The sequence below is a fragment of the Halonotius sp. F2-221B genome, assembly GCF_046719765.1.
Classification (GTDB): Archaea; Halobacteriota; Halobacteria; order Halobacteriales; family Haloferacaceae; genus Halonotius.
The window spans coordinates 1-111,470 of the sequence record NZ_JABEBY010000005.1; the positions used below are offsets into that span (position 1 = coordinate 1).

At 64.5% G+C, this 111,470-nt stretch carries 113 protein-coding genes and 2 tRNA genes (1 of these 115 running past the window's edge); 48 read left to right on the forward strand and 67 right to left on the reverse strand.

The window, feature by feature from the left end:
- Positions 1–183: 183 nt before the first annotated feature.
- Positions 184–1,770 (reverse strand): phosphoglycerate dehydrogenase, encoded by a 1,587-nt coding sequence (gene serA, locus HKK80_RS04390; RefSeq protein ID WP_411798407.1) that lies wholly within the window; start codon positions 1,768–1,770, stop codon positions 184–186.
- A gap of 89 nt (positions 1,771–1,859) precedes the next feature.
- Complete coding sequence (locus tag HKK80_RS04395; RefSeq protein ID WP_411798408.1) at positions 1,860–2,177, reverse strand: GIY-YIG nuclease family protein; 318 nt, start codon at positions 2,175–2,177, stop codon at positions 1,860–1,862.
- Positions 2,178–2,356: 179 nt separating this feature from the next.
- Here HKK80_RS04395 and HKK80_RS04400 point away from each other — a divergent pair, with 179 nt between their 5' ends.
- Positions 2,357–2,524 carry a DUF1931 family protein gene (locus HKK80_RS04400; protein WP_021041298.1) on the forward strand — a complete coding sequence of 56 codons (168 nt, stop codon included), beginning with the start codon at positions 2,357–2,359 and terminating at the stop codon, positions 2,522–2,524.
- 60 nt (positions 2,525–2,584) lie between these two features.
- Here the strand turns inward: HKK80_RS04400 and rpiA are convergent, their stop codons facing one another.
- Entirely contained in the window at positions 2,585–3,277 is a 693-nt protein-coding gene (gene rpiA / locus HKK80_RS04405; protein WP_411798409.1) for a ribose-5-phosphate isomerase RpiA, read from the reverse strand.
- A gap of 91 nt (positions 3,278–3,368) precedes the next feature.
- The gene (locus HKK80_RS04410) at positions 3,369–4,493 is read right to left on the reverse strand and encodes an ORC1-type DNA replication protein (RefSeq protein ID WP_411798410.1); all 1,125 of its coding nucleotides are present in this window, start codon (positions 4,491–4,493) and stop codon (positions 3,369–3,371) included.
- 145 nt (positions 4,494–4,638) lie between these two features.
- Here HKK80_RS04410 and HKK80_RS04415 point away from each other — a divergent pair, with 145 nt between their 5' ends.
- From HKK80_RS04415 to HKK80_RS04435, 5 genes are all read left to right on the forward strand, one after another.
- Positions 4,639–5,610 (forward strand): formyltetrahydrofolate deformylase, encoded by a 972-nt coding sequence (locus tag HKK80_RS04415; protein WP_411798411.1) that lies wholly within the window; start codon positions 4,639–4,641, stop codon positions 5,608–5,610.
- 42 nt (positions 5,611–5,652) lie between these two features.
- Positions 5,653–6,084 carry a hypothetical protein gene (locus HKK80_RS04420; RefSeq protein WP_411798412.1) on the forward strand — a complete coding sequence of 144 codons (432 nt, stop codon included), beginning with the start codon at positions 5,653–5,655 and terminating at the stop codon, positions 6,082–6,084.
- Positions 6,085–6,326: 242 nt separating this feature from the next.
- On the forward strand, positions 6,327–7,898 hold the full coding sequence (locus HKK80_RS04425; RefSeq protein ID WP_411798413.1) for a sodium:solute symporter family protein: 1,572 nt from the start codon (positions 6,327–6,329) through the stop codon (positions 7,896–7,898).
- A 124-nt stretch (positions 7,899–8,022) separates the two neighbouring features.
- Entirely contained in the window at positions 8,023–9,072 is a 1,050-nt protein-coding gene (locus HKK80_RS04430; RefSeq protein ID WP_411798414.1) for an AbrB/MazE/SpoVT family DNA-binding domain-containing protein, read from the forward strand.
- Between the two features lie 153 nt (positions 9,073–9,225).
- A complete protein-coding gene (locus HKK80_RS04435) occupies positions 9,226–10,332 on the forward strand; it encodes an agmatinase family protein (protein WP_411798415.1) in 1,107 nt (368 codons plus the stop codon).
- Between the two features lie 18 nt (positions 10,333–10,350).
- On the opposite strand, the gene HKK80_RS04440 is transcribed toward HKK80_RS04435, so the two are convergent.
- Complete coding sequence (locus tag HKK80_RS04440; RefSeq protein WP_411798416.1) at positions 10,351–11,376, reverse strand: phosphoribosylaminoimidazolesuccinocarboxamide synthase; 1,026 nt, start codon at positions 11,374–11,376, stop codon at positions 10,351–10,353.
- Between the two features lie 132 nt (positions 11,377–11,508).
- On the opposite strand from HKK80_RS04440, the gene cofH reads away from it, so the two are divergent.
- Entirely contained in the window at positions 11,509–12,906 is a 1,398-nt protein-coding gene (gene cofH / locus HKK80_RS04445; protein WP_411798417.1) for a 7,8-didemethyl-8-hydroxy-5-deazariboflavin synthase subunit CofH, read from the forward strand.
- A gap of 44 nt (positions 12,907–12,950) precedes the next feature.
- Here the strand turns inward: cofH and cofG are convergent, their stop codons facing one another.
- The 4 genes from cofG to HKK80_RS04465 form a co-directional block, all read right to left on the reverse strand.
- Positions 12,951–14,123, reverse strand: a complete 1,173-nt coding sequence (gene cofG, locus HKK80_RS04450; RefSeq protein ID WP_411798418.1) for a 7,8-didemethyl-8-hydroxy-5-deazariboflavin synthase subunit CofG — start codon at positions 14,121–14,123, stop codon at positions 12,951–12,953.
- A gap of 64 nt (positions 14,124–14,187) precedes the next feature.
- Entirely contained in the window at positions 14,188–14,844 is a 657-nt protein-coding gene (cofC, locus tag HKK80_RS04455; protein ID WP_411798419.1) for a 2-phospho-L-lactate guanylyltransferase, read from the reverse strand.
- 39 nt (positions 14,845–14,883) lie between these two features.
- Positions 14,884–16,062: a tubulin/FtsZ family protein gene (locus HKK80_RS04460; protein WP_411798420.1), complete on the reverse strand. Its 1,179-nt coding sequence runs from the start codon at positions 16,060–16,062 to the stop codon at positions 14,884–14,886.
- A 294-nt stretch (positions 16,063–16,356) separates the two neighbouring features.
- The gene (locus HKK80_RS04465) at positions 16,357–17,256 is read right to left on the reverse strand and encodes a complex I NDUFA9 subunit family protein (RefSeq protein ID WP_411798421.1); all 900 of its coding nucleotides are present in this window, start codon (positions 17,254–17,256) and stop codon (positions 16,357–16,359) included.
- A gap of 124 nt (positions 17,257–17,380) precedes the next feature.
- Between HKK80_RS04465 and tmk the strand changes: the two genes are divergently transcribed.
- Positions 17,381–17,962 carry a dTMP kinase gene (tmk, locus tag HKK80_RS04470; protein ID WP_411798422.1) on the forward strand — a complete coding sequence of 194 codons (582 nt, stop codon included), beginning with the start codon at positions 17,381–17,383 and terminating at the stop codon, positions 17,960–17,962.
- A 29-nt stretch (positions 17,963–17,991) separates the two neighbouring features.
- On the opposite strand, the gene HKK80_RS04475 is transcribed toward tmk, so the two are convergent.
- On the reverse strand, positions 17,992–18,309 hold the full coding sequence (locus HKK80_RS04475) for a hypothetical protein (protein ID WP_411798423.1): 318 nt from the start codon (positions 18,307–18,309) through the stop codon (positions 17,992–17,994).
- Between the two features lie 179 nt (positions 18,310–18,488).
- Between HKK80_RS04475 and HKK80_RS04480 the strand changes: the two genes are divergently transcribed.
- Together HKK80_RS04480 and HKK80_RS04485 are read left to right on the forward strand one after the other, a co-directional pair.
- Positions 18,489–19,178 carry a potassium channel family protein gene (locus HKK80_RS04480; protein ID WP_411798424.1) on the forward strand — a complete coding sequence of 230 codons (690 nt, stop codon included), beginning with the start codon at positions 18,489–18,491 and terminating at the stop codon, positions 19,176–19,178.
- 2 nt (positions 19,179–19,180) lie between these two features.
- On the forward strand, positions 19,181–19,411 hold the full coding sequence (locus HKK80_RS04485) for an Lrp/AsnC family transcriptional regulator (RefSeq protein WP_411798425.1): 231 nt from the start codon (positions 19,181–19,183) through the stop codon (positions 19,409–19,411).
- A gap of 21 nt (positions 19,412–19,432) precedes the next feature.
- Here HKK80_RS04485 and HKK80_RS04490 read toward each other — a convergent pair whose 3' ends face one another.
- The 3 genes from HKK80_RS04490 to HKK80_RS04500 all read right to left on the reverse strand — a co-directional run bounded on the left by HKK80_RS04490 (position 19,433) and on the right by HKK80_RS04500 (position 21,036).
- Positions 19,433–19,927 (reverse strand): DUF5813 family protein, encoded by a 495-nt coding sequence (locus tag HKK80_RS04490; protein ID WP_411798426.1) that lies wholly within the window; start codon positions 19,925–19,927, stop codon positions 19,433–19,435.
- A 641-nt stretch (positions 19,928–20,568) separates the two neighbouring features.
- Positions 20,569–20,653 (reverse strand) — tRNA-Leu (locus HKK80_RS04495).
- 44 nt (positions 20,654–20,697) lie between these two features.
- On the reverse strand, positions 20,698–21,036 hold the full coding sequence (locus HKK80_RS04500; protein ID WP_411798427.1) for a ferredoxin: 339 nt from the start codon (positions 21,034–21,036) through the stop codon (positions 20,698–20,700).
- 89 nt (positions 21,037–21,125) lie between these two features.
- Here HKK80_RS04500 and HKK80_RS04505 point away from each other — a divergent pair, with 89 nt between their 5' ends.
- Positions 21,126–22,202 carry an anthranilate phosphoribosyltransferase gene (locus HKK80_RS04505; RefSeq protein ID WP_411798428.1) on the forward strand — a complete coding sequence of 359 codons (1,077 nt, stop codon included), beginning with the start codon at positions 21,126–21,128 and terminating at the stop codon, positions 22,200–22,202.
- Between the two features lie 19 nt (positions 22,203–22,221).
- On the opposite strand, the gene HKK80_RS04510 is transcribed toward HKK80_RS04505, so the two are convergent.
- Complete coding sequence (locus HKK80_RS04510) at positions 22,222–23,844, reverse strand: ABC transporter permease (RefSeq protein ID WP_411798429.1); 1,623 nt, start codon at positions 23,842–23,844, stop codon at positions 22,222–22,224.
- Positions 23,845–23,955: 111 nt separating this feature from the next.
- Between HKK80_RS04510 and HKK80_RS04515 the strand changes: the two genes are divergently transcribed.
- The 3 genes from HKK80_RS04515 to HKK80_RS04525 all read left to right on the forward strand — a co-directional run bounded on the left by HKK80_RS04515 (position 23,956) and on the right by HKK80_RS04525 (position 26,971).
- Entirely contained in the window at positions 23,956–24,504 is a 549-nt protein-coding gene (locus HKK80_RS04515) for a gluconate 2-dehydrogenase subunit 3 family protein (RefSeq protein WP_411798431.1), read from the forward strand.
- Entirely contained in the window at positions 24,501–26,126 is a 1,626-nt protein-coding gene (locus HKK80_RS04520) for a GMC family oxidoreductase (RefSeq protein WP_411798432.1), read from the forward strand. Before HKK80_RS04515 ends, HKK80_RS04520 begins: the two co-directional genes overlap by 4 nt.
- A 197-nt stretch (positions 26,127–26,323) precedes the next feature.
- On the forward strand, positions 26,324–26,971 hold the full coding sequence (locus HKK80_RS04525) for a dolichyl-phosphate hexose transferase (protein WP_411798583.1): 648 nt from the start codon (positions 26,324–26,326) through the stop codon (positions 26,969–26,971).
- Positions 26,972–27,005: 34 nt separating this feature from the next.
- Here the strand turns inward: HKK80_RS04525 and HKK80_RS04530 are convergent, their stop codons facing one another.
- The 6 genes from HKK80_RS04530 to HKK80_RS04555 all read right to left on the reverse strand — a co-directional run bounded on the left by HKK80_RS04530 (position 27,006) and on the right by HKK80_RS04555 (position 34,952).
- Positions 27,006–29,240 (reverse strand): ArnT family glycosyltransferase, encoded by a 2,235-nt coding sequence (locus HKK80_RS04530; RefSeq protein WP_411798433.1) that lies wholly within the window; start codon positions 29,238–29,240, stop codon positions 27,006–27,008.
- A 1-nt stretch (position 29,241) separates the two neighbouring features.
- Entirely contained in the window at positions 29,242–30,378 is a 1,137-nt protein-coding gene (locus HKK80_RS04535; RefSeq protein ID WP_411798434.1) for an extracellular solute-binding protein, read from the reverse strand.
- Positions 30,379–30,408: 30 nt separating this feature from the next.
- Positions 30,409–31,605 carry an alpha-1 4-glucan-protein synthase gene (locus HKK80_RS04540; protein ID WP_411798435.1) on the reverse strand — a complete coding sequence of 399 codons (1,197 nt, stop codon included), beginning with the start codon at positions 31,603–31,605 and terminating at the stop codon, positions 30,409–30,411.
- A gap of 51 nt (positions 31,606–31,656) precedes the next feature.
- On the reverse strand, positions 31,657–32,871 hold the full coding sequence (locus HKK80_RS04545) for a lysylphosphatidylglycerol synthase transmembrane domain-containing protein (RefSeq protein ID WP_411798436.1): 1,215 nt from the start codon (positions 32,869–32,871) through the stop codon (positions 31,657–31,659).
- Positions 32,872–32,972: 101 nt separating this feature from the next.
- Entirely contained in the window at positions 32,973–33,902 is a 930-nt protein-coding gene (locus HKK80_RS04550; RefSeq protein ID WP_411798437.1) for an NAD-dependent epimerase/dehydratase family protein, read from the reverse strand.
- Positions 33,903–33,950: 48 nt separating this feature from the next.
- A complete protein-coding gene (locus tag HKK80_RS04555; RefSeq protein ID WP_411798438.1) occupies positions 33,951–34,952 on the reverse strand; it encodes a succinylglutamate desuccinylase/aspartoacylase family protein in 1,002 nt (333 codons plus the stop codon).
- Between HKK80_RS04555 and HKK80_RS04560 the strand changes: the two genes are divergently transcribed.
- Positions 34,951–35,181 (forward strand): hypothetical protein, encoded by a 231-nt coding sequence (locus HKK80_RS04560; RefSeq protein WP_411798439.1) that lies wholly within the window; start codon positions 34,951–34,953, stop codon positions 35,179–35,181. The genes HKK80_RS04555 and HKK80_RS04560 overlap by 2 nt on opposite strands.
- Here HKK80_RS04560 and HKK80_RS04565 read toward each other — a convergent pair.
- Positions 35,109–36,179: a DUF5784 family protein gene (locus tag HKK80_RS04565; protein ID WP_411798440.1), complete on the reverse strand. Its 1,071-nt coding sequence runs from the start codon at positions 36,177–36,179 to the stop codon at positions 35,109–35,111. The genes HKK80_RS04560 and HKK80_RS04565 overlap by 73 nt on opposite strands.
- Positions 36,180–36,293: 114 nt before the next feature.
- On the opposite strand from HKK80_RS04565, the gene HKK80_RS04570 reads away from it, so the two are divergent.
- The gene (locus HKK80_RS04570; protein ID WP_411798441.1) at positions 36,294–36,467 is read left to right on the forward strand and encodes a DUF5786 family protein; all 174 of its coding nucleotides are present in this window, start codon (positions 36,294–36,296) and stop codon (positions 36,465–36,467) included.
- 97 nt (positions 36,468–36,564) lie between these two features.
- Here HKK80_RS04570 and HKK80_RS04575 read toward each other — a convergent pair whose 3' ends face one another.
- The 6 genes from HKK80_RS04575 to HKK80_RS04600 all read right to left on the reverse strand — a co-directional run bounded on the left by HKK80_RS04575 (position 36,565) and on the right by HKK80_RS04600 (position 41,319).
- On the reverse strand, positions 36,565–37,287 hold the full coding sequence (locus tag HKK80_RS04575) for a hypothetical protein (RefSeq protein ID WP_411798442.1): 723 nt from the start codon (positions 37,285–37,287) through the stop codon (positions 36,565–36,567).
- A 103-nt stretch (positions 37,288–37,390) separates the two neighbouring features.
- On the reverse strand, positions 37,391–38,332 hold the full coding sequence (locus HKK80_RS04580; RefSeq protein WP_411798443.1) for an NAD(P)H-binding protein: 942 nt from the start codon (positions 38,330–38,332) through the stop codon (positions 37,391–37,393).
- 44 nt (positions 38,333–38,376) lie between these two features.
- Complete coding sequence (locus HKK80_RS04585) at positions 38,377–38,901, reverse strand: hypothetical protein (protein ID WP_411798444.1); 525 nt, start codon at positions 38,899–38,901, stop codon at positions 38,377–38,379.
- The gene (locus tag HKK80_RS04590; protein ID WP_411798445.1) at positions 38,898–39,200 is read right to left on the reverse strand and encodes a UPF0175 family protein; all 303 of its coding nucleotides are present in this window, start codon (positions 39,198–39,200) and stop codon (positions 38,898–38,900) included. The genes HKK80_RS04585 and HKK80_RS04590 overlap by 4 nt, the downstream gene beginning before the upstream one ends.
- A 73-nt stretch (positions 39,201–39,273) precedes the next feature.
- Positions 39,274–40,959, reverse strand: coding sequence for an ABC1 kinase family protein (locus tag HKK80_RS04595; RefSeq protein WP_411798446.1), 1,686 nt, complete (start codon positions 40,957–40,959; stop codon positions 39,274–39,276).
- A complete protein-coding gene (locus HKK80_RS04600) occupies positions 40,960–41,319 on the reverse strand; it encodes an Hsp20/alpha crystallin family protein (protein ID WP_411798447.1) in 360 nt (119 codons plus the stop codon).
- Positions 41,320–41,415: 96 nt separating this feature from the next.
- Here HKK80_RS04600 and glp point away from each other — a divergent pair, with 96 nt between their 5' ends.
- Together glp and HKK80_RS04610 are read left to right on the forward strand one after the other, a co-directional pair.
- Positions 41,416–42,672 carry a gephyrin-like molybdotransferase Glp gene (gene glp / locus HKK80_RS04605; RefSeq protein WP_411798448.1) on the forward strand — a complete coding sequence of 419 codons (1,257 nt, stop codon included), beginning with the start codon at positions 41,416–41,418 and terminating at the stop codon, positions 42,670–42,672.
- A 16-nt stretch (positions 42,673–42,688) separates the two neighbouring features.
- Positions 42,689–44,647, forward strand: coding sequence for a molybdopterin biosynthesis protein (locus HKK80_RS04610; protein WP_411798449.1), 1,959 nt, complete (start codon positions 42,689–42,691; stop codon positions 44,645–44,647).
- 24 nt (positions 44,648–44,671) lie between these two features.
- On the opposite strand, the gene HKK80_RS04615 is transcribed toward HKK80_RS04610, so the two are convergent.
- The 3 genes from HKK80_RS04615 to HKK80_RS04625 all read right to left on the reverse strand — a co-directional run bounded on the left by HKK80_RS04615 (position 44,672) and on the right by HKK80_RS04625 (position 46,186).
- Complete coding sequence (locus tag HKK80_RS04615; protein ID WP_411798450.1) at positions 44,672–44,848, reverse strand: hypothetical protein; 177 nt, start codon at positions 44,846–44,848, stop codon at positions 44,672–44,674.
- 45 nt (positions 44,849–44,893) lie between these two features.
- Positions 44,894–45,271 carry a hypothetical protein gene (locus HKK80_RS04620; protein ID WP_411798451.1) on the reverse strand — a complete coding sequence of 126 codons (378 nt, stop codon included), beginning with the start codon at positions 45,269–45,271 and terminating at the stop codon, positions 44,894–44,896.
- 66 nt (positions 45,272–45,337) lie between these two features.
- Positions 45,338–46,186, reverse strand: a complete 849-nt coding sequence (locus HKK80_RS04625) for a ubiquinol-cytochrome c reductase iron-sulfur subunit (RefSeq protein ID WP_411798452.1) — start codon at positions 46,184–46,186, stop codon at positions 45,338–45,340.
- Positions 46,187–46,346: 160 nt separating this feature from the next.
- On the opposite strand from HKK80_RS04625, the gene ppc reads away from it, so the two are divergent.
- A complete protein-coding gene (ppc, locus tag HKK80_RS04630) occupies positions 46,347–49,040 on the forward strand; it encodes a phosphoenolpyruvate carboxylase (RefSeq protein WP_411798453.1) in 2,694 nt (897 codons plus the stop codon).
- A gap of 243 nt (positions 49,041–49,283) precedes the next feature.
- On the opposite strand, the gene HKK80_RS04635 is transcribed toward ppc, so the two are convergent.
- The 5 genes from HKK80_RS04635 to HKK80_RS04655 form a co-directional block, all read right to left on the reverse strand.
- Positions 49,284–50,234, reverse strand: a complete 951-nt coding sequence (locus HKK80_RS04635) for a hypothetical protein (RefSeq protein WP_411798454.1) — start codon at positions 50,232–50,234, stop codon at positions 49,284–49,286.
- Between the two features lie 134 nt (positions 50,235–50,368).
- Positions 50,369–50,704, reverse strand: coding sequence for a CTP synthetase (locus tag HKK80_RS04640; RefSeq protein WP_411798455.1), 336 nt, complete (start codon positions 50,702–50,704; stop codon positions 50,369–50,371).
- The gene (guaA, locus tag HKK80_RS04645) at positions 50,704–51,621 is read right to left on the reverse strand and encodes a glutamine-hydrolyzing GMP synthase (protein WP_411798456.1); all 918 of its coding nucleotides are present in this window, start codon (positions 51,619–51,621) and stop codon (positions 50,704–50,706) included. Before guaA ends, HKK80_RS04640 begins: the two co-directional genes overlap by 1 nt.
- Complete coding sequence (locus HKK80_RS04650) at positions 51,622–53,322, reverse strand: CTP synthase (RefSeq protein WP_411798457.1); 1,701 nt, start codon at positions 53,320–53,322, stop codon at positions 51,622–51,624.
- Between the two features lie 75 nt (positions 53,323–53,397).
- A complete protein-coding gene (locus tag HKK80_RS04655) occupies positions 53,398–53,694 on the reverse strand; it encodes a DUF433 domain-containing protein (protein ID WP_411798458.1) in 297 nt (98 codons plus the stop codon).
- A 91-nt stretch (positions 53,695–53,785) separates the two neighbouring features.
- On the opposite strand from HKK80_RS04655, the gene HKK80_RS04660 reads away from it, so the two are divergent.
- The 9 genes from HKK80_RS04660 (at position 53,786) to HKK80_RS04700 (ending at position 60,293) form a co-directional block, all read left to right on the forward strand.
- Positions 53,786–55,441, forward strand: a complete 1,656-nt coding sequence (locus HKK80_RS04660; protein ID WP_411798459.1) for a potassium channel family protein — start codon at positions 53,786–53,788, stop codon at positions 55,439–55,441.
- Between the two features lie 69 nt (positions 55,442–55,510).
- A complete protein-coding gene (locus tag HKK80_RS04665) occupies positions 55,511–56,503 on the forward strand; it encodes a beta-ribofuranosylaminobenzene 5'-phosphate synthase family protein (RefSeq protein WP_411798460.1) in 993 nt (330 codons plus the stop codon).
- Positions 56,504–56,517: 14 nt separating this feature from the next.
- Positions 56,518–57,519, forward strand: a complete 1,002-nt coding sequence (locus tag HKK80_RS04670; RefSeq protein WP_411798461.1) for an RAD55 family ATPase — start codon at positions 56,518–56,520, stop codon at positions 57,517–57,519.
- A gap of 73 nt (positions 57,520–57,592) precedes the next feature.
- Complete coding sequence (locus HKK80_RS04675) at positions 57,593–57,937, forward strand: hypothetical protein (protein ID WP_411798462.1); 345 nt, start codon at positions 57,593–57,595, stop codon at positions 57,935–57,937.
- Positions 57,938–57,961: 24 nt separating this feature from the next.
- Positions 57,962–58,291 (forward strand): transcription factor S, encoded by a 330-nt coding sequence (locus HKK80_RS04680; RefSeq protein ID WP_411798463.1) that lies wholly within the window; start codon positions 57,962–57,964, stop codon positions 58,289–58,291.
- Positions 58,292–58,477: 186 nt separating this feature from the next.
- The gene (locus HKK80_RS04685) at positions 58,478–59,158 is read left to right on the forward strand and encodes an IS6 family transposase (protein ID WP_411798464.1); all 681 of its coding nucleotides are present in this window, start codon (positions 58,478–58,480) and stop codon (positions 59,156–59,158) included.
- Between the two features lie 3 nt (positions 59,159–59,161).
- Entirely contained in the window at positions 59,162–59,470 is a 309-nt protein-coding gene (locus tag HKK80_RS04690) for a hypothetical protein (protein WP_411798465.1), read from the forward strand.
- 216 nt (positions 59,471–59,686) lie between these two features.
- A complete protein-coding gene (locus HKK80_RS04695; RefSeq protein WP_411798466.1) occupies positions 59,687–59,932 on the forward strand; it encodes an antitoxin VapB family protein in 246 nt (81 codons plus the stop codon).
- Positions 59,933–59,996: 64 nt separating this feature from the next.
- On the forward strand, positions 59,997–60,293 hold the full coding sequence (locus HKK80_RS04700; protein ID WP_411798467.1) for a ribbon-helix-helix domain-containing protein: 297 nt from the start codon (positions 59,997–59,999) through the stop codon (positions 60,291–60,293).
- 31 nt (positions 60,294–60,324) lie between these two features.
- On the opposite strand, the gene HKK80_RS04705 is transcribed toward HKK80_RS04700, so the two are convergent.
- The 8 genes from HKK80_RS04705 to HKK80_RS04740 all read right to left on the reverse strand — a co-directional run bounded on the left by HKK80_RS04705 (position 60,325) and on the right by HKK80_RS04740 (position 69,007).
- Positions 60,325–62,181, reverse strand: coding sequence for an NAD-binding protein (locus tag HKK80_RS04705; RefSeq protein WP_411798468.1), 1,857 nt, complete (start codon positions 62,179–62,181; stop codon positions 60,325–60,327).
- A gap of 76 nt (positions 62,182–62,257) precedes the next feature.
- A complete protein-coding gene (locus HKK80_RS04710) occupies positions 62,258–62,395 on the reverse strand; it encodes a hypothetical protein (protein ID WP_411798469.1) in 138 nt (45 codons plus the stop codon).
- A gap of 61 nt (positions 62,396–62,456) precedes the next feature.
- The gene (locus HKK80_RS04715; protein ID WP_411798470.1) at positions 62,457–63,035 is read right to left on the reverse strand and encodes a hypothetical protein; all 579 of its coding nucleotides are present in this window, start codon (positions 63,033–63,035) and stop codon (positions 62,457–62,459) included.
- Positions 63,036–63,090: 55 nt separating this feature from the next.
- The gene (locus tag HKK80_RS04720; protein ID WP_411798471.1) at positions 63,091–63,534 is read right to left on the reverse strand and encodes a chemotaxis protein CheW; all 444 of its coding nucleotides are present in this window, start codon (positions 63,532–63,534) and stop codon (positions 63,091–63,093) included.
- A gap of 9 nt (positions 63,535–63,543) precedes the next feature.
- Positions 63,544–64,839, reverse strand: coding sequence for a methyl-accepting chemotaxis protein (locus HKK80_RS04725; RefSeq protein ID WP_411798472.1), 1,296 nt, complete (start codon positions 64,837–64,839; stop codon positions 63,544–63,546).
- Positions 64,840–64,997: 158 nt separating this feature from the next.
- On the reverse strand, positions 64,998–66,629 hold the full coding sequence (locus tag HKK80_RS04730) for a response regulator (protein WP_411798474.1): 1,632 nt from the start codon (positions 66,627–66,629) through the stop codon (positions 64,998–65,000).
- A 73-nt stretch (positions 66,630–66,702) separates the two neighbouring features.
- Positions 66,703–67,488, reverse strand: a complete 786-nt coding sequence (locus tag HKK80_RS04735; protein ID WP_411798476.1) for a DICT sensory domain-containing protein — start codon at positions 67,486–67,488, stop codon at positions 66,703–66,705.
- A 25-nt stretch (positions 67,489–67,513) separates the two neighbouring features.
- Entirely contained in the window at positions 67,514–69,007 is a 1,494-nt protein-coding gene (locus tag HKK80_RS04740; protein ID WP_411798477.1) for an ATP-binding protein, read from the reverse strand.
- 281 nt (positions 69,008–69,288) lie between these two features.
- Between HKK80_RS04740 and HKK80_RS04745 the strand changes: the two genes are divergently transcribed.
- The 3 genes from HKK80_RS04745 to HKK80_RS04755 all read left to right on the forward strand — a co-directional run bounded on the left by HKK80_RS04745 (position 69,289) and on the right by HKK80_RS04755 (position 71,821).
- The gene (locus tag HKK80_RS04745) at positions 69,289–70,152 is read left to right on the forward strand and encodes a PspA/IM30 family protein (protein WP_411798478.1); all 864 of its coding nucleotides are present in this window, start codon (positions 69,289–69,291) and stop codon (positions 70,150–70,152) included.
- Between the two features lie 71 nt (positions 70,153–70,223).
- Complete coding sequence (locus HKK80_RS04750) at positions 70,224–71,351, forward strand: hypothetical protein (protein ID WP_411798479.1); 1,128 nt, start codon at positions 70,224–70,226, stop codon at positions 71,349–71,351.
- A 47-nt stretch (positions 71,352–71,398) separates the two neighbouring features.
- A complete protein-coding gene (locus HKK80_RS04755; RefSeq protein ID WP_411798480.1) occupies positions 71,399–71,821 on the forward strand; it encodes a universal stress protein in 423 nt (140 codons plus the stop codon).
- Between the two features lie 37 nt (positions 71,822–71,858).
- Here the strand turns inward: HKK80_RS04755 and HKK80_RS04760 are convergent, their stop codons facing one another.
- The 3 genes from HKK80_RS04760 to HKK80_RS04770 all read right to left on the reverse strand — a co-directional run bounded on the left by HKK80_RS04760 (position 71,859) and on the right by HKK80_RS04770 (position 74,079).
- On the reverse strand, positions 71,859–72,770 hold the full coding sequence (locus HKK80_RS04760; protein ID WP_411798481.1) for a Vms1/Ankzf1 family peptidyl-tRNA hydrolase: 912 nt from the start codon (positions 72,768–72,770) through the stop codon (positions 71,859–71,861).
- Positions 72,771–73,041: 271 nt separating this feature from the next.
- Positions 73,042–73,386 carry a DUF5802 family protein gene (locus tag HKK80_RS04765; protein ID WP_142443934.1) on the reverse strand — a complete coding sequence of 115 codons (345 nt, stop codon included), beginning with the start codon at positions 73,384–73,386 and terminating at the stop codon, positions 73,042–73,044.
- A 174-nt stretch (positions 73,387–73,560) separates the two neighbouring features.
- Positions 73,561–74,079: a peptidylprolyl isomerase gene (locus HKK80_RS04770; RefSeq protein ID WP_411798482.1), complete on the reverse strand. Its 519-nt coding sequence runs from the start codon at positions 74,077–74,079 to the stop codon at positions 73,561–73,563.
- 143 nt (positions 74,080–74,222) lie between these two features.
- Between HKK80_RS04770 and HKK80_RS04775 the strand changes: the two genes are divergently transcribed.
- From HKK80_RS04775 to HKK80_RS04790, 4 genes are all read left to right on the forward strand, one after another.
- On the forward strand, positions 74,223–75,011 hold the full coding sequence (locus HKK80_RS04775; RefSeq protein ID WP_411798483.1) for a PHP domain-containing protein: 789 nt from the start codon (positions 74,223–74,225) through the stop codon (positions 75,009–75,011).
- Positions 75,012–75,041: 30 nt separating this feature from the next.
- Entirely contained in the window at positions 75,042–75,206 is a 165-nt protein-coding gene (locus HKK80_RS04780; RefSeq protein WP_185911749.1) for a DUF6757 family protein, read from the forward strand.
- Positions 75,207–75,286: 80 nt separating this feature from the next.
- Positions 75,287–76,273, forward strand: a complete 987-nt coding sequence (gene hemB / locus HKK80_RS04785; protein ID WP_411798484.1) for a porphobilinogen synthase — start codon at positions 75,287–75,289, stop codon at positions 76,271–76,273.
- 106 nt (positions 76,274–76,379) lie between these two features.
- Entirely contained in the window at positions 76,380–76,547 is a 168-nt protein-coding gene (locus HKK80_RS04790) for a hypothetical protein (RefSeq protein WP_411798485.1), read from the forward strand.
- A gap of 50 nt (positions 76,548–76,597) precedes the next feature.
- On the opposite strand, the gene sufU is transcribed toward HKK80_RS04790, so the two are convergent.
- A complete protein-coding gene (gene sufU, locus HKK80_RS04795) occupies positions 76,598–77,026 on the reverse strand; it encodes a Fe-S cluster assembly sulfur transfer protein SufU (RefSeq protein ID WP_411798486.1) in 429 nt (142 codons plus the stop codon).
- Positions 77,027–77,153: 127 nt separating this feature from the next.
- On the opposite strand from sufU, the gene HKK80_RS04800 reads away from it, so the two are divergent.
- Positions 77,154–78,590: a PAS domain-containing sensor histidine kinase gene (locus HKK80_RS04800; protein WP_411798487.1), complete on the forward strand. Its 1,437-nt coding sequence runs from the start codon at positions 77,154–77,156 to the stop codon at positions 78,588–78,590.
- 35 nt (positions 78,591–78,625) lie between these two features.
- Here HKK80_RS04800 and thpR read toward each other — a convergent pair whose 3' ends face one another.
- Entirely contained in the window at positions 78,626–79,186 is a 561-nt protein-coding gene (gene thpR / locus HKK80_RS04805) for an RNA 2',3'-cyclic phosphodiesterase (RefSeq protein WP_411798488.1), read from the reverse strand.
- Between the two features lie 327 nt (positions 79,187–79,513).
- Here thpR and HKK80_RS04810 point away from each other — a divergent pair, with 327 nt between their 5' ends.
- On the forward strand, positions 79,514–80,698 hold the full coding sequence (locus HKK80_RS04810) for an anion permease (RefSeq protein ID WP_411798489.1): 1,185 nt from the start codon (positions 79,514–79,516) through the stop codon (positions 80,696–80,698).
- 51 nt (positions 80,699–80,749) lie between these two features.
- Entirely contained in the window at positions 80,750–81,166 is a 417-nt protein-coding gene (locus HKK80_RS04815) for a universal stress protein (RefSeq protein WP_411798490.1), read from the forward strand.
- Positions 81,167–81,210: 44 nt separating this feature from the next.
- Here the strand turns inward: HKK80_RS04815 and HKK80_RS04820 are convergent, their stop codons facing one another.
- Positions 81,211–81,801 carry an IMP cyclohydrolase gene (locus HKK80_RS04820; protein ID WP_411798491.1) on the reverse strand — a complete coding sequence of 197 codons (591 nt, stop codon included), beginning with the start codon at positions 81,799–81,801 and terminating at the stop codon, positions 81,211–81,213.
- A 128-nt stretch (positions 81,802–81,929) separates the two neighbouring features.
- Here HKK80_RS04820 and HKK80_RS04825 point away from each other — a divergent pair.
- Positions 81,930–82,002, forward strand: a tRNA-Gln gene (locus HKK80_RS04825).
- Positions 82,003–82,114: 112 nt separating this feature from the next.
- On the opposite strand, the gene cgi121 is transcribed toward HKK80_RS04825, so the two are convergent.
- Both cgi121 and HKK80_RS04835 read right to left on the reverse strand, forming a co-directional pair.
- Complete coding sequence (gene cgi121, locus HKK80_RS04830) at positions 82,115–82,621, reverse strand: KEOPS complex subunit Cgi121 (RefSeq protein WP_411798492.1); 507 nt, start codon at positions 82,619–82,621, stop codon at positions 82,115–82,117.
- Entirely contained in the window at positions 82,618–85,110 is a 2,493-nt protein-coding gene (locus tag HKK80_RS04835; RefSeq protein WP_411798493.1) for an ATP-dependent DNA helicase, read from the reverse strand. The genes cgi121 and HKK80_RS04835 overlap by 4 nt, the downstream gene beginning before the upstream one ends.
- Before the next feature lie 127 nt (positions 85,111–85,237).
- Between HKK80_RS04835 and HKK80_RS04840 the strand changes: the two genes are divergently transcribed.
- Both HKK80_RS04840 and HKK80_RS04845 read left to right on the forward strand, forming a co-directional pair.
- Positions 85,238–86,347, forward strand: coding sequence for a pyridoxal-phosphate-dependent aminotransferase family protein (locus HKK80_RS04840; RefSeq protein WP_411798584.1), 1,110 nt, complete (start codon positions 85,238–85,240; stop codon positions 86,345–86,347).
- Between the two features lie 72 nt (positions 86,348–86,419).
- Positions 86,420–86,662, forward strand: coding sequence for a ferredoxin (locus HKK80_RS04845; protein WP_411798494.1), 243 nt, complete (start codon positions 86,420–86,422; stop codon positions 86,660–86,662).
- Positions 86,663–86,671: 9 nt separating this feature from the next.
- Here the strand turns inward: HKK80_RS04845 and HKK80_RS04850 are convergent, their stop codons facing one another.
- From HKK80_RS04850 to HKK80_RS04865, 4 genes are all read right to left on the reverse strand, one after another.
- On the reverse strand, positions 86,672–87,961 hold the full coding sequence (locus HKK80_RS04850; RefSeq protein ID WP_411798495.1) for an O-acetylhomoserine aminocarboxypropyltransferase/cysteine synthase family protein: 1,290 nt from the start codon (positions 87,959–87,961) through the stop codon (positions 86,672–86,674).
- A gap of 100 nt (positions 87,962–88,061) precedes the next feature.
- Positions 88,062–89,318 (reverse strand): homoserine O-acetyltransferase MetX, encoded by a 1,257-nt coding sequence (gene metX, locus HKK80_RS04855; RefSeq protein ID WP_411798496.1) that lies wholly within the window; start codon positions 89,316–89,318, stop codon positions 88,062–88,064.
- A gap of 64 nt (positions 89,319–89,382) precedes the next feature.
- Positions 89,383–90,663: an O-acetylhomoserine aminocarboxypropyltransferase/cysteine synthase family protein gene (locus HKK80_RS04860; protein ID WP_411798497.1), complete on the reverse strand. Its 1,281-nt coding sequence runs from the start codon at positions 90,661–90,663 to the stop codon at positions 89,383–89,385.
- Between the two features lie 88 nt (positions 90,664–90,751).
- Entirely contained in the window at positions 90,752–92,440 is a 1,689-nt protein-coding gene (locus tag HKK80_RS04865) for a histidine kinase N-terminal 7TM domain-containing protein (RefSeq protein ID WP_411798498.1), read from the reverse strand.
- A gap of 128 nt (positions 92,441–92,568) precedes the next feature.
- Here HKK80_RS04865 and ligA point away from each other — a divergent pair, with 128 nt between their 5' ends.
- From ligA to HKK80_RS04880, 3 genes are all read left to right on the forward strand, one after another.
- Positions 92,569–94,707, forward strand: a complete 2,139-nt coding sequence (gene ligA, locus HKK80_RS04870; RefSeq protein WP_411798499.1) for an NAD-dependent DNA ligase LigA — start codon at positions 92,569–92,571, stop codon at positions 94,705–94,707.
- A gap of 79 nt (positions 94,708–94,786) precedes the next feature.
- Positions 94,787–95,317: a helix-turn-helix domain-containing protein gene (locus HKK80_RS04875; RefSeq protein ID WP_411798500.1), complete on the forward strand. Its 531-nt coding sequence runs from the start codon at positions 94,787–94,789 to the stop codon at positions 95,315–95,317.
- On the forward strand, positions 95,314–95,844 hold the full coding sequence (locus HKK80_RS04880) for a hypothetical protein (RefSeq protein ID WP_411798501.1): 531 nt from the start codon (positions 95,314–95,316) through the stop codon (positions 95,842–95,844). The genes HKK80_RS04875 and HKK80_RS04880 overlap by 4 nt, the downstream gene beginning before the upstream one ends.
- A 6-nt stretch (positions 95,845–95,850) precedes the next feature.
- Here the strand turns inward: HKK80_RS04880 and HKK80_RS04885 are convergent, their stop codons facing one another.
- Positions 95,851–98,040 (reverse strand): ATP-dependent DNA helicase, encoded by a 2,190-nt coding sequence (locus tag HKK80_RS04885; RefSeq protein WP_411798502.1) that lies wholly within the window; start codon positions 98,038–98,040, stop codon positions 95,851–95,853.
- 107 nt (positions 98,041–98,147) lie between these two features.
- On the opposite strand from HKK80_RS04885, the gene HKK80_RS04890 reads away from it, so the two are divergent.
- The 4 genes from HKK80_RS04890 (at position 98,148) to HKK80_RS04905 (ending at position 99,945) form a co-directional block, all read left to right on the forward strand.
- Positions 98,148–98,366 carry a UPF0175 family protein gene (locus HKK80_RS04890; RefSeq protein ID WP_411798503.1) on the forward strand — a complete coding sequence of 73 codons (219 nt, stop codon included), beginning with the start codon at positions 98,148–98,150 and terminating at the stop codon, positions 98,364–98,366.
- Complete coding sequence (locus tag HKK80_RS04895) at positions 98,367–98,867, forward strand: hypothetical protein (RefSeq protein WP_411798504.1); 501 nt, start codon at positions 98,367–98,369, stop codon at positions 98,865–98,867.
- A gap of 74 nt (positions 98,868–98,941) precedes the next feature.
- Positions 98,942–99,478: a winged helix-turn-helix domain-containing protein gene (locus tag HKK80_RS04900; protein ID WP_411798505.1), complete on the forward strand. Its 537-nt coding sequence runs from the start codon at positions 98,942–98,944 to the stop codon at positions 99,476–99,478.
- Positions 99,475–99,945, forward strand: a complete 471-nt coding sequence (locus HKK80_RS04905; protein WP_411798506.1) for a hypothetical protein — start codon at positions 99,475–99,477, stop codon at positions 99,943–99,945. Before HKK80_RS04900 ends, HKK80_RS04905 begins: the two co-directional genes overlap by 4 nt.
- A 14-nt stretch (positions 99,946–99,959) precedes the next feature.
- Here HKK80_RS04905 and argF read toward each other — a convergent pair whose 3' ends face one another.
- The 11 genes from argF to HKK80_RS04960 form a co-directional block, all read right to left on the reverse strand.
- On the reverse strand, positions 99,960–100,853 hold the full coding sequence (argF, locus tag HKK80_RS04910) for an ornithine carbamoyltransferase (protein WP_411798507.1): 894 nt from the start codon (positions 100,851–100,853) through the stop codon (positions 99,960–99,962).
- Positions 100,850–101,980 (reverse strand): [LysW]-lysine hydrolase, encoded by a 1,131-nt coding sequence (locus tag HKK80_RS04915; RefSeq protein WP_411798508.1) that lies wholly within the window; start codon positions 101,978–101,980, stop codon positions 100,850–100,852. The genes argF and HKK80_RS04915 overlap by 4 nt, the downstream gene beginning before the upstream one ends.
- Positions 101,980–103,116 (reverse strand): aspartate aminotransferase family protein, encoded by a 1,137-nt coding sequence (locus tag HKK80_RS04920; RefSeq protein ID WP_411798509.1) that lies wholly within the window; start codon positions 103,114–103,116, stop codon positions 101,980–101,982. Before HKK80_RS04920 ends, HKK80_RS04915 begins: the two co-directional genes overlap by 1 nt.
- Positions 103,113–104,078 carry an acetylglutamate/acetylaminoadipate kinase gene (locus HKK80_RS04925; RefSeq protein ID WP_411798510.1) on the reverse strand — a complete coding sequence of 322 codons (966 nt, stop codon included), beginning with the start codon at positions 104,076–104,078 and terminating at the stop codon, positions 103,113–103,115. The genes HKK80_RS04920 and HKK80_RS04925 overlap by 4 nt, the downstream gene beginning before the upstream one ends.
- Positions 104,079–104,094: 16 nt before the next feature.
- Entirely contained in the window at positions 104,095–105,138 is a 1,044-nt protein-coding gene (gene argC, locus HKK80_RS04930) for an N-acetyl-gamma-glutamyl-phosphate reductase (RefSeq protein ID WP_411798511.1), read from the reverse strand.
- Positions 105,135–106,016: a lysine biosynthesis protein LysX gene (lysX, locus tag HKK80_RS04935; protein WP_411798512.1), complete on the reverse strand. Its 882-nt coding sequence runs from the start codon at positions 106,014–106,016 to the stop codon at positions 105,135–105,137. The genes argC and lysX overlap by 4 nt, the downstream gene beginning before the upstream one ends.
- 48 nt (positions 106,017–106,064) lie before the next feature.
- Positions 106,065–106,235, reverse strand: coding sequence for a lysine biosynthesis protein LysW (lysW, locus tag HKK80_RS04940; protein WP_411798513.1), 171 nt, complete (start codon positions 106,233–106,235; stop codon positions 106,065–106,067).
- A 192-nt stretch (positions 106,236–106,427) separates the two neighbouring features.
- Positions 106,428–107,930 carry an argininosuccinate lyase gene (argH, locus tag HKK80_RS04945; RefSeq protein ID WP_411798514.1) on the reverse strand — a complete coding sequence of 501 codons (1,503 nt, stop codon included), beginning with the start codon at positions 107,928–107,930 and terminating at the stop codon, positions 106,428–106,430.
- Positions 107,931–107,936: 6 nt separating this feature from the next.
- Entirely contained in the window at positions 107,937–109,163 is a 1,227-nt protein-coding gene (locus HKK80_RS04950; RefSeq protein WP_411798515.1) for an argininosuccinate synthase, read from the reverse strand.
- Between the two features lie 307 nt (positions 109,164–109,470).
- Complete coding sequence (locus tag HKK80_RS04955) at positions 109,471–110,982, reverse strand: MATE family efflux transporter (RefSeq protein ID WP_411798516.1); 1,512 nt, start codon at positions 110,980–110,982, stop codon at positions 109,471–109,473.
- On the reverse strand, positions 110,979–111,470 hold the 3' portion of the coding sequence (locus HKK80_RS04960; protein WP_411798517.1) for a TetR/AcrR family transcriptional regulator. Its footprint extends 87 nt past the window's final position; the window shows 492 of its 579 coding nt (coding positions 88–579); its start codon lies beyond the right edge, outside the window; it ends in the stop codon at positions 110,979–110,981. Before HKK80_RS04960 ends, HKK80_RS04955 begins: the two co-directional genes overlap by 4 nt.

Here is a 111,470-nt window from a genome sequence, read left to right on the forward strand (position 1 = left end):
CGCTCTCTCTGCTGACCATCTTGAGACCAGTTACGAGCTCCGTTCACAAAAGAAGTACTCATCGCTACAGATGAGCGTACAATTATACAGGCGTATCGAGGACTATTGAGCAAGGATATTCTCCACCGATAGGCAATCAACCGATTTGTGACGAATTACCCAACAGAGTCGAACAAGCTGTTATTACTCGTCGTCCAGCGTGATCGCCGTGATATCGGTAATGCGGTCGTCGGCAAGCAGTTGATCGACAACGTCATCCGGAACATCGACATCCAGATTGTAGACGGTCAGCGCCTCGCCGCCGATCGTCTCGCGGGCGTTGAACATGCCGGCGATGTTGATATCGTTGTCGCCGAGGATGCTGCCGATAAAGCCGATCACGCCCGGGGCATCCTTGTTGCGTGCGACGACCATGTGGCCCGACGGGATCGCGTCGACGCGGTAGCCGTCGATGCGGACGATCCGGGGGTCATCGCCGGCGAACAGTGTCCCCGAGACCGTGATCTCCTCGTCGCCGTCGGCAACGCGAACGCTGACGAGACTCTGGAAGTCATCGGTCTGTCGGGTTTTCGACTCGGTCACGTCGATACCGCGATCCTCCGCGAGCTGTGGGGCGTTGACGGAGTTGACCTGCCACTCAAGCGGCGTGAAGACGCCTTTGAGCGCGCTGGCGGTAACAAGGTCGATGTCTTCCTCGGCGATGTCACCCTCGTAGGTGACCTCAACGGATTCGATACGCTCACCGAGCAGATTGGCGGCGATCTTGCCCGCCGTCTCCGCAAGGCCGAGATACGGCTTGATCCGGGGGAACGCGGTCTCGTCGACCGACGGCGCGTTCAAGGCGTTGAGCACCGGTTCGTCGTTGAACGCCGCGACGACCTGCTCGGCGGTGTCGACGGCGACGTTCTCCTGGGCGGCCTCCGTCGACGCGCCGAGGTGTGGCGTGACGACAATCTCGTCAACATCGAGCAGCGGCGAGTCCTCGCTGACGGGCTCCTCGGCGAACACGTCGAGCGCTGCGCCGGCCATCGGGCCGTTTTCGACAGCCTCGGCGAGAGCGTCCTCGTCGACGATCCCGCCGCGGGCGCAGTTGATGAGGAAGCCATCGTCGAGCAACTCCAGCTCGTCGCTCCCGATCATGTTTTCTGTCTCCGGCAGTAGCGGCGTGTGAATCGTCACGAAGTCGGCGAGTTTGAGACACTCATCGAGGTCGTCGATGAGCTCCGCGCCGAACTGGGCGGCCCGCTCCTCGGAGATGTAAGGGTCGAAGACGACAAGATCCATCCCGAGGCTGTCGAGGCGTTTGGCGACCTCCTGGCCGACGCGGCCAAGCCCGACGATCCCCAGCGTCTTGTTGTTGACCTCGTAGCCCAGATAATCTGATTTTGCCCACTCGCCGTCTTTCAGGCGGGTGTGAGCCTGCGGGATCCAGCGAGCGGCGGCGAACGCCATCGCAACCGTGTGTTCGGCCGCCGCACGGACGTTGCCCTGCGGGGCGTTGGCGACGATGACGCCGTGGTCGGTGGCGGCCTCGATGTCGATGTTGTCGACGCCGATGCCGGCACGCCCGACGATCACGAGGTCGTCGGCCGCCTCGAAGATCGCCTCGCTCACGTCGGTGCCCGAGCGGACGATCAGGGCGTTGGCGTCGGCGACCGCGTCAAGCAGGTCGTCGCCGTCGATTTTATACTCGGTCTGCACCTCATGGCCAGCCTCACGCAGCCGATCGAGGCCCGCGTCGTCGATCGGATCCGTGACGAGTACCTTCATACCGAATCGATCCCGGGCAGCGGGGTAAAGCGTTTCCACTTCGGCGCGCAGCCCGCGAGAGGAGTTGCCACACCGTCGAAGCCGATCGATTACTCATCGTCGCTATCGATCCCGTCACCCGGCCACGGTAACTCGTCGGCGTCGGCGATGAGCTGTTCCTTTTCGCTTCGGCGGAGCTGTTTGATCTCGTACTCGCGGGCCATCGCGGCGGATCGGGAGTCAAACGCGGCGAGAAAGACGGGCTCGACCGGTGTTCGGCCACGAGTGTATTTTGCCCCCTCGCCGGCGTTGTGTTCGGCCAGCCGGCGGTCGGGGTCGGTGGTGTAGCCGGTGTAGTAGCTGTCGTCGGCACACCGGAGGATGTAGACGTAGTGGTCGGCAGTGTCGGCGGTGTCGGCGGTGGGCATAAGACGGTTCGGTCGCTGCGGTAGCTGTCAGGCGGCCCTTGTAATATATAAAGCCACCGTCTCCGGAGATCGATGAGTCGACAATTCGGTGCACACAGCACTCAGACCGACCGGATCCGCGGAGATGCGCGTCGGGACATGGTAATCCTTATTATGGAGGCTTGGGTACGACGCACTGCATGGCAGATCTTATCGTCAAAGCAGCGGTCAAAGAGGCCCTGAGCGACAAGAACGTAGCTTCGGATTTCTACGACGCACTCGACGCGGAAGTCGAGGAGCTGCTCGAAGACGCAGCCCGACGCGCCGAGGATAACGACCGGAAGACGGTGCAGCCGCGCGACCTCTAAGTCGGCGTCTGTTGTTCCTGCTTTTTTCAGCACCGAGGAGTGACATCGCTCTCTGCGAGCTCAGTACGTCGTCGTCGAGACGCCGTCAGCACGCCCGACCGAGACCGCTGTCGCACAGTCGACGAACAATCCGTGTTCGACGACGCCCGGCACCGCCGAGAGGTGTGTCGCCAATGAGGCGGGATCGGAAATCGTTCCGAAGTCGACATCGCAGACAAGATTCCCGTTGTCGGTGACGACCGGGCCATCCTTGTTGGCCGCATCACGGAGCGTCGGCTCCCCGTCAAGTGAGCGGGCGGCATCGGCGACGACAGTGTGGGCATCCGGCAGCACTTCGAGCGGCACCGGATGGTCGAGGGCGTCGGTCAGTTTCGTCTCGTCGACGACGATGTGAACGGTGTCGGCCGCGCTGGCGACGAGTTTCTCCCGGCTGTGGGCCGCACCGCCGCCTTTGAGACAGCTGCCGGTATCGTCGACGAACTGATCGGCTCCGTCGATAGCGATATCGATCTCATCGACCGCATCAAGGCTGCAGAGGGGAATGCCGCAGTCGATGGCGCGTTGACGCGCCCCAAAGGAGGTTGGCACGCCGACGATATCGAGGCCGCCATCGACAGCATCACCCAGTGCCTCGATCGCGTAGGCGGCGGTACTCCCGGTGCCGAGACCGACAACCATCCCCGCCTCAACGGTGTCGGCTGCGGCCTCGCCGGCACGTCGTTTCGCGGCGTCGCTGCCGCCAGTCGATTTCATGCCTGAGGGTGTCTCACGGAGAGACATACAGCTATCGGAGGCAGTCGACCTCGCGTGGGGCCGCGACCAGATCAGCGATCCCGGCGAAACCTTACTCAAGGCGGTCGACGATGGCCGATTGTTCGTAGTCAAGGCTGAGCTCCCGGGAGCGACCCCGCCCGTCGACATCGGCGTACGTGGCGGTGATCAGCCCAAGCTGGTCGAGTTTGTTGACCAGCTCGGAGTAGCGGGTGTACCCCAGCCCGGTCTCCTCGCTGAAGACCTCATAGACCTCACCGGCCTGTTTGCCGTCGTGGTCAAGCAACACCTCGATCAGGGCGCGTTCGGACTCCGAGAGCCCGTCCAGACACCGCGAGAGGTGGACGTGTTTCGACTTCTCGTAGGCGGCATCGATATCCTCCTCGGTGATGGTACGGGAGGCCCGCATCTCGGCGTGGAGGCCGGCCCGACGCAGCAGGTCGATGCCGACCCGAAGGTCGCCGCTGTCGGCGGTGTACTCCGTGACCGTATCGAGCTCCGGGCTCCCGATGACGCCCTCATGGAAGCCACGCTTGACCCGTTCCCGGAGGATCGAGGCGATCTCATCGGTGGAGTAGCGCGGAAAGTAGATCTCCTCGGGCCGGAAGACGCTCTGTACCCGGCCGTCGAGGTCGTCGATAACATCAAGCGAGAGATCCGAGGAGACGACGATGACACCGATCTTTGCCCCCGAATGCACCTCGTGGGCGCGCAGCAGCGAGTACAGCGTGTCGCCGGCCTCGTTTTCGTAAAACAGGTAGTTGATGTCGTCTAAGGCGACGACGAGAACCGTCTCCTCTTCGACCAGACGGTCGGTCAGTTGGCCGAAGAGCTTCTTGAAGGAGATGCCGGAGGCCGGCGGCTCGTACTCGAAGACGCCCTCAAAGAGGCGTGAAAAGACGGCGTATCGCGTCGAATCGACCTGGCAGTTGACCCGGACGACCTCGATGTCGCTTTTCCCGCCGAGTTCGCCAAACAGTTTCTGGACGGCGGTCGTTTTCCCGGTGCCGGGCGGCCCACGGATCATCGTGTTGAGCGGCCGCGACCCTCTGACCGCGGGGCGGAGAGCGTACTTCAGGCTCTCCAGTTGGCTTTCGCGGTGGTGGAAGGTCTCGGGGAGGTAGTCGATCTCGAAGACGTGTTCGTTGCGGAACACGGATTCGTCCCACGACAACATCCCCTCCGAATCGTCAGCCATCTGGCTACCACCACCGCGGCTGTCCACTTAATCATTCCCCGGCAGCCCCCTCGAAGCAGGCCTGTGGCCGGATGAACACGCTTTTGGCCGGCGGTGGCGTTCGCCCGGGCATGACTCACGACGACGACGAGACGGAGGTGTGGCGATGACGACCGAACTCACCGAGATCACCGTGATCGGGGGCGATAAGACCGGCCTGATCGCCCGGGTCACCACTCTCCTGTTCGAGCGCGGCATCAACATCGAGGACCTCGATCAGGCGGTTCGGGATGGCCTCTTCCGGATGTCGATGCGGGTCGACACCGGCGAGATGACCTGCGAGCGCGACGACCTCCGCGATGCCCTCTCGGAGCTGGGCCGCGAACTCGGCGTCGAGATCCAGGTGCGGTTCCCCAGCGACCGGGAGACCCGGCGGATCGCCGTCTGTGTCACCAAGGAATCCCACTGTCTGGAGGCACTGATGGAAGCTGCCTCCGCCGACGGCGACCTCGATGTGGAGATCTCGGCGGTCATCAGCAACCGCGGAACCCTCCGGGATGTGGTCGAACCAACCGATATCCCGTTCTACGATATCGGCGACGGCAAGGGCTCACCCGACGAGGATCGGATGCTCGATATCTTAGCCGAACACGACGTGGATCTGATCGTCCTCGCGCGATACATGCGGATTCTCGGCCCGAAGATCGTCTTCCGGTATGAGGATCGGATCATCAACATCCACCCGAGTCTGTTACCCTCCTTCCCCGGGGCGGCTGCCTACCGGCAGGCCAAGGAAGAGGGCGTCCGCATCGCCGGCGTCACCGCCCACTATGTGACGACCGACCTCGATCAGGGGCCGATCATCACCCAGCGCGCCTTCGACGTGCCGGACGACGCGCTCATCGATGAGATCAAAGCCCGCGGCCAGCCACTTGAGGCCGAGGCGCTGCTGGAAGCGGTTGAACTCCATCTCGACGACGCGGTCGCCGTCCACCGCGGCCGGACGAGTCTGCGTGATGGGGCCGATCCCGACAACTACCAACTCGGATTGTCGCCGACAGCACAGGACGCCAACCCGGCCAAGCCGGTCGACGACGATCTCGATCTCAGCGAGACGCCAGGTATCGCTGACGACTGACCGAGGCGAAAGGACTGTGCCGCAGCGGCGAGAAACGGTGGTGTGGTTCCCTGGCCGATCCGAACCGTTGTCATCCCGCCGCCGATCCGTACGTCCATCGAGAGCCACGTCGCAACCCACCATCCCAACGAGGCCGGCGGCTTTCTCGGCTGTCGGCGGCGCGGGCGTCACCTCCGGGCGACCCGCCATATTCCGATCCCAAACGAGTCGTCGATCCCGAAACGCCGGTTTGAGACGACCGTCGACGAGCGGGTGCCACCGCCGCCACGCGTGTTTTATCACTCTCACACCAGCTCGGAGTCGATCTCGGGGCTCACGCGGATCGACAAACGCTCGATCCCGGAACCGTTCGCCCTCGTCATCTTCGCACCACATGGGGCGGCGTTGAGCTACCGCGGATTCAAACACGGCCTGCTTGAGTGGCGGGAACTTCGGGTCGAAGCTGACACGGGCAGACGGCTGGCGCGGCTCTAACCCCTCATCACCGACCGGGAGCCGCTGGTGGGTGTACAAACTGTTTATATATGCTGGTACGGATGGGCGTAGTTTATGTCTACACCCGCGGTGCACAAGTAAATATACAAATACAGGCCAGAGCTTTTTATTGATGAACGAATCTCCATCTTTGTCGATAATATGCACGCGAAAGAACGCCGCTTGCGCGGAAGAATAGACAAACACGTATCACGTGCTGCCGAAGTTGGGGTGAGCATTCGATGAGTGTCATCCTCTATGGGATCATCGGCATCATCGTCACGATGCTGGGGATCGGCTTCTATGTCGCCCGGAAGGTGAAAGGCGACAGCGTCAACTACATCGTCGCCGGCCGGGGGCTGATCCTCCCGTTGGCGGCGGCGACGCTGATGGCCCAATCGCTGGACTCGAATGCAACATTAGGAAACACAGATCTCGTCGCCTCCTTCGGGTTCTGGGCCGGGGCGGCACTCCCAGTCGGACTGGCAACCTGTCTGTTCCTGACAGGGCTGTTTTTCGCCAAGCCGATGAACCGGATGAACCTCACGACGCTGCCGGACTTCTATCGCCGAAAGTACGGCCGGACGGCCGAGATCCTCGCCAGCGTCATCATGTCGGTTGCCTACGCGTTCCTCTTGGCGGGAAACCTCGTCGCCGGCGGCTTCCTCTTTGAGATCTTTGTCGGCACGAGCTTCCAGATGGGCGTCTTCATCATCGCCGCCCTCGTGTTGGCGTACACGGTTGCCGGCGGCCTGTTTTCGGTTGCCTACACCGACTTCCTGCAGGCCGGGGTTGCCCTTGTTGGCTCGATCGCGCTCATCATCTTCGTGACGAGCCAGTACGGGATCACCATCCCCTCGGGGATGGGCCCGACAAACCTTGGCCAACTAACTGATCCGAGTCAGGGTGCCTACATCAACCTCGCCACCATCGTCGCCCTCGGGCTCGGCGACATCGTCGCCATCGACTTCATGGAGCGGGTGTTCGCGGCTGACAGCCCCGAAACCGCCCGGAAGGCCTGCTTTATCGGTGCTGCCGGCACCCTGATCATCGGGATCCCGTTTTCGATCGTCGCGCTGTCGGCGAACCCAATTCTCGCGTCGCTCGGCGTCGAAAGCGGCGGGCAAGCCGTCCTCTACACCCTGTTGCAAAACGCGGTGCCGCCGTGGCTCGGCGCGCTTGTTATCGCCGGGATCCTCGCAGCATCCTTCTCGACAAGCGATGGGGCGATCCTCGGCACCTCGGCGGTCATCGCTCGCAACATCGGCAACATCCGCGTTGACGAAAGCGAAGCGGTCGCCACCGATGGCGGCACGAGCGACGACAACGGGAGCGACGGCGGGCTGCTTGGCACCGACAGCGACAAGCTGCTGACGGTCACCCGACTGATGTCGGTTCCGATCACGCTGCTTGGCATCTTTTTCGCTATTCGGGTCTCGGCGACTGGGATGTTGCTCGTGTTGGCGTTTGACATCATGCTGGCAGGCGCGTTCGTCCCGCTGGTGATGGGACTCTACTGGCCGGATATGGCGACCACGCCGGCCGCGCTGGCCTCGATGGTCGGCGGCTCGCTGACGCGGCTCGGACTGTTCGTCCTGGTTCCAACCACCTACGCCTACGAGAACACGCTCCTGTACATCGAAAACGACATCTTCACCGCTTCCTTCGACGGGCTACCGACATTTATCGCCGCTGGGGTCAGCCTCGTTGTCTTCGTCGCTGTCGCCTACGCCACGAAGGACAGCTACGGCGTCCGCACCCTCGACCGTGATGGTCGCCGCACCATCGTCGCCGGCGGCGAGGACGAGGAGTAACGGCACCCATTTTCCTGTCTTCGGTTATAATTGTTTGAACGAACACCCTGACGTTTATACAACACAAGTACGATTGCTTTTTCAGCCACATGGTTTCGCATGCACAACTTCTGAGGTGCCGTAGATGAAAGGTGATGATCGCCAGATCCGCCGGAAAGCCCAGCAGTTGGGTTCTTCAACATTGGCGGTGACGGTGCCGGCCGAGTGGGCCCACCGCCATGATCTCATGAAAGGTGATGAGCTGATCGTCCAGCGCGACGAAAACGGCAACTCGCTGCTTGTGACGCCAGCCCAACCCGCGCTGACCGAGACCGAAACGACGATCTCCGCCGATACGATGAGTGCCGACGCGCTCTCGCGGGCGGTTGTCACCCAGTATGTGCTCGGTCGCGGGTTCATCCGGATCGAAGCCGACGAGGCCCTCACCGCCGCACAGTACGACGCCGTCCTCGATGCCGAACGCCGGCTGATGGGGTTGGGGATCGTCGAGGAGTCGGCAACTCACATCACGATCCGGTGTTCGGTCGATCCCGACGACTTCGATCTGCCGACGCTGTTCGGGCGGCTGGGTCGCACCGAGGCAACGATCCGCTCAAGCGCGGTCGACGCGCTGTTGGCGGCCGACCCCGAGGCGGCCCGCCGGGCACAGGATCGGAGCCCGCAGCTCGAAAAGCTGTTTTCGCTGTTCCTGCGGCTCGTGTTTACGACCTACCGGAACCCCCAGCTCAACCAGGCCGTCGGCGTCGGGTCGGGGTTCCCGCTGATCGGCTACCGGTCGGCGGCCCAGGATATCGCCCTGATGGCCGGGATCGCCGACGAGATCGCCACGATCGCCGCCGAGGAGATAACCGAGCCGCTTGACAACGAGGTCGCCGAGGGGATCACATCGGTACATGAGGCTCTCGATGCGGCCGCTGAGACCGTCAGGGACGCCGTTATCGACCCGGAGTACAGCCAGGTAACAACAGCCCGCGAGAAACTCACACGGTTTGATACCGCCTCGACAGCCGCCATCGACCACCTGGAAGCCGCCCGACCGGAGCCGCTACTCGCGCTCCACCGGTGTCATCTGCTCTTCGAGCGGAGCGCGCGCCACACCGGGGACACCCTCGATGTGGCAACACATCTCGCCTTCCGGGAGAGCCCGGATGTCGTCACCCAGAACGGTCATTAAGGAATATAAGGTGCATCAAACTGTTCGAGTTTGCACCTAAACACCCCGATAGCTTGAACTTCATCCAAGAAACGCTTTAGTATGATCTGAATCTCCATCCGGGTGGGCAACAACGAGTCACCGCAGGCTCGGGATTGCACGAGATAACAACCTATGACAGACGACCGATCAGGCGAAGACATCTACGGCGATCAGTACAAGGAATCAAACGAACCCATCTTCAGCGGCATCCCAACCTTCCTCAAACTCCCCGAGGTTGACCGCGACGAGTTGGCTGAGGAGGACGTCGACATCGGCATCATCGGCGCGCCGCTGGATACGGCGACAACGATCCGTCCCGGCACCCGCTACGGGCCGCGTGCAGTGCGCGCAGCCTCGACAGTGCCCTCGCCGCCATACGAGCACTTCAACATCGAAACCGGCGTCGACCCCTTCGACACCTTCAGCGTCGCCGACACCGGCGATGCGGCGGTCTCACCCGGCGACACCCGCCAGAGCCAGCTCAACATCGAGGACGCCGTCTACGAGATCAGCGAGCAGGCAACGCCGATCGTCATCGGCGGCGACCACTCGATCTCCTACCCCGACATCAAGGGATGGGCCGAGGCCAACGATTACGACGACATCGGCCTCATCCACTTCGACTGCCACGCCGACACCGGCGACGACGGGCTGACCGGCTTCGAGTACGACCACGGCGCGTGGGTCAAGCGGGTCTTCGATGAGGGGATCATGGACGGCGAGAACTACACCCTGATCGGCCCGCGTGGCTTCTGGCCCGGTCCGGACACCTACGAGGAGATGCGCGAAGCGGATATGAAATGGTACACCTCGATGGAGGTCGGCAACATGGATCTCGACGAGATCGTCGCCGACGCCGTCCAGCGGGCGACCGACGGCACCGACGCGGTGTGGGTCTCCTTCGATGTTGACGTGATGGAACCCGCCTACGCGCCCGGCACCGGCGAGCCAGAGCCTGGTGGACTGATCCCCCGGGAGGCGATCTACATGGTGCGTGAGGTCGTCAAGGCCCTCGATCCCGAGGACTTCGGCTTCGATATCGTCGAGGTCTCGCCGGCCTACGACACCAGCGACACCAACTCCTACAACGGCGGCGTCACCAGCGGGCTCGCCAACCGCCTCATCATCGAGGTGATGGGCAGTATGGCTCTCGCCGAGCAGGGGCTCGAAGAGGGCTCCCCGATCAAGCCGAAAGAACCGCTCGGCCCGACCGAGTCGCCGCAGGCAGCCGACGACTGATCGGCAACAGCCGCCATCCTACAGCCTTTTTATCGCCGCAACTGCGTCGTCCAGCGGTGGCGCGTCAAACCATGCGGTGCCGGTGTAGGCGTTGGCACCCGCGGTGTACATATCGGCAACCGCCGTCAGCACCGAATCCGGCAGCGAGATCGGATCGATCGCACAGAGCGGCCGCCAGTCCGCGCCGTCGGCGTCGGCGACGTTTTCCTTCGCCGCGGCGACAGCCTCGACCCACTCGGGCTGTTCGCGTTTGTAGTACTGCCGGATCACCTCCTTCGAAAGTTGGTGACCGTCCACCGAAAACCGGTTTTCGTCGAAGGTGCCGACCACGTCGGCGACGCGAACCTCGCCATCGGCGTAGAGGCACTCGATCTTGCCGTCCTCGTGGGTGAAGCCGGCGTCGGCCGCCTGCTCGTTCAACAGCTCGTTGACCGACAGCGCGATCGATTCGAGGGAATCGATGTCGGCGATGCCGGCTATTTCGTCGGCTTCGTCGCGGCTGAGATACCGATCCTGTTCCTCGTACTTGGTCGAAAACTCAACAACAGGCTCGGGCAGTGCGACCTTCTCGTCGGGCCACTCGTCGCTATCGAGGCCGTACTCGCGGGGCTCACCGCGCTTCCGGAGGCTGGAGCCGACCGGGACGGTGTTGCGGAAGACGATCTCCAGTGGGATCAGGAAATGGTCGCCAACGGCGTCGTGGTAGGCGTCGTAGTCGTATCCCGTCCGGCTGTCGTACGGGAGGTCGGGCACCTGTGTAAGCTGGATCGCCATCTCGGTCGGCGGGGTCTCACAGTCAGCCAACTCGACGACCGCGCCGTCGCTGTCGACGACACCCTCGTAGTGGGTCGACACACCGGCGTCGGCGAGGCGGTCGAAGTTGAACGCACCCATCGTACAGAGACTAGCTCCCTTCTCTGGAATCGCATCGGGCATCTGTCCCCAATCAAAAACGGAGTAGGCGTCGGTGAACACGAACCGGCCCGCGCCGAGGTCGCTGTCGGTGGGCTCGCGGTCGACCCGAAACTCCTTGACGCTGGTCATGCTCCAACCGGCGGCGGCCACGCCTATCAAGCTTTCAGTTCGCCGTCTCGTCGCGCCGATCGTAAGGTTCCGGTGCCGGTGGCGACCGCCGCGACCGACCGCTTTTTAGTCGGCACGACCCACCGTCCGGTAATGAGCCGCCGGTCGGCCGCCGACCTCAACGCCGCCGATATCAGCTTCGAGCACACCGCCGAGAGCGATCAGTCATTTGAGAACGCTCTCGCCAAGGCACGGGACGGCGACCGACTGACCGTCGACGACGCCGTCGAACTGCTGACCACCGGCACTGACCGCGACGGGATCAACCACGAGCGCAAGGAGGCCGTCCTCGAACTCGCCGACCGCCGACGGGCCGAGGAGGTCGGCGACGACGTAACCTTCGTCGCCAACCTCAACAACAACGTCACCACCGCCTGCAACGTGGGCTGTCTGTTCTGCAATTTCAAGGATACAGCCCACCAGTTCGAGGCCGACCACGAGGCCGACCATGCCGGCTTCACGAAAACGCCCGCCGACTCCCGCCGGATCGTCGACGACGCCCTCGATCTGGGGATCTCGGAGGTCTGTTCGGTCTCGGGGCTCCACCCCGCCTTCGCCCTCAACGACGAGCACCACGAGATCCTCGCGGGCTACGACGAACCGGCCCGCGCGGTGAACTACAAGCCACCAGCCGTCTACGCAACCGATCCCGGCACCTACACTGAACAGATCGACGCCATGTCGGTCGATGGGGTGCACGTCCACTCGATGACCCCCGAGGAGGCCTACCACGCCCGCCGCGGCACCGACTGGAGCTACGAAGAGGTCTACCGCCGATTACGCACCGCTGGCCTCAACTCCGCACCCGGCACAGCCGCCGAGATCCTCGTCGAGGAGGTTCGTGATGTGATCTGTCCGGGAAAGATCAGCAGCGACGAGTGGATCGAGGCGATGGAGGGTGCGATGGCCGCCGGACTCGATACAACGGCGACGATCATGTACGGCCACGTCGACAACGCCATGCATCGGGCGATGCACCTCAAACGCGTCCGCGACCTCCAGGATCGCACCGGCGGGATTCGGGAGTTCGTGCCCCTCTCATTCGTCCACCAGAACACACCACTGTACGAACATGGCGTCGTCGACGGCGGCGCGAGCGACGCCGAAGACGAGTTGATGATCGCGGTCTCGCGGCTCTTTTTCGACAACATCGACAACATCCAAAGCTCATGGGTCAAATACGGCGATTCGAAGGGGCTCAAACTCCTGAACTGCGGTGCGAACGACTTTATGGGGACGATCCTCTCCGAGGAGATCACCAAACGGGCCGGCGGGAGCTACGGCGAGTTCCGGGGTGTCGGCGACTACGTCGAGATGATCGCGGCGATCGGCCGCCGCCCCGTCGAGCGCTCGACCGACTACCGAACGAAACGGCCGATCAGCGTCACAGACGAAGACGACGCCAAGTATGGCCCAACGCTCGGACCGCGGGCCGACGGGACACCGATGCTCCAGCCAGCCGACGAGGATCGCATCGCCGCCGACGACTGAAACCGGACTGATGGCACGCAGCAGTTCCGTCGAATCCAGGGGACTCAGGGCTGTGTCACCGGGTGTCGGTGCCGGCCGGCGACAGCACGATACCGACGACCAGCAGCGGTGTCGGTGGTTACTGCCGACTGAATCCGCGACGACAGCCACGCGTCATTGTCGGCGGCGGTATCGACAGGATCGGCTGCGGGCGCAACATCATCACGGCGAACCGCCGCCGGGAGATACCGATCGTACACCGGGAGCCGCTCGTACAGCGGCAGGCCCGCGTCGTCAGCGATCGCGTTGAGTTCGTTGAGGGCGGGCCAGGCGTAGTCCGGATTGATGTAGTCATCTGTCACCGGCGAAACCCCGCCGAGGTCGTCGACGCCGCAGTCGATCAGCTCGCCGGTCGGCGAGAGGTTTGGGGGAACTTGCACCGAGACCTCCTCTGGCAGGGCGGCCCGTGCCATCGCCACCGCCCGGCGCATCGTTGCGACAGAGGGCTGGTCGAAGTCCGATCGCTCGTTGGGTACGACATTCTGGATGATGACCTCCTGAATGTGGCCGTATCGCTCGTGGAGCTCACGGATCGCCAGCAGGCTCTCGGCGCGATCCCGCCAGGTCTCGCCGATGCCGACGAGCAGGCCCGTCGTGAACGGCACGCCAGCACGACCCGCGGCGCGGATCGTGTTGAGTCGCTGGCCGGGGGTCTTCCGGCGGCTGCCGCTGTGGGCGTCGACATCGGCTGTTGTTTCCAGCATGACGCCCATCGACGCGTTGACATCGCGGAGGGTGTGGAACTCCGATTCGGTGATGTCGCCGGGGTTGGAGTGTGGGAGCAGACCCTCGTCAAGCGCGATCTCACAGGCCGCAGAGAGGTAGTCAATAATCGAATCGTACCCCCACTCATCGAGCTGGCGGTGGATCTCAGTGTAGCGGTCATCGGGCTTGTCGCCAAAGGTGAACAGCGCCTCGGTACAGCCGGCGTCGACGCCGGTTTCGACGACATCGCGGATCGCCTCCGGCGACATGAGCGTCGCCTCGCCTGGCACGTCATAGTAGGTGCAGTAGCTACAGGTGTACCGACAGGCGGTCGTCAGCGGGACGAAGACATTGCGCGAGAAGGTGAGCTCGGCCGGTGGCTCGACATCGTTCGGCTCGACAGCTAGCAGGTCGTCGACGGCCGACTCGTCGACCGCGATCTCGATGTCGTAGTCGTCGGCCGCCGGGAACATACCGAGGGTCGGGGCGGGGGCCGCAAAAACCGCTCGGCTGCGGTCAGCCCCGCCGCCGCCCCGCTCACGACCGCCGAACCCCAACCCGCCCATCACCCGTATCGAGTTCGACGCCGGCGTCGATGAGCCACTCACGGGCTGGGCCGTCGCCGTGAATCAGCACCTCGGCGAGGTCGCCCGGCTCGTCGATATCGGTTGCGAGCTGGCGGGAGTCGACGACGCTAACGGTCGCATCGAGATCGGCGGCGGCCGCACGGTGATCGAGATACGACGCGCCGTGGTAGTCGACCCGAAACGCCGGCTCCCGAACGACAAGCGCGTTCGTCCCGCCGCCGAGCCCGGGTGCGATGGCGATATCGGCGTCGTTGCCAGCGTCGTCGCTGGCGGCGATGAGTCGGCGGATGCTCTCTGGCGTTGCCAGCGGGAGGTCGGCCATCACGATCAGCGTCGGCGTCTCGGCGGCCAGCTGGTCGTTGACCGCGGCTGTCAGCGGGCGGTCGTCGACAACAACCGAGGTGTCCGGTGGCAGCGCGGGTTCGTCAAGCGTGGCCTCGTCGAGTGGGGCCGTCGCAAGCACCGTCGTCTCGTGGCCGGCCTCGCGGAGTGTCGCACACACGGAGCGCAGCAGCACCCGCGCGAAGGCGGCACGTTCGTCGGCGGTAAGGACGCTATCGAGCCGTGTTTTCGGATCGACAGCGGCGAATGGGACAAGGCTACGCATGGCTGAGGGGAGCGTCGAAAACGGAACCGCGAGGACGGCTCAGAACAGCGATTCGAGCTCGTCGCTGTCGTCGTTGACAAGCTCTTCGAGGTTGTCGTCGCTTTCCTGTTGGATGTTGTCGATGTTGTCTTGGGCCTCGATGGCGACCTGCTGGAGTTCCTTGATCCGGGGGACGTTTGTGACGCCCGACAGCAGGACAACACTGGAGACCCGGCCGGTGGCCTTCGTCGGGTAGTCGCCGCCGCGAACCTCCATGCTGCCGGTCTGCTCTTCGAGCCATTTCCGGCCGCGCTCGATTCCTTTCCGGTTGAGATAGTTCGGTGGGCCCGCAAGCACGACCAGTGCGCGTTCGGCCCCGTCGATCTCACAGGGCAGCGTCAGTCGCCCGAGTGCGGCCTTCCGCACGAGGCTGGTGATCCGGTTTGTCGTGTTGGCGGTGTCGAGGTCGTCGGTGCTGTCGTCACCGGTGAAACGCGACAGCAACCCTCCGGACGAGGAGACCTCAACCTCCTCTTCGGCAAAGCCGATCGTCGAAACGCCGCCACCGGACAGGGTGTTGATGATCTCCGAGGAGTCGACGACGCTTTCGGCGACCTCGTCGCCCTCGCCGACCTCACCAGCACCAAACAGGACGCCGAACCGGCGGACGATTTCGCTGTTGATCTCCGCGTAGCCGCCCTGGACGGATTCACCGGTTTTCCGCCAGGCGTCGTTGTCGAAGACCAGCAGGTTGTCGACCTCCCGGACGAACGTCTGGAAGGATCGGGCCGCGTTGAGCGTGTAGATCCCACCCTCGTCGCTACCCGGCAACACACCGAGGCCGTAGACCGGTTCGGTGTAGATCCGCTTGAGGTGTTTGGCGATGACCGGCGCGCCGCCGGAGCCGGTGCCGCCGCCGAGCCCGGCGACGATGAGGAAGGCGTCAACCTCGTGTACCGGGATGCTGTCGATCGCCGACTGGATCTCGTCGATGTCCTCCTCGGCGATCTCCGCGCCGAGCTCGTTGTCCGCGCCGACACCGTGGCCTTTGACCCGTGACTGACCGATCAGGATGCGCTGATCCTCGGGGATCCGCTCTAACCCCATCAGGTCGGCCTTCGCGGAGTTGACCGCGACGGCCGCGCGGACGATGTTGGAGCCGGTCTCCTCGTCGTACTGGAGGAACCTGTCAACGATCTTCCCACCGGCCTGTCCGAAGCCGATCATCGCGAGTTTCATGTGGTACGCTCCCTCTCCATTATCGCAAGTAGAGCACGAAAAAACGGATAAAGCTTGTGGCTACGTCGCTTCGGCCGGAAGTTCCCGATTCGTGTGATTCTGTGTCGTGAGACAGCCACACACAGCCACTATAGCCGGATAGACCGTCCAAAACGGCTGTTTCATCGGTATTCGGTTCCGAGTAAGGATTTCAGCGATGGTGTCGGTCAACGCACAGTTTCGCTCGTTTTCCCCGGTATATATACCTGGGCTGACATGGACTGCGATCGTTGTGCGTTCGGGCGACGAGCGGCGCTACACACCAAGATAGTCGGCGAGCGTCGTGAGATCAGCCTCATCGACGCCGAAGGCACCGATATCGTTGTCGGCGGTCGTGTTGTCGAACTGCAGCGAGCGGTACTGATCGGCACCCATCGGGAACCCGGGAACCTTCCCGCCGAGCGTGAGACCGACCCCCGCAAGCGCCATCGGCACCGAGACGATCGAGATCGATTTGCCCTCAGCCTCGTAGACCATATTGGTGATCTCCCGGAGTGTCAGTTTATCGGGGCCGCCGAGTTCGTAGGTTTCGCCGACGTGAGCGTCGTCGGTGAGCGTCTCGGCCAGCATCCCGACGAGGTCGTCGACATAGATCGGCTGGAACCGGGTTTTGCCGCCGCCGGGCAGCGGGTAGACCGGCACGCCAGGTGCGAACATGCCTTTGAGCTTTTTTGTGAAGGAGACGAACTCGCCGCCCTCACCGAAGACGACCGAGGGGCGGATGAGAACCCCATCGAGCTCCGAGTCGGTGACGTGGGCCTCAGCCTGCCCCTTCGCGCGGATGTAGGCGGTTGCCCCGTTGGGGTCAGCGCCAAGCGCGCTCAGTTGGACGAAGCGGTCGACACCGCCGGCCTCGGCGGCCCGCACGAGGTTTTCCGTGCCGTGGCGATGCACCTCGTCGTGCATCCTGTCGCCACCTTTCGGTTTGAACAGCGGCGAGAGCGCGACAAGGTTGACGACGGCGTCGTGGCCGTCGACGGCCGACTCGATGGAGTCGTAGGCGGTGACATCGCCGCTGACGGTCTCGACACCGTCCGGTACGGCGTCGCTGTCGGGGTTGCGCGCCAGTACGGTTATCTCGTGGCCAGCATCGAGCAGTTCGGGGACAAGGTGGCCCCCAATAAACCCGTTTCCGCCGGCGACTAAGACATGCATACCACATCTTATCACCGAACCGACCTAAAAGTAGCGTGTGCTCGTGGTGGGGCGGTCAGTGAGTGAACGCCACGATTGCACCGCGGAGCGAACGGTTGATACGTCGGCGCGCGGAGTGGCCTGTATGCTCGTGACCTTGGAGGGTCTCGACGGCAGCGGGAAGACGACCGTCTGGGAGTCCCTACAGGAGACGTACCCCGACGCCGTCTTCACCCGTGAGCCGACCGAGTCGTGGTACGGCGACGCTGTCTACCGGTCGATCACCGCCGACGACGCCGATCCGCTGGCGGAGCTGTTTCTGTACACCGCCGACCACGCCGACCATCTCTCCCGTGTCGTCCGACCGGCCCTCGCCGACGGCGATCTTGTCATCTCGGATCGCTACAGCGATTCCCGGTACGCCTATCAGGGGGCAACACTGGCCGGCGGTGAGATCGACGACCCCCTCGACTACGTCCGGTCGATCCACGAGCCGTTTACCCGCTGTCCCGACCACACCATCTACCTTGATATCGATCCCGAAACCGCCGCCGAGCGGAGCGGTGGGACGAACAAATTTGAGCGAGCGGAATATCTGCGGCAGGTGCGGGACAACTACGAGCGGCTGCTTGAGGCCGACCCCGAGCGGTTTGTGCGGATCGACGCCAGTCAGTCACCTGAGGCGGTTGTCGCGGCGGTGCGCGAGCAGCTTGAGGCGTTCCTGTAGCGCGCTATAACAGTCCAGCAGACCCATTGTCACTGTCGCTGAGGAAGCTCAACATCCTCCGGCTGGGCGACATAGAGCAGATCGATCGTCATCCCAAGGGCGACAGGCAAGCCGATGAGGATGGCAAAGACGACCAACCGCGAGCCGAGGGTCGGCCCCAGCCCGAGCGCGCCGGTGACCACCAGCGTCGACAGAAAAAACAGGATCGGCAACAGCCCAAGGGAGTAGCCGATCCAGCCGGCCTGCGTGTCCAATCGAAGCCGAAAAAACCGCGTCATGACCGCTGCGAGGATCGTGTGGGCGACCACAAGCCCGAAAAAGACGCCGTAGTTGATGACTGCGAGCATACGCCGACTACGTGGTGCGGACTCTTTGCGGTGTCGACTACCGGTGAGCGGCGTTGCCGCAACCAACGGTGACAGGGGTCGTTGCCGCGACCGGCGAGGCGGCGCGCCGGGCGCGGTCAGTCGGGATGGTGTCGCAGGCAGGGATACAGTTATGCGGGCCGAGTGTGTTAGATCGCCACATGAAATTTGTTATCATTGGAGCCGGGCGTGTCGGTCTCCGAACTGGCCGCGTCCTCCGGGAGGAAGGCCACGACGTGACGGTAATCGAGGCTGATCCAACGATCGCCGAGCGCGGCCGCGAGGCCGGCTTCGAGGTGATCGAGGGCGACGGCTCCAGAGAGTCAGTCCTCGAATCGGCCGGCGTCGACGACGCCGACGCGGTCGGCGCGCTGACCGGCGACCTCAACGTCAACTTTGCGGCCTGTCTGATCGGCAAACACCACGGCTGCCGGACGGTGATGCGGATCGACGAGGACTACCGTGAGAGTATCTACCAACAGTACGCCGACGAGGTCGACGAGGTTGTCTACCCCGAGCGACTCGGCGCGATCGGCGCGAAAAACGCCCTCCTTGGGGGGTCGCTGACCGCGATCGCGGATGTTGCCCAAAATCTCCAGATCCTCCGGATCACGATCACCGAGGAGTCGCCGATCCGCGGCTACACGCTCAGCGAGGTCGCCCTCCCCTCGGAATCCCGGATTCTTGCCTTCGGGAAAGGCGACGAGCCGATGGGGATCCCGCTGCCCGACAACTCCATCGAGGCGGGCGACTCACTCGCCGTGTTGGCGGACTTCTCTGAGCTGGCGGCGGTACGCCAACTCCTCGTCGGCGAAAAGCCGGCGGGTGCGGTCGCGGCGGGAGGTGCCTAACGATGGTGACCGCCTACGTGCTGATCAAGGCAAACACGAGCGAGGTCGACCGCGTCAAATCCACCATCGAGAGCTTCGACGGCATCGAACGCGCCGATGTCGTCGCCGGCGACGTGGATTTCATCGCCACGCTGTCGGTCGACTCGCCGGCAGCGGTGAAGGATATCGTCGCCACCGGAATCGGCTCGATCGATGGGATCGAAGACACCCAGACCTACATCGCGATGACCTGACAGGCCTGCAGTATCGGCTGTTCAGCTGCCACCGGCTGCCCGCGCCTGGTCGAGCAGTCCCGCGACCGGATCAGTGTAGGTGTAGCCCGGGATGATCCCCTGGACGTAGGTGCCTTCGACAAAATCGATGAGCGCGGCCGCGTCGTCGACGCCGCGTTCGACGTTTCGATCGGTGAGCGTCGCGGTGACGACGGCCTCACTTTCGTCGTGGCTAACCTGTGGCGTGAGCTCGCGCTCGATGCGGAAGATCGCCCCGAGGTCGGTGACGCGTCGCTCGAAGGTCTCATACCAGCCGTCTTCGACGATCGGCGCGAGGTCGTCGTCGGTTACCGTACCAAGCATCGGGACGGTCACCGTCACGGTGAACGCCACGCGGTCATCATCGGTTGGCGCGGCGTCAACGACGCCGTCGAAGGCGGTGGTCGTCGAGACAAACGTCGTCTCGGCGTCCGCCCCCGGTTCAAACGCGCGGTGGGAGTCGATGGCGCGGACAAGACCAGCAGGGGTGGATGACATAGCATATCGAAGGAGCCACGAGAAAAAAAGCCCTCTCTTTGGCCGGGATCGACGGTGGGGCTCGGCGAACCCGGAATCATTAAGTATTGCCCATGATTACTCATCGATGACGCTTCGCTTTGGAGGGCCGAAGCGTCAGCGGGGACCAATCTGAGGCACGTCGCCTACGCGGGACTTTTCTTGCCGCGTGGGCGGTATTGCCTTTTCATAACACGATCACCGGAGAGCGGCGGGACACCCCACTGGTACCGCCTCATTTTAAATAGCTGGAAACTAATTAGTCGATAACGCCTGGTGCAGTTGCGGTTCAGGCGGGGTCAACCATGTTCAGCACGCACGCACACCGTCGGAAACGGATAGGGACGTTCGTAGTATACATCACGATGGCGTTTGTCGCAGCCATCGTTGCCGGATACCTCTCCCAGCAACTGTTCCAGTTGATGGGACTCTGAATCGATCGGGTCACACACGGCTCATTTTTATCGCGTCGAAACCGACAGGTAGCCATAGCTGTCGTCTGGGTATGAACTGCGAGGGACTGGATTCGAACCACGGTCGTTTCGCTCCTGGTAGTCGCTCCACTCCCTGCTTCGAATCCGTCCAGAGCGATACGCGATCCTCACTGTCGTTCGGATACGCGATGCGAGGGAAGGGATTCGAACCCTCGGACCCCTACGGGAGCGGGTCTTAAGCCCGCCGCTTTTGGCCTAGCTCAGCCACCCTCGCGCGTCTATCCGTTCTCCGATCGCACAAAAGTCGGTTTCGATTAGTTACCAGTCGACGCTCAGCGTCCCATCGCCGTGGGGATCGGGCGCGATCTCGATGTCCTGCTTGCGGTCAATGATATGGATAACACCGCGATCCTTCTTGGCCGGACATTTCTCGGCGGCAGCGATGTTTTCGTCAAGTTCCGACTCATCGAGAAAGTATGCCCGCGGTTGAGCGACACCGGTGTCGAGATCCAGCTCCCAGTTGCGGGAGGCCTCGGCGCATTTGCCCGCCCCAAAGCATTTGTTGGCCTCAAAGATGATCTTGTAGGGCTTTTTATCGATCGGTGGGGCATCCTCAACGGTGCCCACATCGCTTGGGCTGGGACGATCGTCACTCATGGGCCGTCATTACAACTGCGGGATCATTCGTGTGTTGGTTTGCTGGGCCACAGCGGGATATTTTTGCCTTCGACGGCTGAACCATGTCCATGTCCCAACAGATGACGACATTCGGCAAGTGGCCCCTGAAACGGCTGATGACGGAGGTCTGTGGCTCCGGCCACAAGTCGGCTGACGATCTCACCCGCGAGCAGGCCCTCGACGCCTTCGAGCGGATCATCGCCGGCGAACCCGATCCGACGACGCTGGGGGCGTTCTGGCTGGCCAACCGCTGGAAACGCAACACCCCGACCGAGTTGGCAGCCTACACCGACCTGATGTGTGAACACGTCGATACCGCCGCCCCGGACTGTGACCCCGTCGACTGCGGTGCCAACTACGACGGCAAGGGCCGGTCGGCGATTCTCGGTGTTGGCGCAGGCGTCGTCGCCGCCGCCGCGGGCACCCCGGTTGTCGTCCACTCCGGGGATCGTGTCCCGACCCAGAAGCAGGACGCCTACAAACACGTTCTCGACGAACTCGGCGTCCCAACAGAGTTGAGTCCCCAAACATCAGCCAAGATGGTCGATGCGACCGGATTTGGATTCTATTACCAGCCCGCGTTCAACCCCGCCATCGACGAACTGTTCGATCGCCGCGATCAGATGGGCGTCCGCACCTTTGTCAACACCATCGAAACGCTGGCTAACCCCGCCGACGCCGACGTGCATCTGGGGTCATTTTACCACCTCGCGTTTGCGAAAAAGGTCGTCGAGACATTCATCGAAAGCAAACACCACGACCTCGATCGCGTCCTCATGTTTCAGGGGATGGAAGGCTACGACGATATCCGTCCTGGGCTGACGAAGGTCGCCGAGTGGGATGCCGACAGCGATGATGAGAGCAGCTTCGACGACTTCGAGATCGAAACCGCCGACTACGGGATGAACTTCGAGAGTGAGGATCTTCGCGTCGACGACATCGCCGCCGACTCCGCGGAAATCACCGAATCGGTGGTGGCCGGCGAGCGCGACGATCAGTTCGCCGACGCCATCGCGCTCAACGCAGCCCTCCGGAGCTACGCGCGTGAGGATGTCGACTCTCTCGATGCGGGGCTTACCGCCGCCCGCGACGCCATCGCTGACGGGAGTGCAGCCGCCGTCCTCGACGACCTTCGGGCCTTCTGACCGGTGACAGCGACCGAGATCAACTGTCCTGGCGCAACAACACGAGCATCGAGAGTCCGGAGACAACCAGCAGCAACAGCGACGGCACCACGGCGTACTGATAGAAGGCGTTGGCTTGGGCGCGCCAGATCAGCGTCACCAGCGTTTCAAACCCTGTCGGGCGAAGAATCAGTGTCGCCGGCAGCTCCTTCATCGTCGTCAGAAAGACCAACGCGGCACCGGCGACGATGCCGGGGGTGACCAGCGGCAGCGTCACCGTTCGAAAGGCCGCCAACGGCGTCTCTCCGAGCGTCCGGGCAGCCTCAACGAGCTTAGGATCGACCTGTAGCGTCGAGGTGCGGATCGAGCCGACGGCCTGCGGCATGAACCGGACGACGTAGGCGAAGATCAACAGCGGGACAGTCTGGTAGATCGACGGGATAAGCGGGAGATCCAGCCCGTCGAACCCGGTGGCGAAGAAGACCAGTGCCAACCCGAGCACGATCCCGGGGACAGCAAAGCCGACGTAGGTCGCTCGCTCGAAGAGCCGCGCGGCGATCGAGTCATCTCTGGCCGCGAGGTAGGCGATCGGAACCGAGACGACAACGGCGACGAACGCGGCAGCGGCGGCGACGCCGACGGAGTTCGTCACCGTCGACAGCTGGAGGGCCAACTCGTCGCGCGCCGTAAAGTCGGCGGTCACGAGCCACAACCCGAGGATCCACAGCGGGACGAGCAACGCCAACCCCGCCACCGACGCCGGCAGCAGCGTCGCCGGCCACCGCCAGACGCCCAACTCGATCGGCTGTGTCTCATCGGCCGTGCCGACGCCCTCGCCGTGGCCATCAGTCTCTTCCCGCAGTCGGGACTCGACGGCAAGAACGACGAGGACGATCCCTAGCAGTTGCAGCGAGAGCAGCGAGGCGTAATCCTGGCTGAACGTCTGGAACTCGACGAATATCTGCCGCGTAAAGACGGACAGCCGCATGATCGCCGGTGTTCCGAAATCAGACACCGCATACAACGCCGACAGCAGCGCGCCCGCGGCGATCGCCGGCCGGACATGGGGTAGCGTCACCCGGCGAAACGCCTGCCACCGGCCGTGATTCAGCGTCCGCGCGGCCTCCAGCAGCGTCGTATCGAACGACAGCAATCCGGCGCGGGCGGTCAGATAGACGTAGGGGTAGGTATACAGCGTAATCACCAGAATCGAGCCCGGCAGCCCATAGATCTCGGGCAGTCGCTCGATGCCGAGCGGTTGGAGGATCTCCTGAAACTCCCCGCGCGGGCCGAACGCCGAGACGAACGTGAACGCGCCAATGTAGCTCGGTACGACGAGCGGGAGGGCGACGACGATCGACCAAAACCGGCGGAACGGGAGGTCGGTCTGGACGGTCAGCCACGCAAGCGGGACGCCGATCAGGATCGAGAAGGTGGTGACGCCGACGACCAACAGCAGCGTGTTTCGAAGGATGCCGATCGTCGCCGGCCGGGCGATCAGCTCCCACGCCCGCCCGGGCTCGACGCGGACGGCCTCGATCACGAGCCACGTCAGCGGCACCAGCAGCGTCGCCGCGATCGCGCCGGCCAACAGCGTCAGGCCGACCGACCGGTCAGCACTGCCGTCGGCGATAGCGCGGAGTTGGTCGAAGCGTGAAGCCATTGTGCAGGATGTACTCGGAGCCTGTTGCTCCGTCGGGACAACCGTATCGGTTCCCGTCGCCCGGCGGTCGGATTCCAACGGATATAAGGTTTAGGTTTGCCTAATCGAGGTATGAAACTGACCCGACGGGATGCCGTGAGCGCGCTGACCGCGCTCGGGGGCTCCGTTGCGGTCGCCGGGTGTAGTGACGCCGCGCCGAGGGCCCAGCAGTCCGACGGCGACACTGACGCCGCTGCCGCCGCCGAGACCAACATCCGCGAGACAATGGTTGCCGCCGCCGAGGTGGTGTATCCGGACGAAGTCAGCGGCATCGACGAGTTCGTCACCACGTTCCTCGACAGTCGGCTGGCCGGCGAGACCCACGCCGCCGGCGTCGCCGACGCGGTCACCGCCATCAACGACCGCGCCCAGTCGTGGTACGACGGCCGGTTCGCCGAGCTGTCGGCGGCCGACCGGGACTCGCTGCTCCGGGAGATGGCCGCCGACACCGCCGAACCACGCCGCGACGGCTCGACCGCCGAGGAAGTGCGGTACTACGTTGTCAACGAACTGTTGCTCGCGCTATACTCCTCACCGACCGGCGGCGAGTTGGTCGGCATCGAGAACCCACAGGGGTACGCTGGCGGGATCGACAGCTACCAACGGGGGCCGCAGGCGTGAGCGGGCGGCCACCGGCCGAGGATATCGAAAACAGCGCGGGCGCGACCGACCGCACGCCCGTCGCCGACGCCGACGTGTGTATCGTCGGCGCGGGGCCGGCGGGCGCGCTCGTCGCCGACCGGCTGGCCGACGCCGGCCACGAGGTCGTCGTTCTGGAGGCCGGCCCGCGGTTCGATTTTGACGATCGACTCGCCCGCCAGGAGAAAGCGATCCGGCCCACTTACAGTCGCCCCGACGTGTGGGACAGCGATCCCGAACGCGACGCTCACTCGAACTCGGGGCCGTGGTTCTACCCGCTGAATCACGCCCGCGCTCGCGGCGTCGGCGGCTCAACGCTCCACTGGCAGGGGATGGTGATGCGGCTCCACGAGGCGGATTTCAACTCACAGAGCGAGCGCGGCGTCGGCACCGACTGGCCCATCGACTACAGCGACCTGCGGCCGTACTACCTCGCCGCCGAGCGGGCAATCGGCGTCGCCGGCGGCGAGAATCCCTTCGCGCCGCCGCGCGAGGAGCCCCGCCCCATGCCGGCGTTTGAACCCTCCTACAGCGACAGCCTCTTCGCGGAGGCCTGCGACGAACTCGAAATCGCCATGCATCCGGTGCCGAACGCTCGGAACTCCGAGGTCTACGACGGCCGGAGCAGCTGTGTCGGCTACGGCACCTGTCAGCCGGTCTGTCCGTCCGGGGCGAAATACGACGGTACCGTCCATATCGAATCGGCCGAGGAGAAGGGCGCGACCGTCATCGACCGCGCTGCTGTCCAGCGGCTTGAGCACGACGCCGACCGGATCACTGCCGCGACCTACGCGACCCCGGACGGCGAGCACCGGCAGGAAGCAGATCGCTTTGTCATCGCCGCGGGCGGCGTCGAAACCCCACGACTACTCCTCCTTTCGGAGTCCGAGCAGTATCCCGACGGCCTCGCCAACTCCAGCGGCACGGTCGGACAGTTCTTCATGGATCACCTCTTTGCCGGGATGGGTGGCACGCTCGATGAGCCGACCCGCCAGAATCACGTCGGCTTTCTCACCAGCGAAACCCACCAGTTCTACGACGACGCCGACGAGGAGTTTGCCCCCTTTAAATTGGAATTTTTCAACTACGCCGGCCCCTCGCCGGTCGAGATGGCGCTCACGGGCGACGACTGGGGTGACGACCTGCTTGAGCGACTGCGGGACGGCTACGGCACCCACATCGCCATGGGCGGGCTGGTCGAACAGCTCCCCCGCGAGGACAGCTACATCGGCCTCGACGAATCGACGACCGACAACCACGGCAACCCAGTCCCGGATGTCCACTGGAACGTCGGCGAGCGCGCGCTCCGAACCATCGAGCGCGCAAACGAGATCCAGCGATCGATCCTTGAGGAACTCGGCGTCAACATCGAGTGGACGGCCGGCCCCGACAGCACCGGCCCCGCCTACCACCACATGGGCACGACACGCATGAGCGAGGATCCGGCCGACGGCGTCGTCGACGCAGAGTGTCGCACCCACGATCTCGACAACTGCTGGATCGCCTCCAGCTCCGTCTTTCCGACCAGCGGCGCGATGAACCCGACGCTGACCATCGCCGCCCTCGCGCTTCGGGTCGCCGACACCGTCGATGCAGCGTTGTGACGGCGCGCACCTACTACTTTAGGTAAACCTAAAAGTATAAACCGGAGCGGTCGAAACGGCGGGTAATGAGTCAACAGTTACAGCAGGAGGCCGGAACCGAGCCACGAACGAACGGAGCGGAAGACGCTGAGGCGAGCGTCGGTGCCGACGACGCCGAGGAAGCGGGCGCGTTCACCTTCAACGACCTGAGCGTCGTGATGGGCACCTACAACGAGGAGGCCGCTATCGCCACCGTCCTTGAGGACATCGAGCGCGTCACCGACGGCAAGGCCGAAGTCGTCTGCGTTGACGGTTCATCGGATCGAACGCCGGAGATCGCTCGCGAGCACGGCGCGCGCGTGATCGAACAGGAACCGCAAGGCTATGGCGTCGCCGTCAGCGCGGCCCTTGCCGCCGCCGACCGGCCGGTCGTCGTCACGACCGACTGCGACGACACCTACCCGATGGAACAACTCCCCGAATTCCTCGCCGAGATCAACGACGGCGCGGATGTCGTCAGCGGCGACCGGCTCTACTACGGCGCGGAGGCGATGCCCGGTTTCAATCGGTTCGGCAATCAGGCCTTCGCAGCGATTGCCAGTGTTCTGATGGGCGAGCGCGTCCACGATACGACGACCGGGATGAGAGCCTACCGCAAGGCGGTCATCGAGTCAATCGAGTGGACCGAAAACACCGGGCTCTCGGCGGAACTGCTCATCCGGCCGCTCATGCGTGGCTATGAGATCCGCGAGGAGCCGATCAGCTACGCCGAACGCGCCGGCGAAACGAAGCTCGATCCCATTCAGGGTGGCGCGGCGATAGCGAAATCCATCGTCAAGGTCTGTCTCGAAGAGCGGTTCCGGTAACAACGTAGTACGCGACGTTTTCTTCGATCGCCGATCAGCCCGGAGCGACGACATCCGTCTCGAAGTTGACCCACTCGGGATGCGCTGTCGGGTCGTCGGGCAGATAGGCGTCCTCCGGATCACAGTCCGTCGTGAGCCGACAGACGCGTCGCTCCGGCGGCGCGAACGCCTGTAGCCCCGCTGGCGTCGACTGCACGGCCGTCCACTGCTGGTAGGTGTAGGTGTTGCCGCCGCTGTCGACCAAGGTGATCCGCAGGCCGACATCCTCGGTCGCATCGATCGGTACCGACGTGTTGCCGGCGGCGACCGGCTCGCCGTCGATCGAATCGAGGCGAGCGGTGCCGTTGGTCAGCGTCCAGTTTGCCGTGATCGTCTCACCGGGCGAAGTAAGACCGCGGGTGACCGTTTCGCCATCGGCTCTGACGGCGACAGTCGCCCGGTTCACCCGGTCGGCGACGCCGACCCGCGTCCCGACGGTCAGCGATTCGCCGGTCGGCGTCGACAGCGACTCCAGTTTCGGCGACACGTCCTGATCGGGTTCGGGCGTCCACACGCCGCGGTAGGCGAACCGGTAGACCGAGCGGTTCGGATAGGCTCCACGCACCTCGAAGTTCCCCCCCGGATCGCGGTCGCGGGCGTAGACCACCTCGCCGTCGAAGCCGGGATCGTTCCGCAACGACTGGAAGGGGTGGTTCTGCCATGGGCCGTAGGGGTCAGGAATGAAGACGAGAGCGTTCTCGAAGTCGGCCGACTCGATCGGCTCGTAGGCGACCGCGTACTTTTCGGTGTATTCCATGTTGCGGTCGAGTGGCTCGGCAGCCGCTTGTGCGGTGACACCACCGACCGCGAGCGCGGCGACGAGGGCGAGTGCGACGGCGATCCGGCGGGCAGTCGTCGGCGACGTGGCGGCGACAAGTCGGTCGAAGGCGGCCCCTTCTCGGAGCCATCGCCAGCCAGCGACGAGCGCGAGGGCGGCAAAGATCGACAGCGGCACGAGGAGGTCGAAGTAGTAGAAGGGGCCGAAATGCGATACGAGGCCGTTAGCCGGATCGTCCAACTCGGCGAGCATGTTGTGGGTGCCCCAAAACGGGATGTTGCCGAGCGGCACCGACACGAACAGCCCCGCGAGCAACAGTCCGGCTGTCGACCCCCACTCGCGGTCGCGCGCTCGCCACCAGCGGACGGCGACCAGCAGGCCGGCAGCCGCCGCCAGCGTGCCGATAACGCCGCCGGCGAACCATCGCGTGCCGAGGAACTGCAGCGCGTAACGGTTCGACTCGATGGCGAGATCGAGCGTGTAAATGACCTCGTGACCGAGGATTTCGCGGAACCCGAACCCCGGCCCGTCCAGCGGCGCGAACGCCTGATACGGGAAGGTCAGCGGCGCGCCGGTGAGCACCGTGTTATACGCCAGCGTGAGCCCGACAAACGCGCTCCCGCCGATCCCGGTGAGCAGGTTGCGCTGGACTGCGTTCGGCAGCGACCGAACGCCGGATCGACTCCCGAGCAACCGCGCCTGCTGGCCCAGCGAGTGGTCGTCGCCCCGGAGGCTCCGAGCGACCGTCCACACCGCGTGGACGATGAACGGCGCGGCGAACAGGATCGCCGTATAGGGCCGGGAGAACGCAGCCAGTCCGACGGCGATCCCGGCGACCGCGGCCGCCCGCAGCGACCCGGTGCGGACGCCGTGGAGATAGGCGACCGCGAACGCGAGATTGAGCAGCGTCGTCGGCGCGTAGGGCAGAAACACCGACGACGTGAACAGCGTCATCGGCGAGATCGCAAAGAGGCCGCCGGCCAGCAGCCCCACACGGCGGTCGGCGACCATCGAGCCGAGGATCGCTACGAGAACGGCATTGCCGGCGGCGACCGCCGCCAGTGTCACCCGCGGTTCGCCGAAGAGCGCCATCGAGACGGCGAACATCGCCGGGGAAACAGGGTTGTACTTCGCGTAGAGTTCGCCGCCGTCCTCGATGAAGAACCACGGCCGGAACACGTCGGCGAGCTCGCCGGCCGACAGCGTGAGTTGGCCCTCAAGCAGCATCGACGCCTGCATGAGATAGACGCCCTCGTCGTGGTTGACCGAATGGTACGGGAAAACGAAGACGGCGATGAGAAAGACGGCGATGCCCGCGGCCCCGCCGAGCGCGAGATAGCTGGCTGTCGCCCTGTCGAATCGACCGCTAAACCCGCCGCGACCGACGCGTGCGATGGCCTCTCGAAGCCACCCACCGAGCGTCGCCAGCCGGGCGCGCGGGTCGACAGCCACGTTAGACGCTGATACCGACGTCCCGCATCAGGTCGATCGTCGGTTCGAGGTCGCCGAGCTCCGAGAACTCGATCTCCGGCACGTCGAGTTCGTCGATTGCCGGCAGGCTGCCGACGGGGTCAACGCCCGAAATCAGCGGGTACTCGTCCGTTTCGACCGCGAAGTACTCTTGAGCTTCGGCCGACAGGAGGTGGCGGATGAAGTTCTGGGCCAGATCCGGGTTCGGGGCCGTATCGAGGACGGCCGCGCCGGCGACATTGAAGATCGAGCCCGCATCGCCCTCGGTGAAGGCGGTCTGGATCGGGGCGTCCGGCGAGCCGTCCAGCACGCGCTGGATGTAGTAGTGGTTGGCGAAGCCGGCGTCGAGTTCGCCGTTGGCGACCGCCTGGGAGACCTGGAACTCGTCGGGGTAGGCGGTGATGCCGGCGTCGACGACGCCCTGCAGCCACTCGCGGGTCGCCTCCTCGCCTTCCAGCAGCCGCATCGCGGTAATGAACGCCTGACAGGAGCCGTAGCCCGGGGCCCAGCCGAGATCAGCCTCGAACTCGGGGAAGGCCATTACGTCGTCGGGGATGTCGCTTTCGCTGAACTCATTGGTGTTGAACGGCACCGTTCGCGCACGGCCGGAGGTACCGACCCACTGATCGGTACGGAACTCCTCGGAGACGGTGTCTTGGATCTCCGCGGAGAGTGCTTGGGTTCGACCCAGGCCAGCCAACGCGGCGAGGCTGCCGGCGTTGACCGAGTAGAACACGTCAGCCGGCGAGCCGCTGCCTTCGGTATCGATGGTGTTGACGAGTTCGCTGCTGGAGGCGTACCGGACGTTCGGCGTGAAATCCGGGTAGGTGTCTTCGAGGAACTCGATCAGTTCGCCGACGAGGAACTCGTTGCGGCCGGAGTACAGTTCTAACTCGCCTTCGAGATCCGGCAACTCCGCGACCGGCGTTCCGCCCGGTGCTGGTCGTCCAGCCCGGCCGGAACCGATCTGACCGACCGGTGAGTCGCTCGCGCCATCGTCGTCACCGCTGTCGTCGCCGGCACAGCCGGCGATCGCAACCGCCCCGACCGCGGCTGAGCCCGCAAGGAACCGCCGTCGACTACTGTGCGTCAGTCCGTCACCCTTCGTATTCTGTGTCATATTTTTAGGTCTACCTAAAACAACTTATACTCACTGGTTCGCTGTCGGGGCTGTCTCGGCGAGTTCGTCGAGGCAGTCCAGCCAGTCGCCCATGAACTCGCCGACGTAGTTGAAGAACTCGCCGTTGTTGTACTCCTCCCAGTCGCCGCCTTCGAGTTCGTCGGCCATCGCATCGAAGATCGCGGCGTAGGCCTCGGGGTCGGCTCCGAACGCATCGCCAGACTGATCGACGGCTGCGGCGGCTTCCTCGCCAACGTCGTCGACGATTTCCCAGAGGTGTTCGTTGAGTTCGAGTCCCGGCACCTCGTTGTTGAGGTCGTCGAAGGTGCTGCGGGCGGCCTTGTTGTGCTCACAGAGCGGCTCGCCGTTGTAGATCTGGGTGCCGAGGATGTCGCAGGCGCGTTTGAGGAAGACGCCCGACCAGATGTCGTCGAAGCGGCCCACGTCCCACTCGTTTTCGTCCATCGGCAGCTGATAGAACGCTGGAATCACCTCACGCCGGAAGGCGAGGTTCATCGAGCAGACGGTGAGATAGTTGCCCTCGGCGGCGACGAAGTCGCCCTCGTAGTCGTCTTTCGAGGTTCGGGTCTGGGCCTGCCCCTGGAGGTCGCCGTCCATCAGAATCCGGACGGCATCGAGGTCGGGCACGTTCGTCCACAGACCTTGAGAGGCGACGATGGTGTCGGCGTGAGCTTGTTCGGTCTCAACGTTCTCGTGCATTGCCGAATAGGGGTAGCCGCGCGGGTAGAGGTCGTGTTCGTCGGCGTTCTGGTAGAGGACGTTCACCCACTGCTCGTCCGAGGAGACGGTCTCGATGTCGCCCTCGAAGGCGAGGTTGTCGAGATGGGTGCCGAAGAAATCCCCCTCGTCGTGCGGGAGGGTGTCGTCGTCGATGAAGAAGCCGTAGTCGTAGTCGCCGGCCCACATGTAGAGCAAGCCGAAGCTGGTCTCGGCGTGGCTGGCGGCGGGGACGATGTGGCTGTACTCCTCGACGCCGTGGGCCTCGTACCACTCTTGGCGACGCGTGCCGTCGAAGACTTCGCCGGCAACGTCGTCTTCTTCCTCCAACATGGCTTCCATCTCGTCGGTGTCACAGAAGTCCTCGGTGACGAGGATCACGTCCAACCGTGAGAGATCGAAGCCGTGTTCGCGGGCGTTCTCGAAGTACGACCGCATACACTCGTACTCGCGGATCGTCGGCACGATAACACAGATGTCTCGGCTCATTTGGGTACTCGCCACTCTTTAGGTCATCCTAAAAGATGTGTCGGTGTCGACTCAGTCGTCGGCTCCGCGTGTCTCCCCGCCGCTGCCGTCGGCTCGTGGGGTGCCCGCGGCGGTCGGCTCCGTCGCGGTCGTCGCTGCCGGGTCGGCAGCCGTCGCTGTCGCGTCAGTATCACCACCAGCATCGGCGTCGCCGCCGCGTCGGGCGGCCGTCGAGGGATCGATCCCGAGGACGGCGATGGCGACCCCGCCGCCGACCAGCGTCACCGCGTTCTTTAGGGCGTGATCGACGACCGCTGCCGCCAGCGCGAGACTCGCACCCAACGGCGTCAGCGCGACGACGAGTCCGGTGAAGGCAGCCTCGTAGAGGCCGACCCCGCCTTGGGAGAGCGGGAGCACTTTAGCGAGGTTGCCGACGCTGACCGCGAGGGTGCCGACCGCGAGCAGCGACCCGACCGCCAGTCCGCTGTCGAGGGCCGCGAGTACGAGCACCGCGGTGGCGACATCCAGCGACCAGATCAGCAGGCTGCCGCCGCCAACGACGGCGACCGCCCGCGGATCACGGGCGACGACGGCGATGTCGCCGGCGAAATCGAGGACAGCGGCGACCGATCGCTGCATTCGTGGCCGCCCCACGACGGCCGCTCGAAGGCGGGTACCGACTGACAGCTCCGCGTTGGCGACGCCGAGCGTGAGGAGGCCAGCCGCGAGCGTCACCAGCGCGACGCCGGTCGCTGCGAACATCGCGGTGCGAGCCTCGCCCGCGGCGGTGACGGCCGTCAGTGCGGCCGGGTCGCCGCTGACGACGAGCCACGCGGTCGCCGCGGCTCCGAGCGTGGCGATCGCCGCGAGATCGAAGCCGCGTTCGACCGCCAGCGACGCGAAGCCGGCGGAGTAGGGCACGTCGCGGCGCGCCTGCAGGACGTAGGCCCGCACCGCGTCGCCGCCGCGGGCGGGCACGACGAGGTTCGCCGTCTGGCTGAGGAACACGGCGAGGGTGAGAAAACCGATCCCGAGCGGGTGGCCGGTCGTCGACAACACGTCGCCGTACCGCCGGCCGCGCAGGGGCCACGAAGCGGCGTAGACGCCAGCGGCCGCGGCCAGCAGCCACGGATCGGAAGCCGCCATCTCGCCGACGACGCGGTCGAACGCGACCTCCCGGAACGCGACCAGCAGGCCGGCGACGACGAGGACGGTGCCGGCGAGCGTCAGGCGACGCTGGGTGAGGAATCCGCGAGCCGTCGCGCTCGAATCGCCGGCAGTAGTCATATACGGCCGTTCGTAGCGAGATATTTAAGCCCACCTAAAACTCGACGGGAGTCACGTCTCGTCGCATATATCGAACGAATCAGCAGAAAATAGAGCCGTGATCAACGGAGTTCGTCGATCAGCTCTCGCGTCGACTGCCGGACGGCGCGGTCGCTGGAGAGCTCCGGTTCCCAGCCGAGCGCCGAGAGTTTCTCGATCGAGAGCCGCATCTTCGGCACGTCGCCCGTCCAGCCGCGGTCGCCGCCGGTGTACTCGTAGTCGGGGTCGAGATCCATCTCGTCGGCGACGATGGCGGCGATGCGGTCGACCGATGTCGTCGTCCGCGTCCCGAGATTGTAGGTGTTCATCGCGTCGTCGGCGGTGGCGACGATATGCAGCATCGCATCAACGCAGTCCTCGATGTGGAGGTAGGATTTCTCCTGGCGGCCGTTGCCGAGGATCGTGAGCGTCTCCGGATTCTCGATCAGTTTCTCGATGAAATCCGGGATCACGGCACCGCGCAGGCCGGGGCCGACGACGTTCGCAAATCGAAAGTTCCAGACCGTGAGGTCGTGGCTGTGGGCCCGCGCCGACAGCAGCCCCTCGTCGGCGAGTTTGCTCGCGCCGTAGGCACTGATCGGTTCGAGGGGGGCGAAATCCTCGGGCGTCGGGCGAGGTGCTTCGCCGTAGACTGTCGACGACGACGTGTAGGCGATCTCGGTCACGTCGGCGTCGGCCATCGCCTCCAAGAGGTTCAGGGTCATCTGGGTGTTGTCCTCGAACTGGCCGTGCGGGCGGTCGGTGTCGACGAGTTTCGACGCCGCCAGGTGGAAGACGAGGTCGACGCCATCGAGGACGCCGTCGAGGGCGTCGGGGTCGGTCAGGTCGGCTTCGACGAAGTCGGCTGCGTCTGGGATGCGATCCCGGGAGCCGGATGAAAGGTTGTCGACGACGGCGACGGTCGCGCCGTCGGCGAGCAGGCGGTCGACGAGATGTGAGCCGACGAAGCCCGCGCCGCCCGTAACGAGGATGTGCTGGGTTGAGAGATCCATACGCCCATGAGTTGCCAGTCGGTAGGAAAGCGTTCTGTTGTCGGGTGGCTACCCGTCGAGTCGCTCGGCGATCCCGACGAGCGTCTGTCCGGCCGTCACCGTCGCCTCGCGGGCGATCGAGTAGACGACGCCGGCGCGGTCGGCGGTGACCGTCTGCAATGGCTCGTAGGTCGCCGGATCGGAGACGGTGCCAAAGGTTTCGCCGGCGTCGACCTCGCTGCCGAGTTCGACCGCAGCGTCGGGAACAAAGAGCCCCGAGTCGGCCGCCCGAACGCGGCCGAGGTGGTTGCGTGCGCGAACGCCGTCCCACGGATCTGGATCGTCGGCGAGCAAGCCGAGGTGGCGAAAAACGCCAAAGAGGCCATCGAGACCGGCCTGGATCGCCTCGTCGTCAAGCTGTTTGTTCGAGCCGAGTTCCGGCGTGATCGACGGGATTCCCTCACGGGTCGCTGCGACGCGGAGCTTCCCCCCAAAATTGCGCTCGTCCCACTCGGTGTCAGCCTCGTCGCCGGCGGCTTCCGCCAACAGGAGATCAGTGCCGAAGGCTTCGGCCAGTCGACGGGAGGCGTCGTCGCCGCGAAGGTAGACCGTGTGTGTCAGCATCTCGGGGCTGCCGGTGTGGAGGTCGACGATGGCGTCGGCGTCGCCCGCTTCGGCCCACAGCCGGGCGGCCATCCGCTCGTGGATCGTCCCCGCGGGGTCGCCGGGCCAACAGCGGTTCATGTTGGGGGCCGCCGAGTCGATGGGTTCCGGCGTGGTGTAGGAGACCCGATCAAAGGTGAGCGGGTCGGCGACGGGAACGACGATCAGCGTGCCGTCGATATCGCCCGCGAGCGGGCCGTCGCTGTCGGTTGCGGTCGAGCCGGCAGCGTCGCCGGTTAGTCGCTCATGGAGTCGGCGGCAACAGTCGGTGCCGTTGATCTCCCGGCCGTGTTGGGCCGCTTGGACGTAGCAGGTTGGGCCGTCGCCGGCCCCGTAGCGGTGGATCGTCGTCTCGATGGGGACGCCGGAGGGGAGCCGCGCGAGCGTGACTCGGGTGGCGGTGTGCATGGGAGTCGATACGGGGTGGATGCTTGTAGGGATCAGGGTCACCGACGGTGCCGGCAGTGGGGCGTGGCTCAATCAGGCAAAGGCGTTGCTCAGTCAGGCGAAAGCGCGGCTCAATCAGGCAAAGGCGTTGCTCAGTCAGGCAAAGGCGTGGCTCAATCAGGCGGTGGACTCGGTGTCGGCGGCAAACTCGATGACCTCCGCAAGCGACAGCGGCACCGATCCCATCTGATAGCCTGTTGCCGCCCCGTCCGGCCGAAGCCGGAAGACGACCGCCGGGCGATGGCCGACCTCCGGCTGTTCGGTCATGATCGGTTCCCACGCCGACGCCGGAAACGACGAACAGTCGACCAGCAGGACGACACCGCCGGCATGGGCATCGAGTTGGCCCTCAGTTTTTGTCTTGGCCGTCTCCCGGATCGCGGCGGTCGCCGAGGATGCCGCCCGGCGAGCCGGCGGGAGCGGCCGGGTCACCTCGACTAACACGCCACCCGCGCCGTCGCTCCCGCGTGGATCAGCCCGGAAATCGATGGAATGGCCGGTTGTGACCTCGATCTCCGGGGTGATCGCATAACCCGCATCCACGAGCAGCTTGGCGACGTTGAACTCGCCCATCGCGGCGGTCATCCGCGTCAGGTCGACCTGTTCGGAGGTGCCGAGCTTGCCGGCCATCTCCTCGCGGTCGTCGTCGAGCGCGCCGGTGTGGAGCACAGACTCGTAGTGCTGGAGGGCCTCGTCGGCGGTCGCATCCGGAAAGCCGGCGGCGTGATCGATGAAAAACGAGCGGGTGCTCTCCCGGCCGTCCTTCGAGAGGAACACGGGCAGAAAGAACCACGCGAGATGGTCGTAGGGCGCAAGCCACGGCGACTCCATCCGGAGTTGGGCCAACAGCTCGCGTTCGGCCCACCGCGAAACCGGGTACGGCACCTCGCTGAACCCGTATTTTTCGGTGCGCCAGAGGCTCTCGGGCGTTTCGGTGTTGCCGATCCAGTAGCCGCCGGGGCCGCTCTCGATACCGGTAGGCCCCTCGTCGCCGTCGGTCCACGCAAACAGCGCGATGTCGCCGTTGTCCATCTCGAAGCGGACAGCGTCGTAGCCGTCCGGCGGTCGGTACCACGGCCCATCCATCGTCGCGCCGAGGTTGTCGTCTAAGGGTTGGAGTACCTCCGAGCGGAGACGGCCTGGTGACCACCCACCGGGGGCATACCGGAAGCGAAGCGGTCGTGCCACGCCACGATAGTTGCTGGCAGGGTAGTTACGTGTTCTGGCTTCGGCAGGCCGGCTGAACCAACCCACGGGTGAGCGATATCTATTTATTCGACAGTATCCAAGGTATGGCATACCATGTCACTTGGCGATTACGACGAAGCCGAACACGAACGTCGGGAGCGAAAGAATGCGACGGTCGATGCCGATTTCGAGCAGGCCCGCCACGAGTACGAGGGATCGATGGAGTACGACACCGGTGAGTCCACCGACGAGCTGTTGGCACAGTTCGAACAGCTTCAAAAGGAGTGACCTGCCGGGTCGCCGCGGTGATCCTTGCTATCGGATTGCAAGCTGGGTAGCACCGCTGGGATCGACCTGTCGCTGGTATCGGCGGCGACAGTCGGTCTCAGTCGCGTGTCGTCGCAAAGAGCGGGTCAGCGGCTGTCCGCGTGAGCCAGATCGATGCCGCGGAGACGACAGCGACGGCACCGATGTGGCCGCTAACAGCGACGAGCAACACCGGCTGGTCGAGAAGAAACGGCAGCAAGATGACCTGTGAGGCGGCAAACGCAGCGTTTTCCAGATCGATCCGAACGAACTGGCTCGCAGCGGCCGGCTCACAGGGGATCGTCAGCGCGCGCCACAGCGAGACGACAGCGGCCCACCACGAGGTGCCGATCCGATAGCAGAGATCCCACGCGACCAACAACACCAGATAGACGACGATCACCGGCGGCTCGGCGCCGAAGAGCGTGGTGATCAGTGGTTCGCCGGCAGACTGCACGTCGAACACGAACAGGTGGGTGATGAGCGCGATAAACGCCAGCACCGAGAGCACGACCTCGATGCTGGAGCCAAACAACAGCCGGTAGTAGGCCGCCGGCGCGTCGACAGCACGGTTTTGGGTGCCCAGCCGGTGCATGGCGACGCTGCCGACCGCCGCGACGATGACCGCGGCGGTGCCGGCAAGGGCGGCCGACCAAAGATCGTAGATCGCCGCAAACACGAGGATGCCAACCTGAAAGAGCCCAAACTGGATGGCGACGGCGTGGGTGTTCGAAAGCTCGATCCCCGGCAGCCCGCCGACGATCCCCTCATAGACCCACGTGTCGCCGTACTCCTTGACCATCAGTGTCCTCTGGTTGACGGCCACACACTCGGATGTATCGGTTTTACTGTCGACACGCGGGGATGCGCGTAACCGTGACCGAACCGCCCGCAGCTGGCCCCGATCATGGCTTGCTCCCGCGGAGCAGCCGCCCAACCCGGGCTTTCGGCGTCGGCGAGGCCGCCGGCTCGTCGGCAAGCGCGTCGGCGACCGCCGCCTCAAAGGAGAGTCGATCGCGCGGCAAGATGTCCTGAATGCGGGTGTCGGTGACGACAACGGAGTTTTTCACGCCGTCGATCAGCGGCCGGGCGACCGCGGGGTCGACATCAGTCACAAACCGGATCCACCACGAGGACAGCCGCGGGGTCAACACCGGCACCGGGACGATCCGGAGTCGGCCGCCAAGCTGGCGGCGGGTTTCCTTGAGAATCTCCGCGTAGGTCAACACGTCGGGGCCGCCGATCTCGTAGGTCTCGCCCGCAGTTTCGGGGGTTTCGGCGACGCCGACGAGATAGCCGATCACGTCGTCGATGGCGATCGGTTGGCACTCGGTGTGTACCCACTTTGGCGTGATCATCACCGGCAGCCGGCCGGCGAGTTGGCGAATTAACTGAAAACTGATCGAGCCCGCGCCGATGATGATCGCCGCTCGGAGGACGGTGAGGTCGTACTCTCCGAGGCCGAGGATGCGCTCGACCTCCCGGCGTGACCGGAGATGCGGTGAGAGATTGTCGCGGTCGGCCCCAAGCCCACCGAGGTAGACGACGCGGTCGATGTCGGCGTCGCTGGCGGCCTCCGAGAAGTTCCGGGCGGCCCGGCGGTCGCGTTCGGCGTAGTCGCCGCCCGCGCCCATCGAGTGGATCAGATAGTAGGCGAGGTCGACATCGAGGGCGTCATCGAAGCTGCCCGGCTCTAAGACGTTGCCCTCGACGACGGTCACCTCCTCGGGCCCGTCATATCGCTCACGGCTCCGGGTGAGGATCGTCACCTCGTGGTCGGCAGCTAGGAGGGCGTCGACGAGGTTGGAGCCGACGAAGCCGGTCGCGCCGGTGACGAGTATCTGCATACATGATGTTGGGTCGGGACGCGAATAACTGTTGGCTCGGCTGACTACGGTTCGCGGTCGGCTGCAGCGTCGTCAATGAGTTCGTCGGCGCGCTCGCGGAGCTCACCGGTCATATGTAGGCCGTGGCTGTCGAGGCGACGAACGAGGTCTTTGGCTTCCTCGACGGTGAGCCGTCCGGCGGTGACCGCACGCACGACGATGCCGACCGTACCGGTAACTGTCGCCCCGAGTGTTCGCGCCATCGTGCGGACGCGCTGGTCATCGCTTACAACGGCGATATCGTCGCCGTCGTGTGCCAACACCCGCGCAATGAGCGCAACGTCGCCGTTTTGTCTCTGTTCGCCGAGCATCGTCTGTGCCTGCTCAATGGTGCCTTCATCGACTGCTGTCGGCGAGCCGAGATCGGTCTCCTCGCGGAACCGCTGGAGTGCGGTTCGCGCTGGCTCGGTTGTGACCTCGTTGCTGATCCAATCAAGGATGACGATTTCGCTATCGAGGACGTTCAGGAGGTCAAGCGCGTCAATCGAACCGAGTGCGATGAGTGTTGTCGCGTCGAAATAGACCCTCATAGCTCGCGGGCAGCCTCAGCATCGGCTGCGAGATCGTCGGGCGTGAGTTGCGTGGTCAGGTTTCGTTCTCTGGCGACCACCAGCCAGTCAGCGAGGCTTAGGCCGGCGATCCGGGCAGCTTCGTTTACCGACACGTCACCGGTCTGGTACTGCTCGACTGCACGGTCGAGGCGGATGTCGGCAAGTCCTTCACGCAACGCCTCTCGAATCACTGTACTCTTATCTGAGTCGAGTAGTTCGGCAACAGCTTCGATCTCATCGTTGTCGTCATCGGGGATTCTGGCACTGACTGATGGCATGTATGCATTCTACTACAACGTCATACGATAAAAATACTCGCCGGGGATCTCCTATCCGCCACCCCAATCAGTTCTATCGCTCCTCGTCACGCTGCCGCTGTTGGCGCATGCTCTGACGGGTGAACTGCGGGCGCGCCCGCAGCCCGGTCGGCTGTTTGAACGACCGATAGAGGAAGAACACCATCGGCACCGTCAACGCCAGAATTGCCACCGAGATGCGCCACTCGCCGGTAAAGGAGTAGATGATCGACGCCGACAGTAGCCCGACGGCAACGATTATCGAGTAGGAGATGCGCTTGGCGAGTTTGTCGAGGACGTGGTTTTCGTCGTCGATCTGAACGTTGACCGTGAGATTGTCGCGCTCGACCGTATCCAACACCCGGTTCAGCTTCGGGGGGACGGTAAACAGGGCCTCGGCGGTGTCCTGTACCTGCTCGCCGGCCTCGGTGGCCAGCCGTTTGACCGTCTCCTCGCGGTAACCCTCCTCGGTGAGGTAGTCGGTCGCCACCGAGATGAAATCGAAGTCCTCGTCCAGCGTCACACAGACGCCCTCGACGACGGTCGCCACCCGGAGGACGAGCGCGAGATTCCGGGGGAGCCGCAGCGGGAACTCGTAGATCGTTGATTCGACCTGCTCGATGATCTGGTTGACGCGGTACTGCTCGATGTTCTCCCCGCGGGCGTCGGCGATAGCGAGCTCCAACACGTCGCCCATGACCTGCCGGTCGGCCGTCGGGCTGAGCGTCCCCATATCGATCAGGGTATCGAGGATCGCATCGATATCCTGGTTGGCGACAGCGATGTAGAACTCGACGATCTTCTCTTGGATGAAGGGGTCAACCGTACTCGACATCCCGAAATCGTAGAAGATGATCGTCCCGTCGTCTTTCACCGCGAGATTGCCCGGGTGGGGGTCGGCGTGGAAGACGCCGTCCTCGATGATCATCTGGAGGTAGACCTCTTGAAGCGTCGTCGCCAGCTCGGTACGGTCGAGGCCCTTCTCGTCGAGGGTCTCGACATCGTTGATCTTCGTCCCGGGGATGTACTCCATCGTGAGCACCCGCGGGCTACAGACCGGATCGATCGGCTCGGGGATGTCGATATCGTCGTTGCCCGCGAAGTTGCCGCGGATCTCTTCGAGGATATTCCGCTCGCGGCTGTAATCCATCTCCTGGCGGATCGTCTTGGCGAACTCGTCGGCAAGACTATCAAGCGAGAACGCCCGGCCTTCGCCGATGAATCGGACGAGAATCGGGATCGACCACCGCAACACCTTCAGATCGGCTTCGACGAGCGATTCGATCCCCGGCCGGCGGATCTTGACGGCGACCTGTTGGTCGTCGTACTCGGCGAGATACACCTGGCCAAGGCTTGCACCGCTGATCGGCTCGGTGTCGAACTCGTCGTACACCTCCTCAACCGCGCCCAACTCCTCCTCGATCACCAGCTTTGATTCCGCCCACGGCGCGGGCGGCACATCGTCCTGCAGACTCGACAGAACCTCGATGTAGGCCTTTGGGAGGATATCCGGCCGCGTCGACAGCAGCTGGCCGAGCTTGATGAACGTCGGCCCGAGCGTCAACAGCGTGTCGAGGAGTACCGCCGCGCGCTCGCGTTGGGTCTCGCGGCTGACCTGCCGGCTGCCGCCGATGATGAAAAACCGCCGCCGATCCCGCAGGTAGGCGACGATCAGGGGCAGAAACCGGTAGGCGACGACGACGAACCGTCGGTAGGCACGCAGGGAGACCAGAGCGACCACCTACGCCGAGGCGTCGTCGATCGGGATCGGCTCCCCGTCGGCGTCGGCTTTCGGCAGCCGGATCTCTAAGACGCCGCGGTCGATCTCGGCGCTCGCCGCGCTGCCGTCGGCCTCTCGGGGCAGCGGGAGTTCGGCGTCGAGAAACAGCGGTCGATCCTCCCGGAGATACTGAAACTCCGGCGGCACCGACTTCCCGCGGCGGGCCTCGACGACCAGCCGCCCGCCCTCGGTGCGGATGTCGGCGGTCTCGGCGGTCACCCCCGGAAGATCAAGGACGAGGAGATAGGCGTCGTCGGACTCCAAGAGATCAGCGAACACCGCATCCGGCAACTCCTGCAACGCATCGCGCAGTGGTGACATGCGCTCCTGTAGGGTCGGGAGGTCGAAAAACCCCGCGGTCGGAGCTATCGACCCTGAGAGGCCGCGGCTTAAGAGGATCGCCCTGCAAGTGAGCCTATGCCCACTGAGGATAGACGCCGCGCCGGGTTCAAACAGCAGACCCGCCTCGCGGCCGCCCGCGAGCAGTTGCTGTCGGCGGTCTCCCCGCATGACCGCACCGAACGCCGCCGGCTGTCGCTGGCTGACGGCCGGGTGGTGGCGACGACGGTCACCGCGCCGAACCCGGTGCCGAACTACCAACGCGCCGCGATGGATGGCTACGCCGTCCAGGCCGGCGACACCGTCGGCGCGTCGAGCCGCAGCCCCGTCGTCTTGGACGCCCTCGACCGCGGCAGCGACTGCCGCCCCAACGGGGCCGTTCCGGTTCATACCGGCAGCGAAGTCCCGGACGGAGCCGACGCCGTCGTGAAGATCGAACAGGTCGAAGAGGTCGGCGATGAGATCGAGGTCTTCGCGTCGCTCGCCGAGGGCAGAAACGTCGGCCCGGTCGGCGAAGACGTGACCGAGGGCCAATCGCTGTATGCGCCGGGCCACCGGCTTCGGCCCTCGGATCTCAGCCTACTGAAGTCGGTCGGGCGCAACGAGATAGAGGTCTATCAGCAGCCGACCGTCGGCGTCGTCCCGACCGGCGAGGAACTTGTCGAGGCTGATCCCGAACCGGGCGAGATCATCGAAACCAACGGGCTGACGCTCTCGCAGTTGGTCGACCGCTGGGGCGGCGTCGCAACCTACCGCAACACCGTCACCGACGACGAATCCGCGCTCCGGGCGGCGATCCAACGCGACCTCACGAAGGACGTGATCGTCACCACCGGCGGCTCCTCGGTCGGCGAGCGCGACCTGCTGCCGGAGGTCGTCGATGACCTCGGCGAGGTGGTCGTCCACGGCGTGGCGATCAAACCCGGCTACCCCGTCGCCCTCGGCGTCGTCGAAGAGACGCCGGTGCTCATGCTGCCCGGCAACCCGGTCGCCTGCATCGTCACCGCCCAGCAGTTCCTCCGGCCCGCCCTCAAGCGAGCCGGGCACATGCCCATCGAGGCGGTGCCGACGCGGTCAGCGACGCTGACACGCAAACTCCCCAGTGAGCCCGGCAGTCAAACCTTTGCCCGCGTCGAAACGAGCGAGGGCGACGGTGACAGCGAGACCGATGATGGCGACGAGAACGGGCTCACCGCAACTCCCGTCCGCACCAGCGGCGCAGGGATCCTTTCGAGTGTCGCGCTGGCTGACGGCTGGGTCGTCGTCCCCGAAAATCAGGAGGGGTACAGCGCGGGCGAAACAGTCACCGTCGAATACTGGGAGGCGATGCCATGAGCGCGGAGGATCGACGATGACCAAGGAGTTCCGCACGCTGGCCGATCCCGACACCGTCAGAGAGACGATCGCTGATCTCGATCTCGGCGGCAGGGTCGAACAGGTCGATCTGCGTGACGCCCGCGGCCGCGTGTTGGCCGAGCGGATCGACGCTGCCATCGACGTGCCGGGGTTCGATCGCGCGGCGATGGACGGTTACGCCGTCCAGGCCGGCGACACCGTCGGGGCGGACGAGGTCGAGCCGGTCGTCCTCAACCTTGCTGGCACGGTTCACGCCGGCGCAGAGCCGGACGTGACAGTCGACCCCGGCAGCTGTGTCGAAGTCTCGACCGGCGCGGTCATGCCGCCCGGTGCCAACGCGGTCGTCGTCGTCGAACGAACCGACGAGATTGAAGCCGACGACGGCGACACCGCCGGCGACACCGCAATTGAGATCCGCACGGCGGTCGCGCCAAGCGAGAACGTCATGCTCGCGGGTGCGGATATCGCCGCCGGCGCGCGCGCACTCGGCCCCGGAACGCGGCTGACGCCGCGGGAGCTCGGCCTCCTGTCGGCGCTCGGCGTCGACGAGGTGCCGGTTCGGGCGCGCCCACGCGTCGGCATCATCTCGACGGGCGACGAGCTTGTCCCGCCGGGCGACTCGCTCAACAGCGAGCGCGGCGAGATCCACGATGTCAACACGACCACGATCGCCGCGGGCGTCGACGCTGCCGGCGGCGAACCCGTCGTCTACCCCCACGCCGGCGACGACTTCGAGGCGATGGAGAATCTCCTTCGGCAGGCTGCCGACGAGTGTGATCTCGTTGTCTCCTCGGGGTCGACCTCCGCCAGCGCGGTTGACGTGATCTATCGTGTCATCGAGGAACGCGGCGAACTCCTGTTGCACGGCGTCGCGGTCAAACCCGGCAAACCGATGTTGGTCGGCCGGATCGACCACCCCGACGGCGACAGCGAGACCGCAACGGGAGCCGGCGACGCGGCGGCCCGGTCGGCCTACATCGGGCTGCCGGGCTACCCCGTTTCGGCGTTGACGATCTTCCGCGTGTTTGTCGCGCCGGCGATCCGGGCGGCCGCGGGCCAGCCCGCGCCGACAACCGCAACCGTCGACGGCGAGTTGATCGCCCAACAGCGACACGACGAGGGCCGGCTTCGCCTGCTGTCGGTCGCGCTGATCGAGGACGCCGACGGTGAGACGCTGGTGTACCCGGTCGACAAAGGGTCAGGGGCGACGACGAGTCTCGTCGATGCCGACGGCGTCGTTGCGATCGACGCCGACACCGACTACCTCGCGGCCGGCGAATCGGTGACGGTACAGCTGTTCGATCCTGACGTGCGTCCGCCGACCCTGCTCGCGGTCGGCGAGGCTGATCCAGCACTTGCCGAACTGCTGGATTCGCTTGATCGCCCCCGATTCCTCCCGGTTGGGAGCCGCGAGGGGTTGCGCCGCCTCCGTGAGGGGATCCCTGATCTCGCGGTCGTCGCCGGCCCGACCGACCGCGCGGTCGATGCGGTCGATATCGGCGGCTGGTCTCGGGAATGGGGATTGCTCGTCCCCGACGGAAACCCCGACAGCGTCGACGGCCTTGGCGATCTCATCGACGGCGATCTCCCGTTCGTCAACCGCAACCGGGAATCGGGGCTGCGGGCCGGCTTCGATGCCGAACTCGACGCGCTGGCCGACGCGCGTGGGGTCGATCACCGCGATCTGACCGCCGCGATCGATGGCTACGAGGCAACTGTGAGTGGGGTCGAAAGCCCCGCCCGCCGGGTCGCCGACGAGCGGGCGGCTGTCGGGCTCGGGCTGCGGGCGACGGCCGACCGCCACGATCTCGGCTTCGTCTCGGTCGGGACACAATCTGTCCGGCTGCTCGGTAATCCGGATCGGGGTGGGAAACCCGCGATCGACGCGGTTCGGGACGCAGTCGAAACGCTGCCGGCGGCCTGTTCGTCACTTGCGGGCTACCAGTTTGAGTGACGACGACGCGATCTATCGGCTCGATCAGAGAAACCAGACGATTGCACCACCGACAACGACTGCTGCCGGAATCGCCTGTGCGATCCCGACCGCCGTGAACCCGCCGCCGTTTGCGATGCCGAGCACTAGCAACCCAACGAACGCGAGCAACGCGACTACTTTCGCAGTGATTGAGCCCTTTGGTACCTGGCTGTTATCCATACACGACGCTCCGATCAGCGCGACACAAAACCGTTGCCAAACGGCTCACTCTTCGTGCGTTGTGTCATCGTCGACGCTGTTCGTTTGATCAGTGGGAGCGTCAGCACCGGGTACTGCCTCGTCGACCTCATCGGCTGCCCCTTCGATCGGGAGCTCATCGAGTTGACCGGCGATGGCCGCCGCGTCGGCGGCGACAGCGTCGTAGTCGGCACCGGCCTCGGCGGCGACCGCCCGAATGTGGGTCGCCAACAACGAGAGGGTGTGAATGCTCGGCGCGTAGTCGCTGGCCGGATCCCTGGCGACGACGGTGTCGACGGTCTCGTCGTTGCGGATGACGCCGAGATGGAGCGCGGTGATGGCGTCGTCGTCCAGCAGCGTCCGTGCACGGTCGCGGTCGGCGGTAAAATCGGTGCGGTCGCTCATAATCAATTTCGGCGGAGAACGCTGAAAAAGACGCGGGTTGGGCGACGCTGGCGCGACACTGCGGCGTTAGTCGTCGGGTCGCGGCCGGCCGACGTAGATCGAACTGACGACCGAGAAGGGATCATACACTGACTGGTGGCACTGGCAGTAGACCTTATCCTCGGCGTCGTAGTTCGCGGAGCCACCGATCGTCTTGTAGCCCGGCACACAGCAGAAGTGCGTACACTTGTTTAGGTAGGCCATGACGCCTTGGTCGGTGCTGGCTTCGAGCCACGGATCATCCTGTGCGGCTTTTTCGATCGCCTCCGAGCGGATGATCGCCACCGGCATGAGATTCTCGGAGTCGGCTGATCGCCATTTCGCCTGTGCCGGCTTGCCGAGACCGGCCCGGCCGATCCCGTTGCCCCACTCGGTGTAATCATCGAAATCGCTGATATTGAACCGATCGCCCGCGGATTTCGCGTCCTGTTGCCACGCGTAATCGGATCCTTCGATGGCGACAAAGTAGTTGTCCGACTCGTAGCTCGGGGTGAGGGCATTGTTCGATTCAAGCCCGCAGTACTGGAACCACTCCTGGGAGTAGGTGACACCCGACCCCTTGAAATCCTCCGCTTTGGCGACCTCGAACTCGACCCCCTGTTGCTTCTCCGTTGTTACTTCGGGCCAGATGCCCTTGATGAAGCCGTCGTCGTCGATCTCGATGGGGATCTGTGGCATCCCACGCGGGGCCGGGCCGGCGGTGTTTTCGATAACGCGGGCTTCGACAGTCCCACCACCCGCACCTGAGGCGGTCGTCAGCGTGTTGACAGAAACCGCGCCGGTCGCGCCAACGCCGGCGAGCGCGCCACCGCCGACGACGCCTTTCACGAACCGCCGTCGCCCGGATTCTGGGGGATATTTGTCGTCTTCGCTCATACCCGAGGGTTGGTCGCAGGCGTGAAAAGCATGACGAATATCTGACCCCGAACCAGCCGAAATCAGCCTGCTTGTCCCCTCGTGCGTGGTATATCTGTCGAAATCGTCCGAATAACCGATGTGGTGAGACTTTTAGGAGTGGGTTGTTCTACCATACGGTATGTCTTTGCACAACCGAGGTGTGCGGCAGGACGTCCGTGAACTCGGTGCCCTACTCGGTGACGTACTCAAAGAACAGACCTCAAGCGACGCGTTCGAAACCGTCGAAGCCCTCCGGAAGACAGCGATCGCCTACCGCGACGACGAGATCGACTCCCGGGAGGAGCTGCGAGACACCATCGATCAGCTCTCACCGGGCGAGGAAGGCGAGGTTGCCCGCGCGTTTACCACCTACTTCGAGCTCATCAACCTCGCCGAGGAGCGCGAACGCGTCCGGGCGGTGCGGACAGGCTCTCAGGAAGGCACCCTCGACGACAGCTTTGATCGAACTGTCGAAACGCTGACCGAGGCCGATGTCGACGCCGAGAGCGTCGAGGGCATCCTTGAGGATGTGTTGATCGAGCCGACATTCACCGCCCATCCGACGGAAGCCCGCCGCCGAACGATCAAGGCCAAGCTCCGCTCGATCGCCGACCACCTCCAGACGCTGGACGAACACAACCTCACCGACCAGGAAGCCGAGGATGTCTGGGAGGATATCAACGCCGAGGTGACAAGCCTCTGGCAGACCCGACAGGTTCGACAGCGACAGCCCGAACCCCAAGACGAGGCGCGCAACATCCAGTGGTATCTCGAAAACACGCTGTTCGATGTCGTCGGCGAGGTCTACTCGGAGTTCGAGGAGGCCGTCACCGAAGAGTACCCCGATGTCGACATCCCCAAGCTCTTTGAGTTTCGCTCGTGGGCCGGCAGCGACCGGGACGGCAACCCGTTTGTCACCGTCGATGTGACCGACGAGACGCTGGCAACCCAGCGGGATATCGTCCTCGATCGGTACAAAACCCGGCTCAAGCGGCTCTCGGCCGTGTTGAGCCAAGACGGCGACCGGTATGCGACGACCGGCGCGTTCACCTCCTCACTGGAGGCCGACATCGAACGCTTCCCCTCGGTCTCCGAGGAAGCCAAGGAACGCTACCCCGAGGAGCCCTACCGCCAGAAGTTTGGGCTGATGCGGGAGCGACTCGATCGGGTCGGCGACGTGCGCCCTGGCGGCTACGAGGATAGCGAGGAGCTGCTGGCGGATCTCGAAACCGTCGACGCCAGCCTGCGGGCCTACGGCGGCGTCGACATCGCCGACACGTTCATCCAGCCGCTGATCCGCCAGGTCGACACCTTCGGCTTCTCGCTGGCCAGCCTCGACCTCCGTGATCACCGCATCCAACACACCAAAGCCCTCGATGAGGCTCTCGCAAACGAGGGGATCGACTACCGCGGCCTCGATGAGGACGAGCGCGTCGAGCTGCTGACCGACGCCATCCTGCAGGACGAGCCGCTGCTCGATATGGAGTCGCCGGGTGAGCTCAGCGAGGAGTCCCAGAAGGTCATCGACCGGTTCCTCGCGCTCGGCGACTGGCAGACAGAGTACGGGATGGAGGCCATCGACACCTACTGTATCTCGATGGCCGAGGAGCCCAGCCACGCCCTCGAAGTCCTCTTCCTCGCCGATCAGGTCGATGTGGTCTCGCTGCCCGAGCATGTCGGCATCGACATCGTTCCCCTGCTTGAAACCGAGTACGCGCTCAACGGGGCCGACCGGATCATGGGGACGTTGTTCGAAAACGAGGCCTACAAGCAGGCCCTTGAGATCCGCGGCAACACCCAGGAGATCCTGCTTGGGTATTCGGACTCAAACAAGGAAAACGGGTTTATGGCCGCCAACTGGGATCTGTACAACAACCAGCGTCGCCTCGCGGAGATCACCGACAACTACGGCGTCACGATGCGGATGTTCCACGGCCGCGGCGGCTCGATCTCCCGCGGTGGCGGCCCGATGAACCGCGCGCTGCTCGCCTTGCCCAACGAGACCGTGACCGGCCAGGTCAAGTTCACCGAGCAGGGTGAGGTCATCGCCGAGAAATACGGCACCCCGCGGATCGCCGAGCGCAACCTCGAACAGATGCTTGACGCCCAGATTCGGGCGCGCCACAACGCGATCGAGGAGCCGATCGAAGATGTGCCCGACGAGTGGTGCGACGCGATGAACACGATGGCCGACGCCGCCCGCGAGGCCTACCGTGATCTACTGGAAACCGATGGCTTCGTCTCCTACTTCGAGCAGGCGACGCCGATCACGGTGATCGAGAACCTCAACCTTGGCTCGCGGCCGGCCTCCCGCTCCGAGGAGCGATCGGTCGAGGATCTGCGGGCGATCCCGTGGGTGTTCTCCTGGACCCAATCGCGGTGTATCCTGCCGGGCTGGTACTCGATCGCCGCGGGGATCGACGCCTATCTCGACGACGGCGGCGACCTCGACACGCTCGCCGAGATGTACGAGGAGTGGCCGTTCTTCCGGACGACCTTCGATCGGGCGACGATCGCACTCGCCCGAACGGATCTCGAGATCGCCGACGAGTACGCCGCTCTCGCCGACAGCGACCTGCGCGAGGAGTTCCAACCCCGGCTCGAAGCGGAGTACGAACAGACCGTCGAGTATATGCTGGAGATCACCGGCCGAAGCTCGCTGCTGCGGCGTGAGTGGTTCGAAGATAGTCTTGAACGCCGCAACCCCTACGTCGATCCGCTGAATCTGCTGCAGACCCACCTGTTGAGCCAGACGCATCTCACCGAAGCCGAGGAGCGAACCCTCCGGCTGACGGTCAACGGGATCGCTGCCGGGATGAAAAACACCGGATAACGCGTCGACGCGGTGGGTTTGTAGCGGTCGCTACGTGTTTTTGTTGCGTTGCTGTCGTCGAGTTCTATCGCTCAACAGCCGAACGTACGGTTGCAAAAGCGTGATCGCAAGCATCGTGGAGGAGGAACCGTCAGCGGGAAACGATACCCACACGCCGTGGAGTGCCTCAAGTGGCGTGTGGGCGTGCCCGGAAGATGATCGGATGGAGTGACACCGATCACAGAGTGTGCGTACTGCGACCGATTAGGGTGCACCACCTCCGTTGCCAGCGTTTCCGTTACCGTTGTTGCCCGGATTTCCGTTTCCGGCGTTGCTCGGGCCGTTACCGATGCCGTTGTTACCCGGACTGTCGTTCTCGTCACTGTCGCTGTCACCATCGTCGTCAGCGTCGGCCGCGTCTGCGTCATCCGGGGCGTTGCCTGCGTTGCCGGCGTTGTCAGGCGCGTTCTCAGCACCGCGATCGGCTTGCCCGGGTGCGTTACCCGCGTTGCCGGCCTGTGGGGGCGCGTTGCCAGCGTTGCCCGGTCGGTCGGAGGCGTTCCCCGATCCGTTGCCCGGTGTGTCAGGCGCGTTGCCGGCTGCCGAGGAGACGATCGGGCCGAGTTTGTCGTACTCGCCGTTCTGGAACGCGCTGATGAGCTCGTGAATCGTTGAGACCTGATCAGGCACCGGCTCCGGCATCGCTGTCGGCGGGCCCTCGTCGTCTTGGGCCACGAGCGAGCCGTCCTCGACCGCGTAGACGGTGGTCTGGGTGACGCCGTCAACCATCACTGCCACGTCGATGGCTGAACGGTTGTTGAGGTCGAAGGCGACGGTGCCGTTCTCGTCGGTCGCACCCACCTCGGTGCCGTTGATCGCGACGGTCGCGTTTGCGACAGCCGAGTCGTTTTGGGTCACCGAGACGGTGACCGTGCCATTGTCGAGCGTTGTATCGTACGCGAACTCGACATCGGTTTCGTTGTCGTCGGCATCGTCGGTTTCGTTCTCGTCGGTATCGCTGTCGTCCGCATTGTCCTCGAACCCGTCATCATCTGACGCGTCGTCATCGGACATGTCGTCGCTGTCGTCAGTTTCGTTCGTGTCCGTCTCATTGGTCGCCTCATCGGCGGTCTGGGCTGCGACCGCGCCCGCGGCGATCGGGACGGCCAGCAGGCAGACAGCCATCACTACAGCCATGATCGTGGTTCGGTTCATTGCGATCCGGCCTACTGGCGGTACCTACTTCAACCCGGATAGCAGTCGCTTCGAATTACCGCGTTTTAGCCACAGTTGCGCCCGTTTTCGCCGGATTACAACTCAGAACAAGCGTCAACAGAATTTTATAGGAGTTACTGAGCGCTGCCAGCCAACTCTTCGGCGACGACGCTCACGTCCAACAGCGCGGGATCGACGGCCAAGTCCGTCTGCCGCGTTGCGACCTCCGGTAGCGACTGCTCGCTGTAGACGATCACGCGCACCTCAGGGTTCAACTCCTTGGCCACAGGAATCCCGCTGGCCTCTCCCACATCGGTCAGCACCACCATCGCGGCGTCGTCGATGCCGGCGGCCTCCAGCGTCGACGACGACACGACATCTTCAATCCGGGTGACGCTGAACCCCTCATCGGCCAGGGCGTCGCCCAGCCCGTCGGGATCCTGGCCGGCGACGATTGCGGTCTCGCTCATCACTCGTATTCGATTGTCGCCGGCGGCTTGTGGGTCACGTCGTAGACGACGCGGGCGACGTTGTCGTTTTCACCCGTAATGCGGCTCTGAATGCGCTGGAGCGTCTGCCAATCGATCTCCTGGGCGCGGGCGGTCATCCCATCGCGGCTCTCGACCGACCGGACGGCGACGACCCAGCCATGAACGCGGTTGTCGCCCTTGACACCGGTGGCCTTGCCGATCACGGCGGCGAACGCCTGCCACGGCTCGTACTCTTCGAGTTCTTCCTCGACGACGTGACAGGACTCGCGGGCGACTTCGACCTTCTCAGGTGTCACCTCGCCGATAATCCGCACCGCGAGGCCGGGGCCGGGGAACGGCATGCGCTCGGAGATAATCTCTTCGAGGTCGAGTTCGCGGGCGACCTCCCGGACTTCGTCCTTGTAGAGCTCCCGGACTGGTTCGACGATCCCCTCGAAGTCGACCACCTCGGGCAGCCCGCCGACGTTGTGGTGGGATTTGATATTGCCTTCCGACTCGATGCGGTCGGGATAGATCGTTCCCTGCACCAACTGCTTGGCGTCGGTTTCCTTGGCCTCGCGTTCGAACTCGCGGATGAACTGCTCGCCGATGACCTTGCGCTTCTCTTCGGGGTCAGTGACCCCTTCGAGGGCGTCGAGGAACCGCTCGCGGGCATCGACGATCTGGAGGGAATCCATGAAGGAAAACGTCTCGCGGATCTGCTCGGTTTCGCCCTTCCGCATCAGGCCGGTGTCGACGTAGACGGGCGTGAGCTGCTCGCCGACGGCTTCGTAGGCCAGCGTCGCTGCCACGGAGGAGTCGACGCCGCCCGACAGCGCGATAATCGCGTTGTCGTCGCCGATCTGCTCGCTGATCGATTCGACTGCCTCGTCGATGAACTCGGTTGGGTCTACCATCTAAATGGTCGCCTCGGTTTCGGTGTCGTCGGCTGCGTCGTCGGGGTCGGTGCTGGTCGGTGTCTCGCTGCTGTCTGTCTCGCTGCGTTCCATCACCGCATCGAGGAAGCTCACAAACGGCGGGCTGGCCCGATCCGGTCGGGAGCGGAACTCGGGGTGGAACTGCGTCCCGAGGAAGAACGGGTGGTCGTCGAGTTCGAGGATCTCCATCCGGCGGCCCGAGACGCCGGAGAAAACCATGTTCTCGGACTGGAGTTCGTCGATATATTCGGGGTTGACCTCGTAGCGATGGCGGTGCCGTTCGGTACAGGAGTCCGCGTTGTAGATCTCGGCGGCCAGCGTGTCGGGGTCGATCTGGGTTTCGTGGGCACCGAGCCGCATCGTTCCGCCCATGTCGTCGATCTCCTTCTGTTCGGGGAGGATGTCGATGACGGGATGCGGCGTGTTTTCGTCGATCTCGGCGGAGTGTGCCCCATCAAGGCCGAGGACGTTGCGGGCCTGCTCGATGACGGCCATCTGGAAGCCCAGACAGAGGCCGAGGAACGGCACGTCGTTTTCGCGGGCGTAGCGGACGGCGTCGATCTTGCCTTCCGCGCCACGGGAGCCGAAGCCACCGGGAACGATGATCCCGTCGGCTGATTCCATCCGTTCTGCGTGTTTGTCCGCCATCTCGTCGGCATCGACCCACAACACCTCAACATCGGTTTCACGTTCGATGCCGGCGTGTTTCAGGGCTTCGTGGATCGACATGTAGGCATCTTCCAGCCCGTATTTGCCGACCAGTGCGATCTCGACCGTCCCGCTGCGCTCGCGGGTGACAAGCTCTCGCCAGCGCTGGGAGCGATCGGCTTTCGGGACGGCGTCGGCGGCGATGCCGAGCCGCTCCATCACGTACTCGTCGAGCCCCTCGTCTTCGACCATCAACGGCACCTTGTAGATATCGTCGACATCGGGATTTGAGAAGACAGCATCGGTCGAAACATCACAGAAGCGGGCGATCTTCGTCTTTGTCTTCTCGGCGAGGCGTTCCTCGTTGCGCCCGACGAGGATATCGGGCTGGAGGCCGATCGATCGCAGTTCCTTGACGCTGTGTTGGGTCGGCTTCGTTTTCTGCTCGCCGTTCATCGAGTTGGGAACGAGCGTGACGTGCATAAAGAGCAGATCGTCGTCGCGTTCCTCGCTGGCAAACTGCCGGAGGGATTCGAGGAACGGCATCGACTCGATGTCGCCGACGGTGCCGCCGATCTCGACGATACAGACGTCGGTGCCTTCGGCGGCCTCGCGGATGCGGCGTTTGATGTCATCCGTCACGTGGGGGATGATCTGAACCGTTTTGCCGAGGTAGTCGCCGGCGCGTTCGGCCTCGATGACGCTCTGGTAGGTTTTCCCCGTCGTCACGTTGTGGTCGGAGGTCATGTCGATCCCGAGGAAGCGTTCGTAGTTGCCGAGATCGAGATCGACCTCGCCGCCGTCCTTGAGGACGTACACCTCGCCGTGCTCGTAGGGGTTCATCGTTCCGGCGTCGACGTTGAGATAGGGGTCGACCTTGACCGCGGTCACATCGAAGCCGGCGTTGGCCAGCAGACGGCCGGTGCTCGCAGCGGTGATCCCCTTGCCGAGCCCGGACATCACGCCGCCTGTGACGAAAATAAACTTCTCCCCCAGCGTGGGGTCGTATTCGGTGGTCGGTTCCGGTGGCATACCGACTGTGTGGCAGGTTTCATCAAAACGGTTTCGATGGGGCTGACGAACTGTCGGATGTTTGTATTTCAGTGTTCAGTTCGCCGTCACCGGATCGACACCGTCCGGTCGCTCGATTTCTTCCCTGAACGCCGCGATCGCTTCCGCCCGCTCACGCTTGACGGCCTCCATCTCGCCCGGATGGTCGTGGTAGTACGCCAGCGCGTGATACACGTCGGCTACGTCGAGGTCGAACCGGTCGGCGACCGTCTCGGGTTCGGTGTCCCGTTCCTCGACGAGGGCGGCGACCTGACGGACGCTGATCCGCCGCCCGCGGATGTGTGGCTCGCCGAGGAGGTCGTGAGCGACACGCTGGACGCCGCTGTCGGCCATACCTGCCGATTCGCGGCCCGACAGCAAAAGCGTACTGCCGACGACCGCGATCAGACGGGGATGTTTTCTATGATCGCCACATTGCTCGGGTATGCGAAGTCTCCGGAGGCGGGTTGCCTACTTCGTCGTCTTTGTCGTCGTCTTTGTCGCGGTCATGGCCGTCGTCTACGACGTTGGGATGCGCACCTTCGAGCCCGGCCCCTACCCGCCACCGGGGACGGAGATCTCGCTGTTTCACTCGGTACAGGTCGTCGTTGAGACGATCACCGCCACCGGCTACGGCTCGGACGCCCCCTGGAAGAGTCCGGAGATGAACGCGCTGGTCGTGCTGTTGGATCTCACCGGCGTCGGCCTGTTCTTTCTCGCCTTGCCGGCCGTGTTGCTGCCGTGGTTTCGGGATGCGTTTTCGGTCTCGGTGCCGACCGCCGTCGACGACGAGCACAGCGATCATGTCGTCATCTGCACGTATACGCCACGAGCCCGGGAGCTGATCGCCGAACTCGACTCGAAGGATGTTGACTACGTGCTCGTCGAACCGGATCACGAGCGGGCGGCCGAACTCTACGGTGACGATTATACCGTCATCCACGCCGATCCACAGTCGGCCGCCGACCTTCGGGACGCCAATCTCGGCGCGGCCCGCGCCCTCGTCGCCGATGTCTCGGATCGCGTCGACGCCAGCATCGTCCTTGCGGCCCGCGAGGTCACCGAGGACGTGACCGTCGTCAGCGTCGTCGAAGATCCCTCGCTCACCGCTTACCACGACCTCGCTGGGGCCGACCATGTCGTCACGCCCCGACAACTGCTTGGGGAGGGGTTGGCCCGGAAGGTGACAACCGCCATCGAAACCGATCTCGGGGACTCGATCCAGTTGGGCGAGGATTTCGAGATCGCCGAGATCACCGTGCGGGCTGACAGCGAACTGGCTGGCCAGACGTTGGCCGACAGCGACATTCGTGACCGGTACAACGTCAACGTTGTCGGCGCGTGGCACAAGGGTGACTTCGAGACGCCACCGCCGTTGGACACCCCGCTGGAACGCGGGATGACGCTGTTGGTGACCGGTGATCGGGCCGCCCTCGACCGACTCCGCACCGCCACCGGCTCGCGGATTCGACAGTTCGGTCGTGGGCGCGTTGTCGTCGTCGGCTACGGACAGGTCGGCCAAACAGTCTCAGAGCTACTGTCGGCGGCCAATATCACCCATACCGTCGTCGATATTGAATCGAAAGACGGAGTCGATGTCGTCGGCGACGCAACGGTCACTGAGACGCTTACCGCCGCCGATATCGAAACTGCCGAGTCGGTCGTGTTGGCGGTCCCCGATGAGACCGCCACCGAGTTTGCGACACTGATCGTCCGCGAACTCGACCCGGAGACAGAGATAATCGCCCGCGCCGAGACCGGGGCTGCCGTCCCGAAAACATACCGTGCGGGCGCAGACTATGTCCTCTCGTTGGCGACGGTCAGCGGCCGGTCGATCGCGTCGTTGGTGCTTGCCGACGAGGAGATTCTCGGCATCGAGACCAACGTTGAGATCGTGAAAACGACCGCCCCGGGGCTGGCCGGTGAGACGCTGGCCAGCGCGGCGATCCGGGAGGAAACCGGCTGTACGGTCGTCGCCGTCGAGCGCGACGGCCGCACGCTGACGGAACTGAAAGCGACATTCCAGCTGGAACGGAGCGATCGGCTCGTCGTTGCCGGCAGCGACGCGGATGTCAACACGTTCCTCGACCGGTTCTGTTGAGCGAGCGGCTCTACCCCCGATCGCTGCCGCTGCCGAAACCCGAATACCACCGCATGCCCAACCACGGGTATGACGCAGGTCGCCGTCGGCGGGCGGCTCCATTTCGGCTTTGGCAATCTCTCGCTGTCACACAGCCGACTCTACGGCGGCCTCGGGGTCGCCCTCGCAGCGCCGACGGTCTCGCTGTCGGCGACGCCGGCCGACACCGTTGCCACGCCGGCAGCGATCGAGTCAGTCGCCGAAACGGTCTGTGAGCAGCTCGGTGTCGACGGCGTCGCGCTGACCGTCGACCAACAGCTCCCGGCACATGTCGGCCTCGGCAGCGGCACCCAACAGGCGCTTGCTGTCGCCACGGCGGTCGCCGGCGCGTACGACAAGGGGATCGCAGTTCGGGAGATCGCCCCCGCCCTCGGCCGCGGCGGACGGTCGGGGATCGGCGTCGCCACCTTCGAGGCCGGCGGCTTCGTCCTCGACGGCGGCCATCCGACCGCGCGGTTTACCACCGACCGTCCGCAGGACGGCGACTGGATCGTGCCGCCGGTCGCCGCCCGCCACCCGGTTCCCGACGACTGGCGATTTTTACTCGTCGTTCCCGACAGCGAGCCGGGGCGCAGCGGCGACCTGGAGGACGACAGCATCCGGGCGGCCATCGAGCGCGCCGAGCCGGCGATCGCCGATCGGATCTCGGGGCTGCTCACCCGGCGGGTGTTGCCCGCGATCGCCGCCGGCGACGCCGACCGATTTGGGAAGGCGGTCGCCGAGATCGGCCGGCTCAACGGCGCGTGGTACGCCGACGAGCAGGGTGGCGTCTACCGGCCGCCGATCGGCGAACTCGTCGACGCGCTGTCGGGATCGCCGGCGATCTACGGGGCCGGCCAGTCCTCGTGGGGGCCGACCGTCTACGGGATCACCGACGCCGCCCACGCCGACGCGGCCCGCGAGGCCGGCCGGACGGCGCTTGAGGCGGCCGGGATCGACGGCGACGTACAGGTCGTTGCGGGGCGCAACCACGGCGCGCGCGTTGCTGGCGACGCGATCGACGTAACGGCTAAACGGGCGTAGCCGAATCAGCTTCTATGGTCGATATGCCGTTCGGCGTCTCCCGGCTGGATTCGATGCTCGATGGGGGTGTCCCCACGGGCAGCGTCGTACTGTTGGCGACCGAACCTGGGGCTGGCGGCCGGAAGTTCGCCCACACCAGCGCGGCGATCAACGCTCTGGCGACAACCAACAACGCCGCCTTCGAACACCACTACCGCGGGATCGACCACGAGGGGGTGATCGTCCCCGCGACCGTCCACTATCTCTCGGTGGCCGCGACGGCCGACTCCCTAGAGGCGACGCTGACCGAGACCGTCAGCAGCGAGATCGCCGCCCAGGCGACCGACGGGATCACCCACCACGATCTCTCCCAGCCCTACTTCGAGGCGACCGACGTGCCGGACGCGTGGTACCAACACGACGAGCAGGTGTCGACGCTGCCCGGTGTCGACACCGTCGAGGAGATCGACGCGACAGATCCGTTCGAGTACGCCGAGGATGTGCGGGCGATCACAGACGACGGCAAGGGCGAGGAGCGACCTGACGCCGCTGCCGACGAGACCGAGACGGACGGCGACACACGCTCGATGACCGACAGCGGGGGTCACAACGCGCCCGACACAGCTGGAATCCTCTCGGTGTTGCGGGCGTCGCTGGACGACGCTGTCGGCGGGAACCTCGTCGTGATCGACGCGATCACCGATCTCGATGATCTGCCCGACGAGACGGTGTCGTGGGAGGCTGTCGTCCGCCTGCTTCGTGGGCTGACCCGGCTGGTTACCGACCGCGGTGGGCTGGTGCTCGTCGTCGCCGACGCGGAGGCGGTGACCGACCCCCAACTGGGCAGCCTCTCGGCGGCAGCGACCGGAACGCTGTCGTTTTCCTGGGAGACCGGCGGCTCACAGCGCGCACGGCTGCTGTCGATCCGGGAGCTTCCCGGCGCGCTCGATCGGCTGGATCGAGACGAGATCGCCGCCTTCGAAAGCGAGCTGCACGATCGGGGCTACGATCTGAGCAACGTCCGGAAGATCCACTGAGTCTCCTTTTCGGAGTGATCAACGAACTAGTATGTCCGAAATCTTAACTACTAGGTGTGTGTTGCGGTATCACATGACGGATCACAAGCCAGCCGACGACGCAACTGGGGGTGACAGCGAGAGAACGGCGACCGACAGCGAGGTGCCGTGGCGGGACGTCACCGAGAGCGCGCCGGGTGAGACGGATATCTCGTCGCCATCGACCACCACACCGACACAGGTGATCGCGGGGACGACAGCTTTCATCGAACCGACCGCCTACTGCCAGCAGTGTCCGCAGTTCGATGAGTCGGCGGGTGCGTGTACCAACGCCGACACCGATATTCTCGAAACGCTCCACGACGGGCGGTTTCACGTCGCCAACTGCCCGGCTGTCACCGCCGACGGGCCGATCTTCGACCGCGGACAACGAGATTAAACCGCCCCGGCCAGTAGCGCGAGTATGCAGTTTTGCGACGAGTGCGGCACGATGATGGTCTCTCAGGACGGCGCGATGGTCTGCACCAACGACGACTGTGGGGCGACCGCCGACCGCGACGACGAGCGCGCCGACGCCTTCGTCTCGACGACCGAACAGAGCGGCGAGGAGCTCATCGAAACCGCCGAAAACGACCAGTTCGAGGGGAAACCGACCGCTGACGACGTGACATGCGAGGAGTGCGGCCACGGCGAAGCGTGGTACACGATCAAACAGACCGGTGCGGCCGATGAACCGCCGACTAGATTTTTCAAATGTAAGGAGTGCGGGTATCGTTGGCGAGATTATAACTAACGCTCAATTTAATGTCAATACTTTGTCAGTAAAAAGTCTGAGAACACATTCTATGATCTGATTCTAATCTCACCGAAGGAATTAGTACCTCACAACAAAAATCACTAATACATGACAAGTATAGCTGAATGGCACTGTCTAGTTCAGTGAGTTTGAGCAATGAGCAGGCCATAGTGAGTGGTGACCATGACACTCGCAGACCTGCTCAGAGAGACGATAGATCTCCCAGAGCAAGATGTTTGGGAGAACGAGCGCACCCCGACACCCGTGCGGGTGTTCGGGGTGCGGCTTCACTCGATGGGATTGTCGCTTCGGGAGGTCGTCGCTGTCTTTGATTTACTCGGGATTGATCGCTCTCATGGAGCTGTGTGGAACTGGACGCACGATCTCGCCGAAACACAATCAGACCCGCCGACGGTGGAACCGTCGCGGGTCGCTGTCGATGAGAAACAAATCGAGGTCGACGGTGAAGCAAAATGGCTGTACGCAGCCATCGATACAGACTCAAAATGTATCCTCGACATCGACGTGTACAGCCGCCGCGGGACTGACCCCGCGGCGGCGTTTCTCCATCGACTTACTGAAATTCATGAGCTCGACGACGCTGAATTCCTCGTCGACGGCATGGGTTATCTGACTGCTCTTGCTCGGCACAATCTCAGCGGTCATCTCGACTACAATGACCGCAACTACATCGAGAAATGGTTCCAAACGGTGACAATGCGAATCGACCGCTTTCACTCGATCTGGATGGGCAGTTCAGCCAGCGCACGCCGCTGGCTGAACCGGTTCAAATATCATTACAACCGACAGCGACCCAATCAAGCTCTCGACGGACAAACTCCTGCTGAGGAGGTGCTCAACTAGACAGTGCCAGCTGAATTGAATGATATTGCTCTTACTTTGCTACAGGTAACTGGATTGCTACTACCTGTTGTCTTTTTAACAGCAAATTTTGTTAAAAATGAAGGTGTATTCGATGAAATATCAGACAAAAGGCAGAATAAATTGTCAAAATTGTTTATTTATATGGTTCTGTCTCTATCAGTGACTGGGTTTCTCGCAACCCTTGGCATTCTCAGATGGTCAATCAAAGAGTCACTCCTGTTTACTTCGGTTCTTTTCTTGGCTTCTTTCTTTTTGGTGTATGGCATCTTTATATATTGGATAACAAAATAGCACGTGAGGTAAATAATAAAATTCGGGCAGAATCTCTGAAACTATCATAATAACCTGTTTTCAAACAGTGTCGCATTCCGAATTGTTTGCTCGTCGACAGGATCTGACCATCGTCCAGAGCATGTTGTTACTGTCGTTGTCGAGCGATTTAGCTTCGAGAACGCTCATACCACCCACGACCAAAGCCTCATGCCGCTCATATACGACCGTATACACATGGGCACGAAATCAGTCCGCCTCGATGAAGAGGTCTACGAGCGGATCGCGGCCCACAAACGTGACGACGAGACGTTTTCGGAGGCGATCGATCGGCTCACCAGCGACTACTCCCTGCTGGCGTTCGCGGGCGATGCCTCGGCCGCCGAGGCTGACCAGCACCGCGACCTCCTCGCCGAGGCCAACGCGACCGCACGCGAAGACCGGCGCGAACGACTCCAGCGACTCGGCGTCGACACCGAATGATCCTCTCTTGACCGAATCGCCCGGAGCCAAGGTTCAGGCATATAGCCACGTAAAGCATGCGTATATGTCAGAAACCGATTCCGCAGACGGCCCCGACGATCCGGAAACCGTACAGATCAATCTCCGGCTCAGTAAGGCGTTTCTCGACGATATCGACACGACATGGAAAGAGGAGGGGTTCAACTCCAGAAGCGAGTTCCTCCGGTATGCCGCCCGCGATGCGGTGAAACACCCTGCCTTCTCGCGGGAAGGGTGGAAACAGATCGCGGCGAGCGAACACGATCTCCGATCCGGTGACGCCGAACTCGTCTCCCGTGAGGAGGTCGTTGAGATGATGGATCAAGACGACCATGAGCACTGACGGCTGGCGGTCACGCTAAATCGATCTCGCCTCAGTCGTGCGGATGAAACCGACCAACCGCTTTCTTCACCGCGGCGGAATCGCCGAGGAACGTGATCCGGTCGCCATACTCGATGGTTTCGTCGGCATCGGGCACGTGGGCGTCCTCGCCGCGGCCGATCTCGGCGATGAGACAGCCGCCGGGGATCTCGTCGGTGAGCTCCCGAATCGATTTGCCGGCGATGTGTTCGGCGGTCATCTCGATCTCGATGATATCGTGGGCGTCACCGAGATCGTTCATCCAGCGAGCCAGTGCCGGCCGCTCGATCTGGTTGTCCAACGCGTAGGCGGCCGCCTGTGGTTCGTCGACAGCACCGACGCCGAGGGCTTCGAACTGCTCGACATTGTCGGGGTTGTTGACCCTTGCGTACACATCGTCAAGGCCGAACTTCGTCATCGCCGTCTGACAGACGAGCAGGTTGATATCGTCGTCGCCGGTGGCGGCAACGAGGCCCTTCGCTTCGTCGATGCCAGCTTTTGTGAGGGTGGCGGCGTCGGTGCCGTCGCCGCAGACGACTTGGAACCCTTCCTCGCGGGCAGTCTCACAGTTGGCTTCGTCGATGTCGACGAGCACAACGAACTCGTTTCGACTCTCCAGTTGGGTGGCGAGCGACCGGCCGACCCGGCCGCTGCCGACGATTATCATGCGCATTGGTGTCACTCCGAGTGCGTCGCCGATCTGTCGGGCAAAGCCCGCCTCGATGGCGTCGGTCGCAAAGATAACGATGAAAACGGCACCGAGCAGCGTGGCCGCGGCGGCCTCGTCGCCGCCGGCAGCGAGTTCGATCCCGAACAGCGTCGCCACGCTCGCCGGGATGATCCCTCGTGGCCCGACCGCCGACAGGAAGAGCCGTTCCGGCCGGGTGAACTGCTCGATGCCGGCCGTCGAAATGAACGCGACCAGCGGCCGAAGCACCAGCATGATCACGGCCACGAGGGCGACCCCGGCCAGCCCCAGTCCGGCGACGGCCTCGACATCAACCAACGCCGCCAGCGAGACGAAGACGAAGGCGAGCAACAGCAGCGTCATGTCCTCGGTGAACGACTCGATGGTCTCCCGATGGGGGATCTCGACGTTGGCGAGGACGAGCCCGGCGGTTGCGACCGCCGCGACCCCCGCTTCCGCGGAGACCGTGTCGGCGACGCCGTAGGCACCGATGGCCGCCAGCAGGACGGTAAACCGCGCCGCCCGGGTGCCGTCGCCCGGCAGCAGCTCCTCGCGGAGCAGATAGTAGGTCGCCCCGGCAGCCAGCAGCCCGCTGGCGACGCCGACCCCGAGCCGTTCGGCAAAGGCGACGACCGTGTTCGGCCCGAAGGCCTCCCGCAGCAGGATCTCCTCGAAGATGACGACCGCGAGGATCGCCGCGGTCACGTCGTTGACGATCCCCTCGGTTTCGAGGGCCGCCGAGACGTGCGGCCGGAGCCGGACGACGGTGACGATCGGCGTGATGACCGTCGGGCCGGTTGCGACGAGCAGCGCGCCGATGAGGAAGGCGAGATCCCACGCCGTGCCGGTCAGCAGGCGGACGGTCACGGCCGTCCCGACCAGCGTGATCAGCGCGCCGATCGTCACCAAGCGCAGGGAGGCGGTTTCCGCGGCGCGGATGCGGTCGAGCCGCAGCGCGAAGGCCCCGTCGAAGACGATGACCGCCACGCTGAGGCCGACGACCGTCGTCAACCCGGCGCCGAACGTTTCGAGGCTGATCAGCCCGATCCCGACCTCGCCGAGGAGCAGCCCGCCACCCAGATAGAAGATGACACTCGGCACGCGCAGCCGACCGCCGAGCAGCTGGCCGGCGATCCCGACCGCGAAGATGGCAACGACTGTCAGCAGCAGGCTGTCGGCCACACTACCCAGTTCGGCCGTGGCGTCAAAACTGTTCGCGGTCAGCGAGGACTATCGGCGGAGGACAGAACCGAGCCGATCAGGCCGTATCCGACTCAGGATTATTGGCGCGTCGGTAGGAACCAACCATCTTCCAGAGCGTGTCGCTGATGTCTGCGTCAAGCGATTCGGCTTCGAGCTGTCGGTACAGGTCGTCGGAAACGGTGATCTGGGGCATCACCAGCACATTGCGGCGACAGGGGTATAAATTTACTGGAAGTACAAATCGAGTTAATTTCTCACCGGTCGGTGAGCCGGGCGGCGAATTCGAGAACCCCAGCCCGGCCGTGGTCGTCGCGGCGCGCCCGGAGTCGACCATCATCGTCGACCGCGAGATCGAACCGATCGGCGACGGTGTCGACAGCGGTCTCGAATCGCTGTCGCGTTGCCGCCGGCAGCGCGTCGAGGGACTCCCGCCGGCCGCCGTCGGTCGCCATCGTGGTCGACGCCGAATCGGTGCCGGCGGCGGCGCGATACAGTCTCACCTCGACCGCATCGGTCATCGTCTCGGTCTGCAGCAGTCGGATCACGGTCGTCGAATCCCGGTAGATCGTCGTCTCCGGGTCGGGGAGCCGGGGCGGAATCGACACCTCGTCGGTCGCTGCGTCGGCCGTTGTCGACTCGGCTGGTGGTGTCTCGATCGATGTCGCCGGAGTCGTCGCTGATTCCGTGCTCGGTGGTGACGTGTCGGTGTCGCGCGCTCGCTCGGCGGTCGCCAGCGAGTCCGCAAGTGGATCGGTACCGTCTGCAGTTGTCGTGTCGGTCGTCGTTGACGCACCGCTTGGGTTTTCTGTCGGTTGGCGTGTGGTCGCGTTCATGAGTATGAATGAAAGGGAGTGTGGTGAATCGCGTGTCAGCAGGGTCGGGGTCGTCTCAGGCGGTCAGTTCATGTGGATCGAGCCACAGGGTGAAGCTGTCATCCTCGTCGTCTTTCAGGAAGCCCCGGAGAAACGGGCTGTCGGTGACGCTGCCGGCATCGAGCGCGTCGCCGGCAACCTCGCTGACCTCTCGTACCTCCTCGACGAGCCAGCCGACCGGCGACTCGGTGCCGAGGGCGTCGGCATCGAGGACGATGATCCGCTCGGTTGCCTCGCCGCCGTCGGTCAGCAGCTGCCCGGTGTCGACCTCCAGCAGCGTGCTGGGGTCGACGATCGTGGTCGTCTCTCCGCGAAGGTCGGTCACACCCTCGACGTGGGCCTCGGTGTTCGGCACCGATCGCACCGTATCGCCGCCGACGATCTCGGCGACGTAATCGATCGGGACGCAGTACTCCTCCTCGCCCAGCGTGAACGTGAGTACCTGTGTGGTGTCGCTCATACTTCCTCCTTAGTTGCGGCTGGCCTCGAAGTCGACGGTGTACTCCTCGCTGACCGCCTCGACGTGGGTGGCGATCTCGCTGACCATGCTGGTCTGTTCTTGGCTGGCCGCGGCAAGCTCGTCCATCTCGTCGGCCAGCAGCCGGGCGTTGTCGTTGGCGTCGTCGGTCATCGCGGCGATCTCCTCGGTGCTGGCGGCCTGCTCGTCGGTCGCGTCGGCAACCTCCTTGATGCCGGCGTTGATCTCGCCGACCGCGTCGCCGATCCGGTCGAGGCTCTCGATGGCGGTGTCGACCTTGCCGAGGCCGTCCTCGATCTGCTCGTTGGCCTCGTCGATGCTTGCGACCGTTTCGTCGGTGTTGTTCTTGATCCGGTTGGCCATCTCCTCGATGTCGACAGCCTGCTCTTGGGTCTCCTCGGCGAGCGTTTTGATCTCGTCGGCGACAACCGCAAAGCCGTCGCCGGCATCGCCCGCCCGTGCGGCCTCGATCGAGGCGTTGAGCGCCAGCAGGTTCGTCTGCTCGGCGATATCCTGAATGACGGCGACGATCTCGTCGATGTTTTCGACGCGCTCCCGCAGGTCGGTGATGTCGTCGGCAACCTCGCCGGCGGCCTCGTCGACGGTGTCCATCGCGTCGATGGCGTCGTTGGCGGCCGCCTGGCTCTCCTCGGCCAACTCGCGGGCGTTGTCGCTTTCGGCGCGTACCTGATCCGCGCTGGAGGCGATCTCCTCGATCGTCGCCGAGAGGTCGGAGGCCTCGTTTGAGACCTGCGACATATTTTCCGCCTGTTCGCTGGCGATGCTGTTGACCTCCTCGGTGCTGTCGGTGATCTGAGCGGCCGCCGCCGCGAGCTCCTGCATCGAGGTCTGCATCTCTTCGAGGCGGTCGGCTTCAAGCACAACCACGTCATCTCTGGCCTCCACGGCTTCGATCGGATCGATGTCGGGTGTTGCGGGCTCAACCGTCCCCTCACCGTTTGCGCTCTGTGGTGCGGGCTGTGACTGAACCCCGCCGTCGGCGGCCATCGCCTGCTCGGTGTCGGCTGTGGCCGTCGGTGCTGGGCTGTCGGTCGCATCCTGTCGATCAGCGGGCGTGTGGCCGGTCACGGGGGCGGTGTCGTCGGCGTCGGGCGCATCGTCGGCGGTGTCAGTATCGGAAGCTTCGACACCATCGGTCGTGGTGTCGGCCTCGCTGGCTGCACCACCATCGGCGGCGGTGTCGGACTCGCCGGTCGGGTCGATTTCGGTGTTCTCGTCGGCCGCGTTGTCGTCGGCGGACAGCAGGTCGGTGATGGTGTCGATCATCAGTTCATGTGTTGGTGGATACACGCCTAACCGTATCCGCTATGTAGATAGGGCAGACAGCCGAGAGGGAACCCTATCAATATAGGCCTAACCGATAGATCGGGAGGTGATCGCCCGGCTGCAAGCCCCACGAGCCCGCCGGGCTGGAAAGCGATGACTCAATCGGTGGTCGATTCCGCGTCAGGATCCAGCAGCGTTTCGATGATCCGGCGTTGGGTCGTCCAGAAGTGTTCGGCGAACGTGGGCTGGGTGATCCCCAACAGTTCGGCGACAGTCTCGCTTGAGGCCGCATGCGGCCACTCGTAGTAGCCCGCCCGGTAGGCCGTCTCGATGACCTCCTGTTGGCGGTCGGTCAGCGTCTCGGTCACCGCGGCGGCGACAGTCTCGACCGATCGATCCGCCCGCCGAAGCCCCCGACGGCCGACCAGTTCCAGCCCCGGATGCCGCTCCCGAAGCTGGTCGACAACGCTCCGGACGGTCACACTCGGCGGCAGTTCGATCACCAGCGTCGCACCGTCGCCGGCGGCGGCCGTCCGAATATTCGCGCCGTAGCCGTCGACCAACCGCTCCCACCACGGGTCGGTGGCCGCGACCGCGAGATCGGCGGCCCCATCGCCATCGACGCCCTCGACCGTCTCGGCGGCCAGCGTCTCCCGCGCTGCCGTGAGATCGCTCCCGTCGAGATCGCCGTCAGTATCAACGCGGTACAGCGTCAGCGGCGTCCCATCGCGGCGGTGGCTGGTTTCGACGAGTTCGACGCCGGCACCCAGCGCGTCGGCCAGCCGGACAAACGGGAGGTCGGCGGCGGTGGCGTCGACGGTGAGCTCGACCACCTGCCCGCTGGTGTCGCCGCGGCGTCGCTTGCTGGCCCCGATGGCGAAGGCCGTCAGATCTCCCAGCCGCGAGAGCGTCTCGATCTCGATGTCGGCGATCGCCGCGCGGCGCGTGTAGACGCCGAGAACGCCGTACGGTACGCCATCCGCGATGATCGGCACGCCAACAGCGGTCTCAAAGCCGTGGTCGACAGCCGTTCGCGCCCACTCGCTGTCCCGCGTCGCCAACCCCTCGGCGACGTGTTGCTCGCCGTCGGCGATGGCGTGTTCCTCGACGGAGTCGGGCTCGCGGTCGGTCGTGATCGGCAGATCGTCGAACAGCGCGGTCGCGCCGGCACGCGCCGCCGACCCAACCGTGCCGTCGCGGGGGTCACGCCGGCCGATCCACGCCGCGCCGTAGAGCTCGCCGACGAGACAGTCACAGACCGCTTGCTCGATGGCATCGGTCGTCGGCTCGGTCAACACGGCTTCAAGGACGCGCTGGCTGAGCGCGTCAAGTCGCTGACGGCGGTGGCTCCGCTGGCGGGTGCGATAGCCGTCGACGAGATTTTCGATCCGGGTCGCCGAGATGGCGTACTGCTCGGCGGAGCCATCTTTCACCATGTAGTCGCTCACATCCGCCGAGATCGCCTGTTTGGCGACCTCCTCGTCGCCCTTCCCCGTAAAGAGGATAAACGGAAGCTCCGGGTAGTCAGCCCGAATCGTTTCGAGAAACTCGATGCCGTCCATCTCCGGCATTCGGTAGTCGGAGACGACACAGTCGATGGCGTCGAGATCGACCCGATCGAGCGCGTCGGCGGGCCGCGTTTCGGTGGTGGTTTCGATCCGATCGCTTTCGGCCTCCAGCAGCGTCGAGGCCAGGGCGACAAAGTCCTCGTCGTCGTCGACAAGCAGGACGGAGATCGCGTCGCTGTCGTCGGCTATCGGGGCCCGGTCGCGTTCGTGCGCGTCGCTCACAATCGTCTGCTATCTCCGAGCCGGCGTTGCTTAAAACCACCCACCGCCGTCGACGGTGTCCGTGTCGGGCTGATCACCGCGGTTCCGATGGCGACAGCACCATCTCGGTGATATACTCGGTGATCTCGTCGATTCGATCCGGCGTGTACGTCCAAAACCCGTCCCAGCAGTTGTCGCCAACCTCGATGGCATACAGCGCGACCGGCTCGGCGTCGCTGCCGGCTGGCGGCTGGAAGACGACAAACCAGCCGTAGCGGTGAAGCTCCGTGGTGCCGGTGTGGGCGGTGACCCCCAGAGAGTCCGGCAGCGTGGTGTCGCCGACACCGTAGGCATGGACAACCAGATCAGTCTCAGTAAGTCGCTCGTAGACACGCCGGGTGCCGGGTTCGTCGACAAGGCGGGAGAGCCGCTGGAAGCCGACCCGGAGCGTCCCCCGCCCAGAAGCAAGGGCTCGGCGTTCGATCGCCCGCGAGATAGCGATCAACAGCAGCTTCTCGGAGTCAGATTTGGGATACCCATCCAGCCGAAACGGCAGATCGTAGAGGGCTTGGACCGTCGGCGGCAAAGCGGCATCGTCGAGCCCGCGGCTGCCGGTGATATACACATCCGAGTTGACCAACAGCAGCGACCGCATCATCGCCGCCGCCGAGGAGGTGGCGACGACCTCGCCATCGCGGACGACCGCGACCTCATCGGCGTGGTCGGCGGCCTGCTCGTCAGGCTGGCTGTCGGTCGTCACCGACACCTGCTGGTCGTCGAACAGCCGCGAGAGCGCGTCCTGAAGCGGGGCGACCGATGCCGACGGATCGATCCGGATCGTCGCCGACGCCGGCGGGAGTCGCTCGAATGGACGGCGCATCATCGGATGTTGGGGCCGGATCGGCTTAACTGTGGTCGCTGGCGTGGTCGACGCCGGTGATCTCGAAGCGCGCGCCACCGGTGGCCGATTCGGCGACCGCGATATCCCAGCCGTGGGCCTCAACGACGGTACGGACGATCCGCAGTCCAAGCCCGGTCCCCTCATCGGCGGTTGAGTAGCCGGTCTCGAAGATGGCCTCCCGGTCGTCAGGGGCGATCCCGGAGCCGTCGTCTTCGACATAGAAGCCGTCGGGGAGCACGCCGATCCGAACCGTCACGGCCCCCTCGCTGTGGTCGATACTATTCGCACAGAGATTTTCCACCAGCTGCCGGAGCCGGGAGCCGTCGGCGATCAGCTGGCTGTCGTCGTCGACGACAAGCGACGCCTGGTCGGCCGCGACCGTCTCCCAGGCGGCCTCGGCGACCTGCGACAGCGAGACCGGCCCGAGCGCGTCCGGGTCGAGATCCTGACCGGTTTCGGCCAACGTCAGCAGATCGTCGATCAGCGTCTCCATCCGCTCGTGGGCGGTGTCGACCCGATCGAGCGCGTCGGCCTCAGCCCCCTGGGCGCGGGCGACCTCGATCCCGGCTTTCGCCACCGACAGCGGGTTCCGAAGGTCGTGAGAGACGATGCCGGCAAACGCCTCCAATCGGTCGTTTTGCTGTTGCAGCCGGCGTTTTTGTGTCAGTTGGTCGAGGGCGGTCTCGACGGCCGTCCCCAGCAGCTTCGCCAGCGAGACGGTCTGTTCGGCGAAGGCGTTCGGCGTCGGTGCGGCCGCAAGAAAGACGCCGTGGTCGCCCAGCGGAACGGCGATCTCGCTGCGAACCGCGGTGTCGTCGTTGTACACCGCCTCGGCCGCTCGAACGTCGTCGAAGACGCGGGCCTCGCCGGTCTCGAAGACATCCCAGGCGACCCCTTCGCCGGTTGCGAAGGCTGGCGGCTCGCCGAATCGCTCCCGTGCGGCGTCGCTTACCGCCGCCGGTTCAAGCGCGTCGGCGGTCGGATCGTAGAGGTGAACGCCGTTGAGCGACAGTCCGAGCACCTCCGCGGCGGCGGTGACGGCAACCTCCGCGACCGCCGGCGGCGTCTCGGCGTCGAGCAGTCGGCGGTTTGTTTCGAACAGCGCGTTCAGCCGGCCCTCGTGGCGTCGCTGGTCGGTGATCTCCTCGATCGCTCCCCGGAGCCTGAGCGGCCCATCGGTGTCGGCTGGCTCGCCGTAGACCCGCACCCACCGTGGCTCCGCGCTGTCGAGCCGCCACACCCGTTCAAACGTTGATTCTGTCTCGATCGCGTCGGTGATCGCCGCCCGCACCGCCGATCGGGCGTCAGGGTGGAAACAGTCGATCACGTCGTCGAGGGTCATCGCCGCCGGCGATTCACAGCCACTGATCCGGGCGGCTTCATCGGTCGCCGACAGCGTTTCGCTCTCACTGTCGTACACCCAGCCGCCGACACCGACGAGCCGCTCAACCGCCGCAAACAACGCCGGCTCGGTCAGATTACTGTGGGGGTCGTCCATGGCTGTCATCGTCGGGATCGCTCACAGGGCGGCGTCGTGATCGACGGGCTGTCAGCCGGCCGCCGTCGTCGCGGGGGGCTGACGCGCCCCGTGAGTCGTCTGTGTTTGCGTGTTATTTTACATGGTGACATTTAGATGCTCTCCATAATGCTGGCTGTGTGAACGAACGCCCCCCGGGTAGCTGTGAGGACTATGCTGATAGGGATCGACCCCAGACTGCCACGAGCGGCGGCAGACCCTCGTATCTCAGGTTTTAAGCATTGCGTGGCCCAACGGGGGGTATGGGAATCCTTTCGCGTACCTCCTACGTTATCCGGTCGAAGCTCAACGCCCTCCTCAACCGGTCGGAAGACCCCACCGAGACGCTGGATTACTCCTACGAGAAGATGCGAGACGAGCTCCAGGACGTCAAACAGGGGATCGCCGATCTGACGACCCAGAAGAAACGGTTAGAGATGCAGAAACGCCGCCTGGAGGAAAACGTCGACAAACACAACGAGCAGGCCCGGGAAGCCGTCCGGCAGGATCGGGACGACCTCGCCCGCAAGGCCCTCGAAAAGAAGCAATCAAAGATGAACCAGATCGAGGAGCTCAACGACCAGATCGCCGACCTGCAGGCGACACAGGACGACCTCGTCGACAAGAAGGACACACTCCAGGGCCGCATCGAGGAGTTCCGCACGAAAAAGGAGACCATGAAGGCGAAATACGAGGCCGCCGAGGCGTCCTCCCAAGTTTCAGAGGCACTCAGCGGCGTCGGCGACGAGATGGGCGATGTCGCCCGCTCGATCGAGCGCGCCGAGGAGCGCACCGAGGAGATGGAGGCTCGCTCGGAGGCGATGAACGAACTGGAGGAGACGGGTGCCTTCGACGACGCGATATCGGACGGCGACGAGATCGACCGCGAGCTCGAATCGCTGTCGACGAGCAAAACTGTCGACTCAGAGCTCGACACGCTGAAAGCCGAGATGGGTGACGGCGAGTCGACCGAGGCTGCTACCGAGACGGCCGAAAGCGACGAAAGCACCGATGGTGAAGCCAGTACGGCCGACGCCGACGACGAGCTGGCGGATCTTGAGGCCGAGGTCGACGACGCCGAGGTCGAAGCCGAACTCGACGAGCTCCGCGACGACGAATCGAAATAGGTGCCGAAACGCACTCAAACAGCGATCGAAGCCGACCGAAGACACTTACCGCGGTCGGCTGAGGAGTCTGTATGCGCCGCCGTTGTTATCTCGCCGGCCTCGGCGTCGGGGTCGCAACCCTCGCCGGCTGTGCCGGCGCGCCGACCGACCCCGACAACGCAGCCGACGACCGATCAGCTATGGACGACGTGCTCCAACTCGGCGATTCATTCAGCGATCCGCAGTGGGCCACCGGCGCGATGCCGACCGACGCAGTTGGTGTCGTCGCGCGCTTCGAGCACCGCGGTGAACTGCACTGGCTCGTTGACGACCGCGAAGAGACGCCCGAGGAAGTCACAGAGTTCGTCGATGCGACCGATTTTGATTCGGCGGTCATCCTCTACGTGCAGTCGGTCGGCCCGAACGGCTGTTACGCGCTCGCTGTCGAGGATGTCACCATCGACGACGATGCGATCAGCGTGACCGCCAGCGCGGTCGACACCAGCGAGGAAGGAATGTTCTGCACGGAGGCGATCACCTACCCCTCGGCGTTCGTTCGCGTTACCGGCGATGAGCTTCCGGGGACAACGCGCGTTACACTCACCAACGGCTGGGGGACGACCGCCGAGGTCGACGCCGACGCGCCGCTGATCGAGCCCGACAGCCTGGCTGGCGGTGTCCAGCCAGACGGCGAGCCGCCGGCAACCCCGGCTGCCCTCGACTGCGACACCGACGGCTTCGAACGCCACCCCACGTATGTCGACGACGACGCCATTGAGTATGGGACGCTCACCAATGATGACGGCGCGTCGACGTTCGCGCTTCGCGCGCGCAACCCTGGCGGCGACGCTGTCGACGACCTCACATTCGAACGCGGCGATGAGATCGAATTCCGGCTTGTCAACGTATCGAGTACGTATCTGACCACCGGCTACGAACACAAGTACAATCTGCAGGTGCAAACCGAAGCCGGCTGGGAGGAAATTCGTGGGACGACGGCTGAACCAAACCGCGTGCCGTATACCGATGAGGGGATCAGCCAACCCCCCGGCGAGGGGTTTACGTGGTCGTTTGAACTCACCGAGGACGGGCTCCTCGCGGGCCACCCCCACGAAGACGACCTCACGATCTGTCCCGAGCTCCAGCCGGGTCGCTACCGGTTTGCCTACTGGGGCGTTCCCGACGGCCATCTCGCGGTGCAGTTCGACTACACCGACTGACATGATGCGGGCCATGGAACTTTAGGCCTGCTAACGGACAGTCCGCTATGGCCCACCGAATCCTTGTCCCACTTGATGGATCGCCACAGGCACAGGAGGCACTGCGCTACGCGCTGGATACCTTCCCGGAGGCAACGATCGTACTCGCCCACGTCCTCACACCGGTCGATGGGGGTGCCGGTGCTGACGGCCTGCTCGGCGATCCGGCCGGCGTCGTCAACAACCAACGCGAACGCGCCGAGGAACTGTTTGACGACGCGGAGGCGACCGCCGGCGACGACCGGGCGGTCGAACGCGAGCTGCTGGCCGGCCGCCCCGCCACCGAGATCGTCGGCTGTGTTGACGATCACGACATCGACCAGATCGTGATGGGAAGTCACGGCCGCGATGGGGCCGCGCGGCTGCTGCTCGGCAGCGTCTCCGAGACGGTTGTGCGACGGTCGCCGGTCCCGGTGACGGTCGTTCGGTGACAGTCGTCCGGTAGCACGCTGTCCTCACTGCGACCGCTCAGACCGCGACCAGTCGCGTCGTCCAGAAGTCGGCAAACGCGTGTTCGATCGCGTCGGCTGGTTTTCCGCCGGCGTCGGTGCTGGCGGTGTGGTCGGCCAACTCCGCAAGCTCGCCGACAATCACTTCCTCGCCGGTGAGCACCACCCGGTCGGGATCGCTGTCCTCAACCAGTGTCTCTATTAGGTCGGCCGATTCCTCAAGGTGGTCGTCGATCTGTTCGTCGCGGATGCGCTCAAAGCGGCTCTGGGAGAACCCACCTTTCGAGTGCTCGGATTTGACCGCGCTTTCGAACCCCTCGAAATCGACACGCTCGCCGCCCTCGTAGACGCCGACCGCACACACATCAGCGCGGACGACCGCAAACACCAGCCGGCCGATGGGCTGGAACCACCCACGGTCGATCTCGAAGCTATCATCCCACGCGGTGAAACCATCAGGCAGGATCGGCGGCCGGAGCGCGACCGAGACGATCCCGGCGTCGTCGGTGTAGTACAGCGTCGGCGCGGCTCCGCGGATGACGCCGGCAGAGTCATCGTTGACCGCGGTTGTGACGGCGTCGGGCAGCGTGGTGTCATCGGTGATCGCCGCGCTGAGCGCGCCCTCCGGCCCCGTCGTGACGGATTCGAGACGGTCGAGAACGCTTGCGAGGCGGTCGCCGCGGAGCGATTCGGTGCGCCGCGGCTCACGATCACGCTCGTCACGCTCCTGGCTGCGTTCGACGCGGTCTTCAAGCTCGGCGATCCGGTCTTCCAGCCGGTTGACCCGCTCCTCGGCGTCCTGTTTGTCGCTGACGGCGTCGGCCCGGCGGTCGGACTCGGCCTCCAGCTGTCGCTCCAGATGGTGGTTTTCGTCCTCCAACTCCTCGATACGGGCCTTGAGTTCGGCGCGTCCGAGCAGCTTATCGAGCATGCTGGATGACCGCGGCCGGCGGACTTGAAACGTGTGGTCGTCGAACGAGTAGTTAGGTGAGTAGTTGACTTGGGAAACGTGGTTTAGAAAGCCCTCGCCGCTCTCGGGTCCCGCGGCTCGCTGCGCTCCTCGTCGTTCGCGTTGCTCACTCCTGCGGTGCTTACGTCGTCCGGGTTCGCCGAGACGCCGGCCCCTTTCAGTCCGCTAGGGTGGTGGTTAACCAAGCGGTTGATTCAGCTGCTTGCCAGCTTGTTTCTCCACCGTTGAACTATCAGGTACCGGCCGCCGGCTCCCAGCCCGCATACCGCAACAGCTCCATCGCGCGCTCGCGGTCGGCAAGGAAGACTTCGCGGGCACTCGCAGTCTGCTCATCGAGGAGCTCCGATGGTACCGCCAGCGTGCCGGAGGGAACGCCCTCGTCGCCGCCAACCGGGAAGTGGGCGGTATCGAGCTTCATGACCAACGGCGCATCCAGGCGTTCGACACCCTCGTTGTCGGCATACAGCTGTTTGTTGACGGCCTCGTGGTCGGCCTGTTGGATGACAGCGCGGTCGCCGTCGTGCGGTTCGACGTACAGTTCGCCGAGGTAGTAGCCGTCGGAAAATGGTTCGAACATTCGATTCACGCTATGGTATGTCGTACCATGGTATAAGCCTTGCCGCAAGCTTTTATATCCAAGCGCAATCAGACCGCTGAATCAGCACCCAAGCGGAGAGAACGTCGGCGATATTGGTATGAAATCCCGCTATTACGTGAAAAGCTGCGTTCTTTGGCGGCTATCGGTTGCCGATCAGTGCCACTCGACGTCGACCGATTCGAGGACAACATCCTCACGCGGTTTGTCGTTGCGGTCGGTCGGCACCGAGCCGATTTCTTCGACGACATCCATCCCATCGGTGACCTCGCCGAAGACGGAGTGTTTGCCGTCAAGATGCGGGGTGGCGTCGAGGGTGATGAAGAACTGCGAGCCGTTGGTGTTCGGCCCGGAGTTCGCCATACTCAGGATGCCTGCCTTGTCGTGGGTGAGCTCGTCGTGGAACTCGTCGTCGAACTCATAGCCGGGGCCGCCGCGACCGGTGCCGGTCGGATCGCCACCCTGGATCATGAAGTCGTCGATGACACGATGGAAGAGCACGTCGTCGTACAGCGGTTCGTTTGTGACCGTGTCGCCGGTTTCAGGGTCAGTCCACTCCTTGGAGCCGGTCGCCAGCCCGATGAAGTTGCCGACGGTGTTGGGTGCGCGCTCCTCGAAGAGTTCGACGGTGATGTCGCCGTGGTTCGTCTGCAGGGTCGCGGTTGGGTTCGCCATAGCGAAATGTTGGCTGGGAAGCGGAAAACAGTGCTGGCTTGGCTCGGTCGGGCAGCGTCCTACCCGAAAACGCGGTGGGGGCGTAGCAGCGGTGCTCACCGCGGGGTCGATACGCTCTTTGAGCCGTGGCGACGACGACGCGTATGGAACAGCCGGCCGCGGATCTCCACGTCCATACGACCGTTTCGGACGGGACACTCCGGCTTGAGGAGCTCCCGGCGGCCGCCACCGACACGGACATCGAACTCGTCGCGGTCACCGACCACGACCGGATCCATCCGGGGCTCGACGCACCGGTTACCGACCGCGACGGGGTCACCATCGTCCGCGGGATCGAACTCCGCGTCGAAACCGACCGCCAGCGGCTTGATCTGCTGGGGTATGGAGTTGAGCCGACCGACGCGCTCGTCGCCGAGTGCGATCGGCTCCAACAGGATCGGATCAGTCGCGCCAACGAGATCATCGACTGCGTCGAGTCCCGACTCGGCGTCGATCTTGATCTCAATCCACGGCCGGGGATCGGCCGGCCACACATCGCCAGAGCGATCGCCGAAAGCGACGCGGCCTGCGGCTATCAGGAGGCCTTCGACGAGCTCATCGGCAACGACTGCCCCTGCTATGTCGCCCGCGAGATCACGCCGTGTGATCGCGGGGTCGACCTGCTAACTGAGGCCTGCCCGGTCGTCGGACTGGCCCACCCGTTGCGGTATGACGATCCCGCCGCCGCACTCGATCGGGCGGCCGGGCTCGATGCGGTCGAACGCTACTACCCCTATGATCGCGCGGTCGACCACACAGCCGTCGACGACGCTATCGACCGCCATGATCTGCTGGCGACTGGCGGGAGCGACGCCCACGATCGAACGCTGGGGCGGGCGGGGCCGCCGGCGGCGATCGTTTCACGGTTTCGACACCAGCTCGAAAAGCGGTGAGTTAAACACGGTGCAGACGTACAGGAGGGTATGCGCTGTCATTACTGCGAGGAGGAGGCGGCGTTTGCGGCGGAGAAAGACGGGCTGAAGGTCGGGCTCTGTACGGATCATTTCCGGGAGCGGATGGAGGAGCTCACCGACTCCGCCGAACTCGCCGACCTCGAAGACCAACTTGACGTCAACCGAACTGAGTAACCAGCGAGCGACGCGGTCTCCACCCACGACGGCTGTTTTGAGAGCGATACGTCTTTGGGTTGTGCGGTCGATTTCCCGATATGTCGTTTACGCCGACTGACCGGCCACGCCGTCTCCGTACCGACGGGATCCGACCGCTCGTCAGCGAGACGAGCGTCGACGCACAGGATCTCATCGCACCCGTCTTTGTCGACGAAACCACCGACGAGCGCGTGCCGATCAGCTCGATGCCCGGCCACGAGCGCGTCCCCGTCGACGAGGCCGCCGCCCGCGTCAAGGAAATCCAAGGAACCGGCGTCGAGGCCGTCATCGTCTTTGGGATTCCGGACACAAAAGACGACGTTGGCAGCGAGGCCTACGCCGACGATGGCGTTGTCCAGCGCGGAATCAGTGAAATCACCGCCAACACCGACGCCTACGTCATCGGCGACGTCTGTCTCTGTGAGTACACCGACCACGGCCACTGTGGCGTCCTCGAACCCCACGCCCACGATGACCCGACGCTGACGGTGAAAAACGACGAGACCCTGGAACTGCTGGCCGATATCGCCGTCTCCCAAGCCGAGGCCGGCGCGGATATGGTCGCCCCCTCCAGTATGACCGACGGGATGGTCGGCGCGATCCGAACAACCCTCGACGAGGCGGGCTTCGAGCACGTCCCGATTATGAGCTACGCCGCGAAGTACGAATCCGCCTTCTATGGCCCGTTCCGGGAGGCCGCCGACGGCGCGCCAGCCTTCGGCGACCGCCGACACTACCAGATGGATCCCGCCAACCGCCGGGAGGCCAAACGCGAGGTTGTCCTCGACGCCGAGGAAGGCGCGGATGTGTTGATGGTGAAACCCGCCCTCCCGTATCTCGATATCGTCCGTGATGTCCGCGAGAACTCCGACAAACCGGTCGCCGCCTACAACGTCTCCGGGGAGTATGCGATGATCCACGCCGCCGCCGAAAAGGGCTGGTTGGATCTCGAAGCGACAGCGTATGAATCGCTGCTGAGCATCAAGCGGGCGGGTGCGGACCTGATCTTAACCTACTTCGCCGAGGATCTCGCCGAGCGGCTGTAGCCGGCTCGTGAGCAAAACTCGGGGGACAGTGTATCGATGCGGGCTGTGCGAACACACAGCACAGCCGCGGTAGGGTTATGCACACACGCGGCGTCACGATTGGTGTATGAGCGACTCAACAATCGCCAAGGAAAACGCACCGAACTGCTCGGTCTGTGGCAACCGAATCACCCAACTGCCGACCCACCGCGTCATTGCGACGACCGGCGACGACGGGACGGTTGCGTACAAACACTTCTGTTCGGCGAGCTGTGAGTCGTCGTATCACACATAGTCGATCACAGCTCGCGTCGACAACAGGGATCCGACCGCAGCGAGCAGCCGCTACTCCTCGGTGATCGTCTCGCCGTAATCCTCGGGATCAAGCTCGCCCTGGTAGATCTTCGCGCCGTCCTTGGCGACCTGATTGCCCAAAACGGCACACGGGATCCGCATCGGTGAGATCGTCACCCCCAACATATCGGTGATGTCGTCGGTTTCGAGATTCTCCAACTCCGCCAGCGTCATCCCGACAAGCCGTTCGGAGAGCATGCTGGCGGAGGCCTGTGAGATCGCACAGCCGTCGCCGGTGAAGCTGACGTACTCGATTTCCTCATTGTCCTCGTCGAGTTTGACATCCATCTGGATTGTATCGCCACAGGAGGGGTTTTCCCCGGTATGGCTGAAATCCGGATCCTCGAGTTCCCCGTAGTTTCGGGGGCTCTTGTAGTGATCGAGGATCTGCTGTCGGTACATGTCGGAGCCTGTTCCCATGGTGTAAACCGATAGGCCAGTCGGCCGCAAAAGGGTTCCGGGGTCGCAGAGGGCGGTCGGTCAGATCGACAGCCACCAGCACCCTGCTGACCAGTAACGTGATGTACGACCCACACTGAATGTAGACATGGACGAGGCATCACAGACAGGGGCACCCGAGGACGGGCCACCGAGCCCGAACCTAGAGACGCTCCCGATGCACTCGACGGATCTCCTGACGTTGCTTGCTGCCGATGGCACGATTCACTACGAGAGTCCGGCGATCGAAGCACTCTATGGCTTCGATCAAGACGCGCTGATCGGTGAGCAGGTCGCCGACTACATTCATCCGGACGACCGCGAGCGCGTGCTGAATGCGTTTCAGACGCTCCGGGGAGCGACAGACCACCGGGTCGAAACCGTCGAGTACCGCCATCGGATCGCCGACGGCGAGTATCTGTGGGTCGAATCAGTCGCGTCGTCGACACCGACACCGGACGGCCAGTACGTCATCAACTCCCGGGATATCTCGACGCGAAAAGCCCGCGATCACCGGTTTCGCGCCCTCGCAGAGGAGTACCGAACGCTGCTGTCAACCGTCGACGACGGGCTGTTTTTTGTCGATGTTGACGCCGCAGGCGCCGAGTATGCGTTTCAGTTCAGCCGTGTCAACGACGCCTTCGAGGAGATCACGGGGATCACCGCCGAGGAGATCCGCGGGCGGTCGCCGACAGCCGTCTTCGGTGCCGACCTTGGCGCGGAGATGGCGGCAAACTACCGGGAGTGTGTCGAGGAGCGCGCCTCCCTCCAGTATCAGGAGGCGGTGCCTGTCGACACCGGCGCGCGCTACTGGCAGACGAGCCTGACACCCGTCGTCACCGGTGGTGCGGTGAGCGAGATCATCGGCGTGACCCGGAACATCACCGACCAGGTTGTCCGCGAACGACAGCTCCGAAGCCAGAAGGAACAGCTGGATGCGTTTGCCGGGGTCGTCGCCCACGACATCCGCAACCCACTCGGCGTGGCACAGGGCCGACTCGATCTGCTTGCCGACGACCACGACAGCGAGCATCTCCCGCCGATCAGCCGCGCCTTAGACCGGATCGACGACCTTGTCTCGGAAACGCTCACACTTGCCAGACAGGGCCAGGTGGTCGCGGAGCCGACGCCGGTCGACCTCGATGCGGTCGTCTCGACCTGTTGGGAAACGGTCTCGACAGCCGACGCCGATCTCGACTGCAACACCGGGTTGACGATCATGGGCGATCGAAACCGACTCCAACACATCTTCGAGAACCTGTTTCGGAACGCGGTCGAACACGGCGGCAGCGACGTAACCGTGCGTGTCGATCGGGATGCTCCCGACGCGTTGTCTGTCGAAAACACCGGGCCACCCATCCCGGAAGCCGACCGCGAGACCGTCTTCGAGCCTGGCCACAGCACGACCCGTGATGGCACCGGCTTCGGGTTGGCGATCGTCAAACGGATCGCCGAGGCCCATGGGTGGGAGGTGGCGATCACCGACGGAACCGACGGCGGGACGCGGTTTGTGTTCTCCGACGTTGATCTCCGGGAAGAAGCGTAGGAACGCGGAGAAACCGCGGGCTACAGTCCGATCGATTACAGCGTGATCTCGCTGACCGTCTCGTAGACCGGCCCCTCATCGGTCAGCGTGCTCTGGGTGAGTCGAACGCCGTCGACCTGAAACGTCCCGACGGTCGGATCGGTCTCGCGGACACGCCGCTGGACGCGTTGTTTGTCACGGGCGTCATCCATCCGGGCGAGGGTGGTGTGTGGGGTGAAGTCGTGATCGGCAGGATCGAAGCCGAGAGCGGTCAGTTCAGCCTCAACGGCGTCGGCCAGCGCGGTAAGTTCGCTGTCACCGGCCCCCGCACGAACACCGGCCCAGACGACGCTGATGTACGCCATGGAGGGAAACACACCCAATCCGCCGACCGTACAGTCGAAGGGGTCGACGCCGGCGTCGTCGACGGCGGTTTCCAGCGCGGTCTCAATGCTGTCGACGCGGTCGGGGGCAGTATCGCCAAGGAATTTCAGGGTGCAATGGGCCTGCGTCGGATCGGTCAGCCGAAGGCCAGCACAGTCCGCAAAGGGGGCTTGCACATCCGCGACCGCATCGGCGAGCGATGATGGAAGGTCGACACTGACGAAACAACGCATACGGCTGCATAGCGTGCTGCAATACAACACACTTCGGGTCAACACACACACATATTCCGGTTCGACACCCACATACTTCGGGTCAACACCCACATACTCCGGGTCGACACCCACACACGCTGGGTCGACACCCACACACGCTGGGTCGACACCACCCAGTCTGAGCCAACCCCTCGTTCGGTACATCGAGGGCAGCCCGCCGCGTTCGACACGCAGCACACCGCACCAGCAGGACGGCCAGTCAGCGGCAGGGCGTCGCAACCGGGAGCAAACAGCCGGTCGCCGACAATCCGACGAGTTAACCCACACGAGAGAGAAGGGCCACGCGTGATAGAGGGACTGCTGCTCGTTGGGATACTCGTTGCGGTCTTTGTCGGCTACAATATCGGTGGGGCGACGACCGGCCCTGCCTTCGGCCCCGCGGTCGGGGCGGGAACGATCTCGAAGACGGTCGCCGCCGGGCTGATGAGCGTCTGCTTTTTCATCGGCGCGTGGACGATCGGCCGCCGCGTCGTCGACACGCTTGGCCGGGAACTGGTCACCAACCCGGATATCTTCACGCTGCCGGCCTCGATTACGGTGCTGTTTTTCATCGGCCTCGCGCTGTTTGTCGGCAACGTCTTCGGCGTGCCGGCCTCGACCTCGATGACCGCCGTCGGCGCGATCGCCGGGCTTGGCCTCGCCAGCAACGCCCTCGATTGGGCTGTCATGGGCGAGATCGTCACCTGGTGGCTTGTCGCCCCCGTGATCGGGTTTTGGCTCTCGGCGGTTATCGGCCGATACTTCTATGCCGCGCTCAACAAGCGGGTCGCCCTCGATCAAAGCGAGGGGCCGCTGGTGACGATCGACCGCTCGGGGCTGCTGCCGGTGATCAGCTTCGGTCCGGGAACAACCAGACGGGAAATGGTCGGCACCACGATCGTCGTCTCGATCGGCTGTATCATGGCCTTTAGCTCCGGCACCAGCAACGTCGCCAACGCGATCGCGCCGCTGGTCGGCAGCGGTGCCTTAGAGATGAATACCGGCATCATCATCGCCTGTGTCGCCGTCGGCATCGGCGCGTTCACGATCGCCCGCCGGACGCTGGATACCCTCGGCAACGACATCACCGCGCTGCCGTTGACGGCGGCGATCGTCGTCGCCACGGTCTCGGCGATCCTCGTGATCAGCCTCTCGGCGATCGGCATCCCCGCAAGCTTCGTCGTCATCGCCACAATGTCGATCATCGGCCTTGGCTGGGGGCGGGCAACCCGGACGATGCGAGCCTCCCGGGAGTCGATCAGCGACCAGGCCGGCGACGCCCGCGTCACCGTTGGCTCGCTGGCCGCCGATACTGAGGGTGAGGAACTGCCCGATATCGGCGAGGAAGATCCCGAGGATATCCCCGCGGCGGCCGACCTATTTAATCCCTCAACGACCGCGCGGGTGATCGTCATGCAGAACGTCGTCCCGCTGATCTCGACGGTCGGCGCGTATCTCGTCTTTCGATTCGTTCCCGTCTTTGGCTTCTGAGACCGACCCCAACAGGCGCGCACTTATGCCGCGGGGCTGTGTTGGGATGGTATGGTATCACGTGTCCTTGTCCCGATGGACGACTCGGAGATGGCCGCCGACGCCCTCAGGTTCGCGCTGTCGGCGTTTCCGTCGGCGGCGGTGACCGTGCTCCACGTTGTCGGTGGGGCGACATCCTATATGGGCGAAGCGACGAGCCTTGCGGTCGCCGACGATGTCGATGCGGCGGCCGCCGAGCGTGCCGAACCCGTCTTCGAGCGCGCCAGAGCGATCGCCGACGACGACCGCGAGCTCACCACCACGGTTGGGCTCGGCTCGCCGGCAAAAGCGATCACCACGAACGCCGAGGGGTTCGATCTGATCGTGATCGGCAGCCACAGCAACACCATCGCCTCGCGGCTGCTGCTCGGCAACGTTGCCGAAACGGTCGCCCGCGACGCGCCGATCCCGGTGACGATCGTCCGGTAACCCGTTGCCGTGGCGCGCCGTCGGATCGACGACCGCCCGCGAACTTACCCGCCGTTTTCGATGGCGTAATCCACGCCGTCGTCGACGGTCGCAGCGGCCGCACAGATCGCGTGTTCGTAGTCGGCGGCGTAGACGGCGCGGGCCGCCTCGGCGGCGTCGTCGACATCGAAGGCGTAGGCTCGCGGGCTATCCTCCTCGTAGGTCGCCACCAACGTCGGTTCATCGACGGCCTCGACGAGCAGTGCGTCGTCGCGGACGGTGCCGATGTGGGCCGATTCGGCGGTGACGACGCCCGCGATCCGGGGCGTGTTGTAGTCGTCCTTTTCGTAGTCGAGTGCGAGCAGTGGCTCGGCCAGCGCGTCACGGGCGGGGTAGCCCAACTCGATCTTTTCGGCGATCGGATCGACGTGCGAGCCGTTGCCGACGACGACCCACTGGCCGTCGCTGGCGGGTGGCGAAACCACCTGCAGGCAGTTGTACGAGACGTAGGGGTTGTCCGTCTCGGGGGCCTCGGGTGTCGGTTCGACGGTGAGCAGGCCATCGCGGTCGGCGATCCGGCGGTTCGGGAACGACCGCGAGGAGACGCGGTAGGCACCGACGCCCGGCCCGACGACGATGAAACGGCCGATGTACATATCCGATTGAGGCGGCGTGGCGGACAAATAGCTGCTGATACGTCGCTGGCGGCGTCGGGGTCGCCGCCGCCCTGCGGCCGCTGGAACCGACACGGTTTTGTAAACCGATCCACTTCGATCGAACGCGCAGTTCCATGGGGTAGTGGCCAATCCTGTTGCCTTCTGGGGGCAACGACCCAGGTTCGAATCCTGGTGGAACTATTCACTCGTTCGATCTTCTCCGCCGGTTCGCCACGATACGAACGCACGTCGGCCATGCGTCAGACACACGTCAGCTGACCTCCAGTTGAAACAAAGGGGTCGGCCGAAATCGCTACTTCTCGACATCGAGCAGCGCGACGCGTTCGATGACGATAGCTTCCAGATCGCCGTCGACGACAGCCAGTTCGGCGTCGCCGATATCGAAAAATGCCCTGATCGTATCCTCGTTGCCGAGGGTGCTGCCGTCGCCGGCGTGACTTGCGTCGCTCGCACCGAGCAGTTCCCGCATCTGCTGTTCGGCTGCCGCCTCGTCGCCACCGCTGACGACGCTGACAACGGCGGCGTCGCCCTCGCTGACACCTATTTCGAGTGCCTGGTTGATCTGTCGGCGGCCGGCCGCATACAGCAGGATTTCGACCGCGGGATCGTCGGCGACGGCCGTGCCCTGCTCGCGAGCCCGCGCGGCCAACTCGACGGCCCGCCGGAGATGGCGGTTGCCGGCGACGTAGTCGGCGTCAAAACACTGGACGGTCGCGCCGGTCGCCTCGCTGATCGCCTCGATCTCGGCGAGAAAATCGTCGAGATCGTCGATCGTCGTCGTCGCGGTGACGGTTCTCATCCGAAATCACCCAGACTCGACTGGTCGTCGCTGTTCTCGTTGTCGTTGATGCTGGCGGTGCGGTCGCTGGTGCTGTCGCCGCCATTGTCGCCCGACGCGACGGCCGCGGTCGGCGTTTTAGCCGCGTTCACGTCGTCCATCGAGGGATCTTGTCGTCCGACGTTTTCGAGGATCGTCTCGGCCGTTTTCTCGCGGCCCCGCAACGCCCCCAACACGACGCTTTTGTCGGCGTCTCGCAGGTCGGCGCGGCTTTCGACACCGGCCTCGTAGAGCCGGCGGGCGCGCTTCCGGCCGACGTTGCGCACGCCAGCGAGATCGAGTAGTTCCTCGCGGACGCCGTACTCGATCCGTTTTTTCGCCTCGCGGATCGCAACCCGCGAAGAGAGCCCGAGTTCACCGGCCAACTGCTCGGCCGCCCCGAGCAGCCACTCGGCGGTCTCGACCTTCCCGCGGATGTCGCCGGGGCCGACGCCGTACCGTTCGGTGATTCGATCCTCGTCGACCTCGCTGGCCCAGTCCTCAAGCAGTTTCGCCGTCTTCAGCGCGGCCAGCCAGTCCTCGAAGGCGACATCCTCGTACTCCGAGGGCACCCGGCCGAGGAACTCCGATTCGTGTTCGTAGCAGAGCTCAGTGTAGGTCTCTCGATCCCCGGATTTCAGATAGAGTTCGTACATATCCGGCGTCCGGCTGACGAGATGGTAGAGGCCGAGCGGCGTGGGTTGGGCCGACTCGTCGTCGACGTCGTCTTCGCTGTCGGCGGTTTCGTCGCTCTCACTGTCGCTTTCGGCGGTGGCATCGTCGTCAGCCCCGTTCGACTGGAGTTCGCTCGCTGAGACAAACCCGTCACCGTCGTCGGCTGCCGGTCGCTCCAAGTCATCGTCCTGCCGATTCACAGGCGATGTATCCGCCGTCTTCCCGCGGTTCTCCTCGGCGTACCGCAGTCCGTCGATGATCTCGGCGGCGCTCATCGGATCGAGATAGAGCCGCGAAACGGTGTGGCCGATGTTCGTCGCGCGGATCGTGGCATCCTCGCGTTCGATGAACTCGTTGCGCTCCAAATAGGCGAGGACGGTGTCGGTCACAGTTGCGAGCCGACCCTCGTCGCCGGTCTGGGTCGCATACAGTGTCGCGTCGAGGAACTCCAGTAAGGCCTCGCGGCTGTTGGCGAAACCAGAGGAAATCGTCGCCAGCAGATGCGTTCGCAGGGCGGGCTCGGCGGCCAGTTTCGACTGGACAGGGTCGGGGTCGGCCCAGACGTACCGCTCGAAGAGTTCGTCCATCGTCTCGCTGTCCTTTGCGAGGAGGACGGCCTCGCCGTAAGGATCGAGGCCGGGGCGCCCCGCGCGGCCGCACATCTGGTGAATTTCGAGTGTGTCGAGCGGCTGCATCCCGCCGAACTCGCCGTCGTAGCGTCGCCAGTCACGAACGATGACGCGGCGGCTCGGCGTGTTGACGCCCGCCGCGAGGGTCGGCGTCGCACAGATCACCTTCAGGAGTCGATCCCGAAAGGCATCCTCGACGAGGCTGCGATGCTCCGCGGCGAGGCCAGCGTGGTGGAACGCCGCGCCGCCTTCGACGCAGTCGGCGAGGTCGTCGCTGGTGTCGGTATCAGAGACCTGCCGGATCTCGCTTGCGAGCTCGCGGAGATCGGCGCGCTCCTCGCCTATGAGATGGGATTCGACGACGCCAGCTTGTCGATCCGCGGCCGACTCGGCGTTGCGGCGAGAGTTCACGAACACAAGCGTCGAGCCGCCCTCTTCGAGGGTGTCGTCGACGAGGGCTTCGGTCTGTCGCTGGCTGCTGGCGACCGGAACCTCGCGTTGGCTGCCGTCATCGAAGTTGATCGCGTTGCCGTAGTGGACGCCCATTCGGAGGTCGATTGGCCGCCAATCGGACTGGACGAGTTCAGCGTCAAGCCAGTCGGCGATTTCGTTGGCGTTGCCGACGGTCGCAGAGAGGGCGACAGTCTGGAGGTCGGGATTGATCCGACGAAGTTTGGCGAGGGTGACCTCCAGTGTCGGCCCGCGGTTTGTGTCGTCGACGAGGTGGACTTCGTCGGCGACGACACAGGAGAGGTCATCGATCCACGGCGCGTTGTTCCGGATGAGCGAATCGACCTTCTCGCTGGTGGCGACGATGATATCGCGGCTGGCCAGCCACTCGCCGCTGGCCTCGTAGTTGCCGGTCGAGACGCCGACCGAGAACCCCTTGTCTTCCCAACGTTCGAACTCGGTTTTCTTCTCGCTGGCGAGGGCACGAAGCGGCACGATGTAGAGGGCAGTCCCGCCGCGCTGGATCGCCGACAGCATGGCGAGTTCGGCGATCAGCGTCTTCCCGCTGGCGGTCGGCACCGAGGCGACGAGGCTCTCGCCCTCGGTCAGGCCGGCCTCGACGGCCTCGGCCTGGGGTGGGTACAGCTCCTCGATCCCCTCGCCAGCGAGGTGGTCGGCAACACCTGGCGGCAAGTTGGGGATCTCGGCTGGCTTCATTAGCGTTCCTTGGCTGGTGGTGGGGTTTAAATTTCCGGACAGCAGGTCGTCGGCCGCAACGCCGCCAGCGCGGTATCAAAACTACCATGCCCTCTCGGCGACGACACCCGATCACAAGGTGGATTCCGTGACGAAAAAACAAGAGTACACCGGCGACTATCCCGAGAAGACGCTGTATCTCCCCGGCCCGACCGAAGTCCGCGACGACGTGATCGAGGAGATGGCCCAACCGGTCTTCGGCCACCGGATGGATCGGATGACCGACCTCTACACCACGATCGTCGAGGACACCAAGGAGTTCCTCGGTACCGACCAGGACGTGATCATCCTCACGGCCTCGGGCACCGAGTTCTGGGAGTCGACGACGCTCAGCCTCGTCGACGACCGCATGCTCGTGCCGACCTCGGGCGCGTTCAGCGAGCGACAGGCCAACGTTGCCGAACGCCTCGGCAAAGAGGTCGACCGCATCGAATACGAGTGGGGCCAAGCCGTCAAACCCGACGACATCCGCGACGCACTCGAAGCCAGCGACGAGGGGTACGACGTCGTCGGCATGGTAATGAACGAAACCTCGACCGGCGTTCGCAACCCGGTCGAAGAGATCGGCGACCTACTCGGCGACTACCCGGATACCTACTTCGTCGTCGATGCCATCTCCTGTCTCGGCGGCGACGAGATCGACATCGAGGCCCACAACATCGACTGCATTTTCACCTCCGTCCAGAAGGCCTTCGCCATGCCGCCCGGACTGGCGGTCTGTACTGTCAGCGAGGACGCCTACGAGCGAGAGGTCGGCAAAGAGTCAGCGTCGTGGTACGGCGGTTTCCAGCGGTGTCTGGACTACTACGATCGGAAGGGCCAGACGCACTCAACGCCCGCGATCCCGCTCATGCTGGCCTACCGCAAGCAGATGAAACACATGCTTGATGAGGGCCACGACGCCCGCGACCAACGCCACCAGGAGATGGCCGAGTACACCCGCGAGTGGGCCCGCGAGCACTTCGGCCTGTTCCCCGAGGACGGCTACGAGTCACAGACCGTGACCTGCATCGAGAACACCCGCGGCATCGATGTCGCCGCCACCGTCGAACAGGTCTCCGAGGAGTACGACATGGTCTTTTCGAGCGGCTACGGCGACCTCAGCGAGGAGTCGTTCCGGATCGGCCACATGGGCGAACACACTGTCGAGTCGATCAAGGAACTGACCGACGCGATCGAAGACGTGGCTGATCTATAGTCGTCCTCACCGTCTCTCTGCAAATCTTCCGCGTGCAACACGGCTATGTAGCCCACCTCCCAACATCGATGCATGCAAGTCGAATTCGACCGCGACACCTGTATCGGGATGTTCCAGTGCGTCGCCGAGTGGGATGGCTTTGAGAAGGATATGGACGCCGGCAAGGCCGTGCTGAAGAATAGCGAGGAAACTGAGGAAGGCGTTTTTGTTGCCGAGGTCCCAGAAGACGAGGAACTCGATGCGAAGTTTTCGGCCCGCTCGTGCCCGGTCGACGCTATCGCCGTCTACGATGACGACGGCGAGCAGATCGTCTGAATCGCGCTGTTAGCTCGACCCCGTGATCGCCTGATCAAGGTCGTCGATGATGTCCTGTGGATCTTCGATTCCGACCGACAGCCGCACGAGGTCGTCGGTGACGCCCGCCGACAGTTTCTCTTCGTCGCTGAGTTGCTGGTGGGTCGTCGACGCCGGGTGAATGATGAGCGTTTTCGCGTCGCCGACGTTCGCCAGCAGCGAGGCCAACTCGGTCGACTCGACCGTCCCGCGAGCGGCGTCGTAGCCGCCCTCCAGCCCGAAGGTGATCATGCCGCCGTAGCCGCCGTCGAGATATTTCGAGGCCATCTCGTGGGTTTCGTGACTTTCGAGGCCGGGATAGGTCACCCACGACACGTCGTTGTGGTCTTCGAGGAACTCGGCAACGGCCATGGCGTTCTCGCAGTGTCGTTCCATCCGCATCGGTAGCGTTTCGAGTTTCTGCATGGTGACCCACGCATCGAAAGGACTCTGTTGGTTGCCGAGGTCGCGTAGCCCGCGGGCGATGGCGGCGTAGGTGAAGCCGGCGTCACCGAACGTTTCGGCGAAGTTGACCCCGTGGTAGGCGGGGTTGGCTGCGCCGATCTCGGGGTAGTCGTCGGCGTGGGCCAGCCAGTCGAAGGAACCGCCGTCGATCAGCGCGCCGCCGACCGTCGAGCCCGCGCCGTGAATCCACTTCGTCGTCGACTCCCAGACCAGATCCGCGCCGTGTTCCAGCGGGCGGCAGAGCGCGGGCGAGGCGAAGGTGTTGTCGACGAACAGCGGCGTGTCGTGTTCGTGGGCGATGTCGGCGATGCGTTCGAGATCCGGCGTTACGAGGGCAGGGTTGCCGATTGTTTCGAGGTGGACGTAGGCGGTGTCGTCGTCGATCGCGTCGGCGTAGGCGTCGTAATCGAGCGTGTCGACGAAGCGGGTCGTGATCCCGCGACGTTCGACGCTGTGGGTGAGATAGGTGTAGGTACCGCCGTAGAGCGACGACGCCGAGACGATGTTGTCGCCGGCTTCCGCCAGCAGGAACGTCGCCACGTCGAGCGACGCCATCCCGGAAGCGGTGGCGACCGCGCCGACGCCACCCTCAAGGGAGGCCAGTCGCTCCTGGAGCTGGCCGACCGTCGGGTTCATCAGCCGCGAGTAGATGTGGCCCGGTTTTTCGAGGGCGAACTGTTTGGCGGCGTCTTCGGCGTCATCGAAGACGTAGGAGGTGGTCTGGTGGATCGGCGGTGCGCGCGAGCCGGTCGCGGGGTCGGGATCGGTGCCGGCGTGGAGGCTTCGGGTCTCGAAGCCGTCTGTGTCGTCGGACATACGGCGGGTAGACGCCGAGCGGCCACCTAAAACTGCCTGCCGCCCGCGGGACTGCCGGTATCTCGGACGTAGTGCTGCCGTGGTAGCCGCTGGCGACACCTCAGCCCGAAAACAGACTGCTGTGGACGGGCGCGAAGTCGGCCTCGCCGTCGTCGACGGGTTCCTCGTCGTCGGCTGCGGTGTCGGTGATCGCGCGACCGTCCAGTCCATTGTTGAGGAAGTCACGCACCGGCGGGCCGACGCTCTCGGGCTCGACGAGGAAGGCGTCGTGGCCGTGGTCGGAGTCAACGACGTGGTGGGCGACCGACACCGCCGCGGCGCGGAACGCCTCGGCCAGCGTCTCCGACTGGCTCACCGTGAAATGCCAGTCGGCGGTAAACGACAGCAGCAGGGCCTCGCCCTCGAAGGCCGAAATGGCTCGCTCGATAGTGCCGTGGCCCTCCGCCAGATCGTAGTCGTCCATCGCTCGCGTCAGGTAGAGGTAGCTGTTGGCGTCGTATCGCTCGGTGAATTTCTCGGCGTTGTAGTCGAGATACGACTCGACTTCCCGGTAGGGGAAGAAGGCGGCGGCCTTATCGGGCGGAAAGAGGGCGTCGCTGCCCTCGATGCCGCTGTCGCGACCCGCCGAGCGGCGGCCGAACTTGCGCTCCATCGAGGCCTTCGAGAGGTACATGATGTGGCCGAGTTGGCGGGCGATAGCGAGGCCCTGCTGTGGCGGGCTCGCCTCCTCGCCGTCGCCGCCGTAGTAGTCGCCGCCGTTCCAGTTGGGGTCGCTGCGGATCGCCCGCCGGGCGACGGCGTCGATGGCGAGGCACTGCGGGTCAAGCGTGGCCGCCGCTGCGACCGGAGCGATCAACTCGGCGTCGTCGGGGTACTGTTTGGCCCACTCCAAGACGTTCATCCCGCCGACGCTGCCGCCGATGATGAGCCGGAGGCGGCCGACGCCGAGGTGGTCGAGCAGGCGACGTTGTGCGCGCGTCCAGTCGCTGATCGTGACGGGTGGGAAGTCGGTGCCGTAGGGCTCGTCGGTCTCGGGATTCGTTGACGACGGCCCCGAGGAGCCGTAACAGGAGCCGGGGACGTTCGCACAGACGACGTAGTAGTCGGTGGTGTCGATGGCCTTCCCGGGGCCGACGATATCGCCCCACCACGCGCGGGCCTGGCCCGCCGTCCCGGGGGTGTTGTAGCTGGCGACGTTCTGGCTGCCGGTCAGGGCGTGACAGACCAAAACCGCGTTGTCGCCGGTGAACTCGCCGTAGGCCTCGTAGGCGATTTCGAGGTTGGGGATCGACTCGCCGCACTCGAAGCGGAACTCGCCGAGTTCGACGACCCCGCGATCGACTTCGGTCGCGCTCATTGGTTGTTCCTCCTGTGTCGCCGCCGCGCATAGTCTGTTCGACTCGGCGTTCGAACGCGTCGGCTCATTGGTCGGCGGCCACCTCCAGGCCGGCGTCGAGGTCGGCGACGATGTCCTCACTGTTCTCGATTCCGACCGACAGCCGGAGCATGTCGGGGGCGACGCCCGCCGCGCGCTGTTCGTCCTCGCTCAACTGGGCGTGGGTCGTCGACGCCGGGTGGATGACGAGCGTCTTTGCGTCACCGATGTTGGCGAGGAAACTCGTCAACTCGACGGCCTCACAGAACGCTTTCGCCGCCTCGAAGCCACCCTCGACGCCGAAGGTGACCATCCCGCCGTAGCCCGCCAAGTATTCGCTGGCGTTGTCGTGGGTCGCGTGGTCGTCGAAGCCGGGATAGGTCACCCACGACACGCGGGGATCGTCTCGGAGGAATTCGGCGACGACGTGGGCGTTCTCGCAGTGGCGATCCATGCGCAGCGGTAGCGTTTCGATGCCCTGCATCGTCTGCCAGGCGTCGAAGGGTGACTGCTGATTGCCGATTGCCCGAACCGCACGATGGCGGGCCGCCAGCGTGAACGCGCGGTCGCCGAACCGCTCGCTGAAGTCGAAGCCGAAGCCGGGGTTTTCGCCCGAGAGTTCGGGGTAGTCAGCATCCGGGTGATCCCACGGGAAGGTGCCGCCGTCGACGAGAATACCGCCGACGGTCGTCCCCGAGCCGTGAATCCATTTGGTCGTCGACTCCCAGACGATGTCCGCGCCGTGTTCGATCGGGCGGCAGAGCGCGGGCGTCCCGAAGGTGTTGTCGACGACGAGCGGGACGGCGTGGTCGTGGGCGATGTCGGCGAGTCGTTCGAAATCCGGCGTGACGAGCGAGGGGTTAGCGATGGTTTCGACGTGGACGTAGGCGGTGTCGTCGTCGATGGCGTCGTCGTAGGCGTCGTAGTCGAGGGTGGGCACCGTGCGGGCTTCGATCCCCCGGCGCGGCGCGAGCGTCGAGAGGTAGCTGCCGGTGCCGCCGTACATGTCGCTGCTGGCGACGACGTTGTCGCCGCTCTGGGCCAAGACGGTCGTTAGCGCGTCGAAGGAACCCATCCCCGAGGCGGCGGCGACCGCGCCGACACCACCTTCGAGATCGGCCAACCGGGCTTCAAGCTGGCGGACAGTGGGGTTCGAGACGCGGGAGTACACGTCGCCCTCCTCGCGGAGCGCATAGAGGTCGGCGGCGGTGTCGGCATCCTCGAAGACGTAGGAAGAGGTCTGATAGATCGGTGTCGCCCGCGCGCCGGTGTCGGGGTCAGGCTCCGTCCCGGCGTGCAGACTCCGCGTGTTGAAGCCCGTGGTCATGTATAGTGTGCATATATCTCTACGTGTTTATGCATGAGAGTTACGGCAAAAGCCGCTGGTTTGCGGTGCGGCACCGTCTGTCAGGATCTCAGGTCGAAACCCCGGTAACCTCGAAACACGCCCCGCCGTCGTCGCTCTCGTCGACCGTGATCCGCCAGCCGTGGGCTTCGATGATCCGCTTGACGACCGCCAGGCCGATCCCGGTTCCGTCCTCGTCGGTGCTGTACCCGAACTCGAAGAGATCCTCGCGGTCGTCGGGATCGATCCCGCTACCGTCGTCTTCGACCGCAAACCCCTCGGCTGTCGACGTGACCGTGACCGTTGAGGCCTCGCTGTGGTCGTTGGCGTTCCGAAAGAGGTTCTCGAAGGCCTGCCGGAGCCGAGCGGGATCGGCCGGCACAGTTCGATCAGTGTCGACGCGGAGCGCCATCCCACCGGTCTCGGCGGTCGCCCACGCCTCGGTCGCACACGCTTCCAGCGAGACGGGTTCGGGATCGGCAACCGTCTGTCCCTGCCGGGCCATCGTGAGCAACACGTCGATCAGCTCGTCCATCCGGTCGTGGGAATGTGCGATGTGCTCAAGTCCCATCTGGGCGGTGCCGACATCCGGCTCCTCGCCGTCGAGAGCGTCTGTGACCGCCGCGACCCAGCCCTCCGCGGTCGACAGCGGATTGCGGAGATCATGCGAGACGACATCGGCGAACTCTTCGAGCCGCTCGTTTTGCTCTTCGAGCTGTCGCTCCCGCTGTTTGCGGTCGGTGATATCGCGCAAGACGAGGACGTACCCCTGGGTGATATCGAACTGATCGGTCACCTGTGTCACTTCGAGGTCGTAGACGCGTGGCGGGGTGTCGGCCGTCGTGAACTCGACCGGCGTCTCCGGGCTCTCGATTGCGGTTTGCAGCCGCTTGGTGAGGCCCTCAGCATCGGTTTCGCTGAGTGCAGTCCGTTTTTCGAGTGCCCCGATCACCTGCGTGGCCGCCTCGTTGTACTCGATGACGGTCAGCTCGTCGTCGACGATGACGGCTGGATCAGCCATCTCGCGGAAAAACCGATCGGCCGCAACGGGCGCGCTTCGCAGGAAATCGTACCGGTAGAGGGCGATCCAGATAACGACCCCCTGTCCGGCGTACAACACCGGCGTGACATCCAGTTGTGGATGAAGCTGAATCCCGAAGAGCGGCAACAGCGTCGCGCCCGTGTTTACCGCGACCACCGCCAGAATAATCGTGGCCTGATACCGATAGAGGCTCTGTGTCCGGCGGATGAATCGAACCAGCAGCGCGAACGTAAACAGGAGCACGCCCAGCACAAAGAGGAACGTGAGCTGTGTGTATGGGCCATACACTTCCAGCGGGAGGACGAACAGCCCGAACTGGCCGAAATCGATATCCGCGATGAGGAGGTCGTTGGGGTTGACAATTCGGAGGAGGCTGTGGACGCCCGCCCACAGCCACAGCAGTCGCGGCGCGAAATCCGGGATCCATTCGCTGTCGCCGGTGTAGTCGATCACGAACGCGAACCAGGCGGCGATCGAAAGCGCGGCCGCAATCCCCTGGCCAACGACGGCGGCGCGGGTCAGCAGTCCCTCCGGGCCGAGCAACATACTCAGGTAACAGCCAGCCCACAGCCCGTATGCAGCCAGCAGGCGGGCGAACTTGTCGGTAACCGGGTGGTCGATCCGATACCGCGCGTAGGCGGCCAGCCCGAAACTGACGAACGTAGATGAAAATATCAATATGGCGACAACGACACTCAACAGGACGCCATCGCCCATGTGAGTAACAGATTGTTGTAAACACACATAAATAGTGGCCACAGAGACAGGGGCAGACCGACTGGTCGTCCAGATCTCGTCAACCGGAACCGAACCGACTTTTCACGCACGTGCCGTTGAGGTCGCTAATGAGCTACGCCGACAGCGACAACCCCTATCTCCGCGATCCGCCGACCGACTTCGAGCCCGTCGACTCGCTTTCGCCCGACGAGGCCGAACAGCAGGTCGACCAGCTCAGAGCCGCGATCCGCGAACACGACTACCGGTACTACGTCGACAACGATCCGCTGATCGCCGACCGCGTCTACGACGATCTCTTCGACCGCCTCGAAACGCTCGAAGCCGCATTCGATCTCGCTGGCACCGACAGCCCGACCACCCGTGTCGGCGGCCAGCCGGTCGACGATCTCGACACGGTCGAACACACCGCGCCGATGCTGTCGATCGCTCAGAGCGGCAACGCCGACGACGTGCGGGAGTTCGACGACCGCACCGCCCGGATGCTCCGCGACGAGGGGTTCGACTCCGAGGATATCGGCTACGTCTGCGAGCCCAAATTCGACGGCATCTCCATCGAACTCGTCTACGAGGACGGCCGCCTCACTCGCGCGGCGACCCGCGGCGACGGCGCGGAAGGCGACGACGTGACCGCCCAGACCCGGCGCATCCGCGCGATTCCGCAGCGACTCCGCGGCGATTCCCCCGCGTTGCTGGCGGTTCGCGGCGAGGTCTTCATGCCGAAAGACGGGTTTCGGGAGCACAACCGACAGCGCGTCGAAGCCGGGAAGGAACCCTTTGCGAACCCGCGTAACGCGACCGCCGGGACGATCCGCCAACTCGATCCGAGCGTCGTCGCCGACCGGCCGCTGGACTGTTTCGTCTACGACATCATGGCCTACGAGGCCGGCGACGAGGCGGGCAACGATGCTACCGATGAGACAACCCCCGACCGCCCCGCCACCCAGTGGGCCGAACGCGACGCCATCGAGGCCTGGGGGTTCCACGTCGACGACCTCGCCGAGCGGGTCACCGACATTGAGGGCGCAATCGAGTACCGCGATTCCCTGCTCGACAAACGCGAGGAGCTGAACTACGAGATCGACGGCGTCGTCATCAAAGTCGACGACATCGCTGCGGCCGACGCCCTCGGCACCACAGCCCGGGAGACGCGCTCGGCGTTCGCCTACAAGTTCCCCGCCCGCACCGAGGTCACGACGGTCACCGATATCGTCGTCCAGGTCGGCCGCACCGGCCGGCTCACGCCTGTCGCGCTCCTGGAACCAGTCCAGGTCGGCGGCGTCACCGTCTCCCGGGCGACCCTGCACAACCCCGGCGAGATCGAATCCCTCGGCGTCGCTGTCGGCGACCGCGTGCGCGTCCTCCGCGCTGGCGACGTGATCCCCTACATCGAGGAGGTCGTCGAGGTCGACACCGACGAGACCTTCGCGTTTCCCGAAACCTGCCCCGTCTGCGACAGCGCCGTCGACCGCGACGGGCCGCTGGCGTTCTGTACGGGCGGACTGGGCTGTTCGGCCCAACGCGAGCGCGCCATCGAACACTACGTCAGCCGCGGCGGCCTCGACATCGAAGGCCTCGGCCCCGAGCGCATCGCCCAACTCCGGGCGGCCGACCTGCTTGACTCGCTGGACGACCTCTACCGCCTCGACCGCGAGGAGTTGGCCGCGCTGGAGGGGTGGGGCGAAAAGAGCGCGCAGAACCTTCTCGACGAGATCGACGCCGCCAGCGAGCCGCCGCTCGATGCCTTTCTCACCGCGCTGTCGATCCCGGAGGTCGGTAGCGCGACCGCGACCGCGCTCGCCCGGGAGTTCGGTTCGCTTGACGATCTGATCGACGCCGACACCGACGAACTCGAAGCCGTCGATGACGTGGGGCCAATCGTCGCCGAGACGATCCGGGACTTTTTCGACAACCCGGAGAACCGCGCGGCCATCGACGCGCTGCTGGATGCGGGTGTCGACCCCCAGCCGGTCGACGGAGCCGACGCCGGCGACGAACTCGGTGGTCTCACGTTCGTGTTCACTGGCTCGCTGGCGGTCTCGCGGGACGACGCCCAGTCGCTGGTCGAAGCCCACGGCGCGAACGCGACCGGGAGTGTCTCCGGCAACACCGACTATCTCGTCGCTGGCGACAACGCCGGCCAGCGAAAACAGGACGACGCCGACGGCAACGGCGTACCGATCCTCACCGAACGTGATTTCGCCGAACTGCTGGCCGACTACGGGATCACCTGGCCGCCGGACGAATAGCCGAGCAGCGTGTCGACGGTCTCCGTTCGCTCATCTCGGCGGAAGCGTTATGAGGAATTATCCATAATTCGTAATCCAGATGGCGAAATCACCACCGCAGTCGGGGCAGCCGTCGATCCACCAGCTCCAGACTGTCGTCGATATCCTCGAAACGCCGGCTCTCGCCCGGATGTACGCCCACATTCTGCGGGAGGGCCCGGTCAGCGTCGCCGACATCGTGTCGGCACTCGATGTTCCGCAGGGAACCGCCTACGACTACGTTCAGAAACTCGACGCGGCCGGATTGATCGAACAAACCCGCGAGCAGCGGCCCGCCGAGTACGATACCGAGGCGATTTCGCTCACGCTCTCGACGGATGGCGACAGCCAAACGATTACGCCGGCCCTCATCGCCGCCGTCGCCCGCCGCGAGACGGACGAGGATATCGACGTGTTCGTCGACCGCCACGGCCTCGACGGCCTCGCTACTGCACTGGAGTACGCCACCGAATACGTCGAGGGTACCGTCAACCACCGTATCGCAGCCCGCGAACTCGACCTTTCGCCGCTCGAAGCTGAGATCATCCTGCAAGCACTGGAACCCATCGTGACCGAGTACCGGACTGCATGACGACGGCGTACATCGCTGATACGGGGGTGTTCGTCCGCTGTGGCGGTCCGGACAACGAGAAATTCCGGCGGCTTCGCCACGCCCTCCGCGAGGCCGGTGTTTCCTTACTCATTCCGCAACGGGTCTACGAGGAAATCGGGGGCGACTCGGCAGCGACGGAGTATCCATCCGGAAACGTGCCATATGGCGACGGGTTCGAGGAAGGCTGGCTCACCGTCGCCAACGAACTCGATTACACGGAGTCGGTCGTCTCGACAGTGATGGACGCCGCCCGTCGGTTCATCGCGGCCGAAACCGACCGCGATGAGGATCTGATCGAGAAAGCCGACACGGCACTCCTCGGACTCGCTGTGCAGGTACTTGCATCGGGACAGGCCGACCACGTTGTGCTCCTGACGACCGACAAACCGGCCGGCCGGGCAGCCGAAACGCTCCTTCCGAAACATGGATTTGACGATCAGATTACGTACCGATACGCCAGTGTCGAGTACCTCGAAACAATCACTGCCGAGGATTTCTCACGCTGAGCCGCGTTATGGCTCCGGCGGCGCGCCGTCGTAGGCGTCGTGGTCGGTGTAGAAGTTCAGCATCGCAAACTTCAGCTTCTCCGGACTGATATCGACCAACTCCTCGCGCTCTTCGACCGGAAAACTCCGGCGAACGCTGTATTTCCCCATGTCAGCGTTGGTGTATCGCTTGTCGGCGAGAATCCGCACGCCGAAATCCTCCGGCGAGCGGATCACCCGTCCGAGCGCCTGCCGCGTCTTGCGGATCGTCGGAATCTCGACAGCGTAGGCCCAGCCGGCGTCGCGCTTCTGGTGGGTGCCGCTGTAGGCGCGCTCGTAGGCGTCCTGGACGGCCTCCATCCGCTCGGAGAGTTGCGGGTACGGCACGCCGATGACGGCGACGGTGCGGGCTTCGTCGCCGTCGAAGCTCACGCCCTCGGCGAGGGTGCCCCACAGCGACGTGAACAACGCGGCGTCGTCGCTGGCGACGAACCGCTGGCGGAGGTCTTCGGTCGATTTCCCCGATTCGTCGAGGATGAACGTGCCGAGCGGTTCGTCGGCACGGTTCTCGACGCTGAGGCGACCGTGATAGCGTTCGGCCTCAGAGTATGAGGGAAAGAACAGCAGTGTGTTGCCGGGCGTAAACCGGATCACGTCTCGGAGGAGGTTCGTGATCGTCTCCTGGGTCGCGGGGTCGTCGCGCTCGCTGGCGAACAGGGCCGGTACCTCGGCGGCGTACGTCCGGCGATTTTCCTCGGGATAGGCGAGTCCGTAGGCCATCGTCGCCGGCGAGTCCAGTCCGAGTACGTCCTCGGTCACCTCGAAGGGCCGCAGCGTCGCGCTCATCAACACGCTGGCGTACACGTCGTCGAAGAGGTCTCGGGTGACTTCGCGCGGAATACACGTGTAGAGTTCGGCACGGCCGTAGACGTCGCCGGTTCCTTCGTTTCGCCGGACGCCGGCCATCGGGTGCTGGCCGAGTTCGCCGCCCTCGTCCATCCAGGTGTTGATGAACTGGGCGGCCTGGAGGGTCTGGCACTCCGCGCGGCTCGTCGCCTCGCCCTCCTTGTATGCGCGCTCGTACTCCTCGTCGAGGGTGCGGCCGAGCTGTACCGCGAGTTCGGTCTCGGTATCGATCCCGCAACCCTCGTAGAGCCGCAGGAAGGCGAGGGTGATCTCGTCGCGTGCGTTGGGGTTGGCGATCGACACGTCCTCCCAGTGCTCGCCGACGTTGTCGCGTTCGTACTCGCTGAGTTCGTCCTCGTAGGTGACGATGAGCGCGTCGCGGAACGCCTCGATGACGTTGCGGGCGGGCTCGGCGCGGGAGTCCTCGACGCCGGCGAGTTCGTCGAGCGCGGAATCGAGCGTGTTCTCGGTCAGGGTTTTCGTCGCGTGATCGCGGGCCGCGCCCTCGATGTTGTGGGCCTCGTCGAAGACGGTGATCACGTCGCTCGGCTCGCAGTCGAGCCACCGGAAGAACTGCTCGCGGATCATCGGATCGAGCAGGTGGTGGTAGTTGCAGACGACGAGATCGATGTCCTCCATGCCTTCCTTCAGAAGTTCGTACCCACAGAGGCCCTGCTGGTCGGCGTACTCGTAGATCTCCTCGGGCGTTCGAACGTCCTCGAAGAGCCACGCGAAGAAGTCGTCGGTGTCGGCGGTGAGGTTGTTGTAGTAGTAGTCGCAAACGTTGCCGCCGCGAAGGTCGTCGAGTTCCTCTTCCAGGTCGTCGAGTTCGTCCATCACCGCGCTGCGGGCTTCCGCTGCGCCCGCTTCACCCTCCTGACTCGCCTCAAGGAGTTCTTCTTGCCGGGCGGCGAGTTCCTCGTGGTCGGTTTCGGTGTCGACGAGTTCGCGGGTGGTATCCCGGAGCGTCTGGCACTCCTGATAGCCAACGTCGATGTGGCACATCTCGGCTTTGCCCTTGAAAACGACCGCCCGGATCGGCTCCGTGCGGGTGATCGCGCGGGCGTCGTCGACGAACTGCCGCATCTGCTGGTGGACGTTGGTGGTGATGACGACCGTTTTGTCGTTGTCTCGCGCGTAGGCGAGGGCGGGCACGAGCGCGGAGAGGGTCTTCCCGGTGCCGGGCGCGCCCTCGAAGAGTACGTCGCGGGCCTGTCCCAGCGAGTTGGCGATCCGGTCGATAGCCTCGCGCTGGTTCGGATACGGCGTCTCGTAGGGGAAAAACCGGAGGTCGTTGTCCGCGGCTGTCACACCGATTCTTTGGCGGCAACCGATTAAAACATGGGGGCCACAGCGTCCCGCTCCGTATCTCGCGCGAAGATAGATTCTTGCACGTAGGGGCTCTACTATCGGATACGATGGCCTCGACTGAATCCCCAAACGAGGAGCTGGCAACGGCTATCGGCCGGTACGTCCTCGGAGAGGTTTCACTCGCTAAGGCAGCCGAAACTGCGGGGCTGTCCCGCTGGGAGTTCGAAACGCGGCTACAGGAGGCCGGCTTCGACGCGCTCTATGGCCCGCGAACGGACGATCAGTTGGCCGAGGAAATTGATACCGCGCGGAACCTCAACGAGTAGATGGCTGATGCGTATCCGGGGCCACTCTTTCTCGATGCGACGGTCGTCAGCAATTTTGCCAGCACGGACGGCTGTGAACTGCTTGTCCGAACGCTTGGTTCTCCGGTAGTCACGCCAGCAGTCCAAGACGAGATCGAACGCGGCGAAGCCCACGGCCACGAGTACCTTGCGACGGCAGTGGCTGCTATCGATGACACCATACCAATTCACACGGTGTCAACACCAGCTGCGGAGCCGTCGAGTCAGATTGAACTCGATGCTGGTGAGGCTGAATCACTTCGGGGTGCGATTGCCACCGACGGAACCATCGCAACCGACGATCTGGCCGCACGACGGGCTGCCACACAGCAGGACGTGCCGGTAACGGGATCAATCGGACTTCTCGTTCACTGCATTACTCACGATGAGTTGAGTCCTGAAACCGCGGACGACTGGCTCACAACGTGGCGGGACAAACGAGGATACTACGCTCCTGTGGACAGTATCTCTGAGGTACTGTAGCCATCCGACGACGCGACTTTGCATATATTTGCATGCTCACAAACTATATTGCAACACATCCCGTATATACAGGCATGGATGAGTTTGATCCGGCTCCGGCTGTTGACGACGCGGCCGAGCCACGCCAGCAGTGGCTCGACGAGACCGACACCTTCGGCCGGGTCTACGACGTTGTACTCGGTATCACGTCGCCGACGCCCGCGGCGGAGATCGCCGAGATTGCCGACTGCTCGGCCAACGCCGCGACCAAACACCTCACGCGACTGGCGGAGATGGGCGTCGTCAACGCCGACCGCGAGAGCCGCCCGGCGCGCTTTGCTCGCAACGACGGTTATCTCGAATGGCAGGAGGCCAGCCGGATCGCCCGCGAGCTATCGGTCGCCGAAATCATCGACCGCGTCGAGTCGCTGGAAGCCGAGCGCGACGAGTACGAAGAGCGATTCGGTACGACCGATCCCACCGAGGTTTCCGTCTTTGACCACGGCGACCACGATACCATCCACGAGCGTATGGCCGCAGTCAGTGAGTGGCAAGGGCTGATCCGTGATCTGCGGCTCTACGAACTGGCCCGCCAACTGGCCCAAAACGACGGCCACCTGATCCCGGCATGACGCCGCCAGCGGGGCCACCGGACGATCCGACGGAGCGACCGGACGGTTCGACGGGGCCGCCGGATCGCCAGACGTTGCGACTGCTCGAACGCCAGTGTGCAACGACGCCGCTGGTCGCCGACACCGAATTCCAGCCGCGTTCAACGGAGCCGCGCCGGCTGGTGGCGACGCTCGACACCGACGCGTTTCCCAATGAGGTTACGACCGCTCGGCTCGATATCCGGTGGTTCACGACCGGCGATTTCTCGTTGCACTACGTCGAAACGACAACTGACGGCGACCACTGGGAGTGCCGCTGGGATCGACATCCGAACCCGCACAGCGCGCGGTGCCATGTTCACGAACCACCGGACAGAACATCTGTTGTCGATTTCTCACTGGAATCAACCCACCCACTCGATGTGTATGCGACGGTCGTTGCGGCGATCCAGCAACGGCTTGCGGATCACTGGGACGACGAAACGTAAAAACGGAGCCGATCTCAGCTGAGCAGTTCGACCAGCAGGGCCTTCTGGGCGTGCAGCCGGTTTTCGGCCTGCTCCCACACAATCGAGCGGTCGCTTTCGATGACGCTGTCGGTGATCTCCTCGCCGCGATGGGCCGGCAGGCAGTGCATCACCGTCGCGTCGGTGTCGGCCAGCAGCTCGTCGTTGAGCTGGAAGCCGTCGAAGGCCGCGAGTTTCTCCTCGCGTTCGTCCTCCTCGCCCATGCTGACCCACACGTCCGTATAGATCACGTCCGCGCCGTCGATGGCGGCCTCCGGATCGGTGAAGACCTCGGGCGCCTCGCCGAGTTCGGCGGCGCGGTCGATGACGGCGTCGTCCATCGCGTACTCGGCTGGCGTTGCGACCGCGAGATCGACGCCGGCGAGCGCGCAGCCGACAGCGAAGGACTGGCCGACGTTGTTGCCGTCACCGATCCAGGCGACCCGCACGTCGTCGAGGCCGCCGAACTGCTCGCGGATCGTCAGGAGGTCCGCCAGCGTCTGGCAGGGATGGGCGTCGTCGGTCAGCCCGTTGATCACGGGCACGTCGGCGTACTCGGCGAGGGTTTCGGCGTCGGCGTGGTCGAACAGCCGGGCCATGATCCCGTCGACGTACCGACCCATCGCGCGGGCGGTGTCCTTTAGCGGCTCGCCGTGGCCCAACTGGATGTCGTCGGGGCCCATGAAGATCGCATGCCCGCCGAGTTGCGTCATTCCCGTCTCGAAGGAGATTCGGGTGCGCGTGCTCGGCTTCTCGAAGAGCATGCCGAGGGTCTGGTCGGCGAGGTGGGCGTCGTTGTCGCCGGCTTTCAGATCGGCTGCCAGCGCGAGCAACGCGTCGAGTTCGTCGGCCGAGACATCGTCGATGTCGAGGAAATCGTCCGCGTTCATTGTGCTGCCTCCGTACCAGCCGTCGCCTCGCTGTCACCCGCCGTCGCATCGTCGCTAACGCCGAGTCGATCACACACGTCGATCAGCACCTCGGTGGCGTTGTCGAACTCAGTGAGTGGCAGGTGTTCGTTCGGCGTGTGGTCGAGACTGGAGTCGCCCGGGCCGTAGCTCACCATCTCACAGTCCCACTCGGTGGCGAAGACGTTCATGTCGCTGGTGCCGGTTTTCCGGAGGAGCCGGGGATCGGCACCGCCCTCGCGGATCGCCGCGCGGAAGACGCGGGCCAACTCCGTGCGCGGGCTGGTCATCACCGGCGGGATCGACTCCGTCCAGTTGACTGTGCCGACCTCAAGTTCCGCATCCGAGAGTTCGCGTACCTCGTCGGGCGTCCGCTCTGGTGGCACCCGCAACTGGAACTCCATGGTCGACTCCATTGAGAGCCCATCGACGGAGACGCCGCCCTCGATGTCGACGGGTTTCGTCGTCACCTGCTCGAAGACTGGCACCCACTCGTCTGGCTCGAAGATCGCCTCGACGCGATCCCACCAGCTCATCGCGTGTTGGATCGCGTTGAGGTCGGGCCGGGAGTGATGCCCGGACTCGCTGGCGGCGACGTAGGTGCCCTCAAGGAGGCCGCGGTAGCCCAGCGTGATCCCGTCCCAGCCGGATGGCTCGCCGTTGATGATGAGGTCGGGGGCTTCGCGGTGATCAGTCAGGTACCACGCGCCACGCGAGGTCGACTCCTCGCCGACGACGCCGACGAAGGATGCGCCGGTTTCGACCGCCGCGATCGCCATCGATGCCAGCGAACCAGTCGCGTCGACGCTGCCGCGCCCCCAGAGTTCGGGGCCGTCGTCGCCATCGTTGATCTCGACGGGGATCTCACCGGGGACGGTGTCAATGTGTGAGGTCAGCAGGACGCTGTCGTCGCCCGGCGCGCGAACGTTGCCGATGTCGTCGATCCAGACCTCGCGGTCGTGGCGGTCGAAAAAGGCCGCCAGTGCCTCGGCGGCTTCCGTTTCTTCGCCCGAGACCGATGGAATCGACACCAACTCGGTGAGGAGTCGGCGGCCCTCGGTGTCGATAGCGGGATGTTCCAGTGCGCCGTGGGTTGATTCGACAGCCATCAGTCAAGTGCCTCCGTGAGCGCGTCGACGACGGTGTCGACGTGTGTTTCGTCAATGGTGAGCGGGGGCAAAAATCGGACGACTGTGCGGCCCGCCGGCAGCGCGAGGATCTGGTGGTTCATCGCCAGATCACGCAGCACGCGGTTCGCGCCGCGTTTCACCTCGACGCCGACCATCAGCCCGTTGCCGCGTACGTCGCGGACGCCGAGATCGTGTTCCTCGGCGGCGGCCTCGATTTCGCTCATCATGTACTCGCCCATGTCGGCGGCGTGCTGCGGAATCCCCTCATCGACGATAGTCGAGACAGTCGCGTGTGCCGCCGCGGAGATGACCGGGCCGCCGCTGAACGTCGAGGCGTGCGAGCCGTAGTTGTCGGCGATCCAGTCACGGCAGAGCGTCGCGCCGACCGGGAGCCCGTTGCCGAGGCCCTTCGCGCTCGTGATCATATCCGGCACCACGTCGGCCCACTCGGAGGCCCAGAGCGTGCCGGTGCGACCCATCCCGGTCTGTACCTCATCGAAGATCAGTGCCGCGCCGCTGGTCGCGGTCTCGACGCGAGCCCGCTGGAGGAACTCCTTGCGAGCGGGGTTGATCCCGCCCTCGCCCTGCACCGGTTCGATGATCACTGCGGCGGTGTCGTCGTCGATGGCGGCGGCCATCTCTGCGGCGTCGTCGTACGCGACGAACTCGACATCGCCGATCAGCGGCTCGTAGGGCTTCTTGTACTTGTCTTTCCACGTCGTTGCGAGCGCGCCCATCGTCCGGCCGTGGAACCCGCGTTTCGTCGAGATGATCTTCGAGTTCCCCGTCGCCGAGCGGGCGAATTTGAGGGCGGCTTCGTTGGCCTCCGTTCCCGAGTTACAGAGCCACACCTTGTCGACGGTTTTCGGGGCGGTTTCGGCGAGCAGTTCGTACAGCTTCGTCCTGATCTCGACCGGATAGGACGCCTGCACGTAGGTGAGTCGTGAGAGCTGGTCGGTGATGGCGTCTTGGACGGCCTCGTGGCCGTGGCCGAGCGGGACGCAGGCGTAGCTCGCGCCCATGTCCAGATACTCGGTACCGTTGCTGTCGGTGACGTACGCGCCGTCACCCTCGACGATCTCGATCGGTTTCTCCGAGAAGACAAAGCCACTCATTGGGTGATCTCTCCGTTATCTGCCAGCGCGCTCGCCTCGATTTTCGTGCCCGCGCCGTCGAGCGCGCTACTGACCGGCGCGTCGCGGTTGGCGTCGCCGACGTGGACTGCCGTCGCGCCACCTTCCAGTGCCTCGGTTGCGGCCATCACTTTCTTCGTCATGAACCCTTCCGCGGCGTCTTTCACCGCCGCCAATTCGTCGGGTGTCGCTGCCGACTCGATGAGCGTCTCGGGGTCGTCGGGATCGGCGTAGATCCCCTCAACATCGGTCAACACCACGAGTTCGGCACCGAGCGCGCCGGCGACGGCGGCCGCCGAGCGGTCGGCGTCGGCGTTGACCGGCAGGAGTTCGTCGTCGTCCTCGCCGAGCATCGGCACGCTCACGACCGGCGTGTAGCCGTCGGCGAGCAGTGAGTCCAGCAGATCGCTGTTCACGTCGGTAATCTTGCCGGAGTGGTCGCCGCGTTTGATCTTCTTTTTGCCGTCTTCGAGTACGCGAACCGCCGACTTGCGGGGGCCGGTCAGCAACCCGCCATCGACGCCCGACAGCCCGACGGCGTCGACACCAGCGTTGCGGAACAGCGTCGTCAACTCGGTGTTGAGTTTGCCGGCCATCACCATAGCGAAGACCTCCATCGTCTCTTCGTCGGTGAATCGGCCGGTGACGCCGCCAGGCGTTTCGACGTACGTCGGCTCGATGTCCATGCGTTCCAGCGTCTCGTCGACGGCGGTCGAACCGCCGTGAACGACGACGACCTCGCGGCCCGAGTCGACGAGCGCGGCGATATCGTCGACCGCGCCTTCGGGGTCAACCGCGTTCGCGCCGCCGATCTTGACGACGACCGGCGGCTGGCCGCCGTCGGTTCGGAGTCGCCGCTGCCGTGGGTCTGCGTGCGTCTGCGGGCGGTCAGCAGAATGATGCTGGCGACGGCGGGTACGTGTTGGTGAATCGTGTTCTGTCATAAGCAACCACTCCGTGTTATGGCGCGCCGACCGGGTGGAGCCCCTGAAAGTCGAGGCCAGCGGTTTCCTCAAGGCCGAGGGCGATGTTCGTGCCGTGGATCGCCTGCCCGGCCGAGCCTTTCATCATGTTGTCGATTGCCGAGAAGGCGACGAGCCGCTTATTACCGGGGTCGAGTTCGAAGCCGACTTCGGCCATGTTGGTGCCGGCGACCGCCTTCGGTTCGGGGTAGCGGTAGACGCCACCGCCGCCGGCGACCAGTCGCACAAAGGGTTCGTCCTCGTATCTCTCGCGGTAGGCACTCCAGAGGTCGCCCTTCGAGACGGGCTCGCCGGGGAAGACGTGACAGGTCGCCGACGAGCCGCGTGTCATATCGACCGCGTGGACCGTGAACGACAGCGAGACACCGAGGAACTGCTCGATTTCGGCCTCGTGGCGGTGGCCCGTCGGTGCGTACGGGCGGACGACGCCCGACCGCTCGGGGTGGCTGGAGGCGTCGCCGCCGCCCGCACCACCCTCCGAGGAGCCGACCTTTACGTCGGCGACGATCTGCTCGTCGCCCGAGAGGATGCCGGAATCAAACAGCGGTTTGAGACCAAGGATCGTCGAGGCGGCGTTGCAGCCGCCGCTGGCGATGAGATCAGCGCCAGGCAACTCGTCGCGGGTCAACTCGGGGAGCGCGTAGACGCTTTCCTCCAGGTACTCGGGCGCGCTGTGGCCGTCGTACCACTCCTCGTACTGTTCGGCCGTGTTGAGCCGGAAATCAGCCGAGAGATCGACGACGGTGTCGGCGTGCTCGTCAAATTCGTCGATCTGCTCCATCGAGACGCCGTGCGGGGTTGCCGCGAACAGTACGTCCACTGATTCCAAGTCGTCAGGCGAACTGAATCTGAGATCGAGTTCGCGGAGGTTCGGATGCGAGTAGCCGACTGTCTTGTTCGCTTTCGAGCGGCTCGTCGCCTGTTTGATCTCGAAGTTCGGGTGGCCGGCGAGGAGGCGGAGCAGTTCGCCGCCGGTGAACCCGGTACCGCCGACGACGCTGGCGGTGTAGGTGTCGCTCATTGCGTCGCCTCCGGTGTCGCCTCGCTCGCTTTCGTCTCCAGCCAGTCGACAACGGTGGCCGGCATGTCGACATCGACACAGCCGTTGAGGGCTTTGAATTCGACGGTGTGGTTGATCTCATGGACGGTGTATTTGCCGCTTTCCTCGCCGCCGACCTCCATCAGATCGACACCGAGCAGGCCGCCGCCGACCGCGTCGCTGGCTTTCTCGACGAGGTCAAGCGCGGTATCGTCGAGTTCGAAGCCCGCGGTGTCGCCGCCTTTCGCGGCGTTGGTCAGCCAGTGATCCGAGCTTCTGGTCATCGCGGCGACGGGCTCGCCGTCGGTCGCCAGCACGCGGATGTCACGACCGGGTTTGTCGACGAACTCCTGGACGTAGAACACCTTGTGCTCGTAGTGGCCGAGAACTTTCTTGTGTTCGAGGATGGCTTCGGCCGCGCTCTCGGAGTCGATCTTCGCCATCAGGCGACCCCATGAGCCGACGACCGGCTTGAGGACACAGGGGTAGCCGAAGGATTCGATGGCGTCCATCGCCGAGTCGACGGTGAAGGCGACTTTCGTATCGGGTGTCGGCACGCCCGCGTCGTCGAGCGCGAGGCTGTTTTTCACCTTGTCGGCACACACGTCGGCCGTCTCGGGGCTGTTGATGACCGGCACATCGTAGTGGTCGATGAAGCGTGTCGCGTACAGCGACCGGCTGGTCGACAGACAGCGGTCGACGACGAGATCGAGGTCGTCGATGTCGGCGGTCGTGCCGTTGAGACCGAACTGCTGTTTCCGCACGTCGATCTTCTCGATCTCGTGGTCGCGGTCGCGCAGCTCGTTGAGCAACAGCTTCTCGTCCTGCCTGATGCGCGAGTAGAGGATGCCGATCTTCATAGTGTGTGTAGGTCGGTTACCCCCGCTGCCGCGGGCGTCGCGGTCACGTTACTCGCCCCAGTCCTCTTCGAGTTCCGGGGCCGTGTCGAGTTCCGGCGGGTCGACGGCGATGACTTCCAACTCGGCACCACAGGTGCCACAGTCGATGATCTCTCCGACTTCGAGGTCGTCGTGCAGGTCGACGCCGGCACCGCATTCCGGACAATCTGCTTCTGACATGGGTGTACGCAGGCGTTCCCGACGTATATACTTAAACACATCGAACTTGTAGGATAATTTATACTACTCAGCGTCGCCACTCGCGGCGGTTGAGCGCGTATCAGCGGCCTGGCGAAATTCTCGGCTGAATTTCATGTTTGGTGAGTGCCCCCGAACGGGGGTCGCCAGAGCCGGACGCGCCGCCGCCGAAACTCAGACATACTGGTCGACCTCCTGCTGGCGTCGCGCGGCAGCAGCAGCCAGCGTTTCCCGGCGCGCGTCGAGGGCGTCGCTGTCGGTTGCCACATCTTCGCGGGCCGTTTTGATCGACGCGTCGACAGCTCCCGGCGCGGGGCCGCCGACCGAATCGCGGCTCGCCACGCTGTCAGCCGGATCGAGTGTCGACTCGACGCTCGCCTCGTCGACGTACTCGAACAGCGATTCACCCAGCACCTCCTCAGCAGCCGCGTCGAGTACGGCAGCGGTTACGCCGTCGTCGCTCGCTTCGGCCTCTTCAGCGGCCAGCGCGACGACCTCGTGAGCGGTGCGGAACGGCAGCCCCGCCATCGCCAACAGATCGGCGATGCCGGTCGCCGTCGCAAAGCCGTCGTCCGCTTCCGCCGCCAGCACCTCGGCGTTCCAGTCGGCGGTCGCCACCGCGCCCGCCGCGATCGACGACGCCTCAACGACGGCATCGACCGCGCGGAACGTATGCGGATGCGCGCGCTGGAGGTCGCGGTTGTACGCCCGCGGCAGCCCCTTCAGCGTCGTCAACAACCCGGTCAGTTCACCGGTCGCGTCGCCGGCGACGGCGCGGGTCAACTCCAGCGTGTCGGGGTTTTTTTTCTGTGGCATGATCGAGGAGGTCGAACTGTAGTCGTCCGACAACTCGATATATCCCTTGTTGGCGAAAACGACGATGTCCTCGGCGAGTCCCGACAGCGTGGTCGCGTGGATCGCCAGCGCGGCGGTCGCTTCCGCGAGGAAGTCCCGCGCGGAGGCGGCATCCATCGAGTTCTCGACGACGCGGCCGAAACCGAGCAGTTCGGCGGTGCGCTCGCGGTCGATATCGAACGGCGTGCCCGCGAAGGCTGCCCCGCCGAGCGGCGACTCGTTCGTGCGGTCGTAGGCATCGAGCAAACGAGCGGTGTCGCGGCCGACGGCGGCCGCATACGACGAGAGGTAGTGACCAACCGTGATCGGCTGGGCCGGCTGGAGATGCGTGTAGCCTGGCATCACCGTCTCGGTATGCTCGGCGGCGGCCTCCAGCAGCGATTTACGCAGCGCGAGCGTTGTCTCGATGGCGTCCAGCAGATCCGTACGAAGGCGATATCGAATGCAGGTGGCGACCTCGTCGTTGCGGCTCCGGGCGGTGTGCATCTTCCCACCATCGGGGCCGGCGCGGTCGATGACGGCCGACTCGATGGCCTCGTGGACATCTTCGCCGTCAGGGAGGTCGCCGTGGCCGGCTGCTTCAACATCATTGAGCGCAGCCAGAATCTCACCGGCCACGTCGTCGCCGATGATTTCTTGCTCGGCGAGCATGACGACGTGGGCGCGGTCGACCGCGAGATCAGCCGCAAAAATCCGGCTGTCGCCGGCGAGACTCGACAGGAATTCGCGGGCGGGGCCGCCGCTGAAGCGGTCGCGACGGACGACCGTCTCGTCGTCCGCGTCGTTCGGATCAGCCGTGCCGTCCGTCGCGTCGTCGGCCATCGTTGCTTATTCGTCGCTCTCGTCGCCGTCAGTTGCCCCGCGCTTCGCCTCGGCGGCGCGCTTGGCTTCGGCCGCGATCCGATCCTGATAGCCGTGATATTTGGCGACGCCGGTCGCGTCGGCTTGGGTGATGTCGCCGACTTTCTCGGTGTTGAAGGAGGCGGCGTCGGCGGAGTACACCGCGTAGTCGCTGTCGCGGCCGACGACGCGGGCCTGGCCGCCCTCGAAGCGGATCGTCACCGAGCCGGTGACTTTCGTTTGGGTCTCCTCGATGAATCCCTCAAGCGCGGCGACGAGTGGGCCATCGACGAGGCCTTCGTACCCTTTCTGGCTCCACTCGGCATCGACCTGCTGTTTGAAGTCGCGTTCCTCTTTCGTGAGGACGAGTGCTTCCAGCCCCTTGTGGGCGTTGAGCAGCGTCGTCGCCGCGGGGTGTTCGTAGTTTTCGCGGACTTTCAGGCCGAGCATGCGGTCTTCCATCATATCGGTGCGGCCGACGCCGTAGGAGCCCGCGAGTTCGTTGAGTTCTTCGATGAGTTCGATGGGTTCCAGCTCCTCGCCGTTCAGCGAGACGGGGTAGCCGTTCTCGAAGCCGAGTTCGATCTCCTCGCCGAAGCCGCTCGGCGCGGTCGTCCACTCGTAGATCTCCTCGCCCGGCACGTGGTCGGGCTCTTCGAGGTCGCCGCCCTCGATGGAGCGACTCCAGAGGTTGGTGTCGATCGACCACGTGCCTTCGTTGCCGGCCTCGACGGGGAGGTTGCGCTCAGCGGCGTACTCGATCTCCCAGTCGCGGGTCATCCCCATCTCGCGGACGGGCGCGATGACTTCGAGATCGGAGGCTCGCCAGATCGCCTCAAATCGGAGTTGGTCGTTGCCCTTGCCGGTACAGCCGTGAGCGATGCCGTCGCAGCCTTCCTCCTCGGCGACGCGGAGGATCGCTTTGGCGATCACCGGCCGGGCCAGCGCGGTGCCCAGCGGGTAGCCCTGATAGTCGGCGTTGGCGCGGACGGCGTCGAAACAGAGGTCGGCGAACTCCGCTTTGGCGTCGACGACGTGGTGATCGAGGTCGAGTGCCTCGGCGGTTTCTCGGGCCTCTTCGAACTCGTCGGCCGGCTGGCCGACGTCGACGGTGACGCCGATCACTTCGTCGTAGCCGTACTCCTCTTCGAGAACCGGCACGCAGACGGTGGTGTCGAGCCCACCGCTGAACGCCAGTGCCACGCGGTTTGTCATTACCCACACCAAACGGGGAGTGGGCCTTAAATTCAGTGATTTTAAAATCCGAAAACAACCGCAGAGACGGCTCTACGCGGTCGAAAACGATATTTTCGCGGAACGAATCAGCGACGGTCGAACCCAAAACGAGGCCTACCGGCCCGACCGTCGAGACGAGGCGGGGCCGCCGGTCGGCCCCGCTCGCGGTAGTCGCCGCAGCCGCCGTTCGCCGACGAACGCTGGCGCGGTGCGACGGGCGACAGTCATTATCGATCCCTTGGTGGTCGGCTACATAATGATTTCGTGATCGCTGCGAGGGACACCGCTAGTCGGATTCGGCGGCTCCATCGACACTGTCAGGAGGCGGTGTCGTCGCTGTCTCGCCGCGCACGTCGCCGTCGCGCCACGTCCCGCGCCGGAACCACAGCCACGCGATGGTCGCCCCCGCGATATTCGAGACGAAGAAGGCCAGCCAGATCCCGCGCACGCCGAAGACAAGATCGGCATACGGGATCGGCAGGCGGAACTGCGAGGCGATGTAGGCGACCGGCAGCCGGATGCCGCCGAGGGTCACGATAGCGATGGCGGCGGCGGTCAGCGTCTTGCCCGCTCCGCGGAAGCCGCCGGTGAAGGCGCGCATAACCCCAATAAACCCGAACGACAGCGCGGTGTACCGGAGGAAGGTCGCCCCCTCCGCGAGCACTGCGGGATCGGTAGTGAACACGGCGACGATGGGGGTCGGCAGCAGGAAGATCACCACCCCCATCAGTCCGAGGATACCGAACAGCCCCTTGGCCGCGAGGTAGTTGGCCGCTTCGGCGCGGTCGTAGTTGCCGGCCCCGATGTTCTGGCCGGACATCGTCTCGACGCCGCGGGCGACCGCGATCGCCGGCAGGAAGATCACCGAGAAGACGCGGGTGCCGATCCCAAAGGCGGCGACGACGGCCGTCGAGAACAGCCCGACGACGATCAACAGCGCGTTGACCGACAGCGCGCGGCCGGTGCCCTCGATGCTGGCGGGGACGCCGATCCGCAGGATCTTGGGTAGGTACGCGAAGTCGGGCCACATATCGCTGAGGCTGATCCGAATCCCCCGGCTGCCCGACAGCATGATCCCGATGCCGACGACCATCGCAAGGCTGCGGGAGAAGACGGTCGCAATCGCCGCCCCCTCGATCCCCATACCGGTGAAGCCCGTCGCGGCGAACAGTGTTTCTTGAACGCCGGCCAGTCCGACCATTCCGAACAGCGGGTTGGCCTCGAACCCGAAGATGAGGAACGGGTCGAGCACGACATTGATGACGACCGTGCCGAACATGACGACCATCGGCGTGATCGTGTCGCCCGACCCCCGCATCAGCGAGATGAACACGAAAAAGCCGAACATGAACGGCAGCCCCAGCGCGATCACTTCCATGTAGGCGGTCGCCCCCGGTAACACGTCCGACGAGGCTCCGAGAAAGGCGAGAAACGGCTCGACGAACGGGTAGCTGCCGAGCCCCAAAACGAGCGAGCCGACGAGGGCGAACGTCACCGTCTGGGAGGCGGCGTACTCGGCCTGCTCGGTCTCGTCGGCCCCGGTGTGTTGGGCGACCAGCACGCTGCCCGCCACTGACAGGCCCATTCCCAACGAAATGAGGAGAAAGACCATCGGGAAGCCGAAGGAGATCGCCGCCAGTGCCTCCGTCGAGTACCGGCCGAGCCAGAACGTGTCGGCCAGATTGTAGGCAGTCTGCAACAGGTTCGTGATGACAATCGGCAACGAGAGATACACCAGCGGCTTGAGGATGCCGCCCTCGGTCAGTTCGAGTTCTGCTTGGCCTTTGAACAGGCTCACGCCGTCGCCTCCGGCCGCCAGCCCAACTCGGTTTCGAGATACCCCTCGACGACGCGGCGCGTGTCCGCGGGGGACTCCCCGAGGGCAACCGTCCGAACGTGGCCGCCGTTGATCGCCGTGGTGACGAACCGCGCCACTGCAGCCGGATCGCTCGCCTCGAAATGCCCCGCTTCGATCCCGTCGTCGACGGCGGTTTCGATAACCGACCGCAGTCGCTCGTCGAGGTCGACGAACCGCTGGCGATAGGTCTCGTGGTAGGGGGCTTGTGCCTTCAGTTCCATGAGTGCGACCGGGAACTCGTCGTCGGGGTCGGCGGCGAACACCGCATCGAGAACGGCGGTGAGCTGTGTGGGCGGATCGCTCGCCTCGACGACGACATCCCGTTCGAAGCGGTCGATCAGGTCGTCGAGAAACGCGTTCAACAGCTCCTCTTTCGTGTCGAAGTGGTAGTGGATCGCCGCCGTCGTCACCGACGATTCAGCGGCGAT

What these genes read in the sequence shown, in the direction of transcription:
- serA (WP_411798407.1), bottom strand. Translation starts at nt 1,770, where the DNA reads ATGAAGGTACTCGTCACGGATCCGATCGACGACGCGGGCCTCGATCGG.
- HKK80_RS04395 (WP_411798408.1), bottom strand. Translation starts at nt 2,177, where the DNA reads ATGCCCACCGCCGACACCGCCGACACTGCCGACCACTACGTCTACATC.
- HKK80_RS04400 (WP_021041298.1), top strand. Translation starts at nt 2,357, where the DNA reads ATGGCAGATCTTATCGTCAAAGCAGCGGTCAAAGAGGCCCTGAGCGAC.
- rpiA (WP_411798409.1), bottom strand. Translation starts at nt 3,277, where the DNA reads ATGAAATCGACTGGCGGCAGCGACGCCGCGAAACGACGTGCCGGCGAG.
- HKK80_RS04410 (WP_411798410.1), bottom strand. Translation starts at nt 4,493, where the DNA reads ATGGCTGACGATTCGGAGGGGATGTTGTCGTGGGACGAATCCGTGTTC.
- HKK80_RS04415 (WP_411798411.1), top strand. Translation starts at nt 4,639, where the DNA reads ATGACGACCGAACTCACCGAGATCACCGTGATCGGGGGCGATAAGACC.
- HKK80_RS04425 (WP_411798413.1), top strand. Translation starts at nt 6,327, where the DNA reads ATGAGTGTCATCCTCTATGGGATCATCGGCATCATCGTCACGATGCTG.
- HKK80_RS04430 (WP_411798414.1), top strand. Translation starts at nt 8,023, where the DNA reads ATGAAAGGTGATGATCGCCAGATCCGCCGGAAAGCCCAGCAGTTGGGT.
- HKK80_RS04435 (WP_411798415.1), top strand. Translation starts at nt 9,226, where the DNA reads ATGACAGACGACCGATCAGGCGAAGACATCTACGGCGATCAGTACAAG.
- HKK80_RS04440 (WP_411798416.1), bottom strand. Translation starts at nt 11,376, where the DNA reads ATGACCAGCGTCAAGGAGTTTCGGGTCGACCGCGAGCCCACCGACAGC.
- cofH (WP_411798417.1), top strand. Translation starts at nt 11,509, where the DNA reads ATGAGCCGCCGGTCGGCCGCCGACCTCAACGCCGCCGATATCAGCTTC.
- cofG (WP_411798418.1), bottom strand. Translation starts at nt 14,123, where the DNA reads ATGTTCCCGGCGGCCGACGACTACGACATCGAGATCGCGGTCGACGAG.
- cofC (WP_411798419.1), bottom strand. Translation starts at nt 14,844, where the DNA reads ATGCGTAGCCTTGTCCCATTCGCCGCTGTCGATCCGAAAACACGGCTC.
- HKK80_RS04460 (WP_411798420.1), bottom strand. Translation starts at nt 16,062, where the DNA reads ATGAAACTCGCGATGATCGGCTTCGGACAGGCCGGTGGGAAGATCGTT.
- HKK80_RS04465 (WP_411798421.1), bottom strand. Translation starts at nt 17,256, where the DNA reads ATGCATGTCTTAGTCGCCGGCGGAAACGGGTTTATTGGGGGCCACCTT.
- tmk (WP_411798422.1), top strand. Translation starts at nt 17,381, where the DNA reads ATGCTCGTGACCTTGGAGGGTCTCGACGGCAGCGGGAAGACGACCGTC.
- HKK80_RS04475 (WP_411798423.1), bottom strand. Translation starts at nt 18,309, where the DNA reads ATGCTCGCAGTCATCAACTACGGCGTCTTTTTCGGGCTTGTGGTCGCC.
- HKK80_RS04480 (WP_411798424.1), top strand. Translation starts at nt 18,489, where the DNA reads ATGAAATTTGTTATCATTGGAGCCGGGCGTGTCGGTCTCCGAACTGGC.
- HKK80_RS04485 (WP_411798425.1), top strand. Translation starts at nt 19,181, where the DNA reads ATGGTGACCGCCTACGTGCTGATCAAGGCAAACACGAGCGAGGTCGAC.
- HKK80_RS04490 (WP_411798426.1), bottom strand. Translation starts at nt 19,927, where the DNA reads ATGTCATCCACCCCTGCTGGTCTTGTCCGCGCCATCGACTCCCACCGC.
- HKK80_RS04500 (WP_411798427.1), bottom strand. Translation starts at nt 21,036, where the DNA reads ATGAGTGACGATCGTCCCAGCCCAAGCGATGTGGGCACCGTTGAGGAT.
- HKK80_RS04505 (WP_411798428.1), top strand. Translation starts at nt 21,126, where the DNA reads ATGTCCCAACAGATGACGACATTCGGCAAGTGGCCCCTGAAACGGCTG.
- HKK80_RS04510 (WP_411798429.1), bottom strand. Translation starts at nt 23,844, where the DNA reads ATGGCTTCACGCTTCGACCAACTCCGCGCTATCGCCGACGGCAGTGCT.
- HKK80_RS04515 (WP_411798431.1), top strand. Translation starts at nt 23,956, where the DNA reads ATGAAACTGACCCGACGGGATGCCGTGAGCGCGCTGACCGCGCTCGGG.
- HKK80_RS04525 (WP_411798583.1), top strand. Translation starts at nt 26,324, where the DNA reads ATGGGCACCTACAACGAGGAGGCCGCTATCGCCACCGTCCTTGAGGAC.
- HKK80_RS04535 (WP_411798434.1), bottom strand. Translation starts at nt 30,378, where the DNA reads ATGACACAGAATACGAAGGGTGACGGACTGACGCACAGTAGTCGACGG.
- HKK80_RS04540 (WP_411798435.1), bottom strand. Translation starts at nt 31,605, where the DNA reads ATGAGCCGAGACATCTGTGTTATCGTGCCGACGATCCGCGAGTACGAG.
- HKK80_RS04545 (WP_411798436.1), bottom strand. Translation starts at nt 32,871, where the DNA reads ATGACTACTGCCGGCGATTCGAGCGCGACGGCTCGCGGATTCCTCACC.
- HKK80_RS04550 (WP_411798437.1), bottom strand. Translation starts at nt 33,902, where the DNA reads ATGGATCTCTCAACCCAGCACATCCTCGTTACGGGCGGCGCGGGCTTC.
- HKK80_RS04560 (WP_411798439.1), top strand. Translation starts at nt 34,951, where the DNA reads ATGGGAGTCGATACGGGGTGGATGCTTGTAGGGATCAGGGTCACCGAC.
- HKK80_RS04555 (WP_411798438.1), bottom strand. Translation starts at nt 34,952, where the DNA reads ATGCACACCGCCACCCGAGTCACGCTCGCGCGGCTCCCCTCCGGCGTC.
- HKK80_RS04570 (WP_411798441.1), top strand. Translation starts at nt 36,294, where the DNA reads ATGTCACTTGGCGATTACGACGAAGCCGAACACGAACGTCGGGAGCGA.
- HKK80_RS04575 (WP_411798442.1), bottom strand. Translation starts at nt 37,287, where the DNA reads ATGGTCAAGGAGTACGGCGACACGTGGGTCTATGAGGGGATCGTCGGC.
- HKK80_RS04580 (WP_411798443.1), bottom strand. Translation starts at nt 38,332, where the DNA reads ATGCAGATACTCGTCACCGGCGCGACCGGCTTCGTCGGCTCCAACCTC.
- HKK80_RS04585 (WP_411798444.1), bottom strand. Translation starts at nt 38,901, where the DNA reads ATGAGGGTCTATTTCGACGCGACAACACTCATCGCACTCGGTTCGATT.
- HKK80_RS04590 (WP_411798445.1), bottom strand. Translation starts at nt 39,200, where the DNA reads ATGCCATCAGTCAGTGCCAGAATCCCCGATGACGACAACGATGAGATC.
- HKK80_RS04600 (WP_411798447.1), bottom strand. Translation starts at nt 41,319, where the DNA reads ATGTCACCACTGCGCGATGCGTTGCAGGAGTTGCCGGATGCGGTGTTC.
- glp (WP_411798448.1), top strand. Translation starts at nt 41,416, where the DNA reads ATGCCCACTGAGGATAGACGCCGCGCCGGGTTCAAACAGCAGACCCGC.
- HKK80_RS04610 (WP_411798449.1), top strand. Translation starts at nt 42,689, where the DNA reads ATGACCAAGGAGTTCCGCACGCTGGCCGATCCCGACACCGTCAGAGAG.
- HKK80_RS04615 (WP_411798450.1), bottom strand. Translation starts at nt 44,848, where the DNA reads ATGGATAACAGCCAGGTACCAAAGGGCTCAATCACTGCGAAAGTAGTC.
- HKK80_RS04620 (WP_411798451.1), bottom strand. Translation starts at nt 45,271, where the DNA reads ATGAGCGACCGCACCGATTTTACCGCCGACCGCGACCGTGCACGGACG.
- HKK80_RS04625 (WP_411798452.1), bottom strand. Translation starts at nt 46,186, where the DNA reads ATGAGCGAAGACGACAAATATCCCCCAGAATCCGGGCGACGGCGGTTC.
- ppc (WP_411798453.1), top strand. Translation starts at nt 46,347, where the DNA reads ATGTCTTTGCACAACCGAGGTGTGCGGCAGGACGTCCGTGAACTCGGT.
- HKK80_RS04635 (WP_411798454.1), bottom strand. Translation starts at nt 50,234, where the DNA reads ATGAACCGAACCACGATCATGGCTGTAGTGATGGCTGTCTGCCTGCTG.
- HKK80_RS04640 (WP_411798455.1), bottom strand. Translation starts at nt 50,704, where the DNA reads ATGAGCGAGACCGCAATCGTCGCCGGCCAGGATCCCGACGGGCTGGGC.
- guaA (WP_411798456.1), bottom strand. Translation starts at nt 51,621, where the DNA reads ATGGTAGACCCAACCGAGTTCATCGACGAGGCAGTCGAATCGATCAGC.
- HKK80_RS04650 (WP_411798457.1), bottom strand. Translation starts at nt 53,322, where the DNA reads ATGCCACCGGAACCGACCACCGAATACGACCCCACGCTGGGGGAGAAG.
- HKK80_RS04655 (WP_411798458.1), bottom strand. Translation starts at nt 53,694, where the DNA reads ATGGCCGACAGCGGCGTCCAGCGTGTCGCTCACGACCTCCTCGGCGAG.
- HKK80_RS04660 (WP_411798459.1), top strand. Translation starts at nt 53,786, where the DNA reads ATGCGAAGTCTCCGGAGGCGGGTTGCCTACTTCGTCGTCTTTGTCGTC.
- HKK80_RS04665 (WP_411798460.1), top strand. Translation starts at nt 55,511, where the DNA reads ATGACGCAGGTCGCCGTCGGCGGGCGGCTCCATTTCGGCTTTGGCAAT.
- HKK80_RS04670 (WP_411798461.1), top strand. Translation starts at nt 56,518, where the DNA reads ATGGTCGATATGCCGTTCGGCGTCTCCCGGCTGGATTCGATGCTCGAT.
- HKK80_RS04675 (WP_411798462.1), top strand. Translation starts at nt 57,593, where the DNA reads ATGACGGATCACAAGCCAGCCGACGACGCAACTGGGGGTGACAGCGAG.
- HKK80_RS04680 (WP_411798463.1), top strand. Translation starts at nt 57,962, where the DNA reads ATGCAGTTTTGCGACGAGTGCGGCACGATGATGGTCTCTCAGGACGGC.
- HKK80_RS04685 (WP_411798464.1), top strand. Translation starts at nt 58,478, where the DNA reads ATGACACTCGCAGACCTGCTCAGAGAGACGATAGATCTCCCAGAGCAA.
- HKK80_RS04695 (WP_411798466.1), top strand. Translation starts at nt 59,687, where the DNA reads ATGGGCACGAAATCAGTCCGCCTCGATGAAGAGGTCTACGAGCGGATC.
- HKK80_RS04700 (WP_411798467.1), top strand. Translation starts at nt 59,997, where the DNA reads ATGTCAGAAACCGATTCCGCAGACGGCCCCGACGATCCGGAAACCGTA.
- HKK80_RS04710 (WP_411798469.1), bottom strand. Translation starts at nt 62,395, where the DNA reads ATGCCCCAGATCACCGTTTCCGACGACCTGTACCGACAGCTCGAAGCC.
- HKK80_RS04715 (WP_411798470.1), bottom strand. Translation starts at nt 63,035, where the DNA reads ATGAACGCGACCACACGCCAACCGACAGAAAACCCAAGCGGTGCGTCA.
- HKK80_RS04720 (WP_411798471.1), bottom strand. Translation starts at nt 63,534, where the DNA reads ATGAGCGACACCACACAGGTACTCACGTTCACGCTGGGCGAGGAGGAG.
- HKK80_RS04725 (WP_411798472.1), bottom strand. Translation starts at nt 64,839, where the DNA reads ATGATCGACACCATCACCGACCTGCTGTCCGCCGACGACAACGCGGCC.
- HKK80_RS04735 (WP_411798476.1), bottom strand. Translation starts at nt 67,488, where the DNA reads ATGCGCCGTCCATTCGAGCGACTCCCGCCGGCGTCGGCGACGATCCGG.
- HKK80_RS04740 (WP_411798477.1), bottom strand. Translation starts at nt 69,007, where the DNA reads ATGGACGACCCCCACAGTAATCTGACCGAGCCGGCGTTGTTTGCGGCG.
- HKK80_RS04745 (WP_411798478.1), top strand. Translation starts at nt 69,289, where the DNA reads ATGGGAATCCTTTCGCGTACCTCCTACGTTATCCGGTCGAAGCTCAAC.
- HKK80_RS04750 (WP_411798479.1), top strand. Translation starts at nt 70,224, where the DNA reads ATGCGCCGCCGTTGTTATCTCGCCGGCCTCGGCGTCGGGGTCGCAACC.
- HKK80_RS04755 (WP_411798480.1), top strand. Translation starts at nt 71,399, where the DNA reads ATGGCCCACCGAATCCTTGTCCCACTTGATGGATCGCCACAGGCACAG.
- HKK80_RS04760 (WP_411798481.1), bottom strand. Translation starts at nt 72,770, where the DNA reads ATGCTCGATAAGCTGCTCGGACGCGCCGAACTCAAGGCCCGTATCGAG.
- HKK80_RS04765 (WP_142443934.1), bottom strand. Translation starts at nt 73,386, where the DNA reads ATGTTCGAACCATTTTCCGACGGCTACTACCTCGGCGAACTGTACGTC.
- HKK80_RS04770 (WP_411798482.1), bottom strand. Translation starts at nt 74,079, where the DNA reads ATGGCGAACCCAACCGCGACCCTGCAGACGAACCACGGCGACATCACC.
- HKK80_RS04775 (WP_411798483.1), top strand. Translation starts at nt 74,223, where the DNA reads ATGGAACAGCCGGCCGCGGATCTCCACGTCCATACGACCGTTTCGGAC.
- HKK80_RS04780 (WP_185911749.1), top strand. Translation starts at nt 75,042, where the DNA reads ATGCGCTGTCATTACTGCGAGGAGGAGGCGGCGTTTGCGGCGGAGAAA.
- hemB (WP_411798484.1), top strand. Translation starts at nt 75,287, where the DNA reads ATGTCGTTTACGCCGACTGACCGGCCACGCCGTCTCCGTACCGACGGG.
- HKK80_RS04790 (WP_411798485.1), top strand. Translation starts at nt 76,380, where the DNA reads ATGAGCGACTCAACAATCGCCAAGGAAAACGCACCGAACTGCTCGGTC.
- sufU (WP_411798486.1), bottom strand. Translation starts at nt 77,026, where the DNA reads ATGGGAACAGGCTCCGACATGTACCGACAGCAGATCCTCGATCACTAC.
- HKK80_RS04800 (WP_411798487.1), top strand. Translation starts at nt 77,154, where the DNA reads ATGGACGAGGCATCACAGACAGGGGCACCCGAGGACGGGCCACCGAGC.
- thpR (WP_411798488.1), bottom strand. Translation starts at nt 79,186, where the DNA reads ATGCGTTGTTTCGTCAGTGTCGACCTTCCATCATCGCTCGCCGATGCG.
- HKK80_RS04815 (WP_411798490.1), top strand. Translation starts at nt 80,750, where the DNA reads ATGGTATCACGTGTCCTTGTCCCGATGGACGACTCGGAGATGGCCGCC.
- HKK80_RS04820 (WP_411798491.1), bottom strand. Translation starts at nt 81,801, where the DNA reads ATGTACATCGGCCGTTTCATCGTCGTCGGGCCGGGCGTCGGTGCCTAC.
- cgi121 (WP_411798492.1), bottom strand. Translation starts at nt 82,621, where the DNA reads ATGAGAACCGTCACCGCGACGACGACGATCGACGATCTCGACGATTTT.
- HKK80_RS04835 (WP_411798493.1), bottom strand. Translation starts at nt 85,110, where the DNA reads ATGAAGCCAGCCGAGATCCCCAACTTGCCGCCAGGTGTTGCCGACCAC.
- HKK80_RS04845 (WP_411798494.1), top strand. Translation starts at nt 86,420, where the DNA reads ATGCAAGTCGAATTCGACCGCGACACCTGTATCGGGATGTTCCAGTGC.
- HKK80_RS04850 (WP_411798495.1), bottom strand. Translation starts at nt 87,961, where the DNA reads ATGTCCGACGACACAGACGGCTTCGAGACCCGAAGCCTCCACGCCGGC.
- metX (WP_411798496.1), bottom strand. Translation starts at nt 89,318, where the DNA reads ATGAGCGCGACCGAAGTCGATCGCGGGGTCGTCGAACTCGGCGAGTTC.
- HKK80_RS04860 (WP_411798497.1), bottom strand. Translation starts at nt 90,663, where the DNA reads ATGACCACGGGCTTCAACACGCGGAGTCTGCACGCCGGGACGGAGCCT.
- HKK80_RS04865 (WP_411798498.1), bottom strand. Translation starts at nt 92,440, where the DNA reads ATGGGCGATGGCGTCCTGTTGAGTGTCGTTGTCGCCATATTGATATTT.
- ligA (WP_411798499.1), top strand. Translation starts at nt 92,569, where the DNA reads ATGAGCTACGCCGACAGCGACAACCCCTATCTCCGCGATCCGCCGACC.
- HKK80_RS04875 (WP_411798500.1), top strand. Translation starts at nt 94,787, where the DNA reads ATGGCGAAATCACCACCGCAGTCGGGGCAGCCGTCGATCCACCAGCTC.
- HKK80_RS04880 (WP_411798501.1), top strand. Translation starts at nt 95,314, where the DNA reads ATGACGACGGCGTACATCGCTGATACGGGGGTGTTCGTCCGCTGTGGC.
- HKK80_RS04890 (WP_411798503.1), top strand. Translation starts at nt 98,148, where the DNA reads ATGGCCTCGACTGAATCCCCAAACGAGGAGCTGGCAACGGCTATCGGC.
- HKK80_RS04895 (WP_411798504.1), top strand. Translation starts at nt 98,367, where the DNA reads ATGGCTGATGCGTATCCGGGGCCACTCTTTCTCGATGCGACGGTCGTC.
- HKK80_RS04900 (WP_411798505.1), top strand. Translation starts at nt 98,942, where the DNA reads ATGGATGAGTTTGATCCGGCTCCGGCTGTTGACGACGCGGCCGAGCCA.
- HKK80_RS04905 (WP_411798506.1), top strand. Translation starts at nt 99,475, where the DNA reads ATGACGCCGCCAGCGGGGCCACCGGACGATCCGACGGAGCGACCGGAC.
- argF (WP_411798507.1), bottom strand. Translation starts at nt 100,853, where the DNA reads ATGAACGCGGACGATTTCCTCGACATCGACGATGTCTCGGCCGACGAA.
- HKK80_RS04915 (WP_411798508.1), bottom strand. Translation starts at nt 101,980, where the DNA reads ATGGCTGTCGAATCAACCCACGGCGCACTGGAACATCCCGCTATCGAC.
- HKK80_RS04920 (WP_411798509.1), bottom strand. Translation starts at nt 103,116, where the DNA reads ATGAGTGGCTTTGTCTTCTCGGAGAAACCGATCGAGATCGTCGAGGGT.
- HKK80_RS04925 (WP_411798510.1), bottom strand. Translation starts at nt 104,078, where the DNA reads ATGACAGAACACGATTCACCAACACGTACCCGCCGTCGCCAGCATCAT.
- argC (WP_411798511.1), bottom strand. Translation starts at nt 105,138, where the DNA reads ATGAGCGACACCTACACCGCCAGCGTCGTCGGCGGTACCGGGTTCACC.
- lysX (WP_411798512.1), bottom strand. Translation starts at nt 106,016, where the DNA reads ATGAAGATCGGCATCCTCTACTCGCGCATCAGGCAGGACGAGAAGCTG.
- lysW (WP_411798513.1), bottom strand. Translation starts at nt 106,235, where the DNA reads ATGTCAGAAGCAGATTGTCCGGAATGCGGTGCCGGCGTCGACCTGCAC.
- argH (WP_411798514.1), bottom strand. Translation starts at nt 107,930, where the DNA reads ATGGCCGACGACGCGACGGACGGCACGGCTGATCCGAACGACGCGGAC.
- HKK80_RS04950 (WP_411798515.1), bottom strand. Translation starts at nt 109,163, where the DNA reads ATGACAAACCGCGTGGCACTGGCGTTCAGCGGTGGGCTCGACACCACC.